Origin of the sequence: Paenibacillus polymyxa, from assembly GCF_001719045.1 — a bacterium.
GTDB lineage: Bacteria > Bacillota > Bacilli > Paenibacillales > Paenibacillaceae > Paenibacillus > Paenibacillus polymyxa_B.
Map to the genome: position 1 here is coordinate 3042501 of NZ_CP015423.1, position 115343 is coordinate 3157843.

Below are 115343 nucleotides of genomic sequence, written 5' to 3' on the forward strand. Positions count from 1 at the left end.
GGCGTGCCTTTTGTAGAATGAACCGGCGAGTTACGTTCCCGTGCAAGGTTAAGGTGAAGAGCTGAAGCCGCAGCGAAAGCGAGTCTGAATAGGGCGAATGAGTACGTGGACGTAGACCCGAAACCGGGTGATCTACCCCTGTCCAGGGTGAAGGTGCGGTAACACGCACTGGAGGCCCGAACCCACGCATGTTGAAAAATGCGGGGATGAGGTGGGGGTAGCGGAGAAATTCCAATCGAACCCGGAGATAGCTGGTTCTCCCCGAAATAGCTTTAGGGCTAGCCTCGGAAAGAAGAATCGTGGAGGTAGAGCACTGATTGGGTGCGGGGCCCGCAAGGGTTACCAAGCTCAGTCAAACTCCGAATGCCATAGATTTAGTTCCGGGAGTCAGACAGTGAGTGCTAAGATCCATTGTCGAAAGGGAAACAGCCCAGACCATCAGCTAAGGTCCCCAAGTGTGTGTTAAGTGGGAAAGGATGTGGAGTTGCACAGACAACCAGGATGTTGGCTTAGAAGCAGCCACCATTGAAAGAGTGCGTAATAGCTCACTGGTCGAGTGACTCTGCGCCGAAAATGTAACGGGGCTAAACACACCACCGAAGCTATGGCTTGATGCTTGCATCAGGGGTAGGGGAGCGTTGAATGCGGGTTGAAGGTGTACCGTAAGGAGCGCTGGACTGCATTCAAGTGAGAATGCCGGTATGAGTAACGAAAAGATCTGTGAGAATCAGATCCGCCGAAAGCCTAAGGGTTCCTGAGGAAGGTTCGTCCGCTCAGGGTAAGTCGGGACCTAAGGCGAGGCCGATAGGCGTAGTCGAAGGACAACAGGTCGAAATTCCTGTACCACCGTAATCCGTTATGAGCAATGGGGTGACGCAGTAGGGTAGTGACGCGGACTGATGGATGTCCGTCTAAGCAGTGAGGCTGGTGTGTAGGCAAATCCGCACATCGTAAGGCTGGGCTGTGATGGGGAGCGAAAATTATAGTAGCGAAGGTCATGATCTCAGACTGCCAAGAAAAGCCTCTAGCCAGGAGAAGGTGCCCGTACCGCAAACCGACACAGGTAGGCGAGAAGAGAATTCTAAGGCGCGCGGAAGAACTCTCGTTAAGGAACTCGGCAAAATGACCCCGTAACTTCGGGAGAAGGGGTGCCTCGGTAGGGTGAATAGCCCGAGGGGGCCGCAGTGAAAAGGCCCAAGCGACTGTTTAGCAAAAACACAGGTCTGTGCGAAGCCGCAAGGCGAAGTATACGGGCTGACGCCTGCCCGGTGCTGGAAGGTTAAGGGGAGTGGTAAGCTCGCAAGAGCGAAGCTATGAACCGAAGCCCCAGTAAACGGCGGCCGTAACTATAACGGTCCTAAGGTAGCGAAATTCCTTGTCAGGTAAATTCTGACCCGCACGAATGGCGTAACGACTTGGGCGCTGTCTCAACGAGAGATCCGGTGAAATTTTAATACCTGTGAAGATGCAGGTTACCCGCGACAAGACGGAAAGACCCCATGGAGCTTTACTGCAGCTTGATATTGAATTTGGGTACGATCTGTACAGGATAGGTGGGAGCCGTTGAATCTTGAGCGCCAGCTTGAGAGGAGGCATCCTTGGGATACCACCCTGATCGTATCTAGGTTCTAACTTGGTACCGTGAACCGGTACGAGGACAGTGTCAGGTGGGCAGTTTGACTGGGGCGGTCGCCTCCTAAAGAGTAACGGAGGCGCCCCAAGGTTCCCTCAGAATGGTTGGAAATCATTCGAAGAGTGCAAAGGCAGAAGGGAGCTTGACTGCGAGACCTACAAGTCGAGCAGGGACGAAAGTCGGGCTTAGTGATCCGGTGGTACCGCATGGAAGGGCCATCGCTCAACGGATAAAAGCTACCCTGGGGATAACAGGCTTATCTCCCCAAGAGTCCACATCGACGGGGAGGTTTGGCACCTCGATGTCGGCTCATCGCATCCTGGGGCTGAAGTAGGTCCCAAGGGTTGGGCTGTTCGCCCATTAAAGCGGTACGCGAGCTGGGTTCAGAACGTCGTGAGACAGTTCGGTCCCTATCTGTCGTGGGCGTAGGAAATTTGAGAGGAGCTGTCCTTAGTACGAGAGGACCGGGATGGACGTACCGCTGGTGTACCAGTTGTTCCGCCAGGAGCACCGCTGGGTAGCTATGTACGGAAGGGATAAGCGCTGAAAGCATCTAAGCGTGAAGCCCCCCTCAAGATGAGATTTCCCAGTATGTAAGACCCCTTGAAGACGACGAGGTAGATAGGTTGGGGGTGGAAGTGCAGTAATGCATGGAGCTGACCAATACTAATCGGTCGAGGGCTTATCCTAAAATAAAACGCAAATGAGTTTCGGATCCAGTTTTCAGGGTGTAACCTTGAAATTACGCTTGATATTCCAAATCACTTTGGTGAGATACAGAATAACTTGCGGAGTTTTGCTAAGTGAGTCCGTTTATATGGAGAGATACCCAAGTGGCTATAAGGGGACCCTCTGCTAAGGGGTTAGACTGCGAAAGTGGTGCGAGGGTTCGAATCCCTCTCTCTCCGCCATTTAGGACAAGCTAGCGAAATATTATGTTATGGCGGTGTAGCTCAGCTGGCTAGAGCGTACGGTTCATACCCGTGAGGTCGGGGGTTCGATCCCCTCCGCCGCTACCATACATACCCAGGAGGCTTAGCTCAGCTGGGAGAGCATCTGCCTTACAAGCAGAGGGTCGGGGGTTCGATCCCCTCAGCCTCCACCATTGTGCCGGTGTAGCTCAACTGGTAGAGCAACTGACTTGTAATCAGTAGGTTGGGGGTTCAAGTCCTCTCGCCGGCACCATTTTTGAATTTTGAAAAATCTAGGGAACTGTGGTGTAGAGGCCTAACATGCCTGCCTGTCACGCAGGAGATCGCGGGTTCGAATCCCGTCAGTTCCGCCATTTTTCAATTCAATAGTTTTACCGTACTAAAGTGGGAAGGGGTATCCCTCCGCACTTTATTTTTTTGTTAATGGATATGGCTCGGTAGCTCAGTCGGTAGAGCAGAGGACTGAAAATCCTCGTGTCGGCGGTTCGATTCCGTCCCGAGCCACCTTTATATGGAGGATTAGCGAAGTGGCCAAACGCATCAGACTGTAAATCTGCTCCCTTACGGGTTCGGTGGTTCGAATCCATCATCCTCCACCAGTTTTACGAGCCATTAGCTCAGTTGGTAGAGCACCTGACTTTTAATCAGGGTGTCGAAGGTTCGAGTCCTTCATGGCTCATCAGAAGTCATCAACCTATAGTTGATGGCTTTTTTTGTATTGTTTTAAGTTATGTTTTAATATAGCTTTTTTATTTTACGGTATCGACAGGTTATAATGAGTTCATTATGTTCGCTTAGTGCTTATTCTATATTCTAAAAAAGTGAAGTGGTGATCGCGTGACTCTGGATACAGAATGGATTCAACAACAGCTTCAGAATATTATTCAAGCGCCTTTTACCATAGTGCCTTGGTACCCGGAAATGATGGCAGAGGGAGAGACAGCCGATTCAGTTATACCGGATAGATCGTTTGTCCATGACAACAAGCTATATTTTCCGTTTCGTGCGTCGGCAGGTGAACTGGCTGCCTTTGTGGTAGAGGCCAGATATTTGACGGATCGAGAACGGAAACTGGTAGAAGCGCTATTGGGGAACATGGAGCAGGTCTGGCAGAACGGTCCACAATTGTCGGATAACCCAGTTTATAGCGAGGAAGAGCGGATGAATCGTTTTGGACAATGGCTCATACAGCAGGCTGCCAATCTAAACAGGGAAGAAGAGGTTCCTGATGAATTGCAGCTTCGTGATTCGCTATCAGCGTGTATGGTTCCGATTTTACTGAATGGAGAGGGAACACAGGAGGGGGCTATTACTTATACGCAGCTCCATCGATTGTTCGCGAGCTATTTTGGAGGGGATGTGTTACTTACTCCATTGGACGAACAGTCTTGGCTGATTATGGCTAAAAAGGAGCTTTTATTAGGAGCCGACGATGAACGGGATAAAGACACTGAGTCCAGGGATGCAGATTTTACGGAATCGCTGGAGGAGGTTCTTACAGCTTTTAGCTTGGGCCTATATGAGCTTATTGCGAATGAGTGGGTGGGTGTATTCCATTTGGCGGTTTCTAAGCCTTCGATCCCTTTGCAAAGTCTTCCCCAAGAGCTGAATTTGTTATGGGAGACGATACATCTGGGCAAGATTTTTCATGTAACAGAGCACATCCACTTTTCATGGGAGCTTCATTTAGAAAGGCTGTTAAACCGCATTCCCAAGGAACAACGCGTACTATTTTTAGAGCAGGTAATGAAATCATCTGTCATACTGGAAGACTCAGAAACGATGGCTACATTAGATATCTTTTTTCAACTGGATTGTAATGTGAGTGAGACAGCTAAGCGCCTCTATGTACATCGAAATACGTTGATTTACCGTTTGGACAAGATCAAACAGGAGACTGGATTGGACGTGCGGACGTTTAATGATGCGGTTTTGGTCAAGCTCTATCTCCTATTGTACAAAGTGACAAAAAGGAAATAGCATTTTTGTGCAGTTTGCGAATAGCCACGTTACGGGGACTAGGGTAAGATACAAGTAAGAAATGTATTCGATTTCATAACTTGATCTTAGGGAGGCAAAAGCTATGGCTGGTGTACGTTTAGAGCATATTTTCAAGAAATATCCGGGTGCAGATAAAGCTACGGTTGTTGATGTCAATTTGGACATTCAAGATAAAGAGTTTCTCGTATTGGTTGGTCCTTCCGGTTGTGGTAAATCTACTACGCTCCGTATGATTGCTGGTCTGGAGGAAATTTCAGACGGTAAATTGTACATTGGAGATCGTGTTGTGAACGACGTGGCTCCAAAGGACCGCGATATTGCGATGGTATTCCAATCCTATGCCTTGTATCCGCATATGAATGTATACCAAAACATGGCTTTTGGTCTAAAGCTCCGTAAGGTGAAGAAAGAAGAAATTGACAAACGTGTACGTGAAGCGGCTAAAATCCTTGATATTGAACATCTGCTGGATCGTAAGCCGAAAGCGTTATCAGGTGGTCAACGCCAGCGTGTTGCCTTGGGACGTGCGATTGTGCGTGACCCGCAAGTGTTCTTGATGGATGAGCCACTGTCCAACTTGGATGCCAAGCTGCGTGGTCAGATGCGTGCGGAAATCACGAAGCTGGCTAAGCGTCTGGAAACGACTGTTATCTACGTAACCCATGACCAGGTCGAAGCCATGACGATGGGTGACCGGATTGTAGTTATGAAGGATGGTATTATCCAACAAGCTGCATCCCCAGATGAACTGTACAACCGTCCAGTGAATCTGTTCGTAGCTGGTTTTATCGGCTCTCCTACGATGAACTTTATCACAGGTAAGCTGGTTGAAAAAGAAGGTGCATTGCATTTTGCTGCGCCGGGTCTGGATCTGTTCGTACCAGAAGGTAAAGGACAGATTTTAAAAGCGAAGGGCTATATCGGCAAAGAAGTGATCTTGGGCATCCGTCCTGAGGATATTCATGAAGAGCCTGTATTCTTGGAGGCTTCTCCGAATACGATCTTTACATCCACTGTGGATGTAACGGAAAATCTCGGTCATGAAATGCTGTTGTACCTGAGCGGTGCCGGAAATGATACGATTATTGCCCGTGTAGACGGACGTTCCAATACTCGTGATGGTGTCAAAGCGAAGTTGGCTGTTGATATGAACAAGGTTCATATTTTTGATAAGGAATCGGAATTGAGTATTCTGGTTGGCGAATAAAATTTGCCTCTGGAAGAGAGTCGCAGTTTTCCCCAAGCGGAGAACTGCGACTCTTTTTGTATATCGTATACGGCTACTAGCTTCGGCATTGCATTCATTGGAAAATTCCGATACGATGGGTACAATGGTACAGGTCTACATGCAGGCAAGGTTTGTTGGCAGGAGTCCTAGTTGGGATCAACCCAGCTGTCGGAATAGAGTTAGCCTGGAACCATAGTGTTAAATCAAGTGGAGTGTGGATTGATGCAGTGCAGCATAGACTGGTGTTGGGCTGTATGGTTAATAGGGTAAAGCTACATAAATCAAATGACGTATAGAATCCGGTGTTGCAGATGAAGGGGAGAATACAATGGCTAAACAGGTAAAGGTATCCGAGCTTGTACAGCAGTTTCAAATGGAAGTTATTTCTGGTGAAAAAGGTCTGCGAAGACTGATCACAGTGGATGATTTGAATCGCCCAGGTCTGGAGATGGCCGGGTATTTTGAATATCATACACAGGAGCGGGTACAGCTTCTGGGAAGGTCTGAGTTGGCTTTTCTGGGGATGCTTCCTCCTGAGGAGCGTCGGGATCGGATGGAGCGTCTGTGTACAGAACTGACTCCATGCATTATCATCACACGTGGTCTGGAGGTACCAGCTGAGTTAGTGGAGGCGAGTGCAGAGCGGGATATTCCTGTACTGCGCACTAATATGGCGACGACGATTTTATCAAGCCGCATCACAGGCTTTCTCGAAAGAAAGCTGGCTCCTACGGCGACTATTCATGGTGTACTATGTGACGTGTATGGCGTGGGAATGCTTATCACAGGAAGTAGTGGTATTGGTAAAAGTGAAACAGCACTGGAACTGGTTAAACGTGGACATCGCTTGGTAGCAGATGATGCGGTAGAAATTCGGCAAACGTCCGATTTTCAGCTGCATGGTACAGCACCTGAGCTGATCCGTCACCTGTTGGAAATTCGTGGCGTGGGCATTATTAATGTGATGACGCTGTTTGGTGCTGGTGCAGTTCGTAACAACAAACGGATTACATTGGTTGTCCGTCTGGAGGCATGGCAGCAGGACAAGCAGTATGACCGTCTTGGTCTTGATGAGGAAACGACACGCATTATTGATACAGATGTTCCACTGGTTACGATCCCAGTTCGTCCGGGCCGAAACTTGGCTGTTATTATCGAGGTGGCGGCGATGAACTATCGTTTGAAACAAATGGGCGTTAATGCAGCCCTGCAATTTACAAACAAGCTGACTGCTACGATTTCTGAAGATATGGAAGAGATGGATTAAGTTTGGTTTGTTCGTTTGCAAGGAAGAACGAGGAGTGAGAGAAACATATGTCAACGGCAACATTACTGCTGAATCCGATCGCTTTTTCAATCGGGGCAATCAAGGTCCACTGGTATGGGCTTATTTTGGGGCTGGCGGCGCTTGTGGGTTTATATCTCGCCATCCGTGAAGGAAAAAGATTCGGTATTCCGCAGGACTTTTTTATGGATATGCTGCTTCTGGGTGTTCCATCAGCAATTATTGGAGCGCGTATTTATTATGTAGCCTTCAAATGGGAAGACTACCGAGATAATCTATGGGATGTTTTTAAAATTTGGAATGGCGGTATTGCGATATACGGTGCCTTGATCGGGGCCATTATATGTGCGGTCATTTATTTCCGGTATAAAGGGTATAACTTCTGGCGTATCGCTGATATTTGCGCACCAGGTCTACTAATCGGTCAAGCGATTGGACGCTGGGGTAATTTTGTCAATCAGGAAGCCTACGGTGGACCGACGGAAGAGACTTTTTTGCGAAATCAACTGCATCTGCCGGACTTCATTGTGAATCAGATGAACGTTAACGGGGTGTTTCATCACCCTACATTTTTATATGAATCACTGTGGAGTATTGTAGGTGTGATTTTGCTGCTCGTCATTCGTCGTATGAAATTTGTACGTGCAGGCGAAATGTTTGCGTTTTACTTCATTTGGTACTCGATTGGTCGTTTTTTCATCGAGCGTGTACGGACGGACAGTTTGGCTTTTCAGGGACCGGATTGGCTCGCTTCCTTTGTAAATGCCCTGTGGTCTCCTATGGTATGGTTAGGGTTTGAACCAGGGCATCTGGACCCAAGTTACGGTAACGTACGGATATCACAATTGCTGCCTATTTTCATTGTGGTGGCTGCCGTGATTTTCATTTTGGTTCGTCGCCGGAAGGGCACATCTGTTGCTCGGTATAGCGATCCGATTATCTCTAGCAAAGCGGGGATTGATCAGGTACCTGACGTGACACCAGAACAGGTATCCCGTCCAGGACAAGATGCGGTTCCTCCAACAGCTACGGCGGATAAGCTACCTAAGGAAGACACGGACGAGGACAAGAAGGAGCATCTATGATAAATACGATTTTGTTTGATTTAGACGGCACCATCATGGATACGAATGAGTTGATTATCAGCACATTTCTACACATTTTGAATCATCCGGATGCTGATCCGCTGACGCGGGAGCATATTATTCCTCATATGGGTGGAACGCTGGACGATCAACTCCGTACTTTTTCGGGATTAACGGATGTATCTGGGTTAGTTAAGGACTACCGTGCTTATAATCAGATTCATCATGATCAAATGGTGAAGCCATTTCCATATGTCATTGAGGTTATTCAGGAGTTGCGTGCGAGAGGAATTAAGCTAGGGGTTGTGACCACTAAAATACGACCATCCACGATACGTGTACTTAATCTATTCAATCTGACTTCCTCTATGGATTATATTGTGACGGTGGACGATGTAGAGCATCCTAAGCCACATGCTGAGCCAGTCCTTAAGGCCTTAGCAGGCTTGAATGCTGAAGCAAAGCATACATTGATGGTCGGAGACAGTTCTTTTGATATTTTGTCAGCTCAGGCAGCAGGTGTGAAATCGGCTGGTGTAGCTTGGTCGCTCAAGGGCGAGGAAACTCTGCGCGGATATGGGCCTGACTACATGTTGCATGATATGCGGGATTTGCTGAAGCTGGAGCTTCAAGGTGTCAATGTATCGTGAGAAAGGTGAACCGCTATCCTGTAGAAGGTCCCAATGCGTTGTGGCAGATTTATCGGACGGTGAGCCGCTGGAAAGGCATTAAGAACTTTATTTTTATACAGATTGCCCGGTATTGTCCTGTGCTTTCTCTGAAAAACGTCATTTACCGCAGAATGCTGGGGATGAAGGTGGGGCAACATGCGGCCTTTGGCCTGATGGTGATGGTGGATGTTTTTTTTCCAGAGTATATTACGATAGGGAACAATTCGGTCATTGGGTATAACACGACGATACTGGCTCACGAATACCTCATTGAGGAGTATCGTATCGGTAAAGTGGTGATTGGTGATCATGTGCTGATCGGCGCCAACACAACCATTCTGCCGGGTGTAACCATTGGTGACGGAGCTATCGTAGCGGCTGGAGCGGTCGTGCATAAAGACGTCCCCGCAGGTGCATTTGTGGGTGGCAATCCGTTGCGTGATTTAAGACGCTCTGGTGTGGACGAGTAGTAAATAGCACAATAAGGAAGGCCCCTTATGTATTAAGGGGTCTTTCTTGTGTTGTTTTTCTGTATAATAAGTGGGGTAATGCATGTTGATTATGTTTAAAAATTGATAAAAGACATATTTGCAAGGCGATATGGGAGCGTGTTAATTTGGTCAAAAAAGAACGTATACCAGAGCTTGATATTTACCGGGGAATATTAATTGCAGCCGTTGTTACCATTCATGCGACTTCAATGGCTTTAATTGATGCGCGTCATTCTCTATTGTTTTATCCTTTTCTATTTTTAAATATGTTTAGTAGCTTTGCGGTGCCCGTATTTATTTTTGTGAGCGGATTTGTTTTATTTTACAATTATGTCGATAGGCCGCTTCGTGGTAAGAATATGCTTCTATTTTTCCGAAAAAGACTGATGTTTATTGTGTTACCGTACGTTTTGTTTTCTCTTGTGTATTATTTGACCTTGGTAACACGCGGGTTGATGCCGCTCAGTGATCTTCCACTCGTGCTGTTAACGGGAAAGGCATACACGCATTTGTATTATGTCATCATCATCATCCAATTTTATTTGGTCTTCCCGCTGTTGTTGTGGGGAGTGCAGCGCTTATGTCATTGGATATCGAGTCCACGGAGAGCAGCCTGTATCATTCTGACAGTAGGGTTAGCCATTCAATGGGGATTCGTATTGCTGAACAAATACGTTTGGCAAGAGGAAAGAGGAAGTCTTGCGATTACGTATATCAGTTATTTTGCCTTAGGCGCAGCTGTAGCGATTGGATATGAAGGGTTTAAAAAGTGGCTTTTTCCAGTGTCAGGTACAGTAATTAGACGTGGTCAGTTGATCAGTTGGTGGGGGTTGTGGGCGGCTTGGCTACTCGTGGGTATAGCTTATGTACAAATATGGTTTGTAGCATATCGCAAAGACATCTATGCAGATTCACTGATCTATGAACTACTCCGTAATGCACATGCCCTCGTATCTGCGTTAGTGTTGTTTCAGTGCTCGGTTTTATTATATCGTCATACTAACGATAGACTGCGAAGGTTAATCAGTTGGTTGGGGGCATGTTCTTTCGGTATTTATTTACTTCACCCGGCGTTACTGCGGGTGTATCGCAAGTTGGATTTGCATGGATCACCGATAGAATATATCTTCTCCGTTGCCGGTGGATGGTTGTTGGCGCTGTTTGGCTCATGGCTGATTGTGACGTTGTGTTTTCGATATGTACCATTTGCATGGATCGGTTTGGGCACGGTCCCGAAGTTTCCTTTCCAGAGTAAAGATGAACAGGTGAATAGCTAAATATTTTGATTTGGACTGTTAGCTTAAAGCTGGCAGTCTTTTTTTTTAGAGTATAGAATTTATAAATTTTCAGTGGAGCTGAACAACTCTATATGCACAAAAAAATTAACGTAGGCGCGGTCTTGCTCCGTGAAAATACGTTGATAGATGTTTTTCATATAGGATTCATGTATTTTGCATTGGATAAAATATAGAGAGGGGCAGCAGCTTGCCGAATCTGTAAAAAAGGGCTGCGCCGTTCGGTTGACGTTCACAAGTAGAGCATGATAATATATCGAATATACTTTAGTTTGTTAGCACTTTACCATGATAAAGATATTGTGAAATCATGAGGTGATAGAGATGTCTAAGCCAAAAGGATTCGAGATCCCTGTAGGGGTTCGAGATTATCTTCCGCGTGCAGTGTCGAAGCTGCGGGCCATTGAACTGAATGTACTCGAATGCATGGAGCGTTGGGGTTACCGCCAGATTATGACGCCTACGATGGAATACTACGATACGGTGGGAGTGGCTAGTTCTACTTCCGATCGAAAACTGTTTAAATTACTCAATAACCGGGGGACCACGTTGGTGCTGCGATCGGATATGACAGCTCCAATTGCACGGGTGGTATCTTCGTTGCTAAAGGAAGAGGAAGTACCACTCCGACTTTCCTATCACGCAAATGTATTTCGGGCGATTGAGGAAGAGGCAGGAAGAGAAGCGGAGTTTTTTCAGACGGGTGTGGAACTGGTGGGTGATGATTCGCCTGAGGCTGATGCAGAAGTTGTAGCATTGGCAATTGCATCATTACAGGCAGCAGGGGTGACCTCTTTTAAAATTGCGATGGGGCATGTGGGATTCCTGAACGGCTTATTTGAGGAAATCATTCCAGGCCGCCAGGCTGAACAACAAGCGCTAAAGGAACTGTTGCTCAGTCGTGATGTAGTGGGCTACCGAACAGCGATCGAAGCTTTGGGCTTGGCATCCGAACATCGGGATAAGTTGGAAGCTATTCTTCGGTTGCGCGGTGGAAAAGAAATTTGTGACCAGGCTACCCGTCTTAGTGTGGAGCAGCAGACGATTCAATCCATTGCACATTTGTGCGAGGTGTGGGAAGTGCTGGAGGCTTACGGCGTATCTGAGCATGTGTTAATCGACCTTACCATGATCGGGGACTTTTCATATTATACAGGAATGACTTTTGAGGGCTATGCGGCGGAGATTGGGTTCCCGGTATGCAACGGAGGCCGCTATGACAATCTGCTTCAGCAGTTTGGTCGATCCGTACCTGCAACAGGATTTGCATTGAAAACGAACCGGATTGTCGATGGTGTGGATGGTATTCAAATGGAGGCGAAGCTTCCTATACTTATCCGCTATGACGAACAGGGACGCCAAGAGGCGTTATCCGTAGCGGCACAGCTACGCGCAACAGGTCTTACTGTGGTGACAGGGCTCACGGACGGACCGGAAGATCGACGTCGTGAGCAGCAGGGCCTGTACGCAGAGGTATACAGCTATACAGCTGAAGGAAGACAGCCAGTACAAAGGAGGGAATTGCCGTGACGGAAACATTGAAGGTAGCCATGCCAAAGGGACGGATTTATAAGCAGGCTTCTGAGCTATTTCGCCGAGCGGGGGTTCCCATTCCGCTGGATGTGGACGAGACGCGCAAGCTGGTCATCCCACTGCCCGAACTGGGCATGGAATTTATTATGGCGAAGCCCGTTGATGTTCCTACGTATGTGGAGTACGGGGCGGCGGACATTGGCATTGTGGGCAAGGATGTTTTGCTGGAAGAAAACAAGGATGTGTATGAACTGCTGGATCTGGGGATTGCCCGTTGTCGGATGTCGGTGATTGCTTTACCAGATTGGCAGCCAGGTATTCGTCAGCGGGTCGCTACAAAATATCCGAATGTGGCTTCCCAGTATTTTCGGGAGCAAGGCCAGCAGGTGGAGGTTATTAAGCTGAATGGCTCCATTGAGCTGGCGCCGTTAATTGGTCTGGCAGACCGCATTGTTGATATGGTAGAAACGGGGCAGACCTTGCGGGAGAATGGATTGGTCGAGCAAATCAGCATACTGGATATTACCAGTCGTCTGATTGCCAATCGGGTCAGCTACCGGATGAAAAACAGCTCGATTCAGGCATTGTGTGATCGATTGCATCAGGTGATTCCAAATGCGGTGATACCCCGGGAGTAAATGGACTAAAGGAATAAGCCAATGGTTAAAGGGGCATTCTGCAAGCTGCAAGTAAGGGGGAATGGACAAATGAAGATCGTATCAGCCCGTGATTTCAGTCTCCAACGGGAGGTGGATTACGGCACACCTGAGCAAAATGAGGCTGTGCGTACCATTATTCAGTCGGTACGCCAAGAGGGGGATGAGGCTGTCCTGCGATATACGCAATCGTTTGATGGTGTATCGCTGACAGCAGAGCAACTTCGTGTGACGGAGGAAGAATTGAAGGCGGCATATGATAAGGTAGAGCCTTCTTTTTTACAGGCGATTCGAGAGGCGGCGGATAATATCCGTGCTTTTCACGTGAAGCAAAAACGTAATTCGTGGATGGACTTACAGCCAGATGGTAGCTTGCTCGGTCAAATTATCCGACCGTTGAAACGTGTAGGCGTGTATGTTCCGGGCGGTAAAGCAGCCTATCCATCCTCAGTGCTGATGAATGTCATTCCCGCTCAGGTGGCTGGTGTACCGGAGATTGTCATGGTGACACCCCCGGCGACAGGCGGCAAAGCAGGGATAGATCCATATACACTGGTAGCTGCGGCAGAGGCTGGTGTAACGGAAATATATAGGGTTGGCGGAGCGCAGGCGATCGCCTCTCTCGCTTACGGAACACATAGCATTGAGCCAGTCGATAAAATTTGCGGTCCCGGCAACATTTATGTAGCGCTGGCGAAACGCGAGGTTTACGGTGCGGTGGATATCGACAGTATAGCGGGACCAAGTGAAATTGTCGTGTTGGCTGACGATACAGCAAATGCCTCTTATGTAGCAGCTGACCTGCTTTCACAGGCAGAACATGACGAAATGGCCTCAGCCATACTGGTTACGCCTTCGCAACGCTTGGCCGAAGAAGTATCAGCTGAAGTACAGCGCCAATTGGCGGAGCTGCCGCGCAGAGATATTGCTGCTGCATCGGTGGAGGCATATGGGGCTATCATTGTCGTCGACACTTTGGAAGAGGGCATCCATATTGTAAACCGACTGGCGCCGGAACATTTGGAAATTATGACAGAGCAGCCGATGGAGCATGTGGGTCTGATTGAAAACGCGGGAGCTATTTTCCTGGGAGCATACAGCTCGGAGCCAGTAGGCGATTATTTTGCCGGACCTAACCACATTATCCCGACGAATGGAACGGCGCGGTTTTCTTCGCCAGTGGATATTGATGATTTTATCAAGAAGTCGAGTATGATCTATTACAGCAAGGAAGCACTGCTGCGCAATGGAGAGACGATTATGCAGCTTGCCCGCCATGAAGGACTGGAAGGACACGCACGGGCGATACAAGTTCGATTGGACAATGAAAAGAAGGCGGTGGATGGCGATGGGGAACGAAAATAACGTAACAGAACGTACAGGCAGCGTCAGCCGAAAGACGAACGAAACGGATATTCAGCTATCTTTTGCAGTAGACGGCACAGGGCAAGCTGAGATTGAAACGGATGTTCCGTTTCTGAATCACATGCTGGATTTGTTCACCAAGCACGGACACTTTGACCTGAATGTACAGGCCAGAGGGGATGTTGATATCGACGATCATCATACCGTAGAGGATATTGGTATTTGTCTGGGGCAAACCTTGCTGGAAGCGTTGGGTGATAAAAGAGGAATCAAGCGCTATGCCAGCGTCTTTGTACCGATGGATGAGGCGCTCGCGCAGGTTGTCATTGATCTGAGTAACCGCCCTCACTTTGAGTATCGTGCGGAGTATCCGTCACAGCAGGTAGGGAGCTTTTCGACGGAGCTGGTGCATGAATTTCTGTGGAAATTTGCGTTGGAGGCTCGCATGACGCTACACGTCATCGTTCACTACGGGCAAAATACCCACCATATGATTGAAGCGGTGTTCAAAGCGCTGGGACGTGCACTGGATGAAGCGACATCCATTGATCCGCGGGTGACGGGAGTGCCTTCAACGAAGGGAGTGCTGTAGCCCATGTCCATTGCCATTGTGGATTACGGCAGAGGCAATCTGCATAGTGTGAGCAAGGCCGTTGAACGTCTTGGCTATGAGGCTGTAGTAACGGGAGATGCCCAAGTGATTCGTTCCTCCAGCGGTGTGATTTTGCCAGGTGTAGGGGCATTCGGGGACGCTATGGAGCATTTGCGTTCCAGCGGATTGGATCGGGTAATTCAGGAGGTTGCCAGCGCTGGACAACCACTGCTCGGTGTTTGTCTAGGAATGCAACTGTTGTTCACTCGTGGTGAAGAATACGGCAGTCACGAAGGGCTTAATATTTTACCAGGCGAGGTCGTTCGATTTGCTCCTGATCTGGGGGTTAAAGTGCCGCATATGGGCTGGAATCGTCTGTGTATGATTCAGCCGGACCACCCGTTGTTACAGGGCTTGGAGGAAGGACATGTGTATTTTGTGCATTCCTATCATGCGAAGCCGGAGGTCGAAAGTGACCTGCTGGCGGTGACCGATTATGGCGGGCCCGTAACAGCTATCGTGGGCAGAGGCCATGTATATGGCATGCAGTTCCACCCAGAGAAAAGCGGGGCAATGGGGATGCGACTGCTTCGTCAGTTTTTGGAACTAGCGGAAGTGGAAAAGCGAGCGTAACGATTCGTGAGTATGCAGTTGGTGGTACGCCAACTTTGGTCGTTGATTGATGTAAAGGCATATAGATGTTGAATAGCTCACAAGGGGGTCATACTTTGTTCACGATATACCCGGCGATTGATATTCGCGATGGCAAATGTGTACGACTGGTACAAGGAGATTATAACCAGGAGACGATATACAACGAAAACCCGGTGGAGGTTGCCCAAGAATGGGAGCGTTTGGGCGGCTCCTACATTCATTTGGTTGATTTGGACGGTGCTAAAGCAGGTCAACCGGTGAACGATGAGCTCATTGGGCGCATCGCTTCTGCGGTGCAAGTGCCTGTACAAGTGGGTGGCGGCTTGCGTACACGTGAACATGTAGAGCGACTGTTGTCGCTGGGCGTGAGCCGTGTGATCTTGGGTACGGCAGCGATTGAGGACCGGGCTTTTACGGAAGCAGTATTGGGTACCTACGGTGATCGGATCGCCATTGGTCTGGATGCACGGAATGGCTATGTGGCCACGCGCGGATGGCTTGAAACCTCGGAGGTTCGAGCGGACGAATTGGCTGCTGAGTTGGCCTCCAAGGGAGCGGAAACGTTCATTTTTACAGACATTTCCCGCGACGGAATGATGCAAGGCCCGAATGTGGAGGCGATCGTAGCGCTTGCGAAAAGCAGTGGACGAACCGTGATCGCTTCCGGCGGTGTCAGCAAGATGGACGATCTAATCACGCTGAGCACCTATACGAAAGAGGGTGTAGGCGGTGCTATTGTGGGTAAGGCATTGTATACGGGCAGCATTGATTTACAGGTCGCGGTACAAGCTGTAGCAAAGGCATAGGGGGAGTAGGCATGCTGGCTAAACGTATTATTCCCTGCTTGGATGTAAAGGATGGCAGGGTGGTTAAGGGCGTTAATTTTGTGAACTTACGCGATGCAGGCGATCCGGTGGAATTGGCGGCACTTTATGATCGGGAAGGGGCGGACGAAATCGTATTTCTGGATATTTCTGCTTCAGTTGAAGGGCGTGCCACCATGGAAGAAGTAGTTCGTCAGACAGCCGGGGAAATTGCCATTCCTTTCACCGTAGGTGGCGGGATATCTCATGTCGATGATATGAAACGCATTTTGCGTGCCGGAGCTGATAAAATCGGCGTAAATACGGCAGCTGTCCGTAACCCTCAGCTGATTGCGGAGGGTGCGCGCAGCTTTGGCTCACAATGTATCGTTGTTGCCATTGATGCCAAGTACAACGAGGCGTGGGGCGAGTGGGAAGTGTATACGCACGGAGGCCGCACGCCATCTGGTATCCGAGCCTTGGCCTGGGCCAAGGAAGCTGAACAGTTGGGAGCCGGTGAGATTCTGCTGACCAGCATGAATGCGGACGGAACCAAGGACGGCTTTGACCTGCCACTGACTTCCGCGGTATCGGATACCGTTGGGATTCCAGTTATCGCTTCTGGCGGAGCAGGCAAACAGGAGCATTTCTATGACGTGTTTACGGCGGGCAAAGCGGATGCTGGATTAGCAGCAACGATTTTTCATTATAAAGAAATAGGAATCCCTGAGCTAAAACGGGATTTGAAGCGCAGAGGAGTGGAGATACGATGAGCAACGAATTGAACCAACAGCTATCTCTGGAGCAGATACTGGATAATGTACGCTGGAATGAGGCAGGACTTGTCTCGGCGATTGTGCAGGATGATGCTACGCTTCAGGTGCTTACGCTGGCCTACATGAACCGCGAATCGCTGAAACTATCTTTGGAGTCGGGAGAGACCTGGTTCTGGTCACGTTCCAGACAGGAGCTGTGGCACAAGGGGGCTACTTCGGGGAATACGCAAAAAATCACCTCCATTCAGCTGGATTGTGACGGTGATGCCCTGTTGGTACGTGTCATTCCGAGCGGTCCTGCCTGTCATACAGGAGCAACGAGCTGCTTTTTTCGTAATATTTCCGCCCCAGGAACGGCTGTAGCACCTGTTGCAGGAAATGCAGGAGACCACACGTTGGTAAATGATGTCTCCAGTGCTTCAGCAGACCGCTTTGAGGTACTTGCCCAGCTGGAGGCGATTATTAAGGAGCGCGAAGAGACACGTCCTGAAGGGGCCTACACGACTTATCTTTTTGATAAAGGTGTAGACAAAATCTTGAAAAAGGTTGGCGAAGAAGCATCCGAGACAATCATTGCCGCCAAAAATAAAGATAATGACGAACTGCGCCTGGAGGTCAGCGATTTGATTTATCACCTGCTGGTGCTGTTGCAGGAGCGCAAGCTACCGCTCGATGACGTTCTGGCTGAGCTGAATCGCCGTCATGAACGTCCTCGTCGTGATTAGTACGGTTTGTTGTAGTGTTGAAAGGGGGAGGGTCGCATGAAAATTGACTATCATACGCATCACGCCCGCTGCGGGCATGCCATAGGGAGTCTGGAAGAGTATGTACAGCAGGGAATTCGGCTAGGGCTGGATCAGCTCGGCTTGTCCGATCACATGCCACTACTGCATGTAAAACCGGCTGACTATTACCCGGAAATGGCAATGCCTATGGAGGAGCTGCCCCGATACGTGGAAGAATGTTTGGAACTGAAGGAACGTTTTAAAGGGCAAATTGATATTCGTGTTGGCTTGGAAGGCGACTACATCGAGGGCTGGGAACGAGAAATCGAAGACATCATCACCGCGTATCCCTGGGATTATGTGATTGGTTCCGTCCACTTTCTCGGTGAATGGGATGTCACGGACTTCCGTCAGGTACACCATTGGGAAGGCAAAAATGTGCTTGAGGTGTACCGCATGTATTATGATGCGATTTCCAAGGCAGCAGCTACCGGTTTGTATGACATCATGGGTCATTTGGATGTCATTAAGCGCTTCGGCTATCATCCGAGGCCGGAGGAAATGGAGGAGCTGCGTGAACTGGAGCGTGCCGCAATTTCAGCCGTTGCCCGTAGCGGTCGGGCGATGGAACTGAATGCATCAGGGCTTTCGAAGCCCTGTGCCGAGATGTTCCCGAGCCGCCGCATGCTGGAAGAAGCTTTTTCGCTAGGCATCCCGCTGACCGTAGGATCGGATGCTCATGATCCGGCGAAGCTGTCCGAGCACTTGGAGAAGGCACGCGCGCTTCTATATGAAGTCGGCTATCGCGAGCTTGCCGTATTTCAGCATCGCGAGCGCTCGCTGGTGCCGCTGATGCTTTAATTATTACGTTTATTGGGCTAAGTATCATTTCCAGTGGTTAGCCGAACGCTCTCTATTTCTACAGGGAAAAAGCGCTCGGCTATTTAGCGTATTCTTATATACATATCTATAGGTATACAAGAGTGTATCCGATTTTTGGAATGAGGCAGGATCGACTGTCAAGTCGTTTTGAAGTTGTGGTATACTGAAGGGTATGAACATGCCAGTTACTTTTAAAGGAGGTGCCTTTGTTATTTATGAAAGGGAAACATCTGCGAGTATCGGAACCTAGCCCTAAAATTATTGCTTTGCGTTTCGACGCATCTTTCTTTTTTGAGAAAGCTGTGCGCTCGCTTGATCGCAATCATTATGACAAGGCATTGAAATATTTTCGCAAAGCCGTTGAATATGAACCGGATAATCCGGTGAATCATTGCAATATGGCGGGTATATTATCAGAGATGGGGGATTATGCAGGTTCGAATGAGATCCTGTCCTCTGTTCTGAGTGACGTAGACTCGTCGATGACAGAGTGTTATTTCTATATGGCGAATAATTACGCTAATATGGAGCAGTTTGAAGAAGCGGAGAAAGCATTGGTCACGTACCTGGAGGAGGACGAAGAAGGCCAGTTTCTTGATGAAGCGGAGGAAATGATGGAGCTGCTCTATTATGAGCTGGACCGTCCAACGAAGCTGAACCGCATTAAGGCCCGGCAGGGAGTAGTAGAGCATGATCAGGCTCGTGTCCTGCTGGAGGAGGGGAAATTTGCTCAGGCAGCCCAGTTGCTCAAGCAAATTTCAGAGGAACAACCGGATATGTTCGCTGCGCGGAATAATCTGGCGCTGGCGTATTACTACATGGGATTGTTCCAAAATGCTAAGGCTACCATTATTCAAGTGCTGGAAGATGAGCCGGGTAATTTACACGCATTGTGCAACTTGGCGATCTTTTATCAGCACGAGGGCGGCGGCCCGGAATTGGATCGTCTGGTGCAGACTTTGGCGGTTACTATACCGTTTCAGGAGGAGCAGGTATTCAAGCTGGCGACCACTATGGGGATTCTCGGACGCCATGAGGAGGCCTACAGACATTTCCGCAGGTTGCTTCATGGCGATGAAGAGAACAATGCGGATGCTTCTTTGTACCATTACACGGCGGTAGCTGCTAGCAATACCGGAAGATATGCGGAAGCTCGGCGGTTGTGGAGTCATTTGCAAAAACAGGATGCTTCCTCGGAAGTTCCGCGGTTTTTCCTGTCCCGACTGGAGGAACTCCAGCAGGAGGGTACACCGCTGCAAGTGCTCAGCTATCATTATCATCTCCCGTTTGAGGAGCAATTCCGCATGTGGGAGAAGTTTGGTGCTGACCAGGTGCCTGACAGTATGAAGAAGGACCCGCTAATCCGGTCATCCTTCTTCTGGGCCTTGCGCCACGGGGATCGGGCGACTCAGCTTCAGGTCATTCAGGCGTTAAGCTTGATCGGTGATGATGAGGTGCGTCAGGCACTGGAGTCCTTCGTAGAAGACCCGGACCAGGAGGATGAACTGAAACGCCGTGCCTTGCAAGTATTGCAAGAGCTGGTGGAGCAGGGTGAGCAGAAAATGTACCCGGAAACGGAACATTCTGATCAGTTGGAGGTTGAGAACGATCCGCATACAATTGAAGGTGGTGTATCTGCTTCCCCGGTCGATCCACAATGGCAGGCAGTGCTGGATAAGGTACTGACCGTCATGAGCAAGCCATCAGATCCGGCCATGCAGCACGATTTGAGATCGCTTTGGCTGGAGTATTTGGATCGGCTTGCCCCGGAAGTTCCGATGGTTCAGCATACTGAGGGATGGGCAGCGGCGCTGGAATATTTGACAGCTAAAATGCATCATCATTCAGTCACCTATCAGGAAGTAGCCGATCGTTATGGTATTTCCGTATCGACCGTAAGCCGCTATGCACGCCAGATTGACAGCGTGTGTGGTATCAAACAGAAGCTGAAGCAACCGCTCTCCACGTTTAAAAAGCAGGTCTGAGACCTGCTCCAAACATCACTTAAAGGAGGCAACAAACGTATGTATAAATCCATAATTATTGGTACAGGTCCTGCAGGCTACACAGCCGCTATTTATTTGGCACGCGCTAACATGAATCCGCTGATCATTGAAGGGATGCAGCCCGGTGGGCAGCTTACTACAACGACCGAAATTGAAAATTTCCCGGGTTTTGAGCAAGGTATCCTCGGGCCTGAACTGATGGATAATATGCGCAAGCAGGCTGAACGTTTTGGCGCTGAATTTACCTCCGGTTGGGTTGAGGAAGTGGATTTCAGCAAACGTCCTTTTAAAGTGAAGGTAGAGGGTAAAGGCATCATTGAGGCGGAGTCGGTCATTATTGCTACAGGTGCGTCCGCCAAATATCTAGGCATCCCGGGTGAGCAAGACAATGTAGGTCGCGGAGTCAGCACGTGCGCAACTTGCGATGGCTTCTTTTTCCGCGGGAAAAAGATTGTCGTGGTTGGCGGTGGCGATTCAGCCATGGAGGAAGCGAGCTTCTTGACCCGTTTTGCTTCCAGTGTAACCTTGGTCCATCGTCGCGATGAGTTGCGGGCGTCCAAAATTATGCAAGATCGCGCGCGTGAGAACGAAAAAGTACATTGGGCATTAAACCGGACTCCTCTGGAAGTTGTGACGGGAGAAGCTGGCTTAAAGGGTTTGAAGGTACACAATAATGAGACCAATCAGGATGAGCTGATTGAGGTCGATGGCGTATTCGTAGCCATCGGGCATACACCGAACACAGGTTTCCTGAACGGACAAATCCATACCGATGAACACGGCTATATTGTAGTGAAGCCAGGCACAACAGAAACGAATATCCCCGGAGTTTTTGCCTGTGGGGATGTACAGGATAACCGTTACCGGCAAGCTATTACGGCTGCGGGAACGGGCTGTATGGCGGCTATGGACTGCGAGAAGTATCTCGAAGGCAGTGCTGTTCACGACTGGAGCGAAACACTGGATCAATAAAAGAGTGACTATAGTACACAAAAAGGCTAACGGGAGAGCGAAGGAAGCCTCTGTTATGCCGTATCTTTTGTTCAGGAAGAGAAAGCCTGCTGCGTTTGCACAGGCTTTCTCCTTTTTATGGGTGCATGAGGTTAAAAGTTCCGCTAATCGTACACTTTTCAACAAGGAAGTGTCCTTGACCGTAACGGGGGCTTCAATTATAGTTGGAACGTAGGAATACTCTTATGAAGTAGGAATTGTAATCGTATATTTCATACCAGGTTTTTAAGTAAACACAAAGGTGGCTTGGAACATGTCTGAAAGTATCTATGTAGGTGTCGATTTGGGCGGTACCGCGATTAAAGTCGGCATTTGTAATGAAAACGGACAGCTTTTGCACACATATGAGGGACCAACCGAAACCGATAAAGGTGTAGACGTTGTCATCGGTAATATCGAAAAATATGTGCGGCATATTGTTGAGCAATCTCCTTATGAGTGGGATCAACTAAAGGGTGTCGGTGCAGGCGTTGCAGGTTTTACGAATGTTCGTGATGGTATTATTGTCCTCGCTCCTAATATTGGCTTTCGTGACGTACCGATCCGTGCGCTCCTAGAGAACCGGATTGGCAAGCCTGTGAAAATAGACAACGATGCGAATGTTGCTGCGCTGGGTGAGGCTTGGGCTGGTGCAGGCAAAGGCATAGAAAACTGCGTATGCTATACCCTGGGAACAGGCGTAGGTGGCGGTATTATTATAAACGGTAAAATATACCAGGGTTCTTCGGGCATGGCCGGAGAAATTGGCCATATCAGTGTCGTACCTGATCTGGAGGCTATTCAGTGTGGATGCGGCAAAATGGGTTGCTTGGAAACTGTATCTTCCGCAACAGGCATCATTCGTATGGCCAAGGACGCTGTGGAACGTGGCGACCGGACCTCTCTGGCGCTGGAAGATCAAATTGCTGCCAAGGAAGTATTTGATGCTGCTAAAGCTGGAGATGAAGTCGCGCTGCGTATCGTGAACCGGGCTGCCTTTTATTTGGGGAAATCCATGGCAGCGGTTGCCGCTGTGCTTAATCCAGAGTTGTTTATTATAGGCGGCGGTGTTTCTAAAGCAGGCGACTTTTTATTTGAAGAGATGCGTCGCGTATACGCCAAACTGGCACCTGAACCGCTTCAAAAGGGTGTATATATCGTACCAGCGGTGTTAGGCAATGACGCAGGTATCGTAGGGGCTGCAGGGTTGCTGCTACGCTCCTGATTCACAGGTTATTGATAATACGGGTACTGGTATAGAGCGAAGAAGCAAAAGGAGAGGGAAGTCCATATGACAGACAACCTAAAAAATGCTGCGCCGTGGGCAACGCTCATTATTATTACGGGGATGTCAGGCGCAGGGAAGACCATTGCGGTTCAGAGCCTGGAAGACTTGGGCTTCTTCTGCGTTGATAATTTGCCCCCTGTACTGATTCCCAAATTTGCCGAGTTGATTGAGCAGTCGAACGGTAAAATAGGCAAGGTGGCACTCGTAATTGATTTACGCGGACGAGAATTTTTCACTGCCTTGTCGGAATCTTTGAATTATATTAAAGATCATTTTACGATTCATTGTGAAATTTTATTCTTAAATGCGAATGATGGCGTTCTCGTACAGCGGTATAAGGAAAGCCGTAGACGTCATCCGTTGGCTCCAGACGGCATGCCTTTGGATGGGATTCGGTTGGAGCGCAAGATGTTGGAAGAATTAAAAAGCTCAGCTACACAGGTTATTGATACAAGTGTGATGAAGCCTGCAACCTTAAAGGCGAGGATTATTTCACGATTTTCTCATCTGGAGAGTAGTATGCTTTCCGTGAACATTACTTCTTTTGGCTTCAAGTATGGTATTCCCATTGATGCCGATCTTATATTCGATGTGCGCTTCCTGCCTAATCCCCACTATGTGGACCAACTACGTCCCCACACGGGACAGGATAGCGATGTATATGATTATGTCATGAAATGGCCCGAGACTCAGGCATTCTTGGCCAAGTTGCTGGATATGTTACACTTTTTGATTCCGCAATATCGCAAAGAAGGCAAAAGCCAGGTCATTATCGGCATTGGCTGTACTGGCGGTAAGCATCGTTCTGTTGCAATATCGGAGTATTTAGGAAAAATGCTGGGTGCCAGCGAGACAGAATCTGTTTCTGTTTCGCATCGGGATGCTGATCGGGACCGGCATTAATGAGGTGAAATCATGAAAGAGACCGGATCACAACGGGAGCGCCCACGTATTGTTGTTATGGGCGGCGGAACCGGCTTGTCCGTCATGCTGCGGGGCTTAAAGCAAAAGCCGCTAGATATTACGGCTATTGTTACAGTCGCTGACGATGGCGGAAGTTCCGGGATTTTGCGCAGTGAGCTGCAGATGCCCCCTCCAGGGGATATTCGCAATGTGCTGACTGCCTTGGCTGACGTGGAACCAGTGATGTCAGATATGCTGAAATACCGTTTCGGTGCGGGATCAGGATTGTCAGGCCATAGCCTGGGTAATCTGATTTTAGCAGCGATGACCGATATATCGGGAGATTTCGTAACGGCGGTGCGTGAGCTTAGCCGTGTATTTGCTGTCCGGGGACGTGTGCTACCGGCAGCCGAGGAAGGCGTTGTGCTAAGCGCCGAGATGGAGGATGGCACGGTGATTACCGGGGAGTCCAAGATCCCGGAAGCGGGCGGACGCATCAAACGCGTCTTTCTTGAACCGACTCACGTGGAGCCGTTGCCTGAGGCTGTAGAGGCCATTAATGAAGCCGATGCGATTTTGATTGGCCCCGGCAGTCTATATACCAGCATATTACCAAATTTGCTTGTACCTAAACTCGCTGAAGCTGTAGTAAAATCAGACGCTATCAAAATATTTGTCTGTAACGTTATGACCCAGCCTGGGGAAACTGATGGTTATACGGTAGGAGATCACCTGCAAGCTATTTTTGAGCATGTAGGGCATCATCTCTTCGACTATGTCATTGTAAATAACGGAGAAATTCCACCCCAAGTACAGGAAATGTATGCCGAGCAGGGAGCCAAGCCAGTTCAAGTAGACATGGGCGAGCTGACCGACCGGGGATATAAAGTGGTGGCAGATACATTAGTTCTGTTCCGCACGTATTTACGGCATGATGCCGACAAATTGAGCCAGCATATTTACCAATTGGTACAAAACTGGATATTAAGAAGGAGGTGAGTCCCTTGTCCTTTGCGGCACAAACGAAAAAAGAGCTTACGATGATTGAAAGCCAGTCCTGCTGTGAGAAAGCGGAACTATCTGCACTTATACGTATGCTCGGATCCGTACAACTGTCGAATAAAAGGGTGATATTGGACGTGTCCACAGAAAATGCCGCGATTGCAAGGCGGATTTACTCCTTGATCAAGAAGCATTTTCAACTTCATATCGAACTGCTTGTACGGAAAAAAATGCGCTTGAAAAAAAATAATGTGTACATTGTCCGTATTCCCAATGGTGTGCAGCAACTGCTAAAGGATCTTTATATCGTTACAGAAGGTTTCTTATTCACTGACGGGATTAATCGGGATATCGTTCGGAAAAACTGTTGTAAGAGGGCCTATTTGCGGGGCGCCTTTATGGCAGGTGGCTCTGTCAACAATCCTGAAGGATCGTCTTACCACCTTGAAATTTCTTCGATGTATGAGGAGCATTGTCAGGCACTCGTTGATCTTGCGAATGAATTTCATCTAAATGCTCGCTGTATTGAGCGAAAAAAAGGTTTTATTCTCTACATCAAGGAAGGCGAGAAGATCATTGAGCTGCTTAGCATCATTGGGGCGCATCAAGCCTTGTTCAAATTTGAAGATGTACGCATTATGCGCGATATGCGCAATTCCGTAAATCGCATTGTCAATTGTGAAACGGCTAATTTGAACAAGACGATCGGAGCTGCTGTCCGGCAAATTGAGAATATTAAGTTGCTGGAGAGGGAAGTTGGTTTGGAGACCTTGCCGGATAAACTGCGTGAAGTGGCAGAAATTCGGCTCGCTCATCCCGATTTGAATTTGAAAGAAGTCGGGGAAATGCTTAAAGGGGTCGTGAGTAAATCGGGTGTAAATCATCGGCTTCGCAAAATTGATGAGATGGCTGACAAAATTAGGGGCGAAAATGGCCTGATTCCGTAAAAAGAGTGTCCATGGGGCTTTTAGCCCCGGTTTTTTTAGTTTTTTTTCTAGTGTCTGTCCCGGGTTAATGTTATAATGTGATAAATAAAATGGAGTAAGTAGTGTCCAGATTTATTTGATGAGGGGGTAAGCTGACATGTCAAAACATCCGGTAGTCGTACGCTTGAAAACAGGACTGCACGCCAGACCTGCTGCGTTGTTCGTACAGGAAGCGAATAAATATTCATCTGAGATTTTTGTGGAAAAAGAAGACAAAAAAGTTAATGCCAAGAGTATCATGGGTATTATGAGTCTTGCCATCAGTACAGGTACTGAAATCAATATTAGTGCTGAAGGTGCGGACGCCGAACAGGCTGTAAACGCTTTAGTAAGTCTGGTTAGTAAGGTAGAGCTGGAAAATCAATAAACAAAGATTTGCTTTGTAATATCGTGTATGCTCTAGTGAAAAGCCCCCTTTGGGGCTTTTTTTGTATCCAGAAAAAAGTCTTCGAACGCTCCTCCGTTAACTGTTCTATGTGTGGATTTGTTGAATATAGAGACTGTATTAAGTTCAAGTTATAAATAATTAAAATTCCCGTGGTCATGCTCTGTTTCGGAAATATGTATGCTTGGCTGCAACCTTTTTCCGTCATTTCCGTCTGGAAGGTACAAACATTTACAAGAAAGAGGTTGAATTCAATGAGACTTTGGACAAAAACAGTAGCCACGGCAGTTCTCGCAGGAGCATTAATGGCAGGGGGAATAGCAGGAGGATTATGGACAGGGGCAGATCGTGCTTATGCTGCGTCAACAGCTTCGACGGTAAACGGTGTAATTAATGTGACTGGAAGCGGGGAAGTATTGGCGAAGCCCAATATCGCTTATCTCTCTATCGGTGTACAATCAGAAGGGAATACGGCAGCCGCTGCTCAAAAAGCCAATGCTACAAAATTGAACAAGGTTACACAACTGCTGAAAGAAAAGTGGAGCATCAGCGCAGATGACATTCAGACCAGCCAGTTTTATGTACAGCCTAACTACACCTATAACGAAAAAGAAGGGCAAAAGCTCAAAGGCTACACTGCCAACCATACACTTTCCGTCAAATACCGCGATTTGGATAAAATCGGTCAGTTATTGGATGAGGCGACCAAGTCCGGAGCCAATAACGTGGATAATGTACGTTTTTCCGTGGAAGATCCTTCGACTTATGAAGAGGAAGCCATTACTAAGGCATTGGGAAGCGCACAATCTAAAGCCAGTGCTGTAGCTAAAGCTGCCAAACGCGGCTTAGGTGCCCTTGTGAGTGTGACGGTAGATGGCGGAGAAGCACAAGTCTTTACACAACGTGAAAATGCCATGTCAAAATCGCTCTTGGACGTAGCAGGTGGCGGGACAGAGATCCAATCGGGACAAGTAACAGTGAAAGTTCAGGTGTCGGCTCAGTACGAAATGAACTAATACAGATCATCAAACGAAGCCACAAGCGGCCTGCATCATGCGTAGGCTGGCCTGCTGGCTCTTTTTGTATATCGAAACCTTTTTGTAATGAGTCTGTCATAGCTAAGGGTTATTAGGTGTACATATTGAAATCGGAGAGTGTACGGATTGTAAACTACATACAATAGGGTATAGATATAATAAGAAAAGTAATTATCACACATACACAATACAGATCAATAACAGGAGGAATACTTAATATGAGTAAGCATGCGAAAAAATGGGGTTCAGCACTGCTGGTAGCAGGGATTTTAGCAGGAGTCGCAGCTGTTCCCGTTTCCTATATCCAGGCAGCATCGACCAAACAAGCGACAACACAGCAACCAGGAATCACCATCCAATGGAATGGTAAAACGTTGCCCGCTAAAGGTGTTCAAGTGAATGGGAGTACGATGATTCCGGTGGCCGCACTGCGTGACAGCCTGGGGATTCCAGTAAGCTATGATGCGAAAACAGCGACATATACCGTAGGTAGCGGGTACAATAAACTTTACATTATGGCTTCTTCCTCGGATGCCTACGTCAACGTCAATGGAATCAATACACGTAGTATGGATGCCAAACAGATCGCTGGGAAGCTATACATTCCTATGAGTCTGCTGAAAGACTATCTAGGCATAGATGCTCAATGGAATGCTGCTCAGAAAACAGTAACGCTGAGTAAAAGCCAGCTAAATCCAATCACCATTGCGTCTCAAACACTTCCAGCGTCGAGTAATGCAAAGGTGTCCTACAAGATTAAGTACCCGCAAATCAGCGGCAGCCAGCTGAATCCTGAGGCTCAACAGGCCATTAACAATGTGCTTAAAAAGCATGCAGAGGGTATATTGGCAGCAGGCAAAAAGATGATGGCTGAGGGAGAGGCTACAACAGAAAGACCGTATGAGTTCGGAAATGATTTTGCAATTTCCTATAACAATGATGGTATTCTGAGTGTGATTATGCAGGATTACTCGTATACGGGTGGCGCACATGGCATGACGGTACGTAAAGGATATACGTTCTCGCTCGCTGATGGTAAACTGCTGCAATTGTCTGACGTATTGAAGGCAAATCCGAACTACAAAAAGTTCCTCAATGCTGATTTGAAGAAAAAAATCGATGCGCTTCAGGCTGGAGAAGGATTCGAGAAATTTAAAGAGCTGGCGGCAGATCAGAATTTTTATGTAACAAACAGTGGAGTAACAATCGTGTTTGATTTGTATGATTATGCGCCATACGCGTATGGAATTCCGGAGTTTACCTATTCGTTCGGTCAATTGCTGCCTCAAGGCGGAAAGCCTTTTGCTGGGCAGAATGAATAGTAGAAATAAACAAGTCCAATTGTCTATAACCTAAAAAACAATAAAGCAAAAAAGCTGCCCACCGGATAAGAACACCCGGGGCAGCTTTTTTCATTTACCAACTATCGAGAGGTGAATTTCTTCTCTTATACACCTTCTGGAGAGGAGCTAGTTAGCACTTTATCAATAATACCGTATTCCTTGGCATCATCAGCCGACATGAAGTAGTCACGGTCTGTGTCTTTTTCAATGCGCTCCAGTGGTTGGCCTGTGCGATCTGCGAGAATGCGGTTCAATTTGTCACGCATTTTCAGAATGCGGCGTGCACGGATTTCAATATCCGTTGCCTGGCCTTGTGCACCACCCAGTGGTTGGTGAATCATAATTTCACTGTTTGGCAAAGCGAAACGTTTACCTTTGGCACCTGCATTTAGCAAGAACGCGCCCATGGAAGCCGCCATACCTACGCAAATCGTAGATACGTCAGGTTTAATGTATTGCATCGTATCGAAAATGGCCATACCAGCTGTAATGGAACCGCCAGGACTGTTAATATACAAGTGAATATCTTTTTCAGGATCTTCGGCAGCCAAAAACAGCATTTGCGCAATAATAGAGTTGGCTACAACGTCATTGACGTCCGAGCCTAACAAAATAATGCGATCCTTCAACAGTCTGGAATAAATGTCATAGGCGCGTTCGCCGCGGTTACTTTGTTCTACTACCATAGGAACATAGCTCACGTCAAAAAACCTCCCTTAAATATCGTTAGTGGATTTGGTGGACATGCCGATTACACGTCCCTTATTTATAAACTGTTACCGTATTAACCACATGATAAACAATTTCAAACAAAAAGTCAAAGAAAGTCAAACTAATGATTAAAAAAAAGAGCCCTCAGCGCTCTTATTGGTTAAAACATTATGTAGAAGCATTTATGCGTTCATTTAAAATGGCGCGCCCGCGAGGAATCGAACCTCGATCTCAGGCTCCGGAGGCCTACGTCATATCCGTTGGACCACGGGCGCATAGTTCAATCAATGCAAACAACTAACTAATTAAACAGCTAATTGGAAACAAAGATGATTATATGATATACAGCAGTGAATTGCAAGCTTTTATTAAATGCGCATATTCAGGCAAATGGTTGAGAAATATAGGTTCAGATAGACTTGCATGTGGAGCAAATATTGGTTAAGATATACGTGGGACTTAAAAAGTTATCCCGGGACGTTTTGAGACCAGTTAGAGATAGAGCAGTTAGAGACAGAACTTAGAAGTGTGCGGGAGTGGAAAGCATGCGAAAGATATTAGAAATACAGAAGCAGCTTCTGCCCGACCTCATGGATGTTTTGAAAAAAAGGTACACGATCCTGCATCAGATTATGCTGTCCGATGTTGTTGGACGCAGAACACTGGCAGCTTCACTGAACATGACTGAGCGCGTGTTGCGCGCCGAAACCGATCTTCTTAAAGCTCAAGGGCTAATTGAGATTGAGAGTGTAGGCATGAAGGTGAGCAAAGCAGGACTGGATCTGCTGGAACAGCTGGAGCCGATTGCGAACAACTTGTTCGGCCTGTCCCAATTGGAGGACCAGATTCGTCAAGCCTACGGTTTGAGGAAGGTGGTTGTCGTTCCAGGGGATTCGGATGCTTCTCCGTTAACAAAGCAGGAGCTGGGGCGCGCTGGAGCAAAAGCGTTGCTGAGTGTTATGGACGACGAGGATGTGGTCGCTGTAACAGGTGGCACGACGATTGCCGACGTGGCGGAACAACTGGCACTACCTTCTAATGGCCCACTTAAGGGTGGGTGGTTTGTACCGGCACGCGGGGGTTTGGGAGAAAGCATGGAAATGCAGGCCAACACAATTGCTTCCACAATGGCTCGCAAGGTAGGCGCTCAATACCGTCTGCTCCATGTACCGGATTTGCTCAGCAATCATGCTTACAACTCCTTGCTTGAAGATACGAATATTCAGGATATATTGAACCTGATTCGCGAGAGTCGTATCATCATTCACGGGATAGGCAACGCCATAGCGATGGCACATAGACGTAAACTTGATCCCGAAACCTTTGCCCAGATCAGCAGTGAGGGGGCCGTTGCCGAATCGTTTGGTTACTACTTTAACGAAGATGGCGTCGTTGTTCACAGAATGCTGACGCTTGGACTTCGATTAGAGGACATCAGGCGTACCGATACGGTTCTAGGCGTAGCTGGAGGCAAGAGCAAGGCGGCCGCTATTCATGCGGTACTGCGTTTCGGGCAAGAAGACATTCTAGTCACCGACGAAGGCGCTGCTGCCGAGATTGTAAGTCATTACTTAAATGGTTAAGATGGATTTATGAATGGTGTTGTCTTGACGGGCTTTCGGGTCTGTCTTGAATATATAAAACTAAACTAAACGAACTTTGGGAGGAACTCACTCATGACAGTTAAAGTTGGTATTAACGGTTTCGGACGTATTGGACGCCTTGCTTTCCGCCGGATTCAAAACGTGGAAGGTATTGAAGTAGTAGCAATCAATGACTTGACAGATTCCAAAATGTTGGCACATTTGTTGAAATATGATACAACACAAGGTAATTTCCAAGGACAAGTAGAAGTACATGACGGCTTCTTCAAAGTAAATGGTAAAGAAGTTAAAGTTTTGGCTAACCGCAACCCTGAAGAACTGCCTTGGGGAGACCTGGGTGTAGACATCGTTCTGGAATGCACAGGTTTCTTCACAACAAAAGAAGCTGCTGAGAAACATTTGAAAGGCGGCGCTAAAAAAGTTGTTATCTCCGCTCCAGCTACTGGCGACATGAAAACTGTCGTTTACAACGTAAACCATGAAATTCTGGACGGTACTGAAACTGTAATCTCCGGTGCTTCTTGCACAACTAACTGCCTGGCTCCTATGGCTAAAACACTGCAAGATAAATTTGGTATCGTTGAAGGTTTGATGACTACAATTCATGCTTACACTGGCGACCAAAACACTTTGGATGCTCCACATGCTAAAGGTGACTTCCGTCGTGCTCGTGCAGCAGCTGAAAACATCATTCCTAACACAACTGGTGCTGCTAAAGCAATCGGTTTGGTTATCCCTGAGTTGAAAGGTAAACTGGATGGCGCGGCTCAACGTGTTCCAGTACCTACAGGTTCCCTGACTGAGCTGGTAACAGTTCTGGAGAAAAACGTAACTGCTGAAGAAATCAACGCAGCGATGAAAGAAGCTTCCGATCCTGAAACTTATGGATACACTGAAGATCAAATCGTTTCTTCTGACATCAAAGGTCTCACTTTCGGTTCTTTGTTTGATGCAACTCAAACTAAAGTTCTGACTGTTGGCGACAAACAACTGGTGAAAACTGTAGCTTGGTATGACAATGAAATGTCCTACACTGCACAATTGATCCGCACGTTGGAATACTTCGCTAAACTGGCTAAATAAGAACCTTTTTATTGAGCAACATCATAGAGCGGAAACAGGTTATTGTTTCCGCTCTTTATATATCAAATGTGCCTTAAATTCCTGTTTCGTAAAATTATAAGGGTGCGGAGGAATATGGAGATGAACAAAAAGAGCGTACGTGATATAGAGCTGAATGGAAAACGGGTGTTTGTTCGTGTAGATTTTAACGTTCCGGTTGAGGACGGTAAAATTACGGATGACAAGCGTATTCGTGAAACCTTGCCAACCATTAACTACTTGATTGAAAAAGGTGCAAAAGTTATTTTGGCGAGTCACTTTGGACGTCCAAAAGGTCAGGTTGTTGAATCCATGCGTCTGACTCCTGTTGGCGTACGTTTGTCTGAGCTGCTGAAAAAGCCAGTAGTTAAAGTGGACGAATCCGTAGGCGAAGCTGTTAAAGCGAAAGTGGCTGAACTGCAAAACGGCGACGTGTTGTTGCTTGAAAATGTACGTTTTTATGCAGGAGAAGAAAAGAATGATCCTGAATTGGCAAAGCAATTTGCTGAATTGGCCGACGTTTTCGTGAATGACGCATTTGGTGCAGCACACCGTGCTCATGCTTCCACTGAAGGTATCGCTCATATTCTTCCGGCTGTTTCTGGCTTGCTGATGGAAAGAGAATTGTCTGTTATTGGTAAAGCTTTGTCGAATCCAGACCGTCCTTTTACAGCCATTATTGGCGGTTCCAAAGTAAAAGACAAAATCGACGTGATCGACAACCTGCTGAACATTGCAGATAACGTAATCATTGGCGGCGGTTTGGCTTATACATTTTTTAAAGCTCAAGGTCATGAAGTGGGTCAATCTTTGCTGGATGAATCCAAACTGGACGTAGCTCTTGGATTTATTGAAAAAGCGAAGAAGCTCGGCAAAAAATTCTACCTTCCGGTGGATATTGTCATTTCTGACGATTTCAGCGCTACGGCGAATACTAACATTGTGGACATCGATGGTATTCCTGCAGATTGGGAAGGCGTGGATATCGGACCGAAAACACGTAAAATCTATGCAGATGTGATCAAAAACTCCAAACTGGTTGTATGGAACGGACCAATGGGCGTATTTGAAATCGAGCCCTTCGCTGGTGGTACTCGTGAAGTAGCGGAAGCTTGCGCAACTACTGAAGCATACACCATCATTGGTGGCGGTGATTCTGCGGCTGCGGCTGAAAAATTCCACTTGGCTGACAAAATGGATCACATCTCTACTGGCGGCGGCGCATCACTTGAATTTATGGAAGGCAAAGCACTTCCGGGTGTTGTTGCACTGAACGATAAATAATAAACGCACTATGCGTGAATAAAGCTTTAGGGCACCTAATAGTTAGGAGTTGAAACCATTGAGAACACCGATTATCGCGGGTAACTGGAAGATGTTTAAAACCGTACCAGAAGCTAAAACTTTCATCGAGGAGATCAAAGGCAAAGCGGAGGTTGCAGGAGTGGAAAGCGTGATTTGCGCACCATTTACGAATCTTCCTGCTCTGGTTGAAGCAGTAAAAGGCACGTCTATTAAAATTGGCGCACAAAACCTGCACTTTGCAGAAGATGGCGCATTTACAGGTGAAATTAGCGGTGGAATGCTGAAAGATCTGGGCGTAGATTACGTTGTGATCGGACACTCCGAGCGTCGTGAATATTTTAATGAAACAGACGAAACGGTGAACAAAAAGGTTCATGCGGCATTCCGTCATGGCCTGACTCCAATCGTGTGTGTAGGCGAAAAGCTGGAAGACCGTGAAGCTGGACAAACCAAAGAGGTTGTAAAAGTGCAAACTGTAGCAGCTTTTGCTGGTTTGGCTAAGGATCAGGCTGCACAAGTAGTTGTTGCTTATGAGCCAATCTGGGCCATCGGAACAGGCAAATCCTCCACTTCGCAGGACGCGAATGAAGTGATTTCCTATATCCGCAGTCTGATTAAAGAGCTGTATGATGAAAATACAGCAAATGCTGTACGTATTCAGTATGGTGGCAGTGTAAAACCTGAAAATGTTACTGAGTACCTGGGTCAAAGCGATATCGACGGCGCGCTCGTGGGCGGTGCCAGTCTTCAACCGGCGTCGTACATCGCGCTTGTTGAGGGGGCGAAGTAAGATGACAGCACCAAAACCGGTAGCTTTAATTATTATGGACGGGTTCGGATTGCGTGACACCGTAGAAGGTAATGCGGTTGCGCAGGCCAACAAACCGAATTACGACCGGTATTTACAACAGTATCCTCATACAACGCTGACGGCTTCTGGCGAAGCAGTGGGTCTGCCTGAAGGACAAATGGGTAACTCCGAAGTAGGTCACTTGAACATCGGCGCAGGCCGAATTGTATATCAAGACTTGACTCGTATTTCGAAGTCCATCCGTGAAGGTGAATTCTACGACAATGAAACACTGGTTAAAGCAGTGCAACATGCCAAGAAGAACAACACGAAACTTCACCTGTACGGACTTCTGTCCGACGGCGGCGTGCATAGCCATATCAGCCATCTGTTCGCTATGCTGGACTTGGCGAAAAAAGAAGGTTTAACAGAAGTGTACATTCATGCTTTCATGGATGGACGCGATGTTATGCCTGACAGCGGCGTAGGCTTCATGCAGCAGCTGATCGCTAAAATTCAAGAAGTGGGCGTAGGCAAAATTGCGACTGTACAAGGACGCTATTATGCTATGGACCGTGACAAACGTTGGGAACGTGTAGAGAAATCCTACCGTGCAATCGTGTACGGAGAAGGTCCTCAATACACAGACCCAATGGAAGCATTAAAAGAATCGTATGAAAAATCAGTGTTCGACGAATTTGTGGAGCCAACGGTTATTGTGAAGGCTGACGGCAGTCCTGTAGGGCTGGTCGAAAGCAATGACTCTGTTATCTTCCTCAATTTCCGTCCTGACCGTGCGATTCAACTGTCTCAGGTATTTACAAACGCGGACTTCCGTGGTTTTGACCGTGGCCCGAAATGGCCTAAAGATTTGCACTTTGTTTGCCTGACGTTGTTCAGCGAAACGGTTGAAGGCTTTGTAGCTTACGAACCGAAAAACCTGGATAACACGTTTGGTGAAGTGTTGGTTCAAAACAACAAAAAGCAATTGCGTATTGCTGAGACTGAAAAATATCCGCACGTTACTTTCTTTTTCAGTGGCGGACGTGATGTGGAGCTTCCTGGCGAAACTCGTATTTTGATCAACTCGCCTAAAGTGGCTACATATGACTTACAGCCGGAAATGAGTGCGTATGAAGTAGCGGATGCTGCTGTTAAGGAAATCGAAGCCGACAAGCATGATGCGATTATCCTGAACTTTGCCAATCCGGATATGGTTGGACACTCCGGTATGCTGGAGCCAACGATTAAGGCGGTAGAGACGACAGATGAATGTGTTGGACGTGTTGTAGATGCGGTTAAAGCCAAAGGCGGCGTGGTTATTATCATTGCTGACCATGGTAACGCGGATATGGAAATTGATGAGCAGGGACGTCCGTTCACAGCTCACACAACTAATCCGGTTCCGTTCATTTTGACTGACGAAAATATCGTTTTGCGTGAGCATGGAATACTTGCTGACGTAGCTCCAACGCTTCTGGATTTGATGCAACTTCCGCAACCTGCGGAAATGACAGGAAAATCTATGATTGCATCCCGCAAGTAAGCTTGATTTAATAAGTATAGGCTTGACCAACAAATCATGATTCACAAAGGAGATTAAGTACAAATGACTATTATTTCTGACGTGTACGCTCGCGAAGTCCTCGACTCCCGTGGTAACCCTACGGTTGAAGTTGAAGTTTATCTGGAATCCGGTGCTATCGGTAGTGCTATCGTTCCTTCCGGTGCCTCCACAGGCGCTCACGAAGCTGTAGAGCTTCGTGATAACGACAAATCCCGTTACCTGGGTAAAGGCGTTCTGCAAGCTGTTAAAAACGTGAACGAAATTATTGCTCCTGAAGTAATCGGCTTGGATGCTGTGAACCAAGTAGAAATCGACACGCTGATGATCAAATTGGATGGTACACATAACAAAGGTAAATTGGGTGCAAACGCAATTCTGGCAGTATCCATGGCTGTAGCTCGCGCTGCTGCTGAAGCTCTGGGCTTGCCACTGTACACTTACCTGGGCGGATTCAATGCTAAACAATTGCCAGTACCAATGATGAACATCGTTAACGGTGGCGCTCATGCCGACAATAACGTTGACGTACAAGAGTTCATGGTTCTGCCTGTAGGCGCTCCTACATTTAAAGAAGCTCTGCGTGTAGGCGCAGAAATCTTCCACAACCTGAAATCTGTACTGAACTCCAAAGGTTTGAACACAGCTGTTGGTGATGAGGGTGGTTTTGCTCCTAACTTCAAATCTAACGAAGAAGCTCTGTCCACTATTATCGAAGCGATCGAAAAAGCTGGTTACAAACCAGGTGTTGACGTATTCCTCGGTATGGACGTTGCCTCCACTGAGTTCTTCAAAGATGGAAAATACACTTTGGAAGGCGAAGGAAAATCCTTCACTTCTGCTGAGTTCGTTGACCTGCTTGCTTCTTGGGTTGATAAATACCCAATCATCACTATTGAAGATGGTTGCTCCGAAGATGACTGGGAAGGTTGGAAATTGCTCACTGAAAAATTGGGCAACAAAATCCAACTGGTTGGTGACGACCTGTTCGTAACAAACACAGAGCGTCTGGCTAAAGGTATCGATGAAAACATCGGTAACTCCATCCTGATCAAAGTAAACCAAATCGGTACGCTGACTGAAACATTTGATGCTATCGAATTGGCTAAACGTGCAGGATACACAGCTGTTATCTCTCACCGTTCCGGTGAATCCGAAGACAGCACAATCGCTGATATCGCTGTTGCAACAAATGCAGGCCAAATTAAAACAGGTGCTCCTTCCCGTACTGACCGTATTGCGAAGTACAACCAATTGCTCCGCATTGAGGATCAACTGGGTGAACTGGCTCAATACCACGGCCTGAAATCTTTCTACAACCTGAAAAAATAATATTGCGCAAAAATGCTGATGGCGTCTCTTGACTCATGGTTTATGATCATGAAGTCTGAACGCTCAAAGCTTTTTCGCATGAATAAAACAGGCCTACTCGCCACCGCGAGCAGGTCTGTTTTTTGTTATTATGGATGTGTATGAGAATTTATAACTTTGCAAAGGCTTAATGGCTGAGTGACTTGCTATAGCTGTTGTTATCTACTGGAAGCTGTGGTAGAATAAAAATAGTGTTTTGCGTTAATTTCCGGCTATTTATAACATGATATGTACATGTTTTCATAAAAGAGGCTGTGTTGTTTTGCAAAACAGATGTATAAGCTCAGGAGGTGGGATTTTTCATGGAAATCTTTTTGAAAGTGCTGCTCGTTGTGTTCTCGATTGCTGTTATTGCGGTTGTTTTACTGCAAAAGGGGAAAAGCGCAGGTTTGTCCGGTGCCATCTCTGGCGGTGCTGAGCATCTGTTCGGCAAGACAAAAGCTCGCGGTATGGATTTGATTTTACAACGCGCAACTGCTGTTTTGGGTGCGGGTTTCATGATCGTTTCTGTTTTAGTTGCATTTTTTGCAAAATAAGATAAATATGTACCTTAAGCCTTCGTTTCGCGGGAAACGGGGGCTTTTTTTAGATTTTGGACAGGCAGGGATGCCGTCGATTAAATTCGTGTATACTAGGGTATGAGTATATTAAGAGCCTTGTATCAGGAACAAGGAACAAGGACATGCGGATTTATTACTGAAAATTAAAGGTCACCCGAGGTGGACAATATTATGATAACAGAGCAACAACTACTCGATTTTATGCGCGAGACCGCATACAAACCCATGACTTACCAGGAGCTGGAGCAGCACTTTGATATTAAGGATGCGGAAGATTTCCGTGAATTTCTTAAGCTTTTGAATGCTTTGGAGGAAGAGGGGAAAATTCTGCTGACCCGCACAAACCGTTATGGTGTGCCGGAACGAATGGATTTGCAGCGTGGGCGTTTGCAGGCTCATGCCAAGGGATTTGCTTTTCTGATTCCAGAGGACCGGGAGCACCCGGATGTATATATTCATGCCAATGATTTAAAGAGTGCGATGAATGGAGATACGGTACTGGTAAGAGTGTCCTCGAAGGGACCTGCGGGCGGTCGACTAGAAGGTGAAGTTGTACGGATCGTGAAGCGCGCAGTCCTTCAAGTAGTAGGCGTGTTTCAGAGCCACGAAGCATACGGTTTCGTTTTGCCGGATGATAAGCGTATTAACCGGGATATTTTTATTCCAAAAACAAGCTTCAATGGAGCTGTAAACGGTCAAAAGGTCGTTGTGCGTATTGTGAGCTATCCAGAAGGACGAGCAGCAGCGGAAGGCGAAGTGTTGGAGGTTTTGGGTCATAAGGATGATCCGGGCGTCGACATTTTGTCAGTTATTCGCAAGCATCAGCTTCCAGAAGCTTTTCCAGATGAAGTGACAGAGGAAGCGGAGAATGCTCCCGACGCGATTACGGAAGAAGAGATTGTACGTCAGGGACGGCGCGATCTGCGTGATAAGATCATTGTTACCATTGATGGTGAGGATGCCAAAGACCTGGATGATGCTGTCAATGTAGAGCGCTTGCCGAACGGAAACTACCGTCTGGGCGTTCATATTGCCGACGTAGGGTATTATGTGCGTGAGAACTCCAAGCTGGATCAGGAGGCATATAACCGCGGTTGTAGCGTGTATTTGGTTGACCGTGTCATTCCTATGCTTCCACATCGACTTTCGAACGGAATATGTTCTTTGAATCCACAGGTGGATCGACTGACTTTATCCTGTGAGATGGAATTCAATGAGCATATGAAGGTTGTAAAGCATGATATTTTCACCAGTGTGATTAAAACGAAGGAACGGATGACGTACACTAACGTTCGCAAAATCCTCGAAGAGGAAGATGCTGAACTGATGGAACGGTACAAGGATCTCATTGATGTATTCAGCACGATGAAGGAATTGGCATTGAAGCTGCGTGCTAATCGAATGCGCCGAGGCGCGGTTGATTTTGACTTTGATGAAGCCAAAGTGATTGTGGATAATGAAGGCAAAGCTGTCGATATTGTAAAAAGAGATCGTACGATAGCTGAACAAATTATTGAAGAGTTTATGTTGGCGGCCAATGAAACGGTAGCCGAACATTTTCATTGGCTCAAAGTACCTTTCTTGTACCGGATTCATGAGGACCCAGATCCAGAGAAGCTGCAAAACTTTATGGCTTTCGCAGCTAATTTTGGGCATCAGATCAAAGGTAGAGGAAATTCCATTCATCCGCGTGCGCTACAAACGTTGCTAGAAGACATTCAGGGTACGAAGGAGCAAACCGTGCTTAGCACGATGATGCTGCGTTCGATGAAGCAGGCAAAGTATGATGCGGAGTCGACAGGACATTTTGGATTGGCAGCGGAGTATTACTCTCATTTTACATCGCCGATCCGTCGTTACCCTGACTTGGTGATTCACCGTGTCATTCGTGAGGTATTGGAGAATGGTGGGGCTTTAACAGCCGAACGTCAGGAATATTTGACTGCACGTATGCCTGATATTGCGCAGCAATCTTCCGAGCGTGAGCGTGTGGCTGTGGATGCAGAGCGTGATACAGAGCAGATGAAAAAGGCTGAATACATGCTGGACAAGGTCGGCGAGGAATTCGAGGGGATCATCAGCAGTGTAACCAGCTTCGGAATGTTCATTGAGCTGGACAATACAGTGGAGGGTCTGACGCGTCTGAGTGCGCTTACGGACGACTATTATCATTTTGACGAGCAGCATATGGCGTTGATCGGCGAACGCACCTCCAAGGTGTTCCGTATTGGGGATGAGGTTAAAGTTCGCGTCGCGCGTGTGAATATGGAAGATTACACAATTGACTTTGAACTTGTCGATATGAAGCAACGGCAACGCCGTGAACGGACTGGCGGTACAGGACAGGGTGGAGACTTTGCGCGTGGCGAGAGCCGTGGTAAAGGCAAAGGCCGAGAAGGGCGTGACCGCAAGGGCGGCAAGGACAAGACTGGCAAAGAGCGTAAAGGCGGTCATGATGTTACCGGGAAGCCAAAAGAAGCTGGCGCTGGTAACGGAGGGATTAGCACCGCAGGTCGTTCAGGGCGCGGCGGCGGAAACGGAGCTGGAGCCGGCTCAGATAGCAACTTCGGCTTTGGCAGTGGCAAGGGCGGGTATAACTCACCAGCATCCGGGGCAAGCAAGCGACGGAAGAAGACGTCTGCCAGCGGTATTTTCATCGGCGGAGCAGCTACACCAGGTAGTGATGCCAGACCAAACGGTGAAGGCGCAGCACGTCGCAAGCGGAAGAATAAGGGCGGAAGTGGCGGCAATAGCACCGCGGGCTTTGTGCGGAAAAAGAAGAAGTAGGTAGCTAGAGCTTACTTACTTTGAAGGCTGGAGCTTTCATTGCAGTGAATGAAGCTGATTGAAGCATAGGTTATACGGGCGGTTTCTGTCTGCTGTATTGGATGGAAGCCGCTTGGTTTTAAGTGTGAATAAGTGCAGTTAGAAATGTAGAAGGCTTGACCTTTCTTGCTTTTACCATCTGAAATTTGTTACAATATATTTCTAGGTGGCTCTTTGTAGCCGGATTTTGATGCTTGGATTTCAAGAATGAATTACGTTATTCATAAGGAGTGGTATTCATGGGTAAGAAGGCAGACGGGAAAGTGCTCGCCCAGAACAAAAAAGCTTCCCATGACTATTTTATTGAGGACACCTACGAGGCGGGCATGGTGCTAACGGGAACAGAAATTAAGTCTCTACGGAATGGTCGCTCCAATATAAGTGATGCATTTGCTACGATCCGTAATGGCGAAATTCATATTCACAATATGCATATCAGTCCTTTTGAGCAAGGCAATCGTAATAATCCTACCGATCCGACCCGTACGCGTAAGCTGCTGTTGCATAAAGAGCAGATTCGCAAGCTTATCGGTCTGTCCAAACAGGAAGGTTACACGATTGTACCGCTCAAGATTTATGTTCGTAATGGTTATGCCAAGCTTTTGCTCGGACTGGGTAGAGGTAAGAAGCAGTATGACAAACGTGATGCTGCCGCTAAACGCGATGCACAGCGTGATATCCAACGCGCTTTGCGTGAGAAGCAGAAAATTGCGAGATAAGTTGCTGTATTATTGGATCTGGTACAAATTACGTGGAGAAGTTACTTGTTCCTGTAATGGTGCTATTTTATAAGGCTTAAATAGCTTCGTTTCGTTTCGTAATGACCTGTAATATGGTATACTAACGAAGTAGTCAGTTTTAAAGCTTTTAACTTTGTTCGAGTGTTGAATCCTAGGATTCAGCTTTTGATATTATGCATGCTTATGCTCCGGTATTTCCGGTTTTATCCGTGGAGCCCTTTTATAATAAGGGGGCGTTTATGGATTCGACGGGGATAGTTCGAGCATGGGTAGCGGGTAGTGGGGACGCGTCCGCTTCATCAACGCTAAAGCCTATTAAACGGCAAACAACAAAACAACTACGCTTTCGCAGCCTAAGAAACTGTGTGCGTGCTTCTACCCAGCATCGTCCATGTGACTGGGATAGGGGCTAACAAATAGTGGAATACGCTGTCTCATCTCCGCCTGCGGTGAGCTGAAGAAGATAATCAGGCTGACCCGAAGGGAATCCGGTGACAGGGAGTTTCTAGGGTGACATCAAAACTGTCACTACACCCGTAGAAGCTTATGTGTCGTTATCTTCGGACAGGGGTTCGACTCCCCTCGCCTCCATTTGAGTAAGACAAGAAAGTCATCAGCCAGTGATTCTGGTTGGTGGCTTTTTATTATGGCTTTATTAATTGAGTTGAAGAGGTTTTACACAACTTGTAGCTTAAAGATATTTCTAAGTGTTCCGGCTGTTTTTTCTTTCACCTTTAAAAGCAACTCAAGCGTTCATCTTCTTTTCTTTTCGAAAAAGTATTGACACGGATAGAAAAGTATTATATCTTTAAATCAAGATAAATAAATTAAAGATAACCAGAAAATTTTGAATAGGGAGGTATATACATGATCACCATTTTAGAAAGAATTAATCAGCTCGCAAAAAAAGCAAAGGAAGTCGGATTAACTGAAATTGAAAAAACGGAACAAACGGATCTTCGCAAAGAATACCTTCAAATCTTTCGGGGCTCTGTACAAAGCATTCTCTTGAATGCTACGATCTATGATCCGAATGGAGACGATGTTACGCCTGAAAAGCTTAGAAAAGAACAGGCCCGAATCGCTAAACAATGAATTTAATTTTATCTAATATCTCTAATTTAATAATCTCTAAATAAATATAATGTGGAGGGTGATTTTTATGTTGGCAAGTGGATTGTTACTGATACGTTTGGTGGTTGGATTGTTATTGGTGGGGCACGGAGCACAGAAACTTTTTGGCTGGTTTGGTGGCTATGGTCCAAAAGGTACTGGCGGTTGGATGGAATCGATCGGCATTAAGCCTGGAGTATTCATGGCAGTGTCTGCAGGGTTGATGGAATTGTTGGGAGGAGCTCTATTTGCTTTAGGATTGCTCACTCCACTGGCTGCATTATTGATTGCGGTGACTATGCTCGGAGCAATTTTCAAAGTACATGGCCCAAACGGGATCTGGGCAACAGCTAATGGCTATGAATATCCGCTAGTTCTTATTGCAGTTGTAATTGGTATTGCGTTGACAGGAGCAGGTTCATATTCCATCGATGCATTACTTAGATAAAACATGATATTTAGGTCATTAAAAGTCATCAACAATAAAAATAAAGGTTCCTACGATTAAAGGAGGGTTTCATATGTCACTTCAAACTACAGGTATCCATCATATTACAGCTTTTGCCGGTAATCCGCAGGAAAATGTCGACTTCTATGCCGGCGTCCTGGGACTTCGGTTAGTGAAGAAAACAATCAACTTCGATGCTCCTGAGGTTTACCACTTGTACTTTGGTAGCGAGGCAGGAAGTCCTGGAACGATCATTACTTTTTTTCCTGCACCAGGAACTCCTAAAGGACGAATCGGAGGTGGCCAGGTGGGCATAACCTCGTATGTTGTACCCCCAGGTTCACTTGATTTTTGGCAGCATCGTTTGGAAAGCTTTGATATTCAAGTTACGAAAACAAGCCGTTTTTCTGAACAATATCTTCAATTTGAGGATAATGAGGGCTTACGCCTTGAGCTTGTTGAACGTGAAGCGGGAGCGAATAGTACTTGGTCTTACGGTGGTATTTCGGCTGATAAAGCAATTAAGGGGTTTGGAGGCGCCGTGCTATTTAGCGTCAACCCACAGAGAACGATGGATGCATTGGAGAGCATACTCGGATTTACGAAAATCGCTGAAGACGCCGAATATGCCCGTTATCAGTCCGTAGGAGAAATCGGCAACATCGTAGATGTTCCGCTCGCCAAAATGGGTTTAGGCTTTGGTGGAGCAGGCACGGTACATCACATTGCGTGGCGTGCAAAAGATTTTGAACAACATGAAGAATGGAGAAGCGCAGTCCAGCATTATGGATATCAGCCGACTCCAATCATAGACCGCCAATATTTTAATGCGATATATTTCAGAGAAGCGGGCGGTATCCTATTTGAAATTGCTACAGACCCACCGGGATTTGCTAACGATGAACCTGCCGAATCTTTGGGACAGGAATTAATGCTGCCAGAGTGGTATGAACCGCAGCGGGCTCAAATCGAGGCGAATCTGCATCCTATTAAAGTGAGAACATTAACGGAAAAACAAAAGTAAGAAAAAGTTGCATATGACTCTTCCATAAGACAGCTTGCCGAGTTTGGCCTGCTCTCAGATGGAGGAGTCTTTTTATTACGGGAAAAATTCATGCGTTTCGTGTCCTTCCAGCCTCTTGCTACTCCACCAGCTTTTCAGACTTCACTAGCATTTCTCGTAACACATGAGCGACTCGACTTTTCCGGTTCGCTGCTTTCTTTTTTATCAAGTGTAATGATTTTTTGTATGCATGAGTATGGCTTTGATCGTAGAACTGCTTGGCTGCAATGCGTAGTGTTCTTCTTAATAACAGTGCTGATGAGCGTGTTAACCTAGAGCGGAATCCCCTGCGCAATACCCGTAATGTATTTTTGTAGGTCTCAAAATCCTCGGATGGAGGGATAAGGGCGAATAAATTTAACGAGGAGTCATTGAATCCGTAAGTTTCATACATGATTCTCAGATTTTCCGTATTTAACACGTTACCTCTGAGATAGGTTGGATGTTCCTGATGATATCCGACCACCTCTTTGATGCAATAAAAAGGGATTTTCAAGCGATGTAGTCTATAGCCAAGGTCCCAGTCTTCGAGTCCATACAGCACAAACCGTTCATTAAAACCTCCAATACGAATCAAGTGACTGCGTCTGATGGCTACACAACGAGTAACCAGCAGCATCCAGGGGGCTACGTCCGTTGAGGCAAATTGTTTCTGCGTATTGGGAGGAACCCTTGTGGGACTAACTACTTTAGACAGTGCACCCGTTTGGTGAAGGATATCTTCTGGGGTTATGATCGGAGTAATTTCGTTCGCTGCTTCATAGTCAGCATTCCATAAGTTGGACTGCGTAAGTATGTTGCGACATTGTTCTTTTTCTTCAGGAGAAAAGTCAGGGTAATAATGGGTAAAAGCATCGTCCCATGAGTGAGGAATACCTGAAAGCACGGACTTGGGATATTTACGGTGATAACGGCTCACGATCCTAATAAATTCCGGCAATACTACAAAGTCAGCGTCGCAGAAGATGATGTACAGTCCTTTTGCACGGCGCAGTCCCAAATTTCGAACGGCAGATCGACCGCGTTGTTCCTGATGTGACACATAGATAAGAGGATAGGATGCTTTGAAGCCTTCGACCATTTCTTTCGTTCCGTCTGTAGAACCGTCATCAGCTACAATGACTTCGAATAGTTGCTTTGGATAGGTTTGTGTCTCAAATGAAGCGAGTGTGAGCAACAATTGCTGGGCTCGATTATAGGTTGGAATGATGACGCTGTAGCGGATAGCCAATATGATCTCCCCCCCACCATTCTTATTAGAAAACGCTTGAACAAGATAAATAATAACAATGTATTCAAGGATTTTAGCCTGGTCTAGTCAAACATCCCTCCAGGTTCGAAACAGGCTTGGTCTTATTACCGATATTAAGGTGGGGGTTCTGTATTTTCTGCTGTTTTGGGTGCGTTCAGTGGTGTTATGTATGTGTAATCATGGTATTATGCATAGAGATGTAAAGTAAAAGTGAGGGTACTTCCTATCCGCTGAAAGTCCACTCAGCATACAGAAACAAACATGAGATGAAATGGGCAAGTTATGGTAAACTATATAGAGTTATAGAAGACCTGAAAGAGGAGTACTATATGACACAATTTGTCTATAAGCAAATTATTGACGATCTTAAGATGAAAATTTTTGCTGGAAAGTTTGCAGATATGAGATTGCCAGATGAACGTAGTCTTAGTGAGACTTACCAGGTTAGTCGTAGTTCAATTAAACGTGCTCTGACTAAAATGGAGAATGTCGGAATTATTTTCAAAAAACAAGGTTCCGGGACATTTATTAATCCATTATACATAAGAAATGAATCTATCTTTAACTACGAAGGCTCTAATCTAGGGGTCACTGATAATTTTCAAATGCATGGTAAAAAGCCGAAAATCAAAGTACTAAGTTTTGAGGTCATTCCGCCAACAGAAGAATTACAGCGCGATTTGTTCTTGGAGACTCATGATTTTGTTTACAAAATTGTCCGCTTACGTCTATTTGATGATGATCCTTTTATGATTGAAACGGGCTATATCCCCATTAAAATTGTCCAGAATTTAAATCAGACAATTATCGAGGGGTCCATTTTTAATTATTTGGAAGACTCACGGAACTTGGCTGTCACCAAATCTTTTTTATCCATTTTTGCAGAACCGTCTCAAGAGAATGATCAAAAGCTGCTACATTTAAATGAAAATGAGCCTGTAGGTATTATGGAAGGTGTGTTCTTTTTAGATAACGGTACGCCATTTGAGTTTTCTCATATGCGATTTCATTACAAATATTTGAAATTTAACACCTTTGTATCGGTTCACTAATGATAAGACTGGAGAATTCTCCGGTCTTTTTTTTATGGTTTTGAGAAAAGGATTGGAGTCTGCGATTGCTTCGTTATTGCGAATTTTATTGGTTAATAATTCTATATATTTTAATGTAAGAGCTTTTTTACTGTCTTTTTAATTTATATTTCATAGTATGTTCAAAATTTCACAAAATTGGACCGTATCACTTGTGAAAAAGGTTGAATTTAATCAGCGTAGCGTTATGATGTACATGTAGATGAAATTTCCGGAAATAAATTACAAACAAAACTACTTAGGGAGTGGACACCATGTCGTTATCACCCGTGTTAGCAGATTATTCATCTAAAACATATTTAGAAAAACTTGATGCATATTGGCGTGCAACGAACTACATTTCGGTAGGTCAGTTGTATTTAAAAGATAATCCTTTGTTGAGAGAGCCTTTAAAAGATTCAGATGTGAAGGTTAAGCCTATTGGACACTGGGGCACAATTCCGGGCCAAAACTTTATTTATGCACATTTAAATCGTGTTATTAATAAATATGATTTGAGCATGCTTTACATTGAAGGTCCTGGTCACGGCGGCCAGGTTATGGTTTCAAATTCTTATCTGGATGGAAGCTACACTGAAATCTATCCGCAAATTACACAAGATATCTCAGGTATGAAGAAATTGTTCAAACAATTCTCTTTCCCTGGCGGTATTGCTTCACATGCTGCTCCTGAAACACCTGGATCTATCCATGAAGGTGGAGAATTAGGCTACTCCCTTTCTCATGGTGTAGGTGCCATTCTGGATAATCCTGATCTGATTTCGGCTGTTGTTATTGGTGATGGTGAAGCTGAAACAGGCCCATTAGCCGCTTCGTGGTTCTCTAACCGATTTATCAACCCCATCACAGATGGTGCAGTGCTACCAATCTTGCACTTGAATGGCTTTAAGATTAGTAACCCGACGATTATGTCTCGTCAATCAAAAGAAGAATTGACCTCATACTTTAAAGGTTTGGGTTGGGAGCCGTTCTTTGTTGAAGGTGAAAATCCGGATCACATGCATCCAGAAATGGCGAAAGTATTGGATACGGCTATCGAGAAGATTGAAGCTATTCAAAAGAATGCGCGTGAAAATAATGACCTTACTCGTCCGGCTTGGCCGATGATTGTATTCCGTTCACCTAAAGGCTGGACGGGTCCGAAGGAATGGGACAACGTGCCGAATGAAAATTCATTCCGTGCCCATCAGGTTCCAATTCCGGTTGATCAAAAAAATATGCACCATGCACCTGCTTTGTTAGAATGGCTGAATAGCTATAGACCAGAGGAATTGTTCGACGAAAACGGTCGTTTAAACCCTGAGCTTGCTGAAATTCTGCCTACAGGCGATAAACGCATGGGAATGAACCCTGTTGCGAATGCGGGTAACCTCATTAAAGACTTGAAATTACCGGATTTCCGTAACTATGCGCTGGATAATTCCGTACCTGGTAAAGTGATTGCGCAAGATATGTCGGTTTTAGGGAAATACGTTAAAGATGTGGTTCTTTTAAATGAAGAAAATCGTAATTTCAGAATCTTCGGACCGGATGAAACGATGTCTAATCGCTTGGCTCCTGTTTTTGAAGTAACCAAACGCCAATGGATGGACCAAATTATTGAACCTAATGATGAATTCTTATCATCCTATGGCCGCGTAATTGATTCTCAATTATCCGAACACCAAGCTGAAGGATTGCTGGAAGGTTATGTATTAACAGGTCGCCATGGTTTCTTTGCAAGTTACGAAGCCTTCCTGCGTGTGGTTGACTCGATGATCACCCAGCACTTTAAGTGGCTGCGTAAAGCAACGGATCAAGGATGGCGTGCAGATATCCCATCACTGAATGTCGTAGCAACTTCAACGGTGTTCCAGCAGGATCATAATGGGTATACACACCAAGATCCAGGTTTGTTAGGTCATTTGGCTGATAAAAAACCAGAATTTATTCGGGAATATCTTCCAGCTGATGCCAATTCATTGTTGGCTGTTTTCGACACCATTTTAAACGACCGTCAAAAGATCAATTTGATTGTTTCGTCTAAACACCCACGTCCACAATGGTTTACTGCTGATGAAGCGAAAGAATTGGTGGATAAAGGGTTGAAGATCATTGACTGGGCAAGTACAGATCAAGGTGGAGAACCTGACCTTGTCATTGCTTCTGCTGGTACAGAGCCAACGATTGAAAGTTTAGCTGCAATTTCTATTTTGCATGAAAAACTGCCTGACTTGAAGATTCGGTACATCAACGTGGTAGATTTGCTGAAACTGAGAAGTCAAAAACTAGACCCGCGTGGATTATCCGACGCCGAGTTTGATCATTTTTTCACAAAAGACAAGCCCGTTGTTTTCGCTTTCCATGGTTACGAAGGTCTGATCAAAGATCTGTTCTTTGATCGTCATAATCATAACTTGCATGTACATGGTTACCGTGAGAATGGCGATATTACGACACCATTTGATATGCGTGTATTGAATCAAATGGATCGTTTTGACTTAGTGAAGGAAGCTGTTCTCAACTTACCTGACGCTGGGAGGTATACCAACATTGTGGATGAAATGGATGCTACGATTAAGAAACATCATCAATTCATTCGCGAAGAGGGCATTGACCTACCAGAGGTAGAGAACTGGGTATGGAATGGCTTGAAATAATAATACAGACACTTCAACTTTGTGTTGGACAACCAAGCCATCAAGCATGAAGTGGAATATATGATTTGGTAGTGTTACAAGTGCCTGCCCCCTTGACTTCAAGTATGATTTCAATGGGGATCAGGCGCTTTTTGATTTAGCACACAGAGAACTTGGTAGGGAAGTTACGAGCTAGTGGGTATATACATATACAGAGAACGGAATGGATTGCTATATTTTGCCGGAGCTTTGAAGAGGTGTTATGTTATATGAGAATAGTAAAGGAGGCTGTAATTATGAACCAACAAATTCCGGAGAAGGTATTGAATGATGGCATTAAAGTGCCCGTCATTGGATTTGGGACTGCTGGAATTAAGGGTGCAGATGGAGTCAAGGCGATTACCGGCGCGATTGATGCAGGTTACCGTCTGATCGACACAGCGTTCAACTATGAAAATGAGGGTGCTGTTGGGAAAGCGGTCCAGCAGAGCTCTGTGCCCAGAGAAGAATTGTTGATTTGCTCCAAACTACCGGGTCGCCGACATGCTTACCAAGAAGCCATTGTAACGATCGAAGAGTCATTATATAGAGGAGGCCTGGACTATTATGATCTTTATCTGATCCATTGGCCGAATCCCCAAATTGATCGATATGTTGAAGCCTGGCAGGCGTTAATTGAGGCGAAGAAAAGGGGCTATATCCGTTCCATTGGGGTCTGCAATTTCTTGCCCGAGCATAATGAACGTTTAATTCGGGAAACAGGTGTCACGCCGAGCTTAAATCAAGTTGAATTGCATCCATTATTTAATCAGGAACATCAGCGTGCAAAAGATGCTGAACAGGGCATCGTGACGGAATCATGGAGCCCCTTGGGTCGCGGTCACAGCATGCTGGAGAATGAAGAGATTGGGAAAATTGCTGCTGCTCATGGTAAAACGACTACACAAGCGATTTTACGTTGGCATATCCAACTTGGAGCAATCCCGATCCCTAAGGCCTCTTCTTTAAAACACCAAACGGAGAATCTAGATATTTTTGATTTTGAGTTGTCTCCAGAGGAAATGAACGTGATTTCGGCATTTAGCAGTGAGGATGGACGGATATGGGGGCAGGACCCCAAGTGCTATGAAGAACTATAATCAGGAACATATTAGAAGGGTTCAAAAATCTGTCGCGGGTTTTTGGACCCTTTGCTTTTATAATAAAACGAACACACATCTGAAAGTGATCAATGGGCCAGTATATATGGCTGGGATGAACATTTTTTACCGGATTTGATGTATGATATGGTGGAATGTAGTCCTTTCGAAGGAGGTCATCATGGGGATTTTGTCAAGGTTCAGGGATATTATGAAAATGAATGTTAACGCCTTAATGGATAAGGTGGGAGATCCGGAGAAGACCATTGACGATTATATGCGGAATTTGAACAGTGATCTAGGCAAGGTGAAAGCGGAGACGGCTTCAGTGTTGGCTGATGAGAGAAGGACGAAAAGAGCACTGGATGAATGCAAAGCCGAGATCAAAAAGCTCCAGCATTATGCCAGTAAGTCTGTGGAAGCTGGTAATGAAGAGGAAGCTCGAAAGTTTCTGGAGAGAAAAGGTTTGCAGGCGGAGAAATTGGAACAATTACAAACATCCTATGATTTAGCTTCGACAAACGCCGTAAATATGAAACAAATGCAGGAGAAGTTGGTGTCCGATATGGGGCAACTAGAAGCGCGGCACGCTGAACTTAAAGGGAAGATGGCGGTTGCCAAAGCACAGCAAGCCTTGAACTCTATGGGCAGCAAGAATTCTGCTTTTGAGGTCATGGAAGAGCAGGTGAACAGAGCGTATGATGAGGCGATGGCTATAGCCGAGCTTCGGGCAGGAACGAAGGACGACCTGGATGCTTTATAAGGAATCATAACAGTATCTACATGAAGAGGTGAGCAGATGCCGGTTATCGAATACAAATGCCCCAACTGCGGCAGCGGCATGGTCTTTGACGGTGAGACAGGGATGTTATCCTGTCATAGTTGCGGAAGAGAGGACAATATTGAATCTATTCCTGATCCTCTAATAAATCGTATTTTTTCAGAAGATGAGGCCCATGAGTATCATTGTAATAACTGCGGAGCAGTGATTATGACCGAAGTGGAGACGAGTGCAACGGTGTGCAGCTTTTGTGGTTCTGCCGTGGTTCTTGGAGACCGACTGACCGGGAAGCTGGCTCCGGCGCAGGTTATTCCTTTTTCAATCAGTAAGGAAGAAGCCATAGTTGCTTTCAAAAAATGGTGCAAGAACGGCCGTCTGACGCCGAACCGGTTCATGATAGCAGACCGAATCAAGGGAATAACCGGGATGTATGTGCCCTTCTGGTTATATGAATTACATAATAAAATTGAGGTTCAAGGTGAAGGTACCCAAGTGAGAACCTATACGAGCGGAGACTACGAATATACGGAAACGAAGCATTTTGATGTATATCGGAAAATCCGTTTGAATTATGTAAAGGTTCCGATTGATGCTGCGGAGAAAATGAACGACGAGCTGATGGATAAATTGGAGCCTTTTCCATACGATCAGCTAAAACCCTTTAAAACGCCATATCTAGCAGGTTATATTGCGGAGAAGTACAGTTATAACGAAGAAGAGCTCTTCCCGCGAGTTAAAGAGAAAGTGAAGGAATATATTGATGCTTATATTCATTCTACGGTGTCAGAGTATACGTCCGTGAGTTATACGGAAAAGCAAATTGATACTACATTAAAACAAGCGGATTATGTTCTGCTCCCGGTATGGGTCATACACTATGACTACAATCAATTGGAGCATACGTTTGCTATGAACGGACAGACGGGCAAGGTAGTGGGTAAGCCTCCGATCAGCAAGTTCAAAGTGACGGCTTGGTTTGCAGGCATTTTCGGCATTACTCTCTTCTCATTAAGATTAATCACTTGGCTGATGATGGGAGGGGAATTCTATTGAAAAAGCATAGAGCCATTATAGCCGTCTTGTTGTTCTTTGCTGTTTTTCTGGCAGTTCCTATGGAAATGAAGGGCGAACCAGCAACGACAGAAATGAAGCCATTGATTTATGATGAAGCGGGTCTGCTCAATCAGGAAGAGTATGATGTGTTGAACACTATGGCTAATCAATACGGAGCGGAAAGAGAAACGGACATTATTATTTATACTACCCTCAATCCCGACAATATGGATGTTATGAAAATGACGCAGGACTTTTATGATGACCATGGCCCTGGGTATGACAGATCTCATGGGAACGCGGTCATTTTAACGATGGATATGAGAAATAGAGAGGTGTACTTGGCCGGATTTTATAAGGCAGAACGGTATCTGGATGATGACAGGCTTACTAAAATACGCCATGAGATTAGCCCGGATCTGACGAACGGCAACTATGGGCTGGCATTTCAAAAGTATATTCTAAGCGCGCACAAATATTTGGCCATCCGTCCAGGGGTGAATCCAGACAGTATATTTTTTAAAGGATGGCTTCATTTGGCGGTGGCGCTGGGATTGGCAGCGTTGATCGTGGGTAAGATGGTTTCCAATTCTGGCGGTCGGGTTACGGTAAATCGGCAGACCTACGAGGATGCGAACGCTTCAGGAGTTCTGGAGCATCGAGATCAGTATCTTCACACAACGACAACGAAACGGAAGATTGAAAAGAGCAGCAGTAGCAGCAGCTCAGGCGGTGGTGGCGGAACTACCAGCGGCGGTCATTCGCATAGCGGCAGCAGAGGATCATTTTAACTGAGGATTTTGCAAAAATCCAATAAGCGACTTTCAATGAACAATATATAGATCGAAATGGTCTAGTTCGTCTATATATTGCACTTTGGAGCGACTGGAATCGAATTTTGCAAAATCCTGAACTGAAAGGATGGATACAGCATGGGATTCTTCAGAAATCAATTTGCAAATGTTGTAGAGTGGGAAGAATTTAGAGATGATATGATTTTCTGGAAGTGGAGTAATCGTGAAATTAAAAAAGGCAGTAAGTTAATTATCCGCTCCGGTCAAGACGCGATTTTTGTAAATAACGGCAAAATAGAGGGTATTTTTGAGAATGAAGGGTCGTATAACATGGACTCTGACATTATTCCATTTCTATCGACATTAAAAGGGTTTAAATTTGGTTTTAACAGTGGCATGAGGGTAGAGGTCTTATTCGTTAATACGAAGGAGTTTACGGTCAAATGGGGGACGCAGAATCCAGTGCTGATCCCGACCCCCCAGCTGCCAGGCGGTATGCCGATCCGTGCCAATGGCACATTTAATTTTAAAGTGAACGATTATGTTACGCTCATCGATAAGATTGCCGGAGTGAAGGACAGTTATCTCGTTGAGGATGTGAAAATACGCATTACTTCGGTGTTGGATCAGTTATTGATGAAGTGGATCAGCAGAGAAGGAAAGGACATGTTCAATCTGCAGGCGAATGCTTCTGACATTTCAAAAGGTATTCAAGAAGATCTGGATATGCAAGTGATGGACAATGGTATGACGATTACTGGCTTTCATGTGATGAGCTTCAATTATCCTCAAGAAATCCAAGATATGATCACGAAGACAGCTTCTCATGAAATGATCGGTAATCTGCAAAAGTACCAGCAAGTGACGATGACGGACGGGATTGCATCGGGTAATGTAAAAGGCGGTGGTGCTGCCTCAGATATGGCGAGTATGATGATGGGGATGAATATAGCAAATGAAATGATGAAAAATTTGAACCCGAACCCCAAGCCTTCGGCTGAGACTCAGCCTACACCTGCTGCCCCCTCTCCATCTGGAGACGGTAATAAGCCCAATTTTTGTCCGAATTGCGGTACAAAAAACGAAGGAGCTAATTTCTGTCCGAATTGTGGACAAAAATTGAACGGATAACATAGCTCGGCCGAACTTCTTTATTTCGGAAAAGGTTCTGACTGGGTCAAGCAATCCTGCAAGCCAAAAGGCAGTTATCGCAGAGTATCTTCTGTGATGGCTGCTTTTTTATGTAGTTTGTTCAAGTATTTTCTTCATAAATCCGATTTATTGGATTGAAAAAGGTACTCAGGATAAGGTACTATAGCTATATAATATGTATTTATATTAACTAATTAGTCATTACATTAATAAACTATAGGTATAGGAGCAACGAAGATGACCAAATTCCAAGATCAAATCATTGCACGTTACAAGTTTGATGATGCAGAGAACGTCGGCAAAGATAGCTCAGGGCAAGGTAACGATGGGGTTGCTTCAGGCACAGTAACACCTACGATTTCCCATGCTACCGGTAGAGCGGCTTTGACGCTTGAGGGAGGCCCCAACGGTACATCGTATATCCAGCTTCCTTCCGATCTATTCAAAGATGTAAGCGATAACACCGGTGTGACGGTTACTGCTTGGGTCAACTTCGGCAGATTCACAGATATGTGGGAACGTGTCTTTGACTTTGGTAAAGCCCATACAGGGCCCTATATGTTTATGACACGGAATCTGCGCGGAACCCTTTTCACCGAGGCAGATTTGTCCGTAGACCCGGGAAGAGGTTTTGTCAGGGATGAGTGGATGCACATAGCCCTGTCTGTGATCGGCACGGAAGGCGGCACATTAAGCAGTGCGGGTCCGGTGGTATATGTCAATGGTGAGGTCGTAGCGGACGGTTCCATTAGTCAAACTTCCAGCGGTAACTATGCCAAGTTGCGTAAATGGTTCGAAACGTTTACAGACTCGTCCAACTACAGCAACAATTTTATCGGTCGCTCCCAGCATGCGGCTGATGTAGACTTTGCCGGCTCCGTTTCAGACTTTCGAATTTATAAAGCAGGCCTGACGGCGGATGAAGTCATTGAGGTCATGTGCGATTCGTTGACAGATGAAGAGATCGTGAAGCTTGCCAGAGATAAATATTTGTCCTTTCCGACGATGATTGTAACCAAGGACATAACTCTGCCAACGGTTCTGATGGGCGGAAGAGTAGAAGTAACCTGGAAATCCAGCCAACCTAGTATACTCTCTGACAATGGTCAGATTCAGGCGATTACCTCCGCACAAGGGGTTACCGTCACGGCTCTATTGACGAAGGGCTTAAGCCAGATTGAAGAGAGCTTTGAGGTATCCGTTCTTCCTGAACAGCTACCTCCGTACACGCTGACCATTCATGGAAATAAGGAAGTAGTGGATGTCAGCGAAGTGATGTACGGCTTGTTCTATGAAGATATCAATAACGCAGCAGATGGCGGGATTTATGCAGAACTCGTTCAGAATCGCTCCTTTGAATCTTTCGAGTTCGATACGTATTCCCACGCTTCCGGTGAATGCGGCTGCTCTACCGGACGGAACCGCAACCCGTTGTTCGCTTGGTCTGGTGATACGGATAAGATGACTCCACAACATAGCGGTGGATTAAATGAGTTTTTAGGCGCAAAAGACAAAGAAGTGAACTCTTATTATGTGACGGTAGCGGATGGTGCAACGATTCGGAACAAGGGCTTTGCCGACTCTAACCAGAATTGTGCCATGTCCATCCAAGAGGGTGCCAAATATGAGTTTACCATCTGGGCGAAGGCCGATTCAGCGGGCACAATCACACTGCAACTGCAAGACTCAAATGAAAAGGCTATTAGTGATTCGGTTACGATACAGGTGGAAGGCGGCAACACGTGGAAGAAGTACGGCATCGATTCCAAGCTTGTACTGACAGGCTCAGCTACGGTTCTCGGGCAGCTGGCGCTTACATTTGAAGGGGACATTTCGGTTGATATGGTTTCTTTATTCCCACAAGATGTATGGGGCGCAGGAGAGGAAGAGCAATCCCCATCGGCACATGCTAACTTCCAGGGTAATCCTAACTACCGACTGAGAAAAGATTTGGTGAACGCACTGGTTGGCATGCATCCGAAGTTTTTGCGGTTTCCAGGTGGTTGTATTTCCGAGGGTTCATTTATATGGGAAAACGTATACGATTGGAAGGAATCGATTGGGGATATCGAGCTGCGCAAGGAAAACTTTAATGTATGGGGCTATATGATGACCATGGGTCTTGGTTATATGGAATATTTCCAGTTGGCAGAAGACCTGAATGCAGCTCCGCTTCCGGTTATGGCCTGCGGCGTGCTCTGCCAAGCCCGCTCGGATTATGCTCATCCCGCTGGAGGCGCATTGAGAGAATACTATATTAAGAACTTTACGGATCTGATCGACTTTGCGATTAGTGTGGATTTTGAACATAATGAATGGGCTGCTATGCGTAAAAAAATGGGCCATGAAGCTCCGTTCGATCTGCGTTATTTGGGGGTAGGTAACGAGAACTGGGGCACAGAGTTTTTTGCCAACTTTGAAGTGTTCAAGACATCGATTGATGAGTACATGGAGAAAAATTATCCGGGTTATGAGCTACACATCATCTCCACGGTTGGCGCTCAAGCAGACGACGATGCCTATCAGCAGGGCTGGAAGTTCTTAAGCGGTAATATGACTGGTTCGGCTAAGGTTGCTTTTGCAGATGGTAACCAGGTGACGGAAGAAACGGTAACCTGGTATGAGAAGCAAAAGGACTATATGGACACCATTGCAGATGAGCACTATTATCGTTCTAACGAGTACCTGCTGAATAACGTGGACCGCTATAACTACTACTACAGAGCTTATAATGCGGACGGCAGTATAAATTGGAAAGCAACATCAAAGGTTTTTGTCGGGGAGTACGCCTCAACGGATAAAAATACATTGGCAGGCGCTGTAGCAGAGGCAGCGGTGATGACGGGCTTCGAAAATAATGCCGATGTCGTTCGGTTGGCTGCCTATGCACCGCTGTTTAACAAGGTGCTGACAGATGGAACTTACAGATGGACGCCAGACTGCATCTGGTTCGATGACGAAACGGTGTGGTTTACGCCGAACTACTATGTACAGCAAATGTATGCTAAATATTTGGGGAATAAAGTATTGAGCACTTCTTTCTCTACTTACAAAAACGGCAAGCCAACGGATCTCATTCCTCAGGGGGGAATTGAAATTGCAACAGGCAATGCCGAGGTTATGATTAAGCGTGTGACTGTTACTTCCAACCAGGACGGCAGTGTGCTGCTGGATCAAGACTTTACCCAGGGATTGGATTCGGCCTGGCAGGTCATTCCCGGTTCCGTGGGCTCAACAGTAGAGGAAGGCAAGGGGCTTGTGCTCAAAGCTCAGGATAGCGGTCTGAATGGTCTGTACATCTTGAACGACAGCTGGAGCAATTACAAGATAGAGGTGGTCGCCTCCCGTATTTCCGGCACGGACGGCTTTTATGTGGGTGCGGGTCTCACCGATATTTCTGCGGAGAAAAAGGACGTCGTTGAATACGCGATCGGCTATGGCGGCAAGGCTACCGGCGTGAAGGTTTACAAGCAGGGCATAGAAAGCTACACATTGGGTGACTACTCTTCCAGTACAGCGGCAGGTAACTTGAGAGCAGCTAGCTATGAAGAGTTGGCCGACAACACGGACTACACCATAACAGTGAACTACGGCGGGGAAACGGGCAGTAATCTGATTTGCTCATACACCGACGGCGAGACAACCAGCAAGGTGCTGGACTACAAGCTGGAGGCTTACAACAGAGACGTGTTCAACTCGGTAACCCAAGATGCTGAACATGTATACGTGAAGCTGGTGAATGCCGACAACGTGGATAAGGTAATACAGCTGAATCTACAAGATTTGAGTGTTGAGTCCATCGCTAAGCTGGTTACACTAACTGGCGATTCCTCGCTTGTTCATGTACCTAACGTGAACAAGAAGAATGATGAGAAGGTAGTGCCTACCGAACAGCAGATCACGCTTCAGACGGATTCTGTCCTCTTAGACTTACCAGCCAACTCGGTAAATGTGCTGGTGCTGGATCTTAAACCTTTTCTCGCTTAAAAACAAAAAGGGGTGTCCCAAGTAGCCGGTTTATGGCTTTTGGAACACCTCTTTTTTTCTATGAATAGAGTCGGAATGTTGAGTTGGTTTCCCCGAAGGGCATTACTGCGTGCTTCTGTTTACCAATTCACGCGGGTTGATGCCATCGTCTATCGTTAGCGGGGTAGGGGCTCCCGTAGCGATTCGCTCCCAGGGCACCATTTTAAAGTTCTGATTCAACTTTTTTCCATTTTGAAGATTTTCGTCATCTTGTGCAACGAAGATACCATGCGGGAAATTTTTGCCTAATCCGTAGCCAAGAACATCAATACCGTCTGTGACAGATGTACCATCAACGGTAGGGCTCGCGCTAATCGTGAAGTTGCTTATATATGCATTGTCTCCTTGTCGTTCATAGATCGCATAGCTGCTGTTTCCTTGGCTGGAGGCCATGAGGTACCCTTTGCCATCTTTACCGTAATACAATGTAAGTCCCTCTATGTCATCGTGAAGTCTGCGCCCATCTGCAATATCCACACGTCGCAGCGGCTCGGTTGAACCGTCTGGCTCGGCACTATACTTCCAAATAGCGTAATCCTCTTCAGCGATGTAGATCGTACCATATTCATCATCAGCAACCATGCCTTCGGATTGCGTATTCAGCTTGAACTGGCGGACAAGCTTACCTGCAATTTTGCCGCTTCCGTCGTCAGTCAGCTCATATTGCTCAAATTCACCCTCTTTGCCCAACACGAGCGCGTAAAATTTATCTGTCTTGAGGCTATGGTATAAGCTGAATCCGTACACTTCTTTCATAGATGCTTTAATAGGTTTGCCAACCACGTTGGTCAGCTTTCCTGATGCACCGTCAATGGAAAAGATATCGATCGTGTTGTTGGTTCGATTGGTTGCCCCTGCGATATCAATTTTTTTGCCGCCCAATGTGAAACCGTAACGAAGATCCACGTTATTCATTTTTCCGACCTTCATGTTTTGCAGTTGCTTACCTTCCAGATCATATACTAAAATCCCGCCGCCTTTATTGGTTGCTAAAATTCTACTTTTCTCCGGATCGACCGGGTTGAGCCAGATTGCAGGGTCGTCGGCTGCGTCTTCTCCATCTTCCACAGCTTCTGTTTCGGCAGAGGGGATTACTTTATAGGTGGGAACTGCGTCCTTAGGATCTGCATATTTGCTGTTCTCTGCTTCAAGCGCTGTAAGAAGTTTTGTAGGAAGATGTACATTTCCATTCACTATTTTAATTTCCCGGTCCGCTTTTCCGCTTAGTCCAGCTAAACGATATTGCTTCTCACCAACTGTAAAGGTCCCGACAATGCCATTTTTCAATTTGACCAAAACAGACTGGTCATCACTGTCCCATGTAATTGTCGCCCCCATTTTATCTGCCTGTGTTCGTAGTGGTGCATACCCGGATGGCTGAATGTCTGCCGCATGGGTCAGTTCTGGTGATACCAGAATCCCCGTTAACATGGCTAATAATGCTAGTTTAGTTGACTTCATATGTATGCCCCTTTTCTGAAGTGAAAATGATATAACCGACTCAGTATAAAGCGAGAATATCAAAAGGATACAATGAAAATGTAAAGAGAATGTAAAGGAGGTGTAAGCATTCAATGGACTGGTTTCCAGTATTGTTGTCTGTAATTCTTGGGAGACATTCCGAATTTTTCTTTAAAGCATTTGGAGAAATAGCTTGCTTGGGAGAATCCCGTTTCCTCCGTAATTTGTTGGACAGACCAGTCAGTTTGCAGCAAAAGACTGCGTCCTTGATCCAGGCGATAATCCATTAAATACTCAAGCGGTGTGCGCTGGAAAGCGACCTTCATGCATCTGGCGAGATAGTTCTGATGTACGTGAAAATGGGTCTCCAAATCTTTATTGGTGATTGTATTTTTGTAATTCTGTTTTAGGTATATTTCGATTTGTTCCGCCAACTTAGAGGAGCTGTCTTTATTATTCTGATCATACTCCAAACTCTGGAAAACACTCGCAAACGTCTGTTGGGCCTCCCATAGTGCCAGTTTTCTAGGTTTTAAAGTAGAGGCTAGTAAATAGTCTAATTTCGAAAATAGCTCATGTGGATTCACCACTTTTTGAATTTTGGGCAAATGAATGGTCGTATGTTCTGAATGAAAGTGCAGCTCGGGAATGGGAGTGCTGGGTATAATAGGATTGGGCGAGGATTGTGCGCACCACATGCTATTGGTTTGAAAATGGAACCAGTAAAAGGAGGTTTGTTCTGTACATGCCTCAATGGGAAAATGATGTTTATCCGGTTCAAGAATGAGAGCGTAATTTTTAGTTACCTTCCACACTTCGTCCTCTTCGCCAATGTGCAGCAATCCTTCTTTAATGATTATTACGTCAAAATAACCCAGATTATACCTATTCGGATGCCAATCCCCTTTTTGATATGTAGTAAAATTCCCCTCAATGAAATAAGGCAGCGGAGGGACAAGGAAGGATAGAAAGTCTGTTTTGCTCATGGAAGCCAGCTCCTTTGTGTGTGAAATCGTATAAGTTTTAGTTAAAGATCGCGATTTTTTTTATAAATTCAGGTTGATAAAATAAGGACTGTAGCAAGGGGAGCTCAGGTTAGCTTGTACGATATTATCATTACTTTATCCTTATTTTCTCAAAAATGAAAGCGTTCTATTTCCAGGAAGGGATGTTTATCCAATGAAAACGGCAAAGCCAGTTAAGCATGTCATCGTTGATGATTTATTTTGGAAAAAGTATAAGCAAGTTGTGGCGGAAGAGGTTATTCCTTACCAATGGAAAGCATTAAATGATGAATTACCAGATACAGAACCCAGTCATGCGATTGAAAACTTTAGGATTGCAGCCGGGGAATCCAGTGGGGAGTATTATGGAACCGTTTTCCAGGACAGTGACCTTGCCAAATGGCTGGAGACGGTTGCCTTTAGCTTAAGGGATCATCCGAATCCTGCGCTTGAAGAACGGGCTGATGAAGTGATTGAATTGTTGGGAAGAGCCCAAGCTGAGGATGGGTATCTAAATACGTACTATCTGCTTAAGGAACCCAACAATCGCTGGACCAACTTAAGAGACAATCATGAGCTGTATTGTGCAGGGCATTTTATAGAAGCGGCTGTTGCTTATTATGAAACGACGGGCAAAACGAAGTTTCTTCACATTATGGAGAAATACGTAGACCTGATTCAGCAGGTTTTTGGTACGGAAGAAGGTAAACGGAAAGGCTATCCGGGACATGAAGAAATTGAGTTGGCCTTGATCAAATTATACGACGTAACTGCAAAGGATCAATATCTCAAATTAGCGCAATATTTTATTGAACAGCGGGGACAGCATCCTATTTACTTTGCAGAGGAACAAGAACAGAGAAAACATATTCAAACAGAGCCCACCTGGAATGATGATAACAACATTAATTTTGGCTTAGGCTTCGAATACCAGCAAGCACACCAACCTGTGCGGGAACAAAAAGAGGCAGTCGGCCATGCGGTAAGAGCGGTGTATCTGTATATTGCGATGGCGGACTTGGCCGCGAAAACAGGGGATGCTTCCCTGTTACAAGCCTGTGAAACGCTGTGGGATGATGTAACGAATCACAAAATGTACATCACCGCAGGGATCGGTTCTACTGTAAACGCGGAAGCGTTCACTTGCCATCACGATCTTCCCAATGACAGCATGTACTGTGAGACTTGCGCCTCTGTAGGGCTGGCCTTTTGGGCCAATCGTATGCTGCGTTTAGCGCCAGACCGGAAATACGCCGATGTTCTGGAGCGTGCGCTATACAACGGAACGATTAGTGGGATGGATCTGGATGGGAAACGGTTTTTCTACGTGAATCCGCTGGAGGTTAATCCTTTTCAAAAATCCAGAAAAGATCAGGAGCATGTAAAAACAGAACGGCAAAAATGGTTTTTCTGCGCCTGCTGTCCGCCCAATTTGGCACGAATGATTGCATCAGTTGAGGACAATATGTATACCCAAACGGATGATACGTTGTATACGCATCTGTACATTGCCAGCAAGGTGAACATGACTTTATCTGGTCATGAGGTTGAAATTACACAAACTCATCATTATCCATGGGACGCGGATCTAACATTTTCGATCCACGTAGCAGAGCCGACTTCCTTCAAATGGGCACTACGGATTCCTGGGTGGTGCAAGCAGGCAGAGGTAAAGGTGAATGGGGAAACCATATCATTAGACCGTCTGGAAAAAGGCTATATCGAGATTCAGCGTACTTGGAAGGACGGAGATGTGGTAACTCTGCATTTGGCTATGCCGGTTGAGCGCATTCGGAGCAATCCGCTGGTCTCCATGAACCAGCAGCAAATTGCTCTCCAACGCGGACCAGTCGTGTTTTGCCTGGAAGAAGTGGATAATGGAGCGAATTTGGCAGGATTAAGATTGACGAAGGATAGCCTCATTACGGAAGAATTCAGCGAAAACCTGCTGGGTGGCATTGTAAAGCTGACCATAGAGGGATACCGGGTAAAAAATTCGAATGCATTATATAGCTCGGAGCCTCCTGAATTTGTTCCTCAACAAATTACCGCCATTCCTTACTACGCCTGGTGCAATCGGGCTAAAGGGGAAATGCGTGTATGGGTTTATGAATCATAATTCATTCGCATGGGGAGAGGAAAGATCATGAGTACGAGAATTGTGAGTACGGAACCACCGGAAAAGACAGCCAGTACCGTTCCTTTTCATCGTAAAATCAGCTATTCATTAACGGATACAGCAGGCAATCTACTATACTGTGTTATTTCCAGTTATCTATTATATTTTTATACAGATGTATTCGGACTTTCTATCGGGATTGCCGGGACATTACTATTTATCACCCGTTTTATCGATGCCATTGATGCCCCGATTTGGGGCATCCTGATTGACCGAACCAAGTCAAAATACGGCCAGAGCAGACCCTATTTTCTATGGTTAGCGATCCCGTTCGCTGTGTTTATGGTCCTTACGTTTACGACACCCAATTGGAGTGAGTCGGGTAAAATTGCATATGCCGCCATTACGTATATTATAGCCGGCATCCTGTACACAGGGATCAGTACGCCGATTACGTCTATTCTGCCTAATCTGAGCACCAATTCTAACGAACGCGTAGTCTTGAACTCCTTCCGTATGGTCGGGGGGAACGTAGGTTTCTTCATTGCCACGACGTTTACATTACCTTTGGTCGCTTTCTTTGGACAGGGGAATGATCAAAAAGGATTTTCCTTAACGCTCGTTTTATTTGGAATCATGGCGATTATTATGTTTTTCATAGCGTTTGCCGATTTGCGAGAAAATGCAGCAGTGAAAACGAAATCTGTTCCCATTGCTAAAAGCTTTACAGCCATCAAACGAAACTGGCCCTGGATGCTCGTTGTAGCTGCCAACTTGTGTTACTGGATCGGCTTGAATATTCGTTCAGCAACGCTAATCTTTTATCTGCAATACAATCTGGACAGTAAGGACTTAGTACCTTTAATCAATGGACTTACCTCCTTGCAGTTGATCTCGATGGTTCTGATTCCGTTTTTCGCCAGAAAATTAAGTAAAAATGCGATTATGATTATCGGATTGATATTAGCTGCGCTGGGGCAAGTCGTGATTTTAATGGGCAGTACAGACTTAACCCTCATTATTATCGGCTGGATTATTGGTGCGTTAGGATCAGGCTTTGCATGTTCTATGCCGTTTGCGATGTTGTCAGATACAGTCGATTATGGGGAATGGAAAAATGGTATTCGGGCAAGTGGTTTCCTGACCTCGATTGGAAGCGCATTCTGTATTAAAGCGGGTAGCGGAATCGGCGGATTATTGCCAGCATGGATCATGGGCAGCACCGGTTATATCGCTGGGCAAGTTCAAACTCCTACGGCGTTGTCTGGCATTCAGTTTAGCTTTATCTGGCTGCCATTTATCGTCTTCTTGATCGGAATCATTCCTATGTTTTTTTATAAAAAATTCGAAAAGAATGAAGCTTCTATTCAACAAGATTTAATTGCGAGAAGATCATAGACATTCTCTTAACAATGTTTTTATGACATATTAAAACATTATAATGCTGCTCCAAAACCTGTTCACTGAGCTGAGCAGGTTTTTCTGTTATTTTCTATTCAAATGTGAGCAAGACCATTGACAGGATTTTCTTTTGGAGTAATACTTCTATGTAGAGAAAAGTGTACAGAATCAAGAACTAGACACATCTAGCCTTGCAACTTTATACATTTTTTCGCCATGAAGGCTCTTCTGTTGAAGGGTTTTTTTCAATTTGAGAAAAAGAATGTGATGATATGAGTCAACTGAGTGTAAGGATGAGAACACATGGCTTTCTGAATAAGCATTTTTCAGGAGAGTCTATTGATTATCGACAGATTATCGCGCTGTTTATCCCGCTTCTGATTGATCAGGCTTTTATCGTGGGTCTTAATTTGGTGAACACGGCAATGATTAGCTCGTCGGGAATGGCGGCAGTCAGTGCTGTAAATATGATTGATTCTTTGAATATTTTTCTGATTAATGTGTTTGTTGCAGTGTCTACCGGGGGAACGGTTGTCGTGGCACAGTATAAGGGGAGCGGTAACGACCTCATGGTCTCTAAAGCCGCATCCGGCACCATTTCCTCCGTTTCCTTGTTGGCCTTATGTATCAGTTTGTTTATGATCGTGTTGTACAATCCGATTTTAAGTGTTCTGTTTGGTTCCGCCTCGCCTGATGTATTAGCTAACGGTAAGGTATATCTGCTGGGAAGCTGCATGTCTTTTGTAGGGATTGCAATCGTTGAGGCAGTGTGTGGGGCGCTGAGGGGAATTGGGAAGACGAGGGCATCGCTGGCTCTTTCGCTCATCATGAACCTCTCGTACGTGCTCCTCAATGTGGTATTCATTAATGTATTAGATATGGGTGTGCTGGGCATGACGATTGCCGTCAATGTGTCCAGATATGCAGGGGCAGTGTGCGCATTGATCTATTTGGTCAGAGTAGATGACGACTTGCGTGTTCAGCTTAGAGATATGCTTTATTTTAATCTGGCTATGCTTAAAAAGATTCTGTTTATCGGGCTTCCCTTTGCAGCGGAACAGATGTTTTTCAATGGGGGCAAAATTTTAACCCAAATTTTCATTGTGAGTCTGGGGACGAATGCGTTGGCGACGAATGCCATTTGCTCATCCCTAGCTAACGTGTTCCAAATCCCTGCGAATGCTTTGGCTCTTACGATTGTTACCGTGGTCGGTCAATGTATGGGACGTCGAAATGTCGAGGATGCCCGGAAGTTTACCAAATCGTTTATTTGGCTGTCGTCTTATTCGTTTATTGTAATGGGGCTCATACTGATGCCTTTGTTTGAGCCGATGGTGGGGCTGTTTCATCCGCCTGCTGAAATCGTAGATGACATTTTTGTTGTCATACTGATTAATACGTTGGCCCAGATTCCGCTCTGGTCCATTGCCTTTATTACACCCTCTGCACTAAGGGCAGCAGGTGATTCAAAATTTACGTCCCTCACCTCAATGCTGTCCATGTGGTTGTGCCGGGTGGTGCTCGGGTATATTTTGGGCATTGTGTTCAACCTGGGGATTGTTGGTGTCTGGCTGGCCATGGATATTGAATGGGGCGTGCGGGGACTCGTTTTCCTTTGGCGCTTCCGCGGTAACAAATGGGTCCAGCATCGTTTAATCGACTGAATAGGTCCACTACCATAAAATTGACTTCTGGATGAAGGCATTTTACGGCAGTGGATTTTTTTCTATTCCTATACTTCGTTCAGATCTCTTACCCTATCCTGATCCCTATATTGCCTAACTGCGCTCCCTGCCGCATACGGTGGAAGGCTTGTGCTGTGTCTTGTAGAGGAAATACGCTATCTATAATCGGATGGAGTGCATGGCGCTCCATGAACTGAAGCATAGCTGCGAATTCCTCGCCACTGCCCATAGAGGTGCCGATGATGCTGATTTGAGGGAAAAATATAGACCGCAGCGGAATCTCTATTCGGTCTCCTGAGCTTGCGCCAAATGTAACAATCCGACCGTTCGGCTTGAGGATATCAAAATATTTATCGAACGTAGCAGGACCGATACTGTCAAGGACCAGATCCACGGTGTCTCCGTTCATACTTTCTTTCCATTCGCTATGGCTGTCGAATGCATGATTAGCGCCATGAGCGAGGGCAGCCTGCCTTTTTGCTTCGTTGCGTGACGTGGCGGTGACCCGTGCGCCTGCTGCTAAAGCCATAAGCATGGCATACGTGGCTACACCACCGCCAATACCGGGAATGAGGACGTGCTCACCCTCCTGCAATTGGCCTCTTGTGAAGAGCGCGCGATAAGCGGTCAAAGCAGACAAAGGCAGCACCCCTGCTTCTTCCCATGAAAGGTATGCTGGCTTGCTGACCGCATTTTGGACGGGGATGATAACCGATTCAGCGAATGTCCCGTCTGAAGGTCCGCCCAGAATGGCTGGAACCAAGGGAACATGATGCGTATTCTCCCATCCGATACATGGATTGATAATGACATCAGTACCTACTAGCGAGGTTGGGACACCATCACCCACAGCCTCGATCACGCCTGCTCCATCCGACCCCAGAATGAGTGGAGCATCGTGGGCTGTTCGATCCGCCATGAGGAACAGATCCCGATGGTTTAAGCCTGCAGCTTTAAGTCTTACCTTCACTTCGTTGTGCCACGGCTGTCTGTCCGTGATGTCTGTATACATCAGGCCCTCAGGGCCGCTTTTGCTGGCATGGATTACGGCTTTCATTTTAAAACCTCCCGTGGTTCGAATTTAGATGCAATTGCATGTATATTGAATTGTACAGAGCGGCAAGCGTCCGGTAAAATGAACAAAATCGAATGTGAGTATCATAAATGATCATACCAAGCAGGTGACATATACATGGAAAGCAGTGATTTGAAAATTTTTCAGGCTGTCGCTCGCGAGGGCAGTATCACGAAGGCTGCGCAAGTTTTGAATTATGTACAGTCCAATGTGACCTCGCGGATTCAGCAGCTTGAGGCACAACTGAACGTACCGCTATTTCGTCGATCTAATCGGGGAATGACGTTAACGCCGGCAGGAGAGAACCTGCTGAAATACGCGGATACCATACTGACCTTGCTCGACGAGGCTGTAAAGTCCACTCAATATTCAGACCATCCTGCGGGACCTTTGCGACTGGGATCGATTGAGACGGCGGCGGTTACGCATCTGACTTCTTTATTGACGGAGTATCACGCTCAATATCCTGATGTCCATCTATCGCTTATGACAGGCAGCACCCATGATCTCGTACAAAAGGTATTGAATTACGAATTAGATGGAGCGTTCGTCTATGGCCCCGTCGATGATCCGCATATAGAGTATGTTGCAGCTTTTGAAGAGGAATTGGTGCTCATCTCGGAACCAGGGAAAAAAGACATGGGTGAGCTGCTTGCCAAGCCTATGCTGTTCTTCGACGTAGGGTGCACGCATCGTACAAGAGCGGAAAGCTTTCTGAGCGAAGCGGGTGTGGATGCATATCAGGTTATGGAGTTCGGAACGTTGGAAGTTATTTTGGGTGGTGTAGCCTCTGGTCTGGGGGTGTCCATGTTGCCACAATCGTCGATTGCAAAGGCAGAGGAGGCGGGAAGTATTGCTTCTCATCGTTTACCTGAAAAATATCGCAAATTAGAGGTGTGGTTTGTTTATCGGCGGGATTCGGTTTACTCCAGTGCACTGTCAGGCTTGCTCCGCTGGATGAAAAAGGATGTTATACTTAACTGTGATTAAATTGACATCAGGGGTGTATCATTTGGAAGAACAAGATGTAACGAACAATCCATCTACAGTAGCTCCGGGACCATATGCGACGAATGGCAACTACCATCGACGAGAACCGGATAAGATGGCGGTATTATCAGAAACATACGGAGCCTCTATCTTCTTCAGAAGATGGGCGGCCTGGATGATTGACTTCATTCTTATCGTTTTTGGGTACGGAGGGCTGGTATATTTTACAGCGGAAAAAGTAGCTGAAGCGGAAACCCCAAATATGGGTATGGTAGTGATGCTCCTCCTGATCGGCTCCTTCTGCTATTATCTGTTACTGGAAGGACTTACAGGCTATACGCTGGGCAAGTTTGTACTTCGTATTCAGGTTGTGAATGGAGAAGGAAGGCCGCCAGGCATGGTTAAATCCTTGATCCGCACTCTCATACATCTGGTGGATACGAATCCGCTGCTTTTCATGGGACTGCCCGCCGGTATATGTGTACTGGTGACACCTCGGAAACAACGGATTGGAGATATGGCTGCGAATACATATGTGGTTAAGGTAAGGGATTTGGGAAAGGTGGGCAGAAAGAAAACCGGGATTATTGCAGGAGCAATCCTCCTGACGACGATCATTTCAATTGTCTTTGCTGTATCTTTAATTTCTACGCTCATTACGCAAATCATGAAGCCTGAGGTATTTACCAGTAAGGATAGCCAGTTTGCGGTTACGGCTCCCTGGAATTGGTCGCGAGATAATATGATTAATGAGGAAGCGGATATTTCCATTAAAAATGAATTTACCGAAAGATATTTGATTGTATTGTCTGAACCGAAAAGCGACTTTGACAGTAGTATGACCCTTCAAGAATATAAAGGAATCATTGAGGATCATTTGGTGTCAGGAATTACGGACCCTGAATTGGGGACCGCTTCAGATATGGTGGTGAACGGATATCCTGCCATTGAGTTTACCCTAAAAGGAGAAATAGATGGGAATCTGGCCATGTATAACGTGACCACGATTGAAACACCTTCGCATTATCATCAAGTGCTTGCTTGGACCTACGCCTCGCGATACAGCAGGGCACAGCAAGAGCTACGCAAGATTAGAGACAGTTTCCGTGAAATGAACATGCTGTGAAGTGTACATGAAGCAATAACGATGATTCGAAGGTATAAGGCGGTAAGCGGAACAAGCAGACAGCTTATAGGAGCGTCTGCTTGTTGTTATATAAGCTTACTTTAAAAAATGAACAATTAAAACAGAGTAGGCGGAATGGTGCTGTACAAGCGAAGTGGTCGCTTTCAAATCTTTCCGTAGGAAAGCTCGCTTCGGAAGCATCACCACCCCCGGATTTCCACCGATGAAGGGTTTTATTCCAGAAATCCGGGGGGTGGCGATGGGAAGCCCCATCCGACTGCGTAGTGGCGCTATAGTAGATTTATATAGATAATTTGATCATACAATAGAATGTCTGATTATCCGCAATCCGGCCACTTTCGCCACCTTACCTTGTGGATGGGCTTTGAATTGAATCGTCACTTCATTCTTGTGGTTTGTCACAGATAGAGGGAGCTCATAGGCGAACGTTTCGAATTTATTCATTTCCTCGGACTCCAGCTTGCCTTCCCCTAAAATCTGACCATCCGCAGTGATGTCAAAGTCACTATGGGGACGGCTCAAGTCCTTCAAATAAGTGACCGCCAATTGGACAGGCTCATCTGGAAGCACCTTCATGACAAAAGAGAACCAGCCCCCTGGCCAGGTATCGCGATATTTGCGGTTATAGATGGACCCCAGACCTACATGCTCGCCAGTAAAGGCATGATCCCGTTCAGGTTGCATTTCGGCAGGCTGCACAACGTCCACTGTAAGTCGTTCCAGCTCTAGCTGATACGCTAACGCGGTACGATATTCTGCCTCTGTTGCTACCCATTCCTCCTGGGAAAAGAGATCCCAATAGACGGTATATGAACGATCATACATCTGATAAAACGGATGAAGCTTCAAGTCTCCGATATAGCCTAAGTCGGTCATATGGAACGTATTAGGCTCGTTCCCGTCAGCAATCAGCTTCGTTGTCAGGGAATCGGCCGATCCGATCAGAACAGACGCAAGCAGACGTTCCTCGGTGGACTCCTGTTCAACAGGGCCAAGGTCTCCAGCCAGCACAAGCGGGCCGTACATAAAAGCAATTCGGCACGGATTATCAGGCATTTCCTCGACTCTCACGGTCATAGGAATGTCGTACTCGATCGTATCCCCATTGTTCCATTTCCGTTCAATTACAACGTAGCTGGTAGGACAAGCCTCTGTGACGTACTCTTCCCCGTTGATTTTAATTATCATCCCTTGCTCCGCCCAATGCGGGCATCTTAACTTGATCGCGAAGGATTTGGGCTCCTTGCTGATGACGCGTAGCGTTCCCCGTCCATTTTGCGGAAAGAGAGTGTCTTGTTTGAGCTGTACGCCCATCTCGTCCCATGTCACGGTAGAAGGGACATATTGATTGACATAGATCGTTTCTGGCGTGTGAAAATAAATCGCAGTGCCGTACATGGAGTGACTTTCCATACCGGACCCGACACAGCATGTAAAATCCTCATATTGAGAATTAAAGGACTTGTGTCCGCCCATTTCCAGCGATACAAAATAGCACACACGTCCATCTACAGGCTGCTGTGAAGCCAGGATATGATTGAACATCGCTCGTTCATAGTAGTCGGCATAGGCTGCATAGGCATCCCACTCGAACATATGTCTTGTTAATTTCAGCATATTGTAGGTGTTACAAGTTTCACAGGTACCTTCGCCCAAACGGTCATTCAGCTTCCCGGGTTCACCAAAATGTTCATTATAACTATTGCCGCCGATCACGTAGGAATGCTTGTGAACAACCCGATCCCAGAAAAAGCGAGACAGGTCCGCATATTGCGGTTTGCCCGTCATTTCAAATTGCCGTGCAGCGCCAATGATTTTGGGAATTTGCGTATTGGCATGTCGCCCTGCCAAGGTATCTTGGCTATCCGCGAGATCATTGAGCACCTCTCCGTGATAAAAGCGTTCCGCCAGGCTCAGAAAGCGTTCTTCTCCTGAATGTTCCGCCAGATCCGTCAGCACCTCGTTCATACCGCCAAACTCGCAATGCAGCACCTGCTGCACCTGATCATCGTCCAGCCCTTGAAGCACATCCTCCAGCCAGTTGCCGAGTTTGATTTCTATAGACAGGGCCTTGGGATGATGTGCCAGCAGATGTGCATCACGCAAGCCCGCAAAAAGTTTGTGCATGGTATATAGCGGCACCCAGCCGCCGTTTAGATCAAAGCCCTGGGAGCGAATATCTCCGGCTTTTACTTCCTCGAAAATCTCTTTCCCGCGTGGAATGCCGGAAATGTATCCGTTTCCATGACTGTCTTGGCATATTTCCAGTTCGTCGACCACATAGTTCACGCGTTCCAACAGTCTTTCGTCGCCTGTGGAGGCAAACATCAGCGCACAGCCGGACAGGTAGTGACCGAGTGTATGTCCGCTGATGCCACGCGCCTCCCAGCCTTCATAGTGAGCCGCTTTGGGCTTCAGTCCCGCATATTCACGAAAGCGCGATAATAAACGGTCGGGTTCCAAACTCAGCAGGTAGGCCGTATTCAGTTTCATCGCATGTAAAAGAGGGCCGGAATCAATTCTTACTTTATGCAAGTCAAAAGCTTTAGCTTTCAAAATCATCGCTCCTTAGCTAAGATAAAAGTGTATATTTCTCCACTACATTAGCATTGCAATCGCGGTATGTCAGTAGCTTAACCATACAATGGGTGGACAAATCCGAACATGAATTTAAAGAGGCGATAACATGACCTATCTGAAAGTAAATGTAGATGCTCCGATCCAACTGATCTCGGCAGGCGAGTTTGTTAACGAGGTACCTTGGAAGCATATGAGTCGTTCCATTGAGAATTTTGAGCTGATCCTGGGTGTCCAAGAGACGGTATATATACGGGAGGAACGGGAAGATTTTGAAGTAGGCGAGGGAGATATTCTATTGCTGTACCCCGGTCGTACGCATAAAGGATACCGGGAATCGTTGCCGGGCGTAAAATTTTATTGGTTCCATTTCGATGTTCCCACGACCCCGAATGTATTATCTAATGAGGAAATGAAGCAGGAAACAAGTGCTTTGGATGGACGTTTGCAGCGTCACGGTGTGATGCGGAATATCTATTTACCGCAATGTGTACAGGCAGATAACGGGGATCGGATTCATATTATTGTCAATCAGATTTTGCATGTAGCCAACTCACATTATCTTACGTATCACAGCGCAAATTATTTGTTCACCTCGCTACTGATCGAGATATCTGAACTGGCGCTCAGCCGCTTGCTTTCCAATCCTGTCAGTTCACAGGGGAATGTGAGTTTTAACAAAATTATTGAGTGGACCCGTATTCATGCCGAAGAGCCGCTGACCGTGACGGATTTAGCTCGAAAATTCAATTACAACAAGGATTATATCTCTCGTTTGTTCAAGCAAAATACAGGAATGCGCCCCTTGGAGTTCATACACAGTATTCGTATTAACAAAGCCAAAGAGTTGATTTCCCGTACAGATATGAGCATTAAACAGGTTGCCGAAGAGGCAGGATATAGCGATGAGAAGTATTTTATGCGTTTGTTCAAAAAGAGAGCCCATATGACTCCTTCCCAATACCGGAATGCCTATCACAAAACATTTATGAACAATGTCTAGTGCATTTCCGCTTGAATCGTAAATGAAGAGCTGGATGTATCCACCATTCACTTGCAGCGAAGATCGATGATTTGACTGAGGACTGACCAACCTGTCACCAGAGAAATAGCTTGTCAGACTGTAATTTGGTAATCTGATATAAGAGATCAAATGAGAGCAAGCAATACATAATACTTCAATGTAAAGGGGCGAGTGAGATGCTACAACCACCATTAAAGGATGAACTGACTCGAATACTGGAAGGGCATTCACTGGATGAAGATTTAAAAGAAGAGATTCATCAGGAAGCTGAAGTTGCTATACAATTTCATGTGGAGCATGAGGAAAACTACGAACACATTGGAAATAGTCGGATCGCCGGCTATCCAGACCTGCCACCCACAATAGAGTGGCCTTGTAATTCAGACGGGGAATATTATACATTTATTGCTCAAATTAATTTGGGCGAGCTACCTTTTTCACCATTTGAGGGATTGCCTCATCAGGGCATACTTTACTTTTTTCTTGGGCTGGATGAACCCGCCTATGATATTGACCATAAAATCTTTTACTATAACGGTGACAGCAGCGTTTTGCAGAAAACATTACCGCCCGCTGGGCGCGTAGAGGTGTTGGCGGAGCAACGGGGTTTCACCGCGTATGCAATTTCTTTTCATCCGATCCTGACGCTACCATCGGAGGGTGAGCTAGGAGATATTCTTGTAGATCAGTACGAAGAGCTTTATGAGCTTTTATATGAACATAGCGACACGGTGTGGGGGCAGCATCAATCTTTTGCCGGGAATACCCGGCGGGATGCTTATCTACGCCGAAACGGGCTGGAGGGTCTTCTGTTTAACTGGCATAAGAGTGAGAACCAGATTCATAAGGAAATCGAGCAAGCTATGCATAGGGGAAATACCGATTATGCGGAGCATTTACGGTCCGAAGTGCTGCCTCAGCTGCAAGAATATCAGACGAATCGGGAAAAGCACGATCAGGCTTCGGAAAATTGGCATGTTCTGCTCTCGGTATCTTCTTTGGACGAGGTCGGCATGTGCTGGTGGGACGCGGGGTATTTGGAGTTTTTTATAGATCAAAGAGACTTGAAGAACCTTGATTTCACGCGAACGTATGTCAATCTTGCTACGAGCTAGCTAAAGTTCTAGACTGGGAAAATAAAGTATTAAAGGGACGTTGCTTCATTAAGTTGGCAAATAGCAACAAATCACAGATTAGTTATGCCCACCAGCTCCATAAATCGTGAGAGAGCACTGGTCATGTATGAGTCACGACGCCTTATAAACACAGTGGGCACTGTTCTGTACGGTTCCGGTAATGGATGACAGTTAAGTCTTCCCTGCATCCGTGATTCAACCATAGATATTGGTAAGACGGTGACTCCTAACCCGTTTTCAACGCATTTAAGGACACCCTCTAGAGTGCCATATTCCATCACCTTCATAGGAGCATAGCCATTGTCCTCTAGCCATCGCTGCCAACGTCCCAAATAGATGCAATGCGCGAATGACGAAAGCAGTGGTTCATGTAAAATCAATTCTAATTGGAATGGTTCCGGAGAGTAGCTTGTAATCAAAACTAGAGATTCTTCAAAGACAGGGTATTCAACAATTTCCGGATGAAGAATTGGCCCATCCACAAATGCGCCGTCTACCTTATATTTGAGAATGGTACTAACCTGATCTACAGTAGGTGCCATATATAAGCTTAATTCTACTTGTGGAAATTTCTTGTGATATTGTGTAAAAATCAATGGCAATCGTGTAGAAGCAGTTGACTCCATAGCTCCAATGCGCAAAGTTCCCCGCGGGGCAGAAGAAAGCTTAACTGCCTCAATCGCTTCCTCGAAATCGTAAAGCAACTTGTTTACATGCGGCAACAGTTCACGTCCTGCAGGCGTTAAGGATACCTTCTTATGATATCGATATAACAGGGGAACGCCCAACTCTTGCTCAAGACGTTGTATTCGTGCAGTAACATTGGACTGTACATAATTCAATTTCTCAGCAGCTTTTGTAATGCTTTGTTCAATTGCTACTGCCTTAAACACCTCCAAAGATCTAATGTCCAAAACAACTCTCTCCTTTTTGCATCACAAAATGTGATTATCTATACACTATTTTTTAATTTTACGTGATGCATCGCAGTATGTAAACTTAGTGAATAAGAGGGATTTACACCAAAACCAAGTGATTGAGTACCTCGTTATCTGATGATGAGGAGGAGAATGGGGGAAAAGGAGATTCTAGCCGGGGCAAAATGCAGTACACGTTACCAATAATGAGGAGGGAATCTCATGATTTCGAAGGTCAATGTACAAGATAAATTTTTGCAAATAATTGATTATTGGAATCCCAGAATAGGTGGAGAGTTGAACGATTCATACGTAAAAATGGCAAAGATCAAGGGTGAATTCATTTGGCATCACCATGATCACGAGGACGAAATGTTCTTCGTATGGAAAGGGAGACTACTAATCCGTTTGAGAGACGGTGAAATAGCTGTTAACGAAGGGGAGTTTGTTATTATACCTAAAGGGGTTGAACATCAGCCAATTGCTGAAGAAGAGGTCCATTTACTATTAATCGAACCAAAAACTACTCTAAACACGGGAAATGTGGTAAATGAACGAACCGTTTCGATTCCTCAACGAATTTGATGAAACGCTAGTTGAACAAATAGTCAAAACCTCCTAATAGAAGCAAAACTAGAATTAATTGCCCAAGTAGGAGGCTTATTATGATTTTAAGCGAACTTTGGCGTCATTATGAAGCGGATAAGCGAAATTCCTAAGTTCTTGATGGAGGAAGATGTAATTCATCTGATGACCTCTTGTCAGATACTAAGAGAAAGAGCTTTACTTGAGTTTCTCTACAGCACAGGCTGCCGAATTGGAGAGGTCGAACTGTATCGTCGATTTTTTTAGTATGTTAGCGGCTGATCCTCCTTTAGAGATCCGCCGCATTCAACTAAAGGGCAGGATAGTTAACAACGAACCAAGTTAATAATATGGTATATTGAACAATAAAAAGGAGGGATTAGTATTAATTACCAATCTATTAATCTGAATGAGAAGTTATCTAAGTTTAATGAGCATTGGTCTCCGAAAGTCATTGGTGAAATGAATGACTATCAATTTAAATTGGTCAAGATAGATGGGGATTTTGTATGGCACGATCATCAAGATACCGACGAGGTGTTTATCGTGCTCGAAGGGGAGATGTTCATCGATTTCCGAGATGGCCAAGTAAAGATTTCCCAAGGGGAGATGTTTATTGTACCAAGGAGTGTCGAACACAAAACTTTCGCTAACCAGGAGTGTCATATCATGTTGGTAGAGCCCAGGGGCGTAGTAAACACTGGCGAGACTGAGTCAGAATTAACAGCAGTCAATGATATTTGGATCTAATGCATTTAGCTTCAGTTCGATTACATCGTTAAAGTAACGGGACACGTTAACTAAACATTAAGGGGTAGTATGCCATTTGGCAGCTGCTCCTTTTTCATTAAATCAACGGGTAGGGGGTTAGAATTAATGACCGATATAGGAGTGGTTATTATGAAACGTGGGGGAGTAAAAATGCCAAATAGTATGTGTTTAGGGTGTCAATTTGCAAATAAAATAATTGAAACGAACACTGTTTATGAGAACGATTACGTTGCTTGCATTCTGGATATCGCACCATTAAATGAGGGCATGTTCTCATACTTCCTAAAAAACATTACCACGGAGTCGGTGACTTGGACGAAATTACTATGATTCTGATAGTTTTGCTTGGGTGGAACCCTCCGACACCACGAATGCAAAGGGGCGTTTGAACGAAACCAGAGAAAAGTTGGTGAAATGAATAAACTAGCTGTAATTGCGCTATCGGGAAATGTTAGTTCAATAGAACAACGACAATCTAGGACTTTATTTTCTGCTGACAGTATGATTGGAATGATAAAATGCTAAAGCCCTTCCGGCTTTCCATGAGGGAAGCAGCGGAAGGGCTTTTGTTATATCTACTTGTCTATACAGTGAGCGTGCTTATTTATACCCGTTGAATGGTAAATTCGAATTCCAGCTTTTGATCGGCTGCGATTTGGTATTCTTCATGTACGGGAGCTCCCCAGCTGTCGTCGCCGCCTACACCCATTTGCTTGCCAGCTACGGTGACAACGGTGTAATACACGTTGGGCAGCTCATACAGATGGTAGGCACTTTCCAGCTCAAATGCTGTATACGGCGAAATATTGCATTCCACCGGTGCGGTAGCAGGTGCAGTAATGCGTATACCTCGCTGAGAATCGTCGGTAATATCAACACGGCGCACGCCTGTACGGTTGCCGGATTCCTGTGGTACAACATACCCGGACACGTTATCCGCAGCTTCGTTGTGGAATACGCCTAGTCTTGCTCCAAAGGCACGGTCGATGTAATTCTCTTCCGGTCCCATCGCGTACCAGTCCAGATGGCGATAGTCCGCCGGAACCTTGAACGAAAGGGCAAAGATCGGTAGGTTAGGCAGTCCTGATACACCTTCATAGGTGGATTTTACGTTTAGGCTACCGTCGGCGAAGACGGTGTAGACTACCGTTACCTGTGCGTCTGCCTGAATGCTCAGCGTGTAGCGGAATGTAACGGTTACACGGTCTCTTTGTTCTTCCGTGACCTCGATGCCCACGCATTTACGTGTCAGACTTGCAGCGAACCAGCCACCGGCTTCAAAGCCTAGTGCGGTTCCCCGATCATTGTCTGTGGTCGCCCGCCAGAACAATGGAGCAGGAGGCATGGCGATCATCTCACGTCCGGCGTAGCGAAGTGAAGTCAGGCTACCTGCCCCTTTGGAGAACATCATACTGAAATCTGCACCGTGAACGCCAATGTTAACATCACCATGCACCACTCGTAAGGCACCGCCCGTAGGGATCTTCAGTGGATTTGGATTTTCCACGATGAAAATATGTTGTCCGAAGGCCACTTCGTGTCCAGCCTCAGCCCAGAGCGTCGCTTCCTTCAAAACTAGAGCGGTGTGAATAACGTACTCACCAGGCTTTCCATCCGTATTAGGGAACGTTAGTGGAATATAGGCTTCGGTCTGAGCCGCTACATCTACATGAATGGCATTACGTGCGATTTCTTGGCCTTCATGCAGCAGGCTATATACTAACTCATAGTCGCCTGTTCCCTCGAACAGGTTTTCATTGCGCAGGGTTACACCGCTGCGATCCGGGGTGAGCTTCAGATTTTGATACAGGAATTTGACCTCCTGCATCTTCGGCGAAACCTTCCGGTCTGCATAGACAATTCCGTCCGTACAGAAGCCATAGTCTGTGGCACGGTCGTCAAAGTCGCCGCCGATCGCGAGGTACTCGCATCCGTAGCGATCTTTTTTCATAACAGCCTGATCAATATAATCCCAAATAAAACCGCCCTGATACAGCTCGTATTTGTTCTCCAGCTCTGTATACTTGTGCATGCCGCCTACGGAATTACCCATCGCATGCATGTATTCGCAACTGATATACGGCTTTTGCGGATTGTCGTTCAGATATTGCTCGATATCTGCGGGTTTGGCGTACATCCGGCTCTCCATATCGCTGGTATCATCGTACGTACGGTTGTGAAACACGCCTTCGTAGTGCACCAAACGGCTCGGGTCGGTGGACCGGAAATAGTTGGCGACATTGCGCAGCACTTCACCTGCATACGACTCATTGCCGCAGGACCAGATTAGAATGGATGCATGGTTTTTGTCCCGTTCCAGCATGGAAATGGCGCGATCCATGACGATATCCTGCCACTCAGACAGATTGGCGGGAATATTCCACGATGGCTCGACGGCGCCGAGTTTTTGCCAGGAACCGTGTGTTTCCAAGTTCATTTCATCAATTACATAGACTCCGTACTCATCGCATAGCTCATACCAAAGAGTCTGATTTGGATAATGAGAGGTGCGAACAGCGTTCATATTGTTCTGCTTGAGCGTCCGGATATCCCACAGCATATCTTCACGAGAAATCGCACGTCCGGTGCGAGCGTTAAATTCATGGCGGTTCACACCTTTAAAGACGATGCGTTTGCCGTTCAAATGCATGACCTTGTTGATCAACTCAAATTTACGGAAGCCAATTTTTTGTGGAATGACTTCCACGAGCGATCCACTGGCATCATAAATTTGAATAAACAACGTGTACAAATAGGGTTTCTCGGCACTCCAACGCTGCACTTGCTCCAAGGTAGCTGACAGCGAAGCTGTGCCATCAGTAAAGTCAGCTTTTAAAGAAGCTACAACATGGCCGGCAGCATCTTTCACATCGACAGTTGCATAGGCCGTTGCCGGCTTTTCCAAGGTCAATTTCAGTTTCAGAAGACCCTGCGTGTAGGAAGCATCCAGATCTGCCTTGGCATGCAGGTCACGTACGTGAACCGTAGGGATGGTATAGAGATATACGTCTCTGAAAATACCGGAAAAACGCCAAAAGTCCTGATCCTCCAGCCACGCTCCCGTACTTCTTTGATATACCTCAACCGCGAGCTTGTTTTCGCCTGCTTGCAGGAACGGTGTCAGTTCAAAATCAGACGGTGTAAAGCTGTCCTCGCTGTAACCGACAAATTGTCCGTTCAGCCATACATAGAAAGCCGACTCAACGCCTTGGAAAGAAATGAACACAGGCTGCGCGTCGGAAGCCATATTTTCCGGCAAAACAAAGCTTTTGATATAGCTCCCGACTGGGTTGTGATCCTCCGGAATATGGGGTGGGCGAACGTCCGAATGTCCGTCCCACGGATACATCGTATTCACGTACTGCATTTGGCCAAAGCCTTGCGTCTGAATGTGACCCGGCACCTGAATATCGCTCCAGCCGCCGTACTCAAAGCCTGGGGTATAGAATTTTACCGGACGGCTGGCTGGATTCGTTGCATAGTTAAACTTCCAGCTCCCATTCAGGCTATGACGCCAAGCCATATCAGCTTGCTGCTCCGCTTCCTGAAGCGTAGCGTAATATTTGTGATCGGAATAGGCGGGCAGCCGATGTACAGCAAATTTGGTTACGTCGGTCAGCCAGTCCAGACTAGGGGGATGGATGGTCAAGGCGAACACTCCTTATTTTTAAAATGAAATGAAGAACGTACACAGAAATCTGTTATTTTACCGAACCCACCATGCCCGCTACAAAGTGTTTCTGCATCAGGAAGAATACCAGTGCAGTCGGCAGTGTGGACAGGACAATGGCGATCATGATGACACCGTAATCCGGTGCATAGCTGGAGCCGAGGTTCGAGATCAACAGCGGAATCGTTTGATTCTCCGGCGTTTGCAGCACAATCAGAGGCCAGAGGTAGTTGTTCCAGCTGGACATGAATGTGATGATCGCGGCAGCGGCATAGGTTGTTTTCATCGTAGGCATATACACCCGGAAGAACAGACCCAGCTCGGATAATCCATCCATACGACCTGCTTCCAGTAGATCCTTTGGAAACATCTTGGTGCTTTGACGGAAAAAGAAGATCAGGAACGCCGTAGTTACGGTCGGAATGACGACAGAAGAGAGTGTATCAATACCGATCCACGGTATGACATTAGAAATGCTGCCGAACATCCGGTAGAGCGGGATCATGATCGCCGCAAACGGAATCATCATAGACATCAGCAGGATATTGAAGACAACGTCTTTCGCTTTACTTCTGTAAATTTCAAAGCCATAACCGGCCAGTGATGCGATTAGCATAGCCAGCAGCGTAGTTGAGATAGAGACTTTTGCAGAGTTACTTAGTGCGGTAACGATGTCTACTTTTTCAAGCAAATTGTGCATGTTATCCATCAGATGGGAGCCAGGCAGAAGCTTGCCTTTGGTCACATCGACCGACAGGTTCGTGGAGCTGGATATCATCCAGAGGAACGGGAAAATCGAAACGAACGACACAATGATCAGAAAGGCGTACGTAAATGCTCTTTTTGTTTTCATCATTTTTTCTCACCTGCCACTTTGAACTGGATAATCGACAAGATAATGATCATAATGACGATGGAATAAGATACGGTCGCCGCATAACCAAAGTCGGATGAATACTTGAAGGACAGATTGTAAATATATTGCGAAATTGAAGATGTCGCGTTCCCTGGCCCACCTTTGGTAATATTCATAATTTCATCGAAGAGTTGGAGTGTACCAATCGTTGATGTAATCGAAGTGAACAGGATAATCGGCTTAAGCAGTGGAACCGTAATGCTGAAAAACTGTCGGATCGGGGAAGCTCCGTCAATACGGGCCGCTTCGTAGATAGAATTGTCAATGTTCTGAAGACCGGACAGGTAAAAGATCATATTATAACCAGTCCAGCGCCATGTGATCGCGATAATAATCGTAACCTTGGCCCAGAAAGGATCTGTAATCCATTGGATGGGCGTGCCAATCACGTGCAGATTCAGCAATAAGGAGTTTACCAGACCGTCGGACGAGAACAGGTACTTGAAGACAACCGAGTATGCTACAAGGGATGTGATACACGGCAAGAAGATAGCTGTGCGGAAAAAGCCCTTGAATTTCAGGTTTTTATCGTTCAACAATACCGAAATGAACAGAGCCAGAATGACCATCAAAGGTACCTGGAAAATTAAATAGATAAACGTATTCTTCACGGCGGTTATAAACATTTTATCGGTGAACAATCGCTTGTAGTTATCAATGCCGTTAAAGCTCAGATTAGACCCTGTACCTGTCTTAAAGGACAAGATAAGCGCCTGAATCATCGGATAGAAATAAAAAGCGGCAATCATGATCACTGCGATGGATATGAACAACCATCCTGTCATACCTGCTTTGAGACGTGTTGTAGTTATTTTGGGCGCGGCTGTCTTCATACCATGTCAACTCCCTGTGCAGCAATAAAACCTTGAACTCGCAAGCCCAAGGTTTTAAGTGCTTATCGTTTTATTGTTTAGCCTTGGCTAGATGGACTGTCTTATTTAAGCTGTGCTTCCGCCTGTCCTTGAGCATCTTTCAGAACTGCGTCTACATCTTTTCCGTTCAGATAGTTTTGAATTTCAACGGTCATGATATCCTCAATGGCATACGTGTGCAGGCCATAATTGACTTTTGGAACTTGTTTAGTCCATTCTGCAAATTTCTTGTATACTTTGTCCCCACCGAAGTACGGATCTTCTACGTCATAAGCTTTACCACTGGAAGCTGCGTTCAATGAACCAACAATTCCAATTTTGCTCAGCATATCTTGATACAGCTCTGGATCTGTTCCGAATGTCTCTTTCAGGAAATCAGCAGCGGTATCTTGACCGTCCGAGTTAAGAACATACCAGGAGCTGCCGCCAAGGCTGGAAGCATTCACGGATTCAGGTATATTTTTCAGCTTAGGGAAAGGAACAACGGCCCATTTACCTGATTGCGAAGCTTCTGCTTTGATCGAAGGTGTAATCCAGTTACCTGTAGGTACGGAAGCAACTGCACCGCTGTTGAATGCGGCCAGGAACTGACTCCAGTCGGCATTCATTTTAACAATATTAGCGTCGAACAAGGATTTGTACGTCAAGAGCGCTTCTTTCAGAGCTGGATTACCAGCCAGGTTTGGTGTTTTACCGTCTTCTTTCAGGTACCATGAACCTGCGGCTTGGATCATACCACGGATCAGACCGAGGTCATTCGGATCTTGAGTCAGCATTTCTTTGCCTGTTTTTTGTTTTACGGCTTTACCAATTTCAATAAATTTATCCCAATCAATATTGGTCAGGTCTGCTACTTTGTAGCCGGCTTGTTCCAAATAATCCGTTCTTACATACAGTCCCATAACACCGGAGTCGAATGGAACACCGTATTGCTTGCCGTTGTAGCTAGTCGGTCCGATTTTATAATCAGCGAAGTCGGATGCTTTGATCGTGCTGCTCATATCATGGAAAGAATCGGGATAGGCTTGCAGGAAGTTCTGTGCCCGATAATCCTCAATCAGAACCACGTTCGGCAGTCCTTTGGTAGAACCAGAGTTAAGACCGGCATTCATTTTTTGTACGATATCGTTTTGAGCATATTCAACAATGTTTACGGTTACATCTGGATGTTTGGCAACGTAGCGATCTTTTGCCAGCTTCAGAGCTGCGATATTAAAGTTCGGGTCCCAAGCCCAGACGGTGATTTCTTTTTTACCTGAATCTGTGGTAGTAGCTACTTTCTCGGAATTGCTGGAGCACGCGGATAGCAAGATCAAGCTTGCAATCAGCAGAAGGAAAGTCATTTTTTTCATTTTGTTCAACCCCTACTCTTTTTTTATATGTTGCTTGCTAGTTCTAAATCTCTTAAATGAAAGCGGTTACCTTGTTTATAAATCTAGTGTACCATCCATACTTTGTCGGCGTTAGGAATATCTTTATACGGATTGGTGTTATTATTATGATTTATCAAAAAAGGCACCGCTTACATTTGTATTTTGTTTTGGTTTAGGTACTTTTTTTAGGTTGAACTAAAGTTGTTCACGAAGCGCCACTGCGCGGCCGGATGGTGCTTCCCATCGCTGTTGTATCCAGATTTCTTTTCTTTATTCAAATTATATAAGGTTGAAATCTGGATACAAAGGCGACCGCTACGCTTGTACAGCACCATTCCGCCCACTCCGTTCTTGTTCCACCTTCTTTGTTTAGTTCAGCCTATATTTTTTATGGGATAGGAGGGGCGGGTTTTACGATCAATGGCAGGGTCATTCTGACTTTGGTGCCCTCGCCTTTTTTACTGGAGATGGTCACGCCGTATTCTTCTCCATATAAAAGGGTAATGCGGTTGTGCACATTCTGGATGCCGATGCCTGTGAACAGTTGGCGCTTGCTCTTGGGATTCGGCAGTCCGTCCTGCGCCGTATGCCCGTCCAATTCCATACCGTCTCCATCATCGACCACCTCACAGATCAATGTATCCTCCGTTTTGGACACCAATATATAGATGTGGCCTACATTTTTTTCATTAAACGCATGGAAAAAAGAGTTTTCGATAAAAGGCTGAATGATGAGCTTGGGCACATGGTACTCCAGACAATCGGGTGATACAAAATAATTCACTTGTACCCGCTGCCCGTAGCGTACATGGTTAATGAACACATAATTTTGCATGTTGGCCATTTCCTGCTCGATGGTGATCGTTTCACTCACATTGCTGATTGTATTTTGCAGTAAGGAAATGAGTGCATTGATCGTCTCGGCGGCTGTTTCCTTGTTTCCTTTGAGCACCAGCATTTTGATCGAAGCCAGAGTATTGTACAGAAAATGCGGATTGATCTGCCGTTGTAGTGCTGCAAGCTCTGCGTTCCGTTGACCCTTTTGTGTCTCTAAAAGCTTACGGATATAGTCATTTAGTTCATCCAGCATATAGTTGTAAGCATGACTTAATTGTCTAACCTCATAGCTGCCCGTTACCGGGATATAATTATCAAAATTCTTCTCGCGTATGGTCGACATTTGCTTCACCAGTCGAGTCAGCGAACGAATCAGTCGACGGGATATCAGAAAAACGATCACCAAAGCAATCAGTACGATGGCAATGCAGATCCATACAACGGATTTAACGTCTATAATTTGCCCAATGGCGGCTTGTCTGTCAATCATGTTCACCAGATAAAAATCAAATGAAGGGATATAGTTGGAAAGGAGGATACTCTCCTTATTCATCACATCCGCATTAATGTAGTTAAGTCCCTGTTCGTTGATTTTTGTGGCATAGCCTAGCAGCTCACTGGAGCGTTGTCCGATCAGATCCTGGCGGTTGCTCGATACAATCAGTCCCGACTTGTCCAAAATAAGCACATCATTGCCGTTGCTCGTGAAATTGTTATAGAAACGGCGAAATTCAGGCTCTCGGATAGCGATGTAGATCATGCCGTACAGGGTGCCGCTGGTCCGCTCCATAAATGGTTTGGAGGCGATGATATAGGGTGTTGGCTTTTGCGGGGTACTATTCATTTGTTGCTGCAACAATTCAGTATCCAATTGATACATAAGCTGTGCCGGTCGTGCTACACTTCGGGCTGTAATAGCACTGCTCTTAAGCTCTTCCGCAGTTACAGGCCAATAGGACGAGTCGGAGTAAAAGCTCCGGCCGTTCAGACCTGTTACAGCGACACCGACATCATAGGCATCGACGTTCGATTTAATTTGCTTCATTTGCTGTGCCATTCCGAAGTAAATCCTCGCCGAGTTAATCGAGTCGGATTGACCGCCAGTCAGATAGTTCTTGACCGTTCCATTTTCCGAAGCATGGGTTACGGCATTCACGATAGAATCATTGAAGGATTCAAAGCTGGATTGAATCTGGCTGAGTACCTTGGCATTTGTAATACTGAATGTCTCAGCAAAAAGTCGTTCAGACATCCGAATCGTCACCAAAGAGGTCAGCAAGGACACCGCAGTGATGCTGACCACCATAACAATAAAGATTTTGAAGAACAGACCTTGATATTTGATCTTATGGATATATCTTTTCATATTCAATCTCTTTTCTACTGGCAGATGTGGCTTACTCTCTAATAGAGATGCTCCCGGCGGTACTGACTGGGCGAGTAACCCTTCACTTTTTTGAACACTTTGGTAAAATAGCTGGGGTCCGAATAGCCTACCGTGCTGCTAATATCCGAAATGGACATCGTCCCCGACCGTAGTAACTCCGCGGCTTTTTCAACCCGAATTTTGTTGAGATACTCGCTAAAGCCTTCTGTATGGTGTGCCGTAAAATAACTGGACAAGTAGGAAGGGTTAAAGTGAAAATATTGCCCAAGTGTCGTCAAATTGAGTGTTTCAGCATGATGCTCCTCAATATACTCCAGCAGTTTTTTCATGCTTGCGCTACTTCCTTGCTGTGTTTTAGCCATGATCTGCCTGTTCGCTTCCTCCAAAAAAGTCTCCAGAAGGCGCACGGCTTCATGTACATGAGGGGCGTCATTAATTGTTTTGAAATAGGAATATTTCGCCGCATCCAGCTCCTTCATATCATACCCCTGATTCCCGAGCAAAATCGTAATGTTGAACACGATATTTCCGAGAAGCGATTTGAATTCAAAAGCGGTAGAGGTATAGTTACCGGACATGGCGGCTACATAGGATCTCAAATCCTGAAAAGCTGTATCAAAATGCTCACGCTTCATCTCTTCTGTAAATTGTTTTAAGTTGAACGAGCTGTTCACCTGTACAGGCGGAGGGAGTTCGTCTTCTATTAGCAGCGCTGTTCCTGGAAAATAAAAGCGGTAACTCAGCAGTTTTGGCAGTTCATTCTGATAGACGTCACTAATCTGATTGAAGTCATCAAATAAATGGCTAACTGCCCAGCCTGTCTGTGGATCGACCCGCTTTGTCTCCTGAGCAACTTCCCTAACCGCAGCCATCCAGGCGTCTACTTCCCGTGGATCAAGATTGGCTAAAAACATAGCCGCATAGACATCAGATGGCAGTTGTCGCAGTACGATGTACTCACAGGCAGAGGATACTCGATCCGTAAGCTTGGAAAATAGGTCCGAGGCAGAGATGGAGCGCCCTTTATCCTGCTGTTCCAGCTGTTCTATACCTATGAGTGCAAAACGAGCATAAGGAAATGCTTGCTTTAGCAGCTCGGCGTCATAGTCCATGCTATACCCGGAGATCAGCTTTTCGATCACATGATCTATCGTAATTTGACTATTCCCGGCATCTGCTTGATATTGAATGGATGGAATTTTGCGAGCGGTTCTCTGGAGTACCTGGAGCAGCTCATCCGTGTCTAGCTTGGGCTTTAAAATATAGTCAGCAACCCCTTGCTGAAAGGTGGATCGCACGTAATTAAACTCGCCGTAACTGCTAAGTACAATGACTTCGATATCTGGATAGTTCTGTCTGACTATGCGCGTCAGCTCCTCGCCATCCATGATCGGCATTACAATATCTGTAATGACTATATGAGGGCGCAAGGTTTCAATTAGCTCCAATGCTTCTTTACCGTTAGAAGCTTCACCTACAATTCGAAATCCATGCTGTTCCCACGACAAGTGGTGTTTAATCCCTTGCCGTACCAATATCTCATCATCCACAATCAAAATGTTGCATAGCTCATTCATGGCAGCACTCTCCGTAATTATACCTATTCGAGGATTTTGCAAAAATCCTGATTCAAAAAAGACCTCCATCACGTGGACGTCATATCATCTGAGGCACATATTTGACAACGCTTCCAACTTAACTTAAATCTAAAGCATTTAATCTTTACATGCTAACATAAACCACACGGGGATTCCAAAAAAATTTAGTCCAAATGGCATATAAAACAACAAAAAAGGCAGCCGAGAAAATCTCGACAGCCTAAACAACCGGGATTACCTTATACAGTACCCCATGTTCGATCTCCCGCCAAATATTTTTCAGTCAAAATAGACAGCAGTTGAATACCAACCTCATTGTGTCCTCCCTCAGGAAGGATCAGGTCAGCGTATTTCTTGGAAGGCTCAATAAATGCCTCATGCATCGGCTTAACGGTAGTCAAATAGTGATCGTGGATCGAATGGATGGTGCGGCCGCGTTCCTCAATATCACGAAGAACCCGACGGAGAATGCGCACATCAGGGTCAGTATCCACAAATACTTTGATGTCAAGCAGGCTGCGGAGTTTTTCGTCTGACAATACGTGCAGACCTTCCAACATAACGATATGATTTGGCAGAAGCTCTACCGTTTCGTCCGTGGAGCGTGCATGAACCGTAAAGTCATACACTGGCGCTTGTGTCGCTTGTCCTTTTTTCAGACATTGGAGATGCTCAATAAGCAATTCGTTGTCAAAGGCAAACGGATGATCATAATTGACCAAAGCACGTTCATCATAACTCAGATGTGAATGGTCTTTATAATAGTTATCCTGAGATATGAAAGTCACTTTATTAGATCCCAGACGCTCAACGACGGCGCGTGCTACCGTCGATTTACCGGAACCTGTACCGCCGGCAATACCAATAATAAGCATGGCGTTTCACTTACCCTTCCCTAAATGTATCCCGATACAACTCAAGTATTGTAGCACAATGCACACTTTTTTTCATCACTGTTGGACTTTGTATTTCTTCCATTTCCGTATCTTGGCTCTGAATGTTTTAAACGGTGCCACCGAGTTGATATGAATCCATCTTGCCATGGGCCATTTCGGATTAGTCCCTGTCCAGTCGTGAACGCCCTGAGTGAAGAGCTCTTCATGACTAAGTGTGTCGATCCAATCCAGCCACTTTTGCTCAGCCAACTTGAACATATCGCGTAATTCACGTAAAGATTGGTGGGAGTAGGTCTTGTAAAATGATTGATATAGTTCGCCTAGTCTATTCCATTTATAATTGGGGGCGGGCATGATCACGGTTTTTCCTTCCCGTTCGTCCTTGTCCCATGTCATGACAAGATGAAGCCATCCGAGCTGGTAGGCGATCATTTCTGCGGGTGTTTTATCTACTTCAGGGATACGGATATCCCTTTGGCTTTCGTCGATCTCCTGGAACTCACCGTCAAATCGTAAGTAGGAAGTATGAATGGCTTCCTTTAACTCTGATTTGGAGGCGTATTCGTAACTGGACATCTCATCGCTCCTTTAAATGATATGGATGATACTCACCCCTTTATATGTACCATTCCCAATATGACAACCGTATGTCTTATTCAAAAATAAAAAAATATCGTTTTTTGTGATTTTATGAAACAGCATTTGGTGTGTTCACGAAAAAGGATGCAAAATTAATAGAGAAATTAAGACAAAAGATAAGTAATTAGACATATTTTAATATTTATTTAAGTGTCTATAATTATTGGAGTATAGCGCTTGGGGCCCTCATTGGTGTTGGGATATTATTCCCTTCATCAGTACGTTATATACCGTTGGGCATGTCATGTCCGATAAACGGTGCAACCTTTGCTTTAGTATTCATGAATCTAATCGAGAAGGAGACTGTTATATGAAGTCGAGTTTGTTAAAAAAATGTGCAAGTGTAATGTTAAGCAGCACGTTGGTACTGTCTTTATCATTACCGTTGCTAGGTCATGCACATGCGGATGGGAATTTACAGATAAGTGATGATTTTGAACAAGGGGAAGCTCAAGGCTGGACCGCAGGATCGGGGAACTGGTCTGTGGTCAAGGATGGGAATGGATCTACATACCAACAATCTAGTCGAAGCGAAAGCCATTCCGTCAAAGGTAATGCCTCATGGACGAACTATAGCGTGCAAGCAGATGTATATGTAAATGATTTTAATGGCTCCAATCGAGTCTACGTTGCAGGTAGATACACAGATTCCAACAACTTCTATGCAGCTTCGTTGTACAACCAGAAAGACGGAGCTCTTGAGATTCGAAAAAAAGTCAAAGGCTCTATGAAGACATTGGCTACCCATAAGAAATACAAACTGGACACGAATACATGGTACAGAGTCAAGCTGGAACTATCCGGTTCGGAAATCAAAATGTATGTCAATGATCAACTGGAGCTGTCCGCAACAGACACCAGCCTCACTGCTGGAGCCATTGGCTTGGTAACCTCCAAAGCAGCTGCCCAATTCGATAATGTGATGGTATCCGGTGCTTCTTCTGAGGTAGATCCAGGAACACCGCCTGTGAACCCAACACCAGGTACAGAACAACCGACTCCTGGGGTGGACCCTGATGTAACCTCCAAAAATAACTATAATTTGACTGGATTTTCGTATGGTAATACAGGTGGTGGCAACATCGCGGATACCGATGCCAACTACAAAAAGGTATACAATGCTGTAGATCTCAACGAAGCACTGAAGAAAGGCAGCAAAGTCAAAGTGATTGAGATTATGAACGATCTTGATCTCGGTTGGAATGAAATTCCTAGTGCTGCCAAAGTAATGCCTTTTAGTGCCAACAATCCTGTACAGACGCATCCTGTTCTGAAAAAGACAGGTGTGAGCAAAGTCTATATCGAAAATATGAATGGGGTTACGATTTTCTCTGCCAATGGTGCGAAAATCAAACATGCTGGCTTTGTCATCAAAAGAAGCTCTAATTTGATTTTCCGTAACCTCGAATTTGATGAGCTTTGGGAGTGGGATGAAGCAACCAAAGGGAACTATGATAAGAATGACTGGGATTATGTTACCATCGAAGGTACAAGTTCCAAGGTATGGATCGACCACTGTACATTTAACAAAGCCTATGATGGTTTGGTAGATGTGAAAAAAGGTAGTAACGGAGTTACGATTTCCTGGTCTTTGTTCAAAGGAGATGACCGCAGCTCCAACAGCTGGGTAACCCAACAAGTCAACGCGATGGAAGCAGACAAGTCTTCCTATCCTATGTACGCGTATCTGAGAAGCAGTGCAGTAGGCATGAGTAAAGAAGATATCATTGATATTGCAGCAGGACAAAAGAAGGCTCATCTAATCGGTGCTACGGAAATGGCTTCCGACAATGCAGACCTGGAGGTGACGCTGCATCATAATTACTATTTGGATATTCAGGATCGCATGCCTCGTCTGCGTGGTGGTAATGCTCATGCATATAACATCGTTATGGACGATGCCGGATTGGCCAGAGCCAAAAAAAGAATTACTTCTGACATGGCTAAAGCAATTGCCGCAAAAGGATACCATTTTGATGTCGTGGGTAATGGTGCAATTTCAACAGAAAACGGCGCGGTGTTGCTAGAAAAGTCTTATTTGATTGATGTGTTCTCTCCAGTGCGTAATAATCAAAAAGATCCTAACAAAGCGGATTACACAGGTAAAATCAAAGCCGAAGACGTTATCTTTTCGAACAACGGTACCGTATTCAGAGGAGGCAGTGACGATGCGAATAGCCCGTTAGCCCCTTATCCTGCCAAGACCAAGGACTTCTCTTGGAATGGGTTCACAACGTTGCCATACAGCTATACAGCCGAAGATCCTGCCAATCTGGTTGCTCAATTGCAGGCCAAGGATGGAGCAGGTGCAGGTAAGCTGAACTGGTCGAGTGAAAACTGGCTCAAAACGGTGTACAATACGTCCGTTACGAAAAATGCAATAGTGGAAGAAGATTCCGAATAGGTAGGCCATATAAAAAAGCAGCCAGTACAGATAAGCTCTGTTGCTGGCTGCTTTTTTTGTTAACTACGTCTAGGCTGCGTTCGGTACGAACTTAACCAATAACGACAAACGAGGATACGCCAGCAGGTACGGATCTAACGCGGAATAATACTCCATCATCTCTAAAAGTACGCAGAATATAAGGCTGGTTCGTAGGTGTGCGGACTCTGCTGAATCGGGCAGTACCAAAGCGGTCGAAGCCTGCAGCTTGCACAAAGGTTCCATCTAAACGGCGCAGTGTTGCGAAAAATCCAGACGTGTTAAAAGGCACACCATCATTGTTAGCCCAAATGACTGTAAAACGGCGCAGAGTTTGTGTAGGGCTCACATTGCGATATCTCGTAACAGGAACCTTTCTGCCCGTAGATTTCAATGTTTGCGGAGGACGAATGGCCACTTCAAATCAACTCCTTTGTTGTGATGAGATAGTAAATGCACACAAAGGAGTTTTGGATTGTGTTATAAACTACGACTTCTTATAAATAGGTATATACCGAACTCAAAATGACACTCCATGTACATTATCGTTCGATTCGGGACCTCATCATGCCCAATCGCGCCGTAGCGTAAAGAGGTCTTTTAACGCGTCTGTAGACAGCTCAGTAATCCAGCCCTCGGTACTGGTTATGATTTGGTCGCTAAGCTGCTGCTTGCTTTCCAGCATTTCATCAATGCGTTCCTCCAGCGTGCCCAACGAGATAAATTTGTGCACCTGTACATCCTTCGTTTGTCCCATCCGGTAGGCTCGGTCTGTGGCCTGATTTTCAACAGCTGGATTCCACCAGCGATCAAAGTGAAAGACGTGGTTGGCGGCCGTCAGATTCAGACCCACCCCCCCGGCTTTGAGCGACAAAATAAACACGGACGGCTGCTCGGCAGGGGAGAGCGTGTGAGATTGGAATTGATCAATCATTCGGTCACGGGCCGTTTTGGATGTGCTGCCGTTCAGATAGAGCACGGGCTCTTGCAGCTCCTGAGCGAGTACCCGCTGGAGCATCTGCCCCATACCAATATACTGTGTAAAAATAAGGCAGCGCTCGCCCTCCTCCCGCAGTTCCTTGACCATAGCCAGAATGCGCTCCAGCTTGGATGAACGGCTAATGACCGCTTCAAGATCGGACTGACTATAACCGGAATCCGCGGCATTCGGGAGTGCCTCCTTGGTTAAGAGGGCAGGATGGTCACAAAGCTGCTTCAACTGGGTAAGGGCGGATAAAATGGCTCCTTTCCGTTCAATCCCTTCCAGCTTCTGCATCCGTTCCATCAACTCTTTGACAATCTGGTCATAGAGCGCGCCCTGCTCAGAGGTCAGATGAATGTACGTTTTCATCTCATTCTTGTCAGGCAAATCAAGCTGTATAGCTGGGTCCTTCTTCTTGCGTCGCAGCATGAAGGGCTGAACCAGCTTTTGCAAATCTAACGTGCGCTGCTCGTTATGTTCCTTCTCAATAGCATTAATGAAGCGATTGCTAAAGGCGCGTGAGCTGCCCAGATAACCTGGATTGATAAAATCATAAATGGACCATAGCTCGGACAACCGATTTTCAATAGGTGTCCCGGTCAACGCGATCCGATGACGTGCAGGAAAGCTGCGCACGGCTGTGGATTGCTTGGTTTGCGCATTTTTAATGTTTTGCGCTTCATCCAGGCAGACTGAATCCCAAGTCATGCTTTGTAGCAGCTCTTGATCCAGGGTTGCCGTAGCGAAGGAGGTCAGGATGACATCGGCCTGCTCAACTTCTTCGCGGAACAAGTCTCCCTGCTCCCGCTTGCTTCCATAGTGCAACATCACCTTCAGCGAAGGGGCGAAGCGGCTGAGTTCCTTCTGCCAGTTGCCCAGCACCGAAGTTGGGCAAATCAGCAGCGAACTGGAGCGGACGCCCGTCTCGGCGGCAATATCCTGTAGGTGCAGTAAATAAGTAATAAACTGCACTGTTTTACCGAGTCCCATGTCATCGGCGAGACAGGCACCCAGTCCAAAACGCCGTAAAAAGGCAAGCCATGCATACCCGTCCCGCTGATACGTTCGCAGCTCGGCTTGCAGCCCGTCCGGCACGTCCAATGCAGGCCATTCCGACTGCCGTCCGAGCTGGCTGATCAGCTTCAGCAGATGGGCATTCAGCTCGACTTCCAGTCGGAAGCGTGCCGCATCTTCCGGCTGCTCGCCCGAGGCGTCGCCTTCAGGCTCGTCGGCGTTGCCGAGCAGGTGTAGCTGTAGGATGTCCTGGAAGGACAATCCCTGAGCACTGTCGATCCCGGCCATGGCCCGGCGGATCTGTGCCAGCAACGCGGGGTCGAGCGCGATCCATTGCCCGCGGAAGCGCACCAAGCGCTCGTTGCGAGCGACGAGCTCGGCGAATTCCGACTCGCTCAGATCGGCGTCGCCAATGGCAACACGCCAATCGAACTGGACAATCGAGTCCAGTCCGAACAGCGAGCTGCCCTTCGTGCGCTCTCCCGCCCCTTCGCCTGGGCGTACCTTGGCCCGCAGCTTCGGCTTCTTGCGGGTAGCTGCCTCCCACCAAGCCGGGAGCAGCACCTGCCAACCGCTTTCCAGCAGACGCTGGCTGTCGGTCGTCAGAAATTGCCACGCCGCTTCGTCGGAGAGCGGGCGATTCAGCACGTCATCGCGGCTTCCGGCACGCTGCCTGGCGGGCAAAATCGAGGTCAAGCGTTCTAGCCACCCGGCTGAGCGCTCACGGACATGTGCTGTCCAGGCATCGGGCCATAAGCCGGATGCGTACCCATCATCGGCGAGCTGTACAGACACCAGCAACGCCGGGTCCTGCTTGTCCTGCAACACAAGCTTGAGCTGCCAGGACGGCTCGTCGTCCTCCAGCTCTGGCTCCAGCAGTTGCAGAAGCGGCCGAAATGGCGCGGTATCGGCTTTCCAGCCGATGGCGATGAGCCAGGCCCGCGCGTCTAGACCCGCCGCGGCCGGGCGGTTGGGAGCGAAGAGAATCGGATATTCTCTTCGCAAATCGGCGGCTTCCGCTTCGGTGCCGTACCAGCGCTGAAATACGGCAGCCGAGAACGCCGCTATCAGCCCATCCTGCTCGTCCTTCTCCAAGCTGCCTAGCAAAGCAAGCTCTGCCGGTTGGATGTTTTCCAGTGCTTCCGCATCCCACATCCATTGCAGCTTCCCTGCCTGGAATGCCGTGAAGCTGGGCACATATGCTTTCGCTTCAATACAGTGAGCAAGTAAAGGGATCAGCCGAAGCCACGGGGCATGGGCCTCGTCCCAGATCCATTCGATATGCTTTAGAAGCTCGCGCTCTGCCAGAAAAGGAATCACCTGCTCCGAAGGCAGCAGGATAATATCCGTGTCTTGAACATGTTGAATCTCCAGCTCGGTGCCATAAAACGAAGCCTCATGCCAAGCAAACAAACGCTGCTTCAGGATTTGGCCGGAAATGCTATAGTTCATGGAGGAATCGCCATAGATCAGCGCGTCTCCATAGGTAGTTAATTGGATATGCACGGTAATCGTTTCGGTATATTGACTCATGATAACAATTTCCCTTTCCGCAATTCCTCTTGTAGCGCCCGCAGGCGGCTATGACGGCTGGTGAAGGTCGTGAAGAACAGCTCCCAGCGTGATTCTTGCTTCATTTTCTTGTACAGCTTGAACAGTCGCTTTAACAGCTTGACTGCTGCTTTATAGCTGGCTCTGTTTTTTTCTAGCACATAACGTTCTACCGCTTGATGGTAAAAGGGGAGTAGTAACTCAGGCGCGTTCTTTTCAATGGGCTGTAACACGCTCACTCGAAAACTCAATGGTTCACTGCGTATGCTTAGCTGATAGTCGATCCATGACCGCCATTTTTCGTGGGCAAGCAGCGCCTCTTCATACATTCCTCCGGCAAATGGAAGCATACCCACCAGCGTGTCCCACATGTCCTGCTCCGCTTCTGGAAGGTGCTGCAAAACCACATCCCAATCATGCATATAATCCTGTAAATGGTCATCCCGATGACTGTGAAGCAGGGGACCGATATGCTGCAGTCCGTCCTTGAGACGTGCCCAATCCTCGGCTTTGCGCAACGCCTCTAAGAACAAAAGCAATTGGTTGGAAGAGATTTTTAGTGGAAAAGCTCGTTCCGCTTCCTGAAGAAGTACCCAGGCTTCATTATCCTGCGATTGGTAAATATGCATCCAGCTACGAGCCAACATCCACGGAAGTCGTGCTAAAGTTGTACCGAGATCCTCCTCAGCCGCCTGTAAATGTTGTAATTCCTCCGTATATATGCTGGAGTCCTGTCTTTCGGGATGCACCCAGTTCAGCCAAAACTGATAATACGTGTCTGAAAAATAAGTACCGTTACGCGATTCTGTCAGCATTTTTCGGCGCAAATAGGCTAAGGTTTCTGCGATACGGGCTTCTTGCATCGGTTCATCGGTCAGCTCCAGCGGGCTTTCAAAATCACGCTCGATAGCTTCTTTAAGCTCATCGGCGGCGATTTGCGTGTAATACCCCATATAGGTATGAGAGGGATAGCCCGGCATGGGAGACTGAGGCACCAGCTTTTCCAGCACACGCAGATGAGCATGCAGTCCGTATAGCTGTTGCATGCCGGGTGAAAGCGGTGGCTTCACAGCATAGATCGAGGCTAAAGCGCTTTGGACATATTGGGAATTTTGTGTGTTCACACGGTTAAGGGCGATACACTGATCGAACAGATCGTGCCACTCTGAAATGGGCATGTCTGGTATCTTGCTTGCTGTTTTACTGAGAGCGTTTCTTGTTGCTTCCTTGTGATCCGGTGAAAGATTCGACCGGGAAGGAGGTGTGGTACGCGTGTCAGCTTTTGCCGCCAATCGGGTGAATCTCGCCGAATGAGCGTTCACTAAAGCATGTACAGAACGTTCCTGTTCATTCGCGTAATTTAGTAGTACGGCGATCATATGCTTGCAGTTGGTGTGGACAGGGCATGTACATCTGCTGGCAGCAAAAGCACTCAAGTGGAGATCCACCTCGTATAGCTCGCTTCCATCCACGACAGCTGCAATATGATCGGCATCAGGCATCCCGAATTCTTTTACCCTTCCTTGCTTAAAATATTGAAAGCCTCGTTTGATCGTTACATCATTAAAATGATCAGCCACGTTTTGAATAAGCTGTTGCCACTGTATATCATCCATAAGATAGGTTGGTTTCATATGATTAGTCTCCTAAAAGAGAATAGTTGATCAGCTAGTAGCTTAACTCTTCCATTATATCAGTTCACGAATATAAATTGAGTGGAGGGAGAGTTGGAAAATTTCGAAGATATCCGCTGGATAAAGCAAAAAGCCCCCTTACTCTATAACGTAAGGGGACTTGAGTCATCGGGCAAGAATGGGGGCTATCCTCTACTGTTTCCCATCCAAATTCTCAACTCGGCGGAAGACCATGGAGATGACAAGAAGTACCAAGGGGACTGCCGCGCATATAATAATACCAAAGTAACCTGTTATTTTATCGAAATTGCCTATTTCAATAAAACTTTGGGGATACATGCTCAGGGAAAATAATAAAATTAACGGGAGATAACAGATGTACCTATTCCACTTTTGGGTGAGCTGGCTGATCCCGGCAACAATATAGAAATAATAGTTTGAGGCGGTCATGAAGATTTTGATCGTCCACAAAATGATAAATAATATTTCAAATCGTTCTAGGAACGCGCCAGGGAATTCAATTTGCTGTGCAAAAGAAACGACCGGCCATTGCAATCGGGAAACTTCTTCAACTGACATACAGCCAACGACCATCGTTACCATCAAGAGATACAAACCCATTGCAATCGAGTAGCCGATCCAGCCTGCCTTCCACGCCTTTTGTGGATTGGCCATAACATTTGTTAATATGAGCACCGATTCAAAACCCATTGCCGAAAAAGGTACAACTTTAAGAGATTGGAAGATCGGGCCCCATCCTTTATGAAAAACAGGGCGCAAATTATCGATGTCAAAATGATTGATATTGAAAACGATCAACAATAAAAAAACAATAAGGGTTAAAGGAAAAAAAAGCTCGACCAATCGAACCATCGCATGGAGACCGCCCCAAGTCAAATACCCTATAAGCAGAAGAAACGGAAAAATAATCATGCCTATTGGCGTTCTCTCCAATGCAAGGCCTTTGAGGAATTCCGCCATCATTCTGCATACAAGCGAGCAGATCATCGTGCAATATACAATAAATGCGATATTGATGAGTTGACCAATGAATTTACCTGCGATCACAGGATTGAACTCATAGAACGTCTTCCCTGGAAATCGTTGACACAATTTAACATGGATAAAAATCACGCCTATCCCAAGCAGACTTGCCAGCAAAAGTCCCTGCCACACGTCGGGCGTTTTTGTCTGCTCCGCAATGGTTCTTGGTAAACTGACAATACCCACAGCATACACGGTCGAAGTGACGGTAAATAAGGCTTGCAGAGTAGATATTTTTTCCTGTTTCATGGAAGGTATGTTGGACATTACGCTCCCTCTCCTTTTGTATAAGCACCTGTTCGTTCGATCTGTACTTTAGCTTGAACATCGATCGGTATTTGACTGAATGTATCTTGCCAATTTTCCTTTACCCGATCCCAGTAAGCGGGATAGTTCACTTTTACTTTTGTGCCAAAACCGACTACATCTGCTTTCATTTCTTTCTGGAGCGTGTTTAACGATAGGGATACTGTTTGTTTGATTTCATCTTGCGCCGCTTCTTTAGCGGTTTGGATGAATGATTCCTTCAGGAAGTCTACAGAATTATCCGAGCTTTCGTTTAGTTTGATATCTGCTTTAATACGAACTGTGAATGAGAGATCCTGCCCGTTGAGGTGGGGGATAAGTTTTGTATGGACATCTTCGACTTCAAACACCATGGATTGTTCCGATTTTGGGCCTTCAGTTCTAATAATTGAACCCTTCGTTTTTCCCAGCATCCAGTTGATCCCGATAACATCCTCTTCGTCTAGCCAATAAGCAAATTTCTTCGTTTTGCCGCTGACCAAAGCTGCGCCTGAGAAGTGGTTGCCTTCATTGGTTTCTAGGCATTGAATGACGAAGTCAGATCCTTGTGAAATATGTGTAGAAATTTCCCCTAATGTTATTCTATAGGGTATTTTGGAGTTGAAATCGCTATTTTTAGCCAATGCTTCAAGGTCAATGGAAGGTATCTCTTTATGTTTGCCGATCTTATTGAGCGCTTCTTTCGCACTGCCCTTAACGATCATAACAAGTGATTTTCGACTCGGTTTATAGGAGCGGGTAAACGTATCTAACAATTGGTCGATTCTTGTTTTTTGTATAGCTTGGTCACTAATCAAAATCAAGCGAATAAAACTATATAAAGGAGCACGGGATACCAGCTTGGCCTGTTCCCTTGAAGCAGATTGAATGGAATTTTTGTTAAAGGTTGTTACGTTGCTATACATATTTTTTCTGGATTTCTGCGCTATTAAATGCTGGTAGGTAAGCTCCAGCATTTCCTGCTCATCCGTATCAATGGCGACGCCTTGAATGATACTCAAGTTGTCGATCTCTCTGCTGTCCCAACAACCAGTGAGGAGAGCACATGCGATCCATACGGCGACGCATTTTTGCAACCGTAGGGTTCGACGAAACAGAAAGATGTAAGAGATCATGGGCTTACTTCCTTTTCCTGTTAGATTGTGTTTCGTCCTGTGTCTTTAGCATCATAGGACGTTTTCTGAGGTATTTAAAAGGAACCCGGACCAAAGTATCTTGTTGATCTCTTAGCCGAATTGGGGCTAGGGGTGACATGTAAGGAACTCCAAAGCTTTTGATCTGGACCATGTGTACGCCTAAGCAAATAAAGGCTAAAATCACGCCATACAGCCCATAAATCCCTGCAATCATCATAATGGGGAAACGAAGAAGCCGTATTCCAATACTCCCGCTGTACTGAGGGCTTGCAAAGGACGCAATGGCAGTAAGACCAACGACAATAATCAGAAAAGCACTTACGACCGCCGCCTCGACCGCTGCTTGTCCAATCACAAGACCGCCTACAATACCGATGACTTGTCCTATGCCTTTAGGTAGTCGCAGACTTGCCTCGCGTAATATTTCCAATGATAACTCCATGATTAGAGCTTCCACAAAAACGGGAAAAGGAATTCCCTCCCTTGAGGCAACGATAGAGATCACCAGCTCAGGCGGGATTAATCCAGGATGGAAAGAAATAAGTGCAACGTACAGCGAAGGCAGGAATGTTGCAATGAATAGAGCCATTAAACGAAGCATACGAAAAAATGTTCCTAAAGGGAAACGCTCGTAATAATCCTCTGGGGATTGAGCCAGCATCCAGAAGGTCATGGGAGCAATCAGGACAAAAGGAGTGCCATCAAGCATAATGACAACTCTTCCGGACATTAAAGCATTTATAGCTTTATCCGAGCGTTCAGAGGCTTGAATCTGTGGGAACGGAGACCATGAATGTTCCTCAATCCATTGCTCAATAATCCCGGTATCGGAAGCATCGTCCACATCAATCGTTTCGACTCTTTGTTTAACTTCCTGAACTAGCTCTGGATTTGCGATATCTGATATGTACAAGATCGCTAATTTCCGTGAAGATCTCCTTCCTATGGTCATTTTATCTATTTTGAAACTTAGATCTTTGATATGCCGCCTTACCATTGCCAAGTTGCTTTCCAAATCTTCAATAAAACCTTCTCTCGGCCCTCTAACCAAAGTTTCGGTGCTCGGTTCATCGACACTTCGCGAAGGAAACTGGCCCGTAGAAGCAAAAAAAACTTCATCGGTTCCTTCGATCAGCAGACAAGTATTTCCCGATAACACTTCAATTACACATGTCTCAAGGTCTGCCCCTTCTTTCGTACCGATCGTAAATGCCGTCTGCTGTATCAGTTCCTCCTTTATTTTCTCCAGATTAACTTGGGAGTGGTTTTCACGGATTCCAGTCAAAATGAGTGGCTTAACGATTTGTTCGTTAATTATGCCCGTATTCGCAATACCGGAGAGATAAACCATCACTACATGAATTCCCGTTTGTCCCACGTCCATTTTTTTGAAGACGACATCAGGAAGATGACCCAGGGTCTTTTTTAGATGGTCCAATTTCTCCTCGAGTGATCTTGCCATGACTCGTCCTCCTTCAAAAGCTTAAATCAACGATATACATGTAATATGTGTAAAATGGTAATATATATTCATGGAATGGTAATTTAACGTGTTCGACGATGGAGGAGCTGAAGACGCGAGAGACAGAGGGAGTTTTTTGGAGTATATGTAAACAAAAACGAACACCAGTGGTGTCCGTCGTTGGTCATACATATGAGGCGAGAGTGCTCTATCCCTAAGATAACGCCATATAAACTACTCCGAGGGAGGTCACTTTTTGAACTCGTAGAAATGTGCCTCCAACATGCTCAGAGAAAGCTCGGCAGTAGTGGCTACCACGATATCCGCACCTTGCATTTGCGAAGGTGTTCCTACACCGACCGCGAACATCCCGGCGCCCTTGATCGCCTGTATGCCAGCCTGTGCGTCCTCTATGCCGATACAGTCGGCAGGCTGAACGCCCAGATTTGCGGCTCCGGTGAGGAAAATTTCCGGGTCAGGTTTGCCATGCCGAATGGCGGTAACATCCACCACACTGTCAAAATAGTATGCTAGCTCCAGTCGCTCCAGGATAAATGCTGCATTTTTGCTTGCAGAGGCCAGCGCGATGCCGATTCGGGCTTCACGAAGCTCTGTCAGAAGCGCTTTAATGCCTGGAAGAATGTCCGAGGGAGTTACAGCTGAGATGAGCCGCTGATACTCCGTATTTTTCCGTGTGGCCAGTTCTTGCTTGCCTTCTTCTGAAAACGTATCGGACAGGTTACCGCGCGCCAGTATTTTGTCGAGCGATTCCGTACGGCTGATTCCTTTTAACTGTTCATTGAATTCCCGATCAAAAGGGATGCTAAGCGCTGCCGCCAAGCTGCCCCATGCCTGAAAATGATATTCGGCGGTATCTGTAATGACTCCGTCCAGATCAAAAATGACTGCTTTCATTTGGTTTCCCCCCTGTCTGCCCGATTTATGAAACGCTGTTCGTCATTAACGACTGTCCACTGGTAATGTGCGTTGGCTCTCCATACAGCTCCAGCGTCAGCGGTTCTCCGTCCAACAGGGTAATGATCACTTCATTTTCCTGTACGAGAATACTTAACAAGCGACCGCGATAGTTGATTTTAAACGTATATTTGTTCCAGCCTTGAGGCAGGAAGGGGGAGAAGCTTAAGGTTTCACGATACGTTCTCATCCCGGCAAATCCCTGTACAATCGCCAGCCAGCTTCCTGTCATGGAAGTGATATGAAGTCCGTCTTCGGTATCGTTATTGTAGTTATCCAGATCCAGACGGGCCGTCCGCTTATACATCTCGACTGCCTTTTCCTCCATTTTGAGTTCGGCAGCCAGCACGGCATGAATGGACGGGGACAGACTGGATTCATGAACAGTCATTGGCTCGTAAAATGCAAAATTGCGCGCTTTTTCCTCCAGCGTAAACTGGTCTCCAAAGAAATACAGCCCTTGCAGCACATCTGCCTGCTTAATGAAGCAGGAACGAAGGATTTTATCCCATGACCATTTCTGATTTAGTGGAAGGTTGCTGGGATCAAGGGAGGATACAGGCTGCAAATCCTTATCCATAAAGGTATCGTGCTGTACGAAGACTTCCCGCTCCTCATCATAGGGATAATACATGTGAGTGATGATATCCTGCCAATGTGCAAGCTCATCAGCCGTAACCGCTAGATGCATCGATTTTTCTGCTGAAATTTGAGGTAAGACCGATAATGTATATTTCAAAACCCATGCAGCCAGCGTGTTGGTATACCAGTTGTTATTGACGTTATTTTCATATTCGTTCGGCCCGGTAACCCCGTGGATCATATACTGCTGCTGGCTTTTGGAAAAATGAACCCGGTCGGCCCAGAAGCGGCTAATTTCGACCAGTACATCTATTCCATATTTCCGTAAATAGCTCAGGTCGCCCGTATAGTTGGTGTAGTTGTAAATGGCATACGCAATGGCTCCGTTACGGTGGATTTCCTCAAAGGTAATCTCCCATTCGTTATGGCACTCCACACCTGTAAAAGTGACCATAGGGTATAGTGCACCCCGTAGCCCTTGCTGGGCTGCGTTATGCTTGGCACCCTCTAGTTGTTGGTGACGGTACAGCAGCAGATTTCGGGTTACATCCGGGTCTGCAAGCGCCAGGTACATAGGCACGGCATATGCTTCTGTGTCCCAATAGGTGGCACCGCCATATTTTTCACCTGTAAAGCCCTTGGGACCAATGTTCAGACGGGCATCTTCGCCGTAGTACGTAGAGAACAGTTGAAAAATATTAAAGCGTATTCCCTGCTGGGCCTCTGTATCTCCCTCGATTTCTACATCTGCTTTGTCCCAACGTCGAGCCCAAGCTGCGACATGCTCCTGCTTGAGGGAGGTGTAGCCTTTGTTCACAGCCTCCACAGCGATGCGTTCAGCTTGTGGAATCAGTGCATCCTTTTCCATATCACGTGAGGTGGTAACCGCCACAATTTTTTGCAGCTGGATACTGTCGCCCGGAGCGACGCTGTATTGATAGTGGCGTGCAGCATACAAAAAGCTCTCTTCCGTCGTCTGCAGATCCTGTCCCTCGGTCACAATACCCATGGTAGCGTTTACGGTAAAACGCGGAATACCGAAGGGATTATCTATAGTTGTTGTGGACAGGCTGATGAATTGTTCTTGAACCTCTCGGGCCTCCTCCAACCAAAAAACCTCATCATAGTTCGTATCTTCATTCTTCGTATTGCCGTCCAAATAAGGGACAAGCTCTATAGTTAGAGGCTGCTCGCTTATATTCGTTGCTTGGTAATCAATCAGGCATAGCTCACGAGTGGTGATGCTCAGAAAACGCTCCGTAGTGATACGAACCTGATCGTTCACGGTGCAGGTGCGTCGCAGGATACCCTGTTTCATGTCCAACTCCTGCACAAAATCGCTGATGTGTGCCGTAAATAAGTCTACTTCCTCTTGGTTTATGATCAGACGGATGCCGATGAAGTTCATGGCATTGATGACCTTACCAAAATATTCAGGATAGCCGTTTTTCCACCAGCCGACCTTTGTTTTGTCGGGGAACCATACACCGGAGATATACGTTCCCTGATGATGATCACCTGAATAAGCTTCTTCAAAATTGCCGCGCATGCCCATATAACCGTTGCCTATGGACGTTATGCTTTCCTGTAATCGCATGTGTGTGCTATGTAGAGTGTGTGTTGTCAGCTTCCAGCTATCTACGTCAAATAATCGGTTGTAAACCATGATTGCGTACCCCTCTCGGAAAATGAGATCGTTGTTTTAACGAAACCAGTATATGAGCGAGTTCAGTATATAGTGCAACCGTTTGCCCTGTCAACGCAAAAAAACTGATTTTATGGGTTTCCACAAAATCAGTTCTTGCTCATTCCGCTAAGAATCATAGTAATTGGCTGGATTTGCGCTCCACGATTCGGTGGGGAACAATGATGTGTTTGGTCAATTCCTTGGGGTCCTCGATTTTTTCAATCAGGTTTTTGGCTGCCTGATAACCTAGAGTGAAGATATCAATATCCACGGAAGTCAGAGGGGGATTCATCAGTTCAGCTAGCATTAGATTATTGAAGCTCACCATGGATAACTGCTCTGGCATGGACACGCCTAGCTGAGAAAGCATTTTCTGTACTGCCATGGCTACGAGGTCGTCGCTAACAACCATCGCGGTAGGCGGCGGGGTGGCCTGCAATAATGTGCGCATGTCCTCCAGATTAAATGGCTCCCTGACCACGTATTCCTTGGGTAAAGGCAAGCCTGCCTCTCGCAACGCATCCTGGTAGCCTCGGAGTCTTTCAATATTCACGATGTGTTCATGATCACCGCCAACATAAGCAATGTGCTGATGATTCAGCCCAGTCAAATAAGTGACCACATCCTTGGCAGCCTGGTAGTTATCGTTATCTACATGGGTAGTTTCACTGACAAATTGCTGAGGCTTACCGATTACGGTGTAAGGTATTTTTTCTTTATGAAGGTACTCCACAATGCTATCTTTTTGCTTGGAGTACAGAACAATATAGCCGTCAACACGCCCGGTCCGGGTCATCAGCTTCACGCGGGATAGCAATTCATCGCTCGTTTTTCCTGTGACAATGGACAGTGTATAGTTGTGCTCATTTACCCATTCGCTGATCCCACGAAGGCTTTCCGGAAAGAACGGATTTTGAAAGATTGCCACATCCGATTCAGGCATAATGATGCCAATTGACTGTGTGACACGGTTAGCCAGACTCTGAGCTGAATAGTTGGGTTCATAGCCAAGCGCCTTCATTTCTTTACGGACACGTGCCTTGGTCGCTTCGCTGATTTTGGGGCTGTCTTGAATGACACGGGATACGGTGGAAGTAGCAACATTAGCACGTTTTGCGACATCTTTGATGGTTACTGCCATCGTCTTCGTCTCCTTTTGCTATCTCAAGCAGGAAATATTATGTTCTATCATACGATATTGCTCGAAAATCAACAAATTCGCGGCTTTTTCGAGTATTTCTATGATCATTAGCCAAGATATTTACAATTAGGGTATTGCCAATAGAAAGCGATATCATTATAATAATTGTGCAACCGATTGCATAATGTTTATAGGGTACAAACAACGCTGTACATACTATAAGGGATGGGGATTGAAGGAGCATGAAAAAACTTCTATCATTTGATTTTTGGCAAAAGCTCGGGAAAGCACTGCTAGTGGTTGTTGCTGTTATGCCGGCAGCCGGGATTATGATTTCGCTTGGTAAAGTAGTGGCGATGTTGGCTGGTGATATCCATTTCTGGTTGACCGTCGGCGGGGTTATGGAGAATTTGGGTTGGGGTATTATCAATAATTTACACATACTGTTTGCCGTGGCGATTGGTGGTTCCTGGGCTAAGGAACGGGCGGGCGGAGCTTTTGCGGCCTTAATTGCCTTTATTCTCATTAATATTTCAACAGGAACGATTTTGGGTGTGTCCTCGAAAATGCTAACCCAGGAGGGTGCCACCACCCACACTCTTTTTGGTGCATCCATTCCGGTTAGTGGCTATTTTACCTCTGTCTTAGGGGCACCTGCACTTAATATGGGTGTGTTTGTCGGTATCATCTCCGGCTTTGTCGGAGCCGTGGTATTTAACAAGTACTACAATTACCGCAAGCTGCCAGACGCTTTAGCTTTTTTTAACGGCAAACGTTTTGTTCCTTTTGTCGTGATTTTATGGTCTGTCATCGTAAGTTTGATCATGTCTGCCATCTGGCCATTTGTTCAGGGGGGGATTAATCAGTTCGGTATTTGGTTAGCGACTTCAGGGGAGTCGGCTCCTTTTGTAGCGCCATTTGTCTATGGTACACTGGAAAGACTACTAATTCCTTTTGGACTTCACCATATGCTGACCGTTCCTATTAACTATACTCAACTTGGTGGCGTTTACACGACACTTACGGGTTCCGGGGCAGGAAGCGTCGTTGCCGGGCAAGATCCGCTGTGGCTGGCTTGGGCAAGTGACCTGAGTGCGCTTCGTGGTACTGATCCGACAGCCTACAATAGCTTGTTGGAAGGCGTGACGCCTGCTCGCTTCAAGGTAGGACAAATGATCGGTGGAGCAGGAATCCTTATGGGACTAGCGGTGGCTATGTATCGCCGTGTAGACAAAGATAAACGCAGCAAGTACAAGTCGATGATCTTTTCGGCAGCCGCAGCTGTCTTTTTAACAGGGGTAACGGAGCCACTGGAATTCATGTTTATGTTCGTGGCGCCTGTGCTGTATGTGGTTTATGCTATTCTTACCGGTATTGCGTTCGGAATGGCCGACATCATACATTTACGTTTACATTCGTTTGGTATGATTGAACTGCTGACCCGAATGCCGTTGTCTATAAATGCGGGTTTGGTGCAGGATATTATTAACTTCGTGCTGACTTGTGTGGTGTTTGCTGTAGCAACCTACTTTATCGCGTATTTTATGATCGGTAAATTGAAAATGGCTACGCCGGGAAGACTGGGGAACTATACGGATGAGGAGCCTCAAGGGACTTCCGTGGCTGGGAGTACGAAGACAGAGGGTGTGGCAGCTGTTTCCACTCAAAATCAACTGGCTACGGATATCATCAAGACGCTTGGGGGTGAGCAGAACATTGTCGAGGTGGACGCTTGCATGACCCGTCTGCGTGTGACGGTGAAGGATACGGATGCCGTTGGAGATGAAAAGACGTGGAAAGCGCTGGGTGCCTTGGGCTTGATAAAAGTAGACAATGGGGTGCAGGCAGTTTACGGACCGAAGGCCGATGTGCTTAAATCAGATATACAAGACATACTCAACAGGTGATTACTTTGAAGTTGTTAACCTTAAATGCACATGCTTGGATGGAAGAAAACCAGCATGATAAGCTAAAGCAGCTGGCTGCTTTTATTGATGAACAGCAGTTTGATGTCATTGCTTTGCAGGAAGTGAACCAGTCCATGGAAGAGACTCCTTTGTCGCCGGACGATTTGGGCGCTTATTATAGCGCAGATCCTGAAGTTGTCATTAAGCGTGATAACTATGCTTATGTGCTGAACGGGCTATTGTCCGATGCTTATCAGTGGACGTGGGCTCCCGCACATGTTGGTTTTGCCAAATACGACGAGGGTTTGGCGATTCTGTCCAAAACACCGATTACAGCTACGGTGAACGAATATGTTTCCTCGCTACAGGATTATGACAACTACCGTTCACGTAAAATTGTCGGCGTTCAAACTGTGGTGGACGGAGTGCAGGCCTGGTTTGTAAGTGGACATTATAACTGGTGGAATGATGAAGAATCCTTCCGTGGACTATGGGATCGTACAACAAAAGTGCTAAATTCTTTTGCTCCGACTCCTGTGTTTATGATGGGTGATTTCAACAACGCGGCTGAAGTGCGTGGAGAAGGATATGACTATGTACTGCAATCCGGCTGGTCGGATACCTATCCGAATGCAGCAGTACGTGATGAAGGCCACACGGTGATTAAAGCTATTGCTGGTTGGGAAAGCAATGCGGAGCCGCTCCGTATTGACTTTATCTTCTCCAATAAGGCTGCACAGGTTCAATCCTCAACCGTTGTACTGAACGGGAAAACGGGACCAGTTGTATCGGATCATTTTGGGGTTGCAGTTGAGTTGGAGCTGTGAGAAAGAAAGGAGGCCAGTTGCTTATGCAATTGGCCTTTTTCTTATAGATTTCGACTTAAAACGAATAACATATTGGATAACTATAGCGATCAACACCAAAATCAAATTGTAGTAAAAGGGAGTGCTGACGCTAAACTGTTCCATGAGTGCACCTGCGAGGATCGGAGACACAATGGCCCCCAATTCGGACAAAGATACGACGTTGCCGATAAATGAGCTTCTATTCTCCTCAGGAATAACATCCCCTAGTTGCGAGTAAAAGGAATCCAGATAGCTGGCTCCTCCTATACCTCCGATGAACATCCCTAAGTATACGATCCACGGTTCTGTGAACCAAAGAAATAAGATGATTTCCACCATGATCAACAATAGACCGATGATACAAAGCATCAAGCGATCCTTAAGTAGATCAGATAGTTTGCCAATAAAGGGGGCTGATATGAAGGTCGATATGCCGATAATGGTAAAAGCTAAGCTGATTTCTGCGGGGCTCCAATGGAGCTTGTAGGTTGCATATATGGAGAAGTACGTTAAAAATATAGCGAATGCACTCATTTCAAGGAAATGAACGGTGGAATAGAGCAGTAGCTGTTTCGTTAGCATGGTTTTTCTTTTCGACTCATGAAGGGGTGCGTGCTGTTGCTGAGGTTTGGAAGAGAGACTGGGGAAAGTCATTCTGGAGACGGCAACGAAGGATATACATGAGAAAATAGCAACGAAATAAAACGGAATGGATAAAGAAAAATAAGAAACAATAGCTCCACTCATAAGAGGCCCTAAAATCATACCGGCACCTTCACTGCTGCTGATATATCCATTGAGCATGCCTCGATTATCTGCGGTGCTCATATGGTTGATCGTGACTCTTACAAAGACGGTTAGCCCTATAGCTACCAAGCCTTGGAGGAGTCTCAGTATGGATAGAATGATGAAGCTTGTTGCAATCGGAAACAGGAGCATACAAGCGATTTCAGCAATGAGTAAGCTCAACCCCAAGCGTTTTGCGCCAATCTTTTCATAAATTCGTCCTGCCAAGCCTCCACCAAGAAATCTACCTACATAAAATAGAGAAAATAAAATGCTCATGCCGAGTACGGATATCCCGAATTGCTCTACATAAATAGCAAAGAGTGGAAGGATCATACTTCCACTCATGTTAGCAATAAGGCTGATCACAATCATACAGGCAATATTACGATTTAAATATAAGTGTCTCACCATAACCTCGAAACCTCTCTTTGGTCTTGCATCATGGGAACCGTTATTCGGATTGCACCTGATTACGGGTAAACGGCTTCAGGTCGAGTTAGTAGGTTCCCATATAGGGTACGCAAGCGAGTTCCTCGCGGTGCCTAAATCCCATTGCAATGATGGAGGTATGGAGCAGCGGATGGGGGAAAGCTTGATTAGAGCATGGTGTTGCCTTTAGACTGGAAAGCCGCCTCCTGGTGGTGGCCAAGCTCCATAAATCCGGCGTAGCAGCACGATTTCACCCAAATGATATGAATTGTGGGAAGCGATATTCCGCAGCAGTCCTGCTTTCGTTTCACCTGGAAAATGAGCTAGTGAATCATCCAGTTGTGCGGTTTCGGCAATCTGCACAGCCTGATCTACGCCCTGTAAAAATTCGTTAATGACAGCCTGCCATGCCTCTTCGCTCTGCGGTCCAGTCTCTTCGGGCCAGCTTTCCATGACATTGCCCGGAAGCTGGGGTTTCCGTCCTTCCAAATGCTCCAGCATGAACTGCTGCCAGTAAATCATATGCTTCAGCAGTTGATAAATGCTGTAAGGCATTTCTGCATTTTTCTTCCCTGCCAGCTCGACGTCGATGTCTGGTAAAGCCCGAGCTACTCGAATATGTCCACGTTCCCCGACCAGTGATTTAACCAGTGCTTGACCGAATAATTGGTTTGTATCCGACATGTATCATCATCCCTTCTATGGAGAACTTGTTTCTAACTTATTCTCATTTTACGATTATACAATTATATTTTTCAAAATGAAAATACCCACGTAGTAAGAAGAGAAACAGAAATAATTTTTAAAAACAATTGATAATCATTCTCAATTATAATAAAATAATATTGTTTCAAATGAAACAAAGTATCGATAATAGATATATTTTGTATATATACGGAAATGTTAAAGGGGAGCTTTCCGTATGCATATATTGTTTTCTATGAAACAAAAATGGGCTATAATGAAAGGAGGAGTATGTCAAAGGAGTGACCATTTTTTCGTATGGAGAAAGCGACATCAGTTCAGCATGTTTATGATTTGCTCATTAAGATGAATCACCAGCTGGAGCAGCATCAGCAGAGAGAGAGCATGACTATTCTCGAAGAAATACACGAGCATTTTGATGGAATTGCTTCACTCAATCTGACGGATGTGCACGTCATTGACTGTATTGGGAGGCATGAGCCGATTAATGTTACGACATTAGCGGATCGAATTGAGCTGAGCAAGGGTACAGTTTCGAAAGTCAGCACCAAGCTGCTCAAGGAAGGCTGGATTCGCAGAACCCAGCTTAACGACAACAAGAAAGAAATTTATTTTCGGTTAACCCCGTTGGGGAAAAGACTCTTTCTTATGCATGAACGACTGCATGTTAAGGTACAGCAGCAGTTATTTCAATTTTTAAATCGTTATAGCTCGGAAGAACTGAATGTCTTGAAACGTCTGCTGTCCGATGGTGTAGATCTCTTGGAAGCTATGGAGTGGCAGGGCAAGAGTCTGGACTAAAGGGATATCGAATCATCAACGATGGGCACCTGTTAATCTCCAAGTAATAGATACATGGGGATATGCAGGTGCTTTTCTTTTAATGTAATAGCCGTTTTGCTTCCATATAGAGCACCTGTACGAACTTTTTCGTATTAATGCGGGCTTGGGACAGTGAAGGCTCCACATTGTTTTGCAGTTCCAGCATTTTTTTGCGGATTTCTGTAAAATCAAAAAATTTGGATGCATAATTTTCAAATTTAGGATGGGTATAGTCAGTCAATCCGAGCGATACTATATGGCTTAGCGTCTGAAAAATAGCACGGCGGACACGTTGCTCCGATGCTTTGATTTCCTTACTCAGCTCTATTGCTGAGGCTGAAGCCCCTAATCGTTTGGACGCTACATTAGCAAATATATCCTTCAACGGCGGGAACAGATAGGGAGATAGATTTCCTGTTTCCTCCTCATACTGGTCCAGAAATTCCAGCATGTCCAGTAAATCCATACTCCCGGCTTCGCCGATCATCCCCATTTCGGAGAGCAGAAACTGCCCGGAAGTTACGATGTTTCGGGTCGGTTCAATTGTTGCCGTTGGGTTGTTCGTTGTGAACATCGACAACCCTTGAAGCGTGCGCTGAATATCCGTAATCGACTGCTGCATGCGCAGACGCTCAGCCACCTTATGAATAACTGCAATAATCTCCAGTCGATTCAAAGGCTTGGCCACATAATATTCAATACCGAGCGAGTATGCCTCGCCGATCATGTTTTTGGATTCGATGCGAGAAATCATAATGATTTTGCCGCTGAATTGATCGCCAAGTGCACGCACGGTCTGAATGCCGTCACGAAGCGGCATCAGCAGGTCAATCAGCAATACATCAATCCGGTTCAGCTCTAGGAGGCCGCTATTCACGTAGGTACCATCCTCTGCTTCCCCGATGACTTCTCCTAGACCTTCGTCTTCAATAATGTCTGCCAGCATAGAACGAATTCCCTGATCGTCATCCACAATATAAAAACGCATCCGGGCTATCTTCCTTTCTCCGTCAGTTTCCGTAAAGGCAATGTAATTCTAAAAGTGGTCTGTAATCTATCTGTATTCTCTTCTTCATCCTGTTGCAGTTCAATCGTTCCTCCAAGGCTCTCCGCGACCTCACGTACATAAAACAATCCCATACCGGTCGACGGCTGTCCTTCCTCATCATACTTGGTCGTATACCCCGGTGTGAAGACCATTTCCCGTTTACGCTGAGGAATACCCGGCCCGTTGTCGGTGACAATAAAGGTTACTACATCCTCTTTTCCCGCTTGAAAGCGAATGGAAACGTCAATCCTTCCACTGTCCTTCATTGCTTCAACTGCATTGGCTGTCAGGTTATTAATAAGTGTCAAAACGGTATAAACATGCAGCTTGGGTAACAATGGATCGACATCTAGGGTAAAACGAATAGACTTGTCCAGCGATTGCGCGTATTTGCTGTTCGTTCGGATGATTAGCTCCCCAAGCTCTTGAGAAGCCATGTAATGCACTCCGCTTTCGGCATCAATCAGCTTGGACAAACCAGCAAAAATCCGCTGGCTGTCTTTTTTGATCTCGTGGACCTGTCCGGAAATACGAAGTGCCTGTCTGGCGTAATGGTCTCTGTCCTTCAGAGACTCATCCTGCTGCAGCTCACGGTACAGCTCGTAGCTTTCACGAGTGATTTGTTCTGCATGTGACAGCGTTTTGCCTAACTGGACCGACTCCTCATACAAGTCCGATACAAGGAGTAAAATTCGCTCCGTCTGCTGCCTTTGTGCCTCTTCATGCTGGACCGATTGATTTAACCGAATCATATTATAAAACCCAAGCACGAAGAAGCTGCGGATCATAGCCATGAAAGCTACTTTGCTGATCTTAATGATGTCCCAGAAATCGCCGTCTATGCTCCACCGGACGCTAAGTTCCGACACACTTGCGGCAACCTCAATCCCTACAGAGAGGATGCCCACGCGGAGTGCGCGGTAAGGCTCAGCATTAATGTTAAGGACCTGGAAGAGCAGGCCGTAGACCATGTAATAAAAAAAAGTAGGGCCGTGCAGTGTCAGCAACTCTTCGAAGGGAAGGCCGGGCTGAGAGTAATGATTGAGTAAGATGCGAAAGGCGACTACCGCTATCCCTGCAAGCACTCCCGATAATGCAGGCGGAATATGACGAATAGATAACAGAAAGAAAAAAAATACAGGTGTACCAAAGCTGAGACGAAATGTATTAGCGAACGGGTGAATATTCAGCTCACCTGCGAGCGGTACAAATACAAGCATGAGCAGGAAAAGGAGCGTATTCAACTTCATCTATATTCACCTCCTGGGTATTCAGTCAGAAAGGCAATGTGAGCTAAATTCACAGGCTCGCCGTTAAAGTTTGTGAATTTATAGAAAAAAATAAATGCAGCTGTAGATAATTGTCGTTTTTTATAGATCAGATTGTAGTATAAATAACATCATTTGAATATTAAGAACAGCATACTGCAAAAATATACAAATCAGCCAGGGGGGACGCGAAGTGAAAAAGATTAATTTGACGATGCAAATCTTTATCGGTCTGGCTTTAGGTATTATTATTGGTGCCTTATTTTACGGCAATTCAGGGGTGGAAGTCTACTTAAAACCAATCGGTGATATTTTCATCCGCTTGATCAAGATGATTGTCGTGCCTATTGTGATCTCAACGCTCATTATCGGCGTAGCCGGCGTCGGAGATATGAAGAAACTGGGTAAACTCGGCGGAAAGTCTATTCTGTACTTTGAGATTGTAACGACAATCGCCATCCTTTTCGGACTGCTTGTTGCCAATCTGGTTCGACCGGGTGACGGCGTGGACATGTCCCACCTGGCCAAGAGTGATATCCATTCCTATGTGGAGACTGCAGAGAAGTCAGGCCATAGCTTTATAGATACGATTGTGCATATTGTTCCTACCAATGTTATTCACGCCCTGGGCGAGGGAGATATGCTGGCTATTATATTCTTCTCCGTACTGTTTGGATTAGGGGTAGCGGCGATTGGTGACAAAGGCAAGCCTGTGCTGAATTTCTTTGAAGGCGTAGCCGACGCCATGTTCTGGGTAACCAATCAGGTCATGCGCCTGGCTCCGTTCGGTGTATTTGCCCTGATTGGAACGACAGTGGCTAAGTTTGGATTGGCCTCGTTATGGCCTTTATTGAAGCTTGTTTTGTCGGTGTACGGCTCCATGATACTGTTCATTGTGATTGTTTTTGGAATTATCGCCAAGCTTTGCGGTACCCGTCTCTGGACCATGGTTAAAATATTGAAAAGTGAGCTGCTGCTTGCATATTCGACGGCCAGTTCGGAAAGTGTTTTGCCTAAGATCATGGAGAAGATGGAGAAGTTCGGATGTCCTAAAGGAATTACGTCCTTTGTCATTCCGATTGGGTATTCTTTTAATCTGGACGGTTCCACCCTGTATCAGGCACTGGCTGCGATTTTCATTGCCCAAATGTACGGAATTGACCTGCCAATCACGACACAAATCACGCTGGTGCTAGTTTTGATTATTTCCTCCAAAGGTATTGCAGGGGTGCCAGGTGCTTCCTTTGTCGTTTTGCTCGCTACACTTGGAGCAGTGAACCTCCCGCTGGAGGGGTTGGCTTTTATTGCTGGTATTGATCGCATTCTGGATATGGCGCGTACGGTAGTCAATGTATTAGGTAACTCGCTTGCCGCTGTGGTCATGTCCAAATGGGAAGGCCAATATGATAAAGAAAAGGGCGAGGAATACGTTGCTTCAATTAAATAAGATGCAACGAACTGAATAATTGCCAGAAAGAGCACTTTTGCGAAGTAATGCGAAGGTGTTCTTTTCATTTCCAGACTTATTAAGACCTTTCCTTTTTCGACATTTTTCGATGTTTTCTGTATGAATATATAGGTATATGGACATAAAAATGATTCTTATTACCTGTGCAATTTTAGATTTATTTATAATGATTCTTAATAAAATTCCGATATTAAACTATATCGTTTTATATATTGGCTTAGAAGGGAAGAGCATATATGTTTCTTAAAAAAAATGAGACCCACTCACTTGCTCCTTTAGTAGAAGAAAGCCGCAAACTTTCACAAAGAATACAGCAGAAGGATTATTCTGCCGCAATACAAGTTTCATCCAAATCTTCCGAGGTTCAAGAAATCGCAAACAATGTAAACCAAGCGCTTGAGTCCATGAAAAATGATGCTCAATATGTTGACATCCGTCTGAAGCTTGTTACCAAGGCTATAGAGATTGGCTTATGGGACATGGAGGTGGTTGCGGGTGATCCCGTCAATCCAAGTAATACGTTCACATGGTCAGAAGAATTTCGTGCTATGCTGGGGTATCAGAGCGAAAAGGACTTCCCCAATGTATTAAACAGCTGGGCATCCCGGCTGCACCCCGAAGATCATGACAGAGCATTGACCGAATTGTCGGATCATTTGCTGGATTTTACGGGCAAGACGCCTTATGACGTACAGTATCGTTTGAAGCTGAAGCATGGAGAATACCGCTGGTTCCGGGCTACCGGAACGACGATCCGCGATCAGCAGGGAGTGCCGCTTCGGATTGCGGGCGCTCTATTGGATGTGCACGACCAGAAGATTAAGTCCGAGGAGCTTCAGGCTCTAGTTACAAGATATGATCTCATCAATCGTGTTTTGGTGGAGGCTCCATATGACGTCATTCTGGCTGATGGAGATATCGAGAACCCGGATAATATATTTTGGTGGTCCCAGCAATTCCGCCACACCTTGGGCTTTAAGGATGAGCAGGACTTCCCGAGTGTACTAAGCAGTTGGAGCTCGCGTATACATCCTGACGATGCCGAGCATGCGTTTAAGGCTGTAGTTGACCATTTAAATGACTATTCAGATCGTACGCCATATGACATGGTATGTCGCTTGCAAAGTAAAAATGGCGAATATCGCTGGTATCAAAACAGTGGAAGAAGCATACGCGATAGCAAGGGAGTGCCTATTCGTATTGCGGGTACCATTCGTGATATTACTGTCGAAAAGGAAAAGCAGGCTGTCGCGGATGAGCTGACGCTCAAAATTCAGCATCTCTCCGATTCCATTACGGAAATGGTGAACGGCGTTAACTCGGTTAGTAACCAGGCGCAGGAGCTGGCAACGGCTCAGGAGCAATCGACAGAGGCAGCGAATCAAGCCAAAGTCAGTGCAGAAGAGACGCAAAACATTTCCAACTTCATTAAAGAGATTGCGAATCAAACAAATCTGCTGGGTCTGAATGCCGCCATTGAGGCATCGCGTGCGGGCGAGCAGGGGCGGGGGTTTGCGGTAGTTGCAGATGAAGTGAGAAAACTCGCCATACACAGTGCTGATGCGACCGGAAATATCGAGACTAGTCTGGACGAAATGAAGACACTCATCGAGCGGATTTTGCACAATATCGGTAATATGTCTACGCTGACACAAACACAAGCCGCGCTAACGCAACAAGTGAATGCATCTACAGACGAGATCAACAGCATGTCCAAAGCTTTGTTGGATTTTGCAAGAACGATGTAAGGCTTCATGTAGAAATGAGGCCGGGCCTTAGGCTCGGTCTCTTTACTGTTTTTGGAAGATGAACTATACTTTTCGAGGATAGATCTAAAAATCACCTCATAGTAACTTTATGTGGAAAAGAGGAATATACTTGAGCTTACTTAGTTCAATATTGGTCGGAATTGTAGCTCTGGAGCATGTGTACATTCTAATATTGGAAATGTTTCTGTGGACGACTCCGCGGGCGATGCGTACGTTCGGCACCTCGAAGGAGCTGGCGGAAGCAAGCAAATCCTTGGCTGCAAATCAGGGGCTGTACAACGGCTTTTTGGCAGCCGGATTGGTGTGGGGCTTGTTCTATCCGGATACTGTATTCGGGCGGCAAATCCAATTATTCTTTGTCATTTGTGTGGTAGTGGCTGCGTTGTATGGTGCATTAACTGCCAATAAGTCTATTTTATTAAAGCAAGGCCTGCCTGCCATCCTGGCACTAATCAGTTTGTGGATACTCTAAAGACACCCTTAACGGGTGTCTTTTTTCTAGATTCGATCACATAATGTCTGGAATGCTAATGACAAGGGGAATAAACAGTTTTTGACCGATTGTAAATCCGACTATTCCGATTTATAATAAATTTATTACATACTAAGAGGACACGGGGGCTAG

General features: G+C 46.0%; 89 protein-coding genes, 9 tRNA genes, 1 rRNA gene and 1 other RNA gene (1 of these 100 only partly in view). 71 read left to right on the forward strand and 29 right to left on the reverse strand.

Features of this window, described 5'->3' with window-relative positions:
* The 34 genes from AOU00_RS13575 to AOU00_RS13740 form a co-directional block, all read left to right on the forward strand.
* Positions 1 to 2323 (forward strand): 23S ribosomal RNA (locus AOU00_RS13575); it begins 602 nt to the left of the window's first position.
* A 129-nt stretch (positions 2324 to 2452) separates the two neighbouring features.
* Positions 2453 to 2544, forward strand: a tRNA-Ser gene (locus AOU00_RS13580).
* 31 nt (positions 2545 to 2575) lie between these two features.
* Positions 2576 to 2652: transfer RNA gene (locus AOU00_RS13585), tRNA-Met, on the forward strand.
* 10 nt (positions 2653 to 2662) lie between these two features.
* Positions 2663 to 2738: transfer RNA gene (locus AOU00_RS13590), tRNA-Val, on the forward strand.
* Between the two features lie 4 nt (positions 2739 to 2742).
* Positions 2743 to 2818 (forward strand) — tRNA-Thr (locus tag AOU00_RS13595).
* Positions 2819 to 2841: 23 nt separating this feature from the next.
* A tRNA-Asp gene (locus AOU00_RS13600) sits at positions 2842 to 2918 on the forward strand.
* Positions 2919 to 2996: 78 nt separating this feature from the next.
* Positions 2997 to 3069 (forward strand) — tRNA-Phe (locus tag AOU00_RS13605).
* 9 nt (positions 3070 to 3078) lie between these two features.
* A tRNA-Tyr gene (locus tag AOU00_RS13610) sits at positions 3079 to 3164 on the forward strand.
* A 7-nt stretch (positions 3165 to 3171) separates the two neighbouring features.
* A tRNA-Lys gene (locus tag AOU00_RS13615) sits at positions 3172 to 3244 on the forward strand.
* A 158-nt stretch (positions 3245 to 3402) separates the two neighbouring features.
* Positions 3403 to 4545 (forward strand): PucR family transcriptional regulator, encoded by a 1143-nt coding sequence (locus AOU00_RS13620; protein WP_061830198.1) that lies wholly within the window; start codon positions 3403 to 3405, stop codon positions 4543 to 4545.
* A 103-nt stretch (positions 4546 to 4648) separates the two neighbouring features.
* On the forward strand, positions 4649 to 5773 hold the full coding sequence (locus AOU00_RS13625) for an ABC transporter ATP-binding protein (protein WP_061830199.1): 1125 nt from the start codon (positions 4649 to 4651) through the stop codon (positions 5771 to 5773).
* Between the two features lie 349 nt (positions 5774 to 6122).
* Positions 6123 to 7061 carry an HPr(Ser) kinase/phosphatase gene (gene hprK / locus AOU00_RS13630; protein ID WP_013308232.1) on the forward strand — a complete coding sequence of 313 codons (939 nt, stop codon included), beginning with the start codon at positions 6123 to 6125 and terminating at the stop codon, positions 7059 to 7061.
* A gap of 47 nt (positions 7062 to 7108) precedes the next feature.
* A complete protein-coding gene (gene lgt, locus AOU00_RS13635; protein ID WP_061830200.1) occupies positions 7109 to 8164 on the forward strand; it encodes a prolipoprotein diacylglyceryl transferase in 1056 nt (351 codons plus the stop codon).
* A complete protein-coding gene (gene ppaX, locus AOU00_RS13640; protein WP_061830201.1) occupies positions 8161 to 8814 on the forward strand; it encodes a pyrophosphatase PpaX in 654 nt (217 codons plus the stop codon). The genes lgt and ppaX overlap by 4 nt, the downstream gene beginning before the upstream one ends.
* Entirely contained in the window at positions 8811 to 9305 is a 495-nt protein-coding gene (locus tag AOU00_RS13645; protein ID WP_081330710.1) for an acyltransferase, read from the forward strand. The genes ppaX and AOU00_RS13645 overlap by 4 nt, the downstream gene beginning before the upstream one ends.
* Before the next feature lie 146 nt (positions 9306 to 9451).
* Positions 9452 to 10603, forward strand: a complete 1152-nt coding sequence (locus AOU00_RS13650; protein WP_069290795.1) for an acyltransferase — start codon at positions 9452 to 9454, stop codon at positions 10601 to 10603.
* Positions 10604 to 10945: 342 nt separating this feature from the next.
* On the forward strand, positions 10946 to 12151 hold the full coding sequence (locus tag AOU00_RS13655; protein ID WP_069290796.1) for an ATP phosphoribosyltransferase regulatory subunit: 1206 nt from the start codon (positions 10946 to 10948) through the stop codon (positions 12149 to 12151).
* Positions 12148 to 12792 carry an ATP phosphoribosyltransferase gene (gene hisG, locus AOU00_RS13660; RefSeq protein WP_069290797.1) on the forward strand — a complete coding sequence of 215 codons (645 nt, stop codon included), beginning with the start codon at positions 12148 to 12150 and terminating at the stop codon, positions 12790 to 12792. The genes AOU00_RS13655 and hisG overlap by 4 nt, the downstream gene beginning before the upstream one ends.
* A gap of 69 nt (positions 12793 to 12861) precedes the next feature.
* On the forward strand, positions 12862 to 14175 hold the full coding sequence (gene hisD, locus AOU00_RS13665) for a histidinol dehydrogenase (RefSeq protein ID WP_069290798.1): 1314 nt from the start codon (positions 12862 to 12864) through the stop codon (positions 14173 to 14175).
* On the forward strand, positions 14159 to 14767 hold the full coding sequence (gene hisB, locus AOU00_RS13670; protein ID WP_069292045.1) for an imidazoleglycerol-phosphate dehydratase HisB: 609 nt from the start codon (positions 14159 to 14161) through the stop codon (positions 14765 to 14767). The genes hisD and hisB overlap by 17 nt, the downstream gene beginning before the upstream one ends.
* A gap of 3 nt (positions 14768 to 14770) precedes the next feature.
* A complete protein-coding gene (hisH, locus tag AOU00_RS13675) occupies positions 14771 to 15400 on the forward strand; it encodes an imidazole glycerol phosphate synthase subunit HisH (RefSeq protein WP_069290799.1) in 630 nt (209 codons plus the stop codon).
* Between the two features lie 95 nt (positions 15401 to 15495).
* On the forward strand, positions 15496 to 16227 hold the full coding sequence (gene hisA, locus AOU00_RS13680; RefSeq protein ID WP_069290800.1) for a 1-(5-phosphoribosyl)-5-[(5-phosphoribosylamino)methylideneamino]imidazole-4-carboxamide isomerase: 732 nt from the start codon (positions 15496 to 15498) through the stop codon (positions 16225 to 16227).
* An 11-nt stretch (positions 16228 to 16238) separates the two neighbouring features.
* Positions 16239 to 16997 carry an imidazole glycerol phosphate synthase subunit HisF gene (gene hisF / locus AOU00_RS13685; RefSeq protein ID WP_013308248.1) on the forward strand — a complete coding sequence of 253 codons (759 nt, stop codon included), beginning with the start codon at positions 16239 to 16241 and terminating at the stop codon, positions 16995 to 16997.
* Positions 16994 to 17725: a bifunctional phosphoribosyl-AMP cyclohydrolase/phosphoribosyl-ATP diphosphatase HisIE gene (gene hisIE, locus AOU00_RS13690; protein ID WP_069290801.1), complete on the forward strand. Its 732-nt coding sequence runs from the start codon at positions 16994 to 16996 to the stop codon at positions 17723 to 17725. The genes hisF and hisIE overlap by 4 nt, the downstream gene beginning before the upstream one ends.
* A 36-nt stretch (positions 17726 to 17761) precedes the next feature.
* On the forward strand, positions 17762 to 18586 hold the full coding sequence (gene hisJ, locus AOU00_RS13695; protein ID WP_069290802.1) for a histidinol-phosphatase HisJ: 825 nt from the start codon (positions 17762 to 17764) through the stop codon (positions 18584 to 18586).
* A gap of 236 nt (positions 18587 to 18822) precedes the next feature.
* Positions 18823 to 20592: a tetratricopeptide repeat protein gene (locus AOU00_RS13700; protein ID WP_069290803.1), complete on the forward strand. Its 1770-nt coding sequence runs from the start codon at positions 18823 to 18825 to the stop codon at positions 20590 to 20592.
* A 39-nt stretch (positions 20593 to 20631) separates the two neighbouring features.
* Entirely contained in the window at positions 20632 to 21585 is a 954-nt protein-coding gene (trxB, locus tag AOU00_RS13705; protein WP_013308252.1) for a thioredoxin-disulfide reductase, read from the forward strand.
* A gap of 292 nt (positions 21586 to 21877) precedes the next feature.
* On the forward strand, positions 21878 to 22828 hold the full coding sequence (locus tag AOU00_RS13710; protein WP_013308253.1) for an ROK family glucokinase: 951 nt from the start codon (positions 21878 to 21880) through the stop codon (positions 22826 to 22828).
* Positions 22829 to 22894: 66 nt separating this feature from the next.
* Positions 22895 to 23794, forward strand: coding sequence for an RNase adapter RapZ (gene rapZ / locus AOU00_RS13715; RefSeq protein ID WP_069290804.1), 900 nt, complete (start codon positions 22895 to 22897; stop codon positions 23792 to 23794).
* A 12-nt stretch (positions 23795 to 23806) separates the two neighbouring features.
* Entirely contained in the window at positions 23807 to 24793 is a 987-nt protein-coding gene (locus tag AOU00_RS13720; protein ID WP_023986485.1) for a gluconeogenesis factor YvcK family protein, read from the forward strand.
* Between the two features lie 5 nt (positions 24794 to 24798).
* Complete coding sequence (gene whiA, locus AOU00_RS13725) at positions 24799 to 25743, forward strand: DNA-binding protein WhiA (protein ID WP_061830212.1); 945 nt, start codon at positions 24799 to 24801, stop codon at positions 25741 to 25743.
* A gap of 136 nt (positions 25744 to 25879) precedes the next feature.
* The gene (locus tag AOU00_RS13730; RefSeq protein WP_013368811.1) at positions 25880 to 26149 is read left to right on the forward strand and encodes an HPr family phosphocarrier protein; all 270 of its coding nucleotides are present in this window, start codon (positions 25880 to 25882) and stop codon (positions 26147 to 26149) included.
* Between the two features lie 272 nt (positions 26150 to 26421).
* Positions 26422 to 27183 carry an SIMPL domain-containing protein gene (locus AOU00_RS13735; RefSeq protein WP_061830213.1) on the forward strand — a complete coding sequence of 254 codons (762 nt, stop codon included), beginning with the start codon at positions 26422 to 26424 and terminating at the stop codon, positions 27181 to 27183.
* A gap of 239 nt (positions 27184 to 27422) precedes the next feature.
* On the forward strand, positions 27423 to 28526 hold the full coding sequence (locus tag AOU00_RS13740) for a PdaC/SigV domain-containing protein (RefSeq protein WP_069290805.1): 1104 nt from the start codon (positions 27423 to 27425) through the stop codon (positions 28524 to 28526).
* Between the two features lie 125 nt (positions 28527 to 28651).
* On the opposite strand, the gene clpP is transcribed toward AOU00_RS13740, so the two are convergent.
* Together clpP and AOU00_RS13750 are read right to left on the reverse strand one after the other, a co-directional pair.
* Positions 28652 to 29248: an ATP-dependent Clp endopeptidase proteolytic subunit ClpP gene (clpP, locus tag AOU00_RS13745; RefSeq protein ID WP_013368815.1), complete on the reverse strand. Its 597-nt coding sequence runs from the start codon at positions 29246 to 29248 to the stop codon at positions 28652 to 28654.
* Between the two features lie 210 nt (positions 29249 to 29458).
* Positions 29459 to 29533 (reverse strand) — tRNA-Arg (locus AOU00_RS13750).
* 270 nt (positions 29534 to 29803) lie between these two features.
* Here AOU00_RS13750 and AOU00_RS13755 point away from each other — a divergent pair.
* From AOU00_RS13755 to AOU00_RS13815, 13 genes are all read left to right on the forward strand, one after another.
* Positions 29804 to 30841, forward strand: coding sequence for a sugar-binding transcriptional regulator (locus AOU00_RS13755; protein ID WP_013308261.1), 1038 nt, complete (start codon positions 29804 to 29806; stop codon positions 30839 to 30841).
* Positions 30842 to 30934: 93 nt separating this feature from the next.
* Complete coding sequence (gene gap, locus AOU00_RS13760; RefSeq protein WP_023986488.1) at positions 30935 to 31945, forward strand: type I glyceraldehyde-3-phosphate dehydrogenase; 1011 nt, start codon at positions 30935 to 30937, stop codon at positions 31943 to 31945.
* Positions 31946 to 32065: 120 nt separating this feature from the next.
* Complete coding sequence (locus tag AOU00_RS13765; RefSeq protein WP_061830216.1) at positions 32066 to 33247, forward strand: phosphoglycerate kinase; 1182 nt, start codon at positions 32066 to 32068, stop codon at positions 33245 to 33247.
* A 58-nt stretch (positions 33248 to 33305) separates the two neighbouring features.
* Positions 33306 to 34058 carry a triose-phosphate isomerase gene (gene tpiA, locus AOU00_RS13770; RefSeq protein WP_013308264.1) on the forward strand — a complete coding sequence of 251 codons (753 nt, stop codon included), beginning with the start codon at positions 33306 to 33308 and terminating at the stop codon, positions 34056 to 34058.
* A 1-nt stretch (position 34059) separates the two neighbouring features.
* On the forward strand, positions 34060 to 35604 hold the full coding sequence (gene gpmI / locus AOU00_RS13775) for a 2,3-bisphosphoglycerate-independent phosphoglycerate mutase (protein ID WP_013308265.1): 1545 nt from the start codon (positions 34060 to 34062) through the stop codon (positions 35602 to 35604).
* A gap of 63 nt (positions 35605 to 35667) precedes the next feature.
* Positions 35668 to 36954 carry a phosphopyruvate hydratase gene (gene eno / locus AOU00_RS13780; protein WP_013308266.1) on the forward strand — a complete coding sequence of 429 codons (1287 nt, stop codon included), beginning with the start codon at positions 35668 to 35670 and terminating at the stop codon, positions 36952 to 36954.
* 341 nt (positions 36955 to 37295) lie between these two features.
* Positions 37296 to 37529 (forward strand): preprotein translocase subunit SecG, encoded by a 234-nt coding sequence (gene secG, locus AOU00_RS13785; protein ID WP_013308268.1) that lies wholly within the window; start codon positions 37296 to 37298, stop codon positions 37527 to 37529.
* Between the two features lie 195 nt (positions 37530 to 37724).
* Positions 37725 to 40340, forward strand: a complete 2616-nt coding sequence (gene rnr, locus AOU00_RS13790; RefSeq protein ID WP_069290806.1) for a ribonuclease R — start codon at positions 37725 to 37727, stop codon at positions 40338 to 40340.
* A gap of 278 nt (positions 40341 to 40618) precedes the next feature.
* Entirely contained in the window at positions 40619 to 41098 is a 480-nt protein-coding gene (smpB, locus tag AOU00_RS13795) for an SsrA-binding protein SmpB (protein ID WP_013308270.1), read from the forward strand.
* Positions 41099 to 41348: 250 nt separating this feature from the next.
* Positions 41349 to 41713: a transfer-messenger RNA gene (gene ssrA / locus AOU00_RS13800) on the forward strand.
* 273 nt (positions 41714 to 41986) lie between these two features.
* A complete protein-coding gene (locus tag AOU00_RS13805) occupies positions 41987 to 42214 on the forward strand; it encodes a DUF896 domain-containing protein (protein ID WP_061830218.1) in 228 nt (75 codons plus the stop codon).
* A gap of 67 nt (positions 42215 to 42281) precedes the next feature.
* Positions 42282 to 42680: a DoxX family protein gene (locus tag AOU00_RS13810; protein ID WP_069290807.1), complete on the forward strand. Its 399-nt coding sequence runs from the start codon at positions 42282 to 42284 to the stop codon at positions 42678 to 42680.
* A 73-nt stretch (positions 42681 to 42753) separates the two neighbouring features.
* Positions 42754 to 43704 (forward strand): ring-cleaving dioxygenase, encoded by a 951-nt coding sequence (locus AOU00_RS13815; protein ID WP_069290808.1) that lies wholly within the window; start codon positions 42754 to 42756, stop codon positions 43702 to 43704.
* Positions 43705 to 43822: 118 nt separating this feature from the next.
* On the opposite strand, the gene AOU00_RS13820 is transcribed toward AOU00_RS13815, so the two are convergent.
* Positions 43823 to 44974: a glycosyltransferase family 2 protein gene (locus AOU00_RS13820; RefSeq protein WP_069290809.1), complete on the reverse strand. Its 1152-nt coding sequence runs from the start codon at positions 44972 to 44974 to the stop codon at positions 43823 to 43825.
* A gap of 350 nt (positions 44975 to 45324) precedes the next feature.
* Here AOU00_RS13820 and AOU00_RS13825 point away from each other — a divergent pair, with 350 nt between their 5' ends.
* The 8 genes from AOU00_RS13825 (at position 45325) to AOU00_RS13860 (ending at position 57610) form a co-directional block, all read left to right on the forward strand.
* A complete protein-coding gene (locus AOU00_RS13825; RefSeq protein ID WP_023986502.1) occupies positions 45325 to 46047 on the forward strand; it encodes a GntR family transcriptional regulator in 723 nt (240 codons plus the stop codon).
* A gap of 293 nt (positions 46048 to 46340) precedes the next feature.
* Complete coding sequence (locus AOU00_RS13830; RefSeq protein ID WP_069290810.1) at positions 46341 to 48725, forward strand: phosphoketolase family protein; 2385 nt, start codon at positions 46341 to 46343, stop codon at positions 48723 to 48725.
* Between the two features lie 275 nt (positions 48726 to 49000).
* A complete protein-coding gene (locus AOU00_RS13835; RefSeq protein WP_069290811.1) occupies positions 49001 to 49843 on the forward strand; it encodes an aldo/keto reductase in 843 nt (280 codons plus the stop codon).
* A gap of 181 nt (positions 49844 to 50024) precedes the next feature.
* Positions 50025 to 50606, forward strand: coding sequence for a PspA/IM30 family protein (locus AOU00_RS13840; RefSeq protein WP_069290812.1), 582 nt, complete (start codon positions 50025 to 50027; stop codon positions 50604 to 50606).
* A 36-nt stretch (positions 50607 to 50642) separates the two neighbouring features.
* Positions 50643 to 51677 (forward strand): TFIIB-type zinc ribbon-containing protein, encoded by a 1035-nt coding sequence (locus tag AOU00_RS13845; RefSeq protein ID WP_069290813.1) that lies wholly within the window; start codon positions 50643 to 50645, stop codon positions 51675 to 51677.
* Entirely contained in the window at positions 51674 to 52468 is a 795-nt protein-coding gene (locus tag AOU00_RS13850) for a TPM domain-containing protein (protein WP_069290814.1), read from the forward strand. The genes AOU00_RS13845 and AOU00_RS13850 overlap by 4 nt, the downstream gene beginning before the upstream one ends.
* 141 nt (positions 52469 to 52609) lie before the next feature.
* A complete protein-coding gene (locus AOU00_RS13855) occupies positions 52610 to 53602 on the forward strand; it encodes an SPFH domain-containing protein (protein WP_069290815.1) in 993 nt (330 codons plus the stop codon).
* A 258-nt stretch (positions 53603 to 53860) separates the two neighbouring features.
* Positions 53861 to 57610: an alpha-L-arabinofuranosidase C-terminal domain-containing protein gene (locus AOU00_RS13860; protein WP_069290816.1), complete on the forward strand. Its 3750-nt coding sequence runs from the start codon at positions 53861 to 53863 to the stop codon at positions 57608 to 57610.
* Positions 57611 to 57712: 102 nt separating this feature from the next.
* Here AOU00_RS13860 and AOU00_RS13865 read toward each other — a convergent pair whose 3' ends face one another.
* Positions 57713 to 59110 (reverse strand): phytase, encoded by a 1398-nt coding sequence (locus AOU00_RS13865; protein WP_069290817.1) that lies wholly within the window; start codon positions 59108 to 59110, stop codon positions 57713 to 57715.
* 110 nt (positions 59111 to 59220) lie between these two features.
* Complete coding sequence (locus AOU00_RS13870; protein ID WP_061830230.1) at positions 59221 to 60096, reverse strand: helix-turn-helix transcriptional regulator; 876 nt, start codon at positions 60094 to 60096, stop codon at positions 59221 to 59223.
* A 193-nt stretch (positions 60097 to 60289) separates the two neighbouring features.
* Here AOU00_RS13870 and AOU00_RS13875 point away from each other — a divergent pair, with 193 nt between their 5' ends.
* The 3 genes from AOU00_RS13875 (at position 60290) to AOU00_RS13885 (ending at position 65298) form a co-directional block, all read left to right on the forward strand.
* The gene (locus AOU00_RS13875) at positions 60290 to 62233 is read left to right on the forward strand and encodes a glycoside hydrolase family 127 protein (protein WP_069290818.1); all 1944 of its coding nucleotides are present in this window, start codon (positions 60290 to 60292) and stop codon (positions 62231 to 62233) included.
* Positions 62234 to 62260: 27 nt separating this feature from the next.
* Positions 62261 to 63631 (forward strand): glycoside-pentoside-hexuronide (GPH):cation symporter, encoded by a 1371-nt coding sequence (locus tag AOU00_RS13880; protein WP_069290819.1) that lies wholly within the window; start codon positions 62261 to 62263, stop codon positions 63629 to 63631.
* 275 nt (positions 63632 to 63906) lie between these two features.
* The gene (locus AOU00_RS13885) at positions 63907 to 65298 is read left to right on the forward strand and encodes an MATE family efflux transporter (protein WP_069290820.1); all 1392 of its coding nucleotides are present in this window, start codon (positions 63907 to 63909) and stop codon (positions 65296 to 65298) included.
* 88 nt (positions 65299 to 65386) lie between these two features.
* Here the strand turns inward: AOU00_RS13885 and AOU00_RS13890 are convergent, their stop codons facing one another.
* Positions 65387 to 66376 (reverse strand): zinc-binding dehydrogenase, encoded by a 990-nt coding sequence (locus AOU00_RS13890; RefSeq protein ID WP_069290821.1) that lies wholly within the window; start codon positions 66374 to 66376, stop codon positions 65387 to 65389.
* Positions 66377 to 66511: 135 nt separating this feature from the next.
* On the opposite strand from AOU00_RS13890, the gene AOU00_RS13895 reads away from it, so the two are divergent.
* The gene (locus tag AOU00_RS13895) at positions 66512 to 67384 is read left to right on the forward strand and encodes a LysR family transcriptional regulator (RefSeq protein ID WP_069292046.1); all 873 of its coding nucleotides are present in this window, start codon (positions 66512 to 66514) and stop codon (positions 67382 to 67384) included.
* Entirely contained in the window at positions 67362 to 68510 is a 1149-nt protein-coding gene (locus tag AOU00_RS13900) for an RDD family protein (protein WP_069290822.1), read from the forward strand. Before AOU00_RS13895 ends, AOU00_RS13900 begins: the two co-directional genes overlap by 23 nt.
* Before the next feature lie 318 nt (positions 68511 to 68828).
* Here AOU00_RS13900 and AOU00_RS13905 read toward each other — a convergent pair whose 3' ends face one another.
* Positions 68829 to 71087, reverse strand: a complete 2259-nt coding sequence (locus tag AOU00_RS13905; RefSeq protein WP_081330711.1) for a glycoside hydrolase family 127 protein — start codon at positions 71085 to 71087, stop codon at positions 68829 to 68831.
* Positions 71088 to 71217: 130 nt separating this feature from the next.
* Here AOU00_RS13905 and AOU00_RS13910 point away from each other — a divergent pair, with 130 nt between their 5' ends.
* Together AOU00_RS13910 and AOU00_RS13915 are read left to right on the forward strand one after the other, a co-directional pair.
* Positions 71218 to 72111 carry an AraC family transcriptional regulator gene (locus AOU00_RS13910; RefSeq protein WP_069290824.1) on the forward strand — a complete coding sequence of 298 codons (894 nt, stop codon included), beginning with the start codon at positions 71218 to 71220 and terminating at the stop codon, positions 72109 to 72111.
* Between the two features lie 197 nt (positions 72112 to 72308).
* Positions 72309 to 73247: a YwqG family protein gene (locus AOU00_RS13915; protein ID WP_069290825.1), complete on the forward strand. Its 939-nt coding sequence runs from the start codon at positions 72309 to 72311 to the stop codon at positions 73245 to 73247.
* Between the two features lie 71 nt (positions 73248 to 73318).
* Here the strand turns inward: AOU00_RS13915 and AOU00_RS13920 are convergent, their stop codons facing one another.
* On the reverse strand, positions 73319 to 74182 hold the full coding sequence (locus tag AOU00_RS13920) for a LysR family transcriptional regulator (protein ID WP_069290826.1): 864 nt from the start codon (positions 74180 to 74182) through the stop codon (positions 73319 to 73321).
* 225 nt (positions 74183 to 74407) lie between these two features.
* Between AOU00_RS13920 and AOU00_RS13925 the strand changes: the two genes are divergently transcribed.
* Together AOU00_RS13925 and AOU00_RS13930 are read left to right on the forward strand one after the other, a co-directional pair.
* On the forward strand, positions 74408 to 74770 hold the full coding sequence (locus AOU00_RS13925; RefSeq protein WP_013308297.1) for a cupin domain-containing protein: 363 nt from the start codon (positions 74408 to 74410) through the stop codon (positions 74768 to 74770).
* A 384-nt stretch (positions 74771 to 75154) separates the two neighbouring features.
* Positions 75155 to 75520 (forward strand): cupin domain-containing protein, encoded by a 366-nt coding sequence (locus tag AOU00_RS13930; RefSeq protein WP_069290827.1) that lies wholly within the window; start codon positions 75155 to 75157, stop codon positions 75518 to 75520.
* Between the two features lie 625 nt (positions 75521 to 76145).
* Here AOU00_RS13930 and AOU00_RS13940 read toward each other — a convergent pair.
* From AOU00_RS13940 to AOU00_RS13975, 8 genes are all read right to left on the reverse strand, one after another.
* Complete coding sequence (locus AOU00_RS13940) at positions 76146 to 79190, reverse strand: beta-galactosidase, LacZ type (RefSeq protein ID WP_069290829.1); 3045 nt, start codon at positions 79188 to 79190, stop codon at positions 76146 to 76148.
* 52 nt (positions 79191 to 79242) lie between these two features.
* On the reverse strand, positions 79243 to 80067 hold the full coding sequence (locus AOU00_RS13945) for a carbohydrate ABC transporter permease (RefSeq protein WP_069290830.1): 825 nt from the start codon (positions 80065 to 80067) through the stop codon (positions 79243 to 79245).
* Complete coding sequence (locus AOU00_RS13950; protein ID WP_069081021.1) at positions 80064 to 80960, reverse strand: carbohydrate ABC transporter permease; 897 nt, start codon at positions 80958 to 80960, stop codon at positions 80064 to 80066. Before AOU00_RS13950 ends, AOU00_RS13945 begins: the two co-directional genes overlap by 4 nt.
* 101 nt (positions 80961 to 81061) lie before the next feature.
* Complete coding sequence (locus tag AOU00_RS13955) at positions 81062 to 82351, reverse strand: ABC transporter substrate-binding protein (protein WP_069290831.1); 1290 nt, start codon at positions 82349 to 82351, stop codon at positions 81062 to 81064.
* 409 nt (positions 82352 to 82760) lie between these two features.
* On the reverse strand, positions 82761 to 84575 hold the full coding sequence (locus tag AOU00_RS13960; protein WP_069290832.1) for a cache domain-containing sensor histidine kinase: 1815 nt from the start codon (positions 84573 to 84575) through the stop codon (positions 82761 to 82763).
* Between the two features lie 38 nt (positions 84576 to 84613).
* Entirely contained in the window at positions 84614 to 86173 is a 1560-nt protein-coding gene (locus AOU00_RS13965; RefSeq protein WP_069290833.1) for a response regulator transcription factor, read from the reverse strand.
* 260 nt (positions 86174 to 86433) lie between these two features.
* Positions 86434 to 87069 (reverse strand): uridine kinase, encoded by a 636-nt coding sequence (gene udk, locus AOU00_RS13970; protein WP_013308305.1) that lies wholly within the window; start codon positions 87067 to 87069, stop codon positions 86434 to 86436.
* A 75-nt stretch (positions 87070 to 87144) separates the two neighbouring features.
* Positions 87145 to 87666: a ClbS/DfsB family four-helix bundle protein gene (locus AOU00_RS13975; RefSeq protein ID WP_069290834.1), complete on the reverse strand. Its 522-nt coding sequence runs from the start codon at positions 87664 to 87666 to the stop codon at positions 87145 to 87147.
* Positions 87667 to 88039: 373 nt separating this feature from the next.
* Here AOU00_RS13975 and AOU00_RS13980 point away from each other — a divergent pair, with 373 nt between their 5' ends.
* Entirely contained in the window at positions 88040 to 90133 is a 2094-nt protein-coding gene (locus tag AOU00_RS13980; protein WP_069290835.1) for a pectate lyase family protein, read from the forward strand.
* A 91-nt stretch (positions 90134 to 90224) separates the two neighbouring features.
* On the opposite strand, the gene AOU00_RS13985 is transcribed toward AOU00_RS13980, so the two are convergent.
* The 9 genes from AOU00_RS13985 to AOU00_RS14025 form a co-directional block, all read right to left on the reverse strand.
* Positions 90225 to 90569: a hypothetical protein gene (locus AOU00_RS13985; RefSeq protein ID WP_069290836.1), complete on the reverse strand. Its 345-nt coding sequence runs from the start codon at positions 90567 to 90569 to the stop codon at positions 90225 to 90227.
* A 147-nt stretch (positions 90570 to 90716) separates the two neighbouring features.
* Positions 90717 to 93680, reverse strand: coding sequence for a DEAD/DEAH box helicase (locus tag AOU00_RS13990; RefSeq protein ID WP_069290837.1), 2964 nt, complete (start codon positions 93678 to 93680; stop codon positions 90717 to 90719).
* Entirely contained in the window at positions 93677 to 95332 is a 1656-nt protein-coding gene (locus tag AOU00_RS13995; RefSeq protein ID WP_069290838.1) for an SWIM zinc finger family protein, read from the reverse strand. Before AOU00_RS13995 ends, AOU00_RS13990 begins: the two co-directional genes overlap by 4 nt.
* A 192-nt stretch (positions 95333 to 95524) precedes the next feature.
* Entirely contained in the window at positions 95525 to 96625 is a 1101-nt protein-coding gene (locus tag AOU00_RS14000; RefSeq protein WP_237166184.1) for a GerAB/ArcD/ProY family transporter, read from the reverse strand.
* A 17-nt stretch (positions 96626 to 96642) separates the two neighbouring features.
* Positions 96643 to 97797, reverse strand: a complete 1155-nt coding sequence (locus AOU00_RS14005) for a Ger(x)C family spore germination protein (protein ID WP_069290840.1) — start codon at positions 97795 to 97797, stop codon at positions 96643 to 96645.
* Positions 97798 to 97801: 4 nt separating this feature from the next.
* Positions 97802 to 99280: a spore germination protein gene (locus AOU00_RS14010; protein ID WP_069290841.1), complete on the reverse strand. Its 1479-nt coding sequence runs from the start codon at positions 99278 to 99280 to the stop codon at positions 97802 to 97804.
* Between the two features lie 249 nt (positions 99281 to 99529).
* On the reverse strand, positions 99530 to 100195 hold the full coding sequence (pgmB, locus tag AOU00_RS14015) for a beta-phosphoglucomutase (protein WP_025722091.1): 666 nt from the start codon (positions 100193 to 100195) through the stop codon (positions 99530 to 99532).
* Positions 100196 to 100220: 25 nt separating this feature from the next.
* Positions 100221 to 102503, reverse strand: coding sequence for a glycoside hydrolase family 65 protein (locus AOU00_RS14020; RefSeq protein WP_069290842.1), 2283 nt, complete (start codon positions 102501 to 102503; stop codon positions 100221 to 100223).
* A gap of 154 nt (positions 102504 to 102657) precedes the next feature.
* Complete coding sequence (locus AOU00_RS14025; RefSeq protein WP_069290843.1) at positions 102658 to 103665, reverse strand: LacI family DNA-binding transcriptional regulator; 1008 nt, start codon at positions 103663 to 103665, stop codon at positions 102658 to 102660.
* Positions 103666 to 103907: 242 nt separating this feature from the next.
* Here AOU00_RS14025 and AOU00_RS14030 point away from each other — a divergent pair, with 242 nt between their 5' ends.
* Positions 103908 to 105572 (forward strand): PTS transporter subunit IIBC, encoded by a 1665-nt coding sequence (locus AOU00_RS14030; protein ID WP_069290844.1) that lies wholly within the window; start codon positions 103908 to 103910, stop codon positions 105570 to 105572.
* 5 nt (positions 105573 to 105577) lie between these two features.
* Positions 105578 to 106399: an endonuclease/exonuclease/phosphatase family protein gene (locus tag AOU00_RS14035; protein WP_069290845.1), complete on the forward strand. Its 822-nt coding sequence runs from the start codon at positions 105578 to 105580 to the stop codon at positions 106397 to 106399.
* 21 nt (positions 106400 to 106420) lie between these two features.
* On the opposite strand, the gene AOU00_RS14040 is transcribed toward AOU00_RS14035, so the two are convergent.
* Both AOU00_RS14040 and AOU00_RS14045 read right to left on the reverse strand, forming a co-directional pair.
* A complete protein-coding gene (locus tag AOU00_RS14040; RefSeq protein ID WP_069290846.1) occupies positions 106421 to 107620 on the reverse strand; it encodes an MFS transporter in 1200 nt (399 codons plus the stop codon).
* Positions 107621 to 107824: 204 nt separating this feature from the next.
* Positions 107825 to 108322: a DinB family protein gene (locus tag AOU00_RS14045; RefSeq protein ID WP_069290847.1), complete on the reverse strand. Its 498-nt coding sequence runs from the start codon at positions 108320 to 108322 to the stop codon at positions 107825 to 107827.
* 318 nt (positions 108323 to 108640) lie between these two features.
* On the opposite strand from AOU00_RS14045, the gene AOU00_RS14050 reads away from it, so the two are divergent.
* Positions 108641 to 109144, forward strand: a complete 504-nt coding sequence (locus AOU00_RS14050; RefSeq protein ID WP_061831910.1) for a MarR family transcriptional regulator — start codon at positions 108641 to 108643, stop codon at positions 109142 to 109144.
* A 79-nt stretch (positions 109145 to 109223) separates the two neighbouring features.
* Here the strand turns inward: AOU00_RS14050 and AOU00_RS14055 are convergent, their stop codons facing one another.
* Together AOU00_RS14055 and AOU00_RS14060 are read right to left on the reverse strand one after the other, a co-directional pair.
* Complete coding sequence (locus tag AOU00_RS14055; protein WP_069290848.1) at positions 109224 to 110153, reverse strand: response regulator; 930 nt, start codon at positions 110151 to 110153, stop codon at positions 109224 to 109226.
* A gap of 5 nt (positions 110154 to 110158) precedes the next feature.
* Positions 110159 to 111463: a sensor histidine kinase gene (locus AOU00_RS14060; protein WP_069290849.1), complete on the reverse strand. Its 1305-nt coding sequence runs from the start codon at positions 111461 to 111463 to the stop codon at positions 110159 to 110161.
* A gap of 211 nt (positions 111464 to 111674) precedes the next feature.
* Between AOU00_RS14060 and AOU00_RS14065 the strand changes: the two genes are divergently transcribed.
* The 3 genes from AOU00_RS14065 to AOU00_RS14075 all read left to right on the forward strand — a co-directional run bounded on the left by AOU00_RS14065 (position 111675) and on the right by AOU00_RS14075 (position 115190).
* On the forward strand, positions 111675 to 112928 hold the full coding sequence (locus AOU00_RS14065) for a cation:dicarboxylate symporter family transporter (protein ID WP_061831913.1): 1254 nt from the start codon (positions 111675 to 111677) through the stop codon (positions 112926 to 112928).
* Positions 112929 to 113185: 257 nt separating this feature from the next.
* Complete coding sequence (locus AOU00_RS27540; RefSeq protein WP_069290850.1) at positions 113186 to 114697, forward strand: methyl-accepting chemotaxis protein; 1512 nt, start codon at positions 113186 to 113188, stop codon at positions 114695 to 114697.
* A 130-nt stretch (positions 114698 to 114827) separates the two neighbouring features.
* Complete coding sequence (locus AOU00_RS14075) at positions 114828 to 115190, forward strand: DUF1304 domain-containing protein (RefSeq protein WP_061831915.1); 363 nt, start codon at positions 114828 to 114830, stop codon at positions 115188 to 115190.
* The last annotated feature ends 153 nt before the right edge of the window (positions 115191 to 115343 follow it).

Coding starts and splice junctions, on each gene's coding strand:
- AOU00_RS13625 (WP_061830199.1), top strand. CDS start 4,649: ATGGCTGGTGTACGTTTAGAGCATATTTTCAAGAAATATCCGGGTGCA.
- hprK (WP_013308232.1), top strand. CDS start 6,123: ATGGCTAAACAGGTAAAGGTATCCGAGCTTGTACAGCAGTTTCAAATG.
- lgt (WP_061830200.1), top strand. CDS start 7,109: ATGTCAACGGCAACATTACTGCTGAATCCGATCGCTTTTTCAATCGGG.
- ppaX (WP_061830201.1), top strand. CDS start 8,161: ATGATAAATACGATTTTGTTTGATTTAGACGGCACCATCATGGATACG.
- AOU00_RS13655 (WP_069290796.1), top strand. CDS start 10,946: ATGTCTAAGCCAAAAGGATTCGAGATCCCTGTAGGGGTTCGAGATTAT.
- hisD (WP_069290798.1), top strand. CDS start 12,862: ATGAAGATCGTATCAGCCCGTGATTTCAGTCTCCAACGGGAGGTGGAT.
- hisB (WP_069292045.1), top strand. CDS start 14,159: ATGGGGAACGAAAATAACGTAACAGAACGTACAGGCAGCGTCAGCCGA.
- hisH (WP_069290799.1), top strand. CDS start 14,771: ATGTCCATTGCCATTGTGGATTACGGCAGAGGCAATCTGCATAGTGTG.
- hisF (WP_013308248.1), top strand. CDS start 16,239: ATGCTGGCTAAACGTATTATTCCCTGCTTGGATGTAAAGGATGGCAGG.
- hisIE (WP_069290801.1), top strand. CDS start 16,994: ATGAGCAACGAATTGAACCAACAGCTATCTCTGGAGCAGATACTGGAT.
- hisJ (WP_069290802.1), top strand. CDS start 17,762: ATGAAAATTGACTATCATACGCATCACGCCCGCTGCGGGCATGCCATA.
- AOU00_RS13700 (WP_069290803.1), top strand. CDS start 18,823: ATGAAAGGGAAACATCTGCGAGTATCGGAACCTAGCCCTAAAATTATT.
- trxB (WP_013308252.1), top strand. CDS start 20,632: ATGTATAAATCCATAATTATTGGTACAGGTCCTGCAGGCTACACAGCC.
- AOU00_RS13710 (WP_013308253.1), top strand. CDS start 21,878: ATGTCTGAAAGTATCTATGTAGGTGTCGATTTGGGCGGTACCGCGATT.
- rapZ (WP_069290804.1), top strand. CDS start 22,895: ATGACAGACAACCTAAAAAATGCTGCGCCGTGGGCAACGCTCATTATT.
- AOU00_RS13720 (WP_023986485.1), top strand. CDS start 23,807: ATGAAAGAGACCGGATCACAACGGGAGCGCCCACGTATTGTTGTTATG.
- AOU00_RS13730 (WP_013368811.1), top strand. CDS start 25,880: ATGTCAAAACATCCGGTAGTCGTACGCTTGAAAACAGGACTGCACGCC.
- AOU00_RS13735 (WP_061830213.1), top strand. CDS start 26,422: ATGAGACTTTGGACAAAAACAGTAGCCACGGCAGTTCTCGCAGGAGCA.
- AOU00_RS13740 (WP_069290805.1), top strand. CDS start 27,423: ATGAGTAAGCATGCGAAAAAATGGGGTTCAGCACTGCTGGTAGCAGGG.
- AOU00_RS13755 (WP_013308261.1), top strand. CDS start 29,804: ATGCGAAAGATATTAGAAATACAGAAGCAGCTTCTGCCCGACCTCATG.
- gap (WP_023986488.1), top strand. CDS start 30,935: ATGACAGTTAAAGTTGGTATTAACGGTTTCGGACGTATTGGACGCCTT.
- AOU00_RS13765 (WP_061830216.1), top strand. CDS start 32,066: ATGAACAAAAAGAGCGTACGTGATATAGAGCTGAATGGAAAACGGGTG.
- gpmI (WP_013308265.1), top strand. CDS start 34,060: ATGACAGCACCAAAACCGGTAGCTTTAATTATTATGGACGGGTTCGGA.
- eno (WP_013308266.1), top strand. CDS start 35,668: ATGACTATTATTTCTGACGTGTACGCTCGCGAAGTCCTCGACTCCCGT.
- secG (WP_013308268.1), top strand. CDS start 37,296: ATGGAAATCTTTTTGAAAGTGCTGCTCGTTGTGTTCTCGATTGCTGTT.
- rnr (WP_069290806.1), top strand. CDS start 37,725: ATGATAACAGAGCAACAACTACTCGATTTTATGCGCGAGACCGCATAC.
- smpB (WP_013308270.1), top strand. CDS start 40,619: ATGGGTAAGAAGGCAGACGGGAAAGTGCTCGCCCAGAACAAAAAAGCT.
- AOU00_RS13805 (WP_061830218.1), top strand. CDS start 41,987: ATGATCACCATTTTAGAAAGAATTAATCAGCTCGCAAAAAAAGCAAAG.
- AOU00_RS13810 (WP_069290807.1), top strand. CDS start 42,282: ATGTTGGCAAGTGGATTGTTACTGATACGTTTGGTGGTTGGATTGTTA.
- AOU00_RS13815 (WP_069290808.1), top strand. CDS start 42,754: ATGTCACTTCAAACTACAGGTATCCATCATATTACAGCTTTTGCCGGT.
- AOU00_RS13825 (WP_023986502.1), top strand. CDS start 45,325: ATGACACAATTTGTCTATAAGCAAATTATTGACGATCTTAAGATGAAA.
- AOU00_RS13830 (WP_069290810.1), top strand. CDS start 46,341: ATGTCGTTATCACCCGTGTTAGCAGATTATTCATCTAAAACATATTTA.
- AOU00_RS13835 (WP_069290811.1), top strand. CDS start 49,001: ATGAACCAACAAATTCCGGAGAAGGTATTGAATGATGGCATTAAAGTG.
- AOU00_RS13840 (WP_069290812.1), top strand. CDS start 50,025: ATGGGGATTTTGTCAAGGTTCAGGGATATTATGAAAATGAATGTTAAC.
- AOU00_RS13845 (WP_069290813.1), top strand. CDS start 50,643: ATGCCGGTTATCGAATACAAATGCCCCAACTGCGGCAGCGGCATGGTC.
- AOU00_RS13855 (WP_069290815.1), top strand. CDS start 52,610: ATGGGATTCTTCAGAAATCAATTTGCAAATGTTGTAGAGTGGGAAGAA.
- AOU00_RS13860 (WP_069290816.1), top strand. CDS start 53,861: ATGACCAAATTCCAAGATCAAATCATTGCACGTTACAAGTTTGATGAT.
- AOU00_RS13865 (WP_069290817.1), bottom strand. CDS start 59,110: ATGAAGTCAACTAAACTAGCATTATTAGCCATGTTAACGGGGATTCTG.
- AOU00_RS13870 (WP_061830230.1), bottom strand. CDS start 60,096: ATGAGCAAAACAGACTTTCTATCCTTCCTTGTCCCTCCGCTGCCTTAT.
- AOU00_RS13875 (WP_069290818.1), top strand. CDS start 60,290: ATGAAAACGGCAAAGCCAGTTAAGCATGTCATCGTTGATGATTTATTT.
- AOU00_RS13880 (WP_069290819.1), top strand. CDS start 62,261: ATGAGTACGAGAATTGTGAGTACGGAACCACCGGAAAAGACAGCCAGT.
- AOU00_RS13885 (WP_069290820.1), top strand. CDS start 63,907: ATGAGTCAACTGAGTGTAAGGATGAGAACACATGGCTTTCTGAATAAG.
- AOU00_RS13890 (WP_069290821.1), bottom strand. CDS start 66,376: ATGAAAGCCGTAATCCATGCCAGCAAAAGCGGCCCTGAGGGCCTGATG.
- AOU00_RS13895 (WP_069292046.1), top strand. CDS start 66,512: ATGGAAAGCAGTGATTTGAAAATTTTTCAGGCTGTCGCTCGCGAGGGC.
- AOU00_RS13900 (WP_069290822.1), top strand. CDS start 67,362: ATGTTATACTTAACTGTGATTAAATTGACATCAGGGGTGTATCATTTG.
- AOU00_RS13910 (WP_069290824.1), top strand. CDS start 71,218: ATGACCTATCTGAAAGTAAATGTAGATGCTCCGATCCAACTGATCTCG.
- AOU00_RS13915 (WP_069290825.1), top strand. CDS start 72,309: ATGCTACAACCACCATTAAAGGATGAACTGACTCGAATACTGGAAGGG.
- AOU00_RS13925 (WP_013308297.1), top strand. CDS start 74,408: ATGATTTCGAAGGTCAATGTACAAGATAAATTTTTGCAAATAATTGAT.
- AOU00_RS13945 (WP_069290830.1), bottom strand. CDS start 80,067: ATGATGAAAACAAAAAGAGCATTTACGTACGCCTTTCTGATCATTGTG.
- AOU00_RS13950 (WP_069081021.1), bottom strand. CDS start 80,960: ATGAAGACAGCCGCGCCCAAAATAACTACAACACGTCTCAAAGCAGGT.
- AOU00_RS13955 (WP_069290831.1), bottom strand. CDS start 82,351: ATGAAAAAAATGACTTTCCTTCTGCTGATTGCAAGCTTGATCTTGCTA.
- AOU00_RS13960 (WP_069290832.1), bottom strand. CDS start 84,575: ATGAAAAGATATATCCATAAGATCAAATATCAAGGTCTGTTCTTCAAA.
- AOU00_RS13965 (WP_069290833.1), bottom strand. CDS start 86,173: ATGAATGAGCTATGCAACATTTTGATTGTGGATGATGAGATATTGGTA.
- udk (WP_013308305.1), bottom strand. CDS start 87,069: ATGCTTATTATTGGTATTGCCGGCGGTACAGGTTCCGGTAAATCGACG.
- AOU00_RS13975 (WP_069290834.1), bottom strand. CDS start 87,666: ATGTCCAGTTACGAATACGCCTCCAAATCAGAGTTAAAGGAAGCCATT.
- AOU00_RS13980 (WP_069290835.1), top strand. CDS start 88,040: ATGAAGTCGAGTTTGTTAAAAAAATGTGCAAGTGTAATGTTAAGCAGC.
- AOU00_RS13990 (WP_069290837.1), bottom strand. CDS start 93,680: ATGAGTCAATATACCGAAACGATTACCGTGCATATCCAATTAACTACC.
- AOU00_RS13995 (WP_069290838.1), bottom strand. CDS start 95,332: ATGAAACCAACCTATCTTATGGATGATATACAGTGGCAACAGCTTATT.
- AOU00_RS14000 (WP_237166184.1), bottom strand. CDS start 96,625: ATGAAACAGGAAAAAATATCTACTCTGCAAGCCTTATTTACCGTCACT.
- AOU00_RS14005 (WP_069290840.1), bottom strand. CDS start 97,797: ATGATCTCTTACATCTTTCTGTTTCGTCGAACCCTACGGTTGCAAAAA.
- AOU00_RS14010 (WP_069290841.1), bottom strand. CDS start 99,280: ATGGCAAGATCACTCGAGGAGAAATTGGACCATCTAAAAAAGACCCTG.
- pgmB (WP_025722091.1), bottom strand. CDS start 100,195: ATGAAAGCAGTCATTTTTGATCTGGACGGAGTCATTACAGATACCGCC.
- AOU00_RS14020 (WP_069290842.1), bottom strand. CDS start 102,503: ATGGTTTACAACCGATTATTTGACGTAGATAGCTGGAAGCTGACAACA.
- AOU00_RS14025 (WP_069290843.1), bottom strand. CDS start 103,665: ATGGCAGTAACCATCAAAGATGTCGCAAAACGTGCTAATGTTGCTACT.
- AOU00_RS14030 (WP_069290844.1), top strand. CDS start 103,908: ATGAAAAAACTTCTATCATTTGATTTTTGGCAAAAGCTCGGGAAAGCA.
- AOU00_RS14040 (WP_069290846.1), bottom strand. CDS start 107,620: ATGGTGAGACACTTATATTTAAATCGTAATATTGCCTGTATGATTGTG.
- AOU00_RS14045 (WP_069290847.1), bottom strand. CDS start 108,322: ATGTCGGATACAAACCAATTATTCGGTCAAGCACTGGTTAAATCACTG.
- AOU00_RS14050 (WP_061831910.1), top strand. CDS start 108,641: ATGGAGAAAGCGACATCAGTTCAGCATGTTTATGATTTGCTCATTAAG.
- AOU00_RS14055 (WP_069290848.1), bottom strand. CDS start 110,153: ATGCGTTTTTATATTGTGGATGACGATCAGGGAATTCGTTCTATGCTG.
- AOU00_RS14060 (WP_069290849.1), bottom strand. CDS start 111,463: ATGAAGTTGAATACGCTCCTTTTCCTGCTCATGCTTGTATTTGTACCG.
- AOU00_RS27540 (WP_069290850.1), top strand. CDS start 113,186: ATGTTTCTTAAAAAAAATGAGACCCACTCACTTGCTCCTTTAGTAGAA.